Consider the following 112,299-nt stretch of genomic DNA (forward strand, 5'->3'; position numbering starts at 1 on the left):
TCATTCGGCCGCACCACATGCAACGTCGGAGGCACCACCCCGTGCTCCAACGACAACAACACCTTCACCAACCCCGCCAGGCCCGCCGCCGGCTCCAAATGACCGATGTTCGACTTCAACGAACCAATCGCACAGAACTGCGTCCGCGACGTGAAACCCCGCCACGCCCGCGTCAAACCCTCCACCTCAATCGGATCACCCAACGACGTCCCCGTCCCATGCGCCTCCACCATCCCGATCCGATCCACACCCACCCCCGCATCCCGCAACGCCGCCACAATCACCTCCCGCTGCGCCGCACTACTCGGCACCGTCAACCCACTCGTCCGACCACCGTGATTCACCGCCGAACCCCGAATCACCCCCCGCACCCGATCCCCATCCCGCACCGCATCCACCAACCGCTTCACCACCACCGTCACCACACCCTCACCCGGCACAAACCCATCCGCCCCCGCATCAAACGCCCGCGACGCACCCGACGGAGAGAACGAACGCAGGCGGGAGCCGAGCTGGAAGTACTGCGGAGACATGGCCAGGTGGACTCCGGCCACGATGGCCTGGTCGCACTCGCCACTGCGGATGCTGCGCACGGCGGTGTGCAGAGCCACCAACGACGACGAACACAACGTGTCGATCGTCATGCTCGGCCCCGACAGATCCAGGAAGTAACTCACCCGGTTGGCCAGGATCGCGTTGTGGTTACCCAGCCCGGCGGCGGTCTGCACCACGTCGCCGACGACCATGTCCCGGTAGTGCTGGTAGCTGGCACCGACGAACACCCCGGTCGACCGGTCGCCCGTACGGCCGGACAGGCCGGCGTCCTCCAGCGCGCGCCAGGCGGACTGGATGAGGTGGCGCTGCTGCGGGTCGATCCACTGGGCCTCGGCCGGTGAGATCCGGAAGAACGGCGCGTCGAAGTCGGTCAGTTCGTCGACGAAGCCCGCCCGGCGCAGGTAGACGGTGCCGGGCTCGGCCGCGTCGGAGTAATAGTCGTCGATGTCCCAGCGGGACTTCGGGACCTCGCGGAGGCAGTCCTCGCCCTGGGTGAGCACCTCCCACAGCTCGTCGATGTTGCTGGCGTGGGGAAAGACGCCATCGATCCCCACGACGGCGATGTCGTGCCGGTCCGAGGCTGCCGTGGTCGCCACAGCGACCGGCGTCACCGCAGCCGAAGCCGGGGCAGCCGGGGTCAGGGCCGCCGGAGCCGTCGTCACCGGCACGGCGACCGGGGGCAGGTCGGTCGCCGGTACGCCGACCGCCGGCACCGCGGCCGGAGAACCGCCGCCCGGGGAGCCGCCGAGCGGCACGGGTGGCACCGGGCCGGGTGCCGGCGCGGCACCGGGTACGGCGGTGACGCCGTACGTGTCGCGCAGTTCCCGGGCGAGGTTCTCCACCGTCCCCACCTCGAGCAGCAGGGTGACCGGGATGTCCACGCCGAGCCGGGTACGGATGTCCTGGGCCAGCGAGACCGCCAGCATCGAGTCGAGCCCCTGCGCCTCCAACGGGCGGTCCAGTTCGAGGGTCTCGACGTCGGTCTCCAGGCCCTCGGCGATCCACCGGGCCAGCACCCGACCGAGGTCGCCGGCACCGGCGGCCCCGTTTGCCGGGAAGGAGGCAGCGGCCCCGTTGACCGCGAAGGAGGCAGCGGCGGCGGTGCCGGGCCCGGATGCGGCCGGGACCCGACCGTTGCCGTCGGCACCGTGGACCGGGACGGAGCCGGGCGTGGCGACCCCGGGCGGGGTGCCACGGTGCGTGGGAGCACCGGGCGGGGTGGTGCCGTCGAACCGGGCCCGGTCGTGCGCGCCCGCCGGGGTGGACGGGGTGGACGGCGGGGCCGGGGAGATCCGACGCCAGGTGATGCCCTGGGCGGTGAGCACCGGGCGGTCGCCGTCGAGCACCACCAGGCTGGCGGTGAGCAGCCCGGCATCGGGAGCGCTGCCCCGGTCCCGGCGGGCGCGCACGCGCACCTCGCCGGTGAGCCGGCCCCGCACGGTCAGCCGGGAGACGGTGAACGGCACGTAGAGGCCCTGCGCCCCGCAGGCGGCGAGGGCCACCTGGAAGGCGCCGTCGAGCAGCCGGGCGTCCACCGGACCGGCGTCGGGTCCGGCGTCGACCCGCAGGGTGCCGGTCGCCGCACCGTCCGCTATCGACAGTTGGCGTACGCAGCGGAAGCTCGGGCCGTACCGCAGGCCGTTGCGGTCGAAGTCGCGGTACATGCCGTCGAGGTCGACCGGGGTGAGCCCGACGGGGTCGGCGGGCGGGGTGAGCGTCGGATCGGCCGGTTCGGGGTCGGTCACCTCCAGGTCGCAGACCACGGCGGCGGTGTCGTCACGGAAGGTGACCCGGGTGCCGTGCCGTTCGGCGGTGAGCGTCGTCGGCGGCCGTACGGTGGCCCGGAAGGTGAGGTCCCGCAGGGTGAAGGCGTCCCGTCCGAGCAGCTCGGCGACCTTGCCGGGGTAGCCGGCGCCGGGCAGCGTCGGGTCGCCCAGCACCACGTGTTCCAGGGCCTCCGGGTGCTCGCGCCACGACCCGGGTGGCGTGGTCGCCGCAGCACCGCCCGCCGGGAGCTGTCCCGCCGTCGACGCGGGCGCCAACCACAGGTGCTTCTCCTCGTGCGGGGCGGTGGGAAAGCGCACCGGGGCGCGTTCCTCGGCCACCAGGCCGTCGCCGGCCACGAAGCGGCGGGCCGTCGTGTCGAGTGCGTCGCGTCCGGGCGCGTCGCCCAGTAGGGGCAGGGTCCGCCCCGACGGGGTGGGGGCGACCCCGGTGTAGAGGTTGCGGGTGCCCTCGGCGCGGGCGAGGAACAGCATCAGCTTGTCGTCGAGTTGTTCGATGGTGTCCACCACGCAGGCGAGCCGGTAGGTCGCCGCCGGGCGCTGCCGGCTGGCCACGCAGATCCAGGCCAGCGGCGGGCAGTACGGCGACCGGAGCAGGTGCACGAGCCGGCCGGCGAGGGTACGTAGCCCCTCCTCGGAGCCCGCCGAGAGGGTGAGCAGGCCGGGGCCGGTCCGGGCGGGCACCCGGGTCGGCGACGGGGCCGCCGCGAGGACGGCGTGCGCGTTCACCCCGCCGAAGCCGAAGCTGCTGACCCCGGCGACCCGGGGCCCGACCCACGGTACGAGCCGGTCCGGGACGAACAGCGGCGAGTTCTCGAAGCGGAACGCCCGGTTGGGGAAGGTGAGGTGGGCCGAGGGCGGAATCCGGTCCGCCTGGAGCGCGAGAATCGTCTTGATCAGGCCGGCGATCCCGGCCGCCGGTTCGAGGTGGCCGATGTTCGTCTTCACCGAGCCGACCGCCACCGTGCCCCGCCGCGCCTCGCCCAGGGCGGCCTGCAACGCCTCCAACTCGATCAGGTCACCGAGCTGGGTGCCGGTGCCGTGCGCCTCGATGTAGCCGACCCCGTCCGCCTCGACGCCGGCCCGCCGCAGGGCGCTGCGGATCACCGCCTGCTGGGCGGTGCTGCTCGGCGCGGTCAGGAAGCCGGCGGCACCGGTGTGGTTCACCGCGGACCCGCGGACCACCGCGAGGATCGGGTCGCCGTCGCGTTCGGCGTCGGCGAGCCGCTTCAGGACGATGACCCCACAGCCCTCGCCCCGGACGTACCCGTCGGCGTCGTCGTCGAAGGTGCGGCACACCCCGGTCGGGGAGAGCATGCCGTTGCGCAGGAAGGACCGGGTCTTGGTGGGGGTCAGCACCAGGTTGGCCGCGCCGACGACGGCCGCGTCCACCTCCCCGGCGCGCAGGTGCATGGCCGCCTCGTGCAGGGCGACCAGTGAGGACGAGCACGCCGTGTCGACGGCGAAGCTCGGCCCCGACCAGTTGAAGGCGTGGGAGAGCCGGTTGGCCACCATCGACACCGCCGTGCCGGTGGCCACGTGCGGGTCGCTGGCCCCGATGCTGCCCGCCACCAACTCGGGGAAGTCGCTGGCGATGGTGCCGATGAAGACGCCGGTGGCGGTGCCGAGGGAGGCGGCGGTGTGGCCGCAGCTCTCCAGGGCCTCGTCGGTGACGCTCAGCAGCAGGCGCTGCAACGGGTCCAGCCGTCGGGCCTCCCGGTCGGTGAGCTGGAACCGGGCGGCGTCGAAGTGCTCGACCCGGTCGACCCAGCCGGTCGGGACCTCGTCGGCGGCGGACCAGAGGTGACCCCAGCCACGGTGTCCGGTCGGCGCGTCTCCGACGCTGGAAACCCCGTCGGCGAGGTTGGCCCAGAACTCGTCGGGGGTGGCGGCACCGGGGAACCGGCAGGCCAGGCCGATGATGGCGAGCGCCTCCCCGACGGTGTCGGGTGCCGGGGTCCCGGACGGGCTCGCCGGGGCGCGGTGGCGGGGCGGCTCCGGCCGTACGGTGTCGGGTTGTCCGGCCGGGTCGCCGGTGGCGGCCTGCGGTCCGCCGGCCGCACCGGCCGCGACGGGGTGCGCCGGGTCCGATGCGGCGTCGACCGTACGGTCGGCAGTCGCCTCGGTGGTGGCCGCACCGGCCGCGACGACCGCCTCGGCGGCAGCGACGACGGCCTGCTCGGGGGTCGCCCCGGCGGTGGTGCCGGCCCGGGAGCGTTCGGGCGTGGCGGGCGCGGGTTGGAGCAGTTCGGCGAGCCGCTCGGGGGTGCCGGTGGCGAAGATGGCCGGTGGGCTCACCGCGACGCCGAACTCCTCGGTGAGCGCCAGCGCCGCGCGGGTCACGTTGGCCGAGTCACCACCGAGGTCGAAGAAGTTGTCGGTGACCAGGAACTCGTCGTGGCCGAGCACGGCGGCGAAGACCCGCGCGATGCGGTGCTCCGGCGCGACGGTCGGCTCCGGGACGACGGCGGGCTCCGGCGTGACGGTCGGTTCCGGGGTGGCGCCGGTGGCCGTCGGTGTCGCGGCGGGTGCGACGGAGGGGACGCCGGTGCGGATGATGGTGTGCCGGTCCGGCAGCGGCAGCCGGCCACGGGCGATCTTGCCGTTGTCGGTCAACGGCATCGCGTCGAGCCGTACGTAGGCGTCCGGCACCATGTACTCGGGCAGCCGCCGGCCGACGAAGGTGTCCAGCTCCGCCTTGACCAGGGTGCGCTCGCCGACGAGGTAGGCGGTCAGCCGCGGTTCGCCCCGACCCTCGAAGGCGACGGCGACGACGGCGGCGGCGGTGACGCCGGGGCACTCCGCCAGGACGCGTTCGATCTCGGCCGGTTCGATCCGGTTGCCCCGGACCTTGACCTGCGAGTCGGCCCGGCCCAACCACTCGATCGCGCCGTCGGCGTGCCGCCGTACGGTGTCCCCGGTGCGGTAGAGCCGCTGGCCGCTGACCGGATGGGTGAGGAACACCTCGGCGGTGCGGTCCGGGCGGTTGACGTAGCCCCGGGCCAGGCCGACGCCGGACAGGTACAGCTCGCCGGTGTCGGCGGGGTTCAGGTCGGCGTCGAGCACGTGCAGGGTGAGGTTGGGCAGCGGTTCGCCCAGGGGCAGGAACGCGCCGACCGACTCGACCCGGTGGGCGGACGCCCAGATCGTCGCCTCGGTGGGGCCGTAGAGGTTCCACAGGGCCCCGGCGGTGCCGTGCAGTTGCTGGGCGGTCGCCGGCACCAGGGCCTCGCCGCCGGACAGGACGGTGAGCTGCGGCCTCGGCGTCCAGCCGGTCTCCAGCAGCAGCCGCCACATGCTCGGGGTGGCCTGGGCGACGGTGACCTCGCCGATGAGGTCGGCCAGCCGGTGCGGGTCGCGGGCCACCGCCCGGGACGCCAGGGTCACGGTCGCGCCGACGGTCAGCGGCAGCAGCAGTTCCAGCAGGGAGATGTCGAACGCGACGGTGGTGTGCGCGAGGACGATGTCGGTCTCGGACGAACCGAGCCGTTCGCCGATGCCGGTCAGGAAGTTCGCCAGGGCGGCGTGCCCGATCTCCACCCCCTTCGGTTCGCCGGTCGACCCGCTGGTGAACAGCACGTACGCGAGATCGGCGCCGGTGACCGTCGGCGGCACGGCCAGCGCGGACCCGTCCGGGCCGGGGATCGGCAGCACCGGACCGACCGACTCGCCGAACGCGAGGCTGTGTTCGTCGGCGAGGATCAGCTCACACTCGGCGACCTGCACGTACCGGCGCAGCCGCTCCACCGGGTAGTTCGGGTCGAGCGGCAGGAACGCCGCCCCGACCCGCAGGATGCCGAGCATCGCCGGGACCAGGTCGGGGCCGCGCTCGGTGAGCAGGCCGACGACGGACCCGGCGCCGATCCCCTGGTCGTAGAGGCGGGCGGCGATGGCGTCGGCCCAGGAGTCCAGGGCCGCGTAGTCGATCCGCCGGGCCCCGCTGCGGACCGCGACGGCGTCCGGCCGGGCGGTCATGGTGGCCGCGACCAGATCCAGCACGGTGGGTACGGAGGCTGCCGGCTCGGCCGCCTGGTCCGGGTGGGACGCGACGTCGGTCGAGCCGGCGGCGTCGGACCCGTCGCGTCGGGCGGCCCCGGACCCGTCGGGCGGCGTCGCACCGGCCGGTGCCGCCGCTGCCCCGTCCGCGGGGGCGGGTGCGGCCGACACGGTCGCAGCCCCGTCGGAAGTGACAGGAGTCGATGCAACAGTCGGCGCGGCGGTGCCGAGGAGCATGGCACCGAGGGCGAGGTCCTCGACCCGCTCGGCGAACTCCAGCGCCTCGGCGGCGGACATGGCGGTTTCCCGGACGAACACCGTGGGCGGGCCGTCGTGCAGGCAGAGCAGGGCGATCTCGGTGTCCGGCTCGGTGGCCGCCTCGTCGTCGGGGTGCCGCTGGAGGACGGCGATCCGGGTGAAGGTCGGCCCGTCGGAGCCGACCGGGCGGTACGCCAGACCGAGGCGTACCTCAAGGTCGGTGGCGTACGCGTGCCGGGCGGTCGCCTCGTCGAGCCGGGCGGACAGTTCGTCGGCGGCGGCGGCGTCGAAGCGGACCGGGACGCGCGCGACGGCGAGCCCGCAGGTCGCCTCGGCCAGCGCGGGCGCCGACGAGGTCGACCAGGCGAAGTCGAAGCTCGGGGCCTCCATCCGCTCGGCGAGTACGGCGAGGAAGGCGCGGATCACGGCGACCGTCTCGGCCCGGGACCGGGGCAGGTAGGCCAGCTCGTACCGGCCGTAGTGCGCGGACGCGGCGGAGAAGTCCTCGGCGGGCAACGGCGCCGGTCGCAGGTCGGCCAGGCGGGCCTTCCACCAGGACTCGTGCCGACGCAGCGGACCCTGCGCGTCGGCGATCGCCGCCAACCGCTCGGGTGGCGCGGCCGGCAGCGGCCGGCCCGGGGTGATGCCCAGTCGCTGGGCCACCGCCCGGCCGCTGAGCGCACTGCCGTCGGTCGCCGTGAAGTCACTCAGCAGCAGGTCGCCGTCGGGAGTGGAGAGGGTCAGCGCGGAGTCGGTCACGGCCGTCGCGACGGTCACCGACGGCGGGTCCTCGCGGGGGATGCGCCGGACCTGGCGGGTGAACACCGCACCCTGGGCGGTGATCAGCGCCGGCACCCCGAGCGGGTTGGGGAACGTACCGTAGTCGAGGGCCTTGGCGATGCGTTCGGCCTCGGTGGCGGAGGTGCCGGCGTGGATGAGGCCACCGGCGGCGATCCGGTCCCGCTGGTGGTAGAAGCGGCGCTCGCGGTCGCCGGTGTCGACCGGCTCGGGCAGCGAGCGCCGCAGCAGGTGCCCGACGAGGTCGGCGAAGAGCGCGATGCCCACCTCGGCGGTCTCGTAGGTCAGGGAGAGCGCGGTGGAATGCGTCCGGACCGGGAACCACCGCTCCAGCAACACGGGGCCGGCGTCCACCGCCTCGGTCATCCGGTGCCAGGTCGCGGCGTGCCGGCTCGCACCCTCGTAGAGCGCCCAGGCGGCGACGTTGCTGCCGGAGTAGCGGGGCAGCGGGCCGTCGTGGAAGTTGACCGCGGCCACCTTCGGCAGCGCCAGCACCGGGCCGGGCAGGATCCGGAAGTTGACGATGCTGAACAGGTAGTCGACCTCGGTGGCGGCGAGCGCGGCGGCGAGGTCGCCGTGCGGGTCCAGCACCGGGACGTCGTGCGCGTTCGCCCAGGCGGCGGCGACCGGGTCGTCGGTGAAGACGCCCTCGACGCGGATCCCGGCCTCGACGAGCTGGTCGGCGCAGCGGGCCAGGACCCGGGTGCCGCCGATGAGGAAGCAGTTGACCACGGCCGTCATCCCTCGGTGTCGACGGGGTCGGCCGTCTCGCGCGCCACCCAGGCGTCGATCTGGGAGACGACCTCCTCGTCCAGGGAGAGCTGCCCGGGCGACCAGAGCGGGTTGGACAGGCCGCGGTGGGTCCGCTCGCACATCTCCCAGTCCTCGTAGTTGGCCTTGTCCCAGAGCGCGAAGACCGCCTCGTGCGAGAAGTCGCTGCGGGCCGTCTCCGAGGGGTGGAACAGCCAGAAGTGCCGCACGTAGCAGGTGCTCGGGCTCTCCGGCCAGACCCACTGCATCATCACGTAGTCGGCGGTGAAGCCGAAGAGCAGGTTCGGCAGGATGGTGATCCAGTTGATCTTCTTGAGGTCGGCGTCCGGGACCAGCGGCATGGGGGTCCGGTCGCTGCGTCCGGTCATCGAGACCGAGTTGTACTTGTCCCGGATGACCTGCCACGCGCCGACGATGTCGCCCTTGAGCTCGTACGTTCCCGCGTCGTCGAAGTCGGTGATCCGGTGCAGGTCCTTGTGGGCCGTCGGGAAGTGCAGGCTCTCGTTGACGTTGTGCGCCACGAGCTTCCAGTTCGAGGCGACCGGGTAGTCCTTGGCCTGCATGCACTTCAGGTCGGCCAGCTCGTAGACCCGGGCGAACTCACCGAACTCACCGAGGGAGGCGTCGAGGTCCGGCGCGTCGTCGGAGAAGGTGACGAAGACGACCCCGAACCGGATCTCGGTACGGACCGGCAGCAGGCCGTTCTTCTCCTTGTCGAAGAAGTGGTCGAAGTACGTGCCGTTGAAGCTCTTGAGCTTGCCGTTGCGGTCGTAGACCCAGCAGTGGTAGATGCAGACGATGCTCTGCCGCTTGCCGGTGGCCTCCTCCACCAACCGGTACCCCCGGTGGCGGCAGTAGTTGTGGTACGCCTGGATGCCGTTGTCGCCGTTGATGATCAGGATCGAGCCGGTGCCGATGGTCAGCGTCGCGTAGGAGCCCTTCTCGGTGAACCGGGAGACGTGGTCCACCGGCAACCAGCGGCGACGGTAGATCCGTTCCAGCTCCCGCTGGTGCTGCTCCTCGCCGGTGTAGAACGCGTGGGACCGGCCACGGCCGCCGGTGTCGTAGTAGGGCCGCTGGTCGTCCTGTTGGCCGATGAGATCGAACATGCTGGACGCGCGCGTCATCTGCCTGCCTCCTCCAGAGATCAAGTGCAACGAACGAACGGCGGAGGACCGGGACGTCCTCCACCGTCGTGCCGCGCTCATCCCGCGCGGCCCCACGCCGATCAGGACGGTTCGTAGATCCGCTTGTGCTCGGGTACGCCGGCGTCGTCGTAGATCCGCTCCAGGTTGTCGGGGGCGAACAGCTCGTGCCCCTCGACCCCGCCGGCGATCATGCCGAGCATCTTGGTGGTCCACTCCTGGCTGGTGCTGATCGCCCCGAGCACCGCTTCCAGGTAGGGGTCCAGGGTCAGCTCGGCCATCGCCGTGGTGTAGTCGTAGACCGGCGCGCTCTCCTCGTCGCGCACCTTGACGTAGTCGGCGAGGGCGTCGTCCATGGTCCGCTCGCCGGAGAGCGCCTCGTGGATGCGGTCGGCGAGCAGCTCGCCGTGCAGGAAGGCGTCGGTCATGCCCCAACCGGTGATGGGGTCCTTGTGGTAGCCGGCGTCACCGACCAGCGCCCAGCCGGGGCCGTGCGAGCGACGGTAGTAGTTGTCCGGGTAGCGCATCGGCCGCAAGGGCTCCTCCCGCCGGCCCTGCTCGCGTAGCTGCGCGCCCATCTCCGGCTCGACGTCGTCGAAGACCGCCAGGAAGCGCGCCTCGGGGTCCTGCCGAAACTCCTTGAGCTGCCGGCGGGTGCAGATGACGGCGACCATGTTGACGTCGCCGTTGGTCGGCCAGGTGCCGAACCACTGCTCGTGGAAGCCGGTCTTGTGGTGCAGACCCCAGTCCAGGCCGCTGTAGTAGGAGTAGTAGGTGAAGCCGGCGGCGGGCCGCACGTTGTACAGCTCCGCGCCGACCTTCCTGGCCACCGTCGAGTGGAACCCGTCGGCGCCCACCACCACGGTGGACCGGAACTCCTGCTCCGGCCCGTCGCCCTCGCGGCCCCGGATGCCGACCACCCGCCCCTCGGAGAAGACCAGGTCGGAGACGGTGAACTGCTCCAGGACCTCGACGCCGGCCCGGCGGGCGGCGTTGACCAGGATCTCGTCGAGCACGACCCGGCGCGGGCAGTAGACCGCGTCGATCCCGTCGATGGGGTCGGCGAACCCGGTCAGCGGGATGCCGTGGTTGACGTAGTTCATCTTGCGGATGGCCGGCGTCTTCGCGTCGATCACCTCGTCGAGCAGCCCCCATGCCTGGAGGCGGGACAGCCCGGCCTGGTGGATGTAGTGGGTCGACACCGCGTCGCTCGGGAAGGAGGAGCGGTCGACCATCAGAACCCGGTGGCCGCGCCGGGCCAATAGCATTGCCACGGGCGAACCCGCGCAGCGTGCACCGACAACGATTACGTCGAACATGGGCCTGCTCCGATCAGTCGTCAGCCCTGGATAGCAACCGTCCAATGCGGATGTGGGATTGCCACGAGAGTACGTTTCCACGTTCCTCAAGGTCAATACACAGTTTCGCCGGGGGCCGGCAATGAGAACGCTAACAAGACGGAATGCCTGCGTGTGGAGCATGACCGAACCACCAATCAGCCGGTCAGATGTGACGTGGATCACATGCCTAAAGTAAGCTGAATGAAAGCTGAGAATGGCGCTGAACTGGGATGATCACTTTCGGTTTACCAAATCGCCTCGATAATTTACGGAAACGATTCGCGCCCAGCACCCCGCACCTATCCTCAGAAACATGGACATTCGGCGGGGACGATCCGTGCCGCCGGCCGGGACGAGGCAGGCCAGGGTGCTGGCAACCCCGCAGGCAGGAAACGGGAACCGTTAACACGTACCGTAAAATTTCGGTCATGATGGGGCTGAACTGGATATACTCCTGTATTAATAGAGCTGCATCGATTAACATCCTGCCCGCCCGACAACGGTGAAGAAGCTTGATGATTGCCTACGGCAATTTCTAGATGCGCAAACGGTTGCCTCGGCAAATCGTTGCCCGGGGCTGCGTTTCCGCGGCCGGCGGCGAAGGGGTAACGCATCCGCATCGGCAACGCGACCGCCCGTCACCGGGTGCCCCCGGTGCCCCCAGCCCGTTGCCACCCGACCCCGGGGTCACCAATTAGTGACGCCCTGCGACGCAATCACGAATGCCGGACGGTAGTCACCCAATTTCGCTTCCGGTCGATCGACGGACCGCGGCGCGGATGAGTCGGTAAACGCCGAAAGAACCGCCGGGCCGAAAAGGGATACAGCGGGCGGCACGACCGCAGACGTACGAGGAATTCGGGGAATGGTCACCCGATAAGCGCACCGACCGCTACCGGTCTGGGCTAAGGCCCCTTTCCCGGGCCCCGGAGACTCGCGCACCGCACGCGGTGGTCGCCTGCTCCGGTCGCACCGGCAGGCCGGCCGCACCGGGTCCGGCCCGCGCAGCGGGGCCGCGCCACGACCCGATGCACCGGGCGGGCCGGTGAGAGACCCGCACCGCCGCCCCGCCGGCCGCGCGCAACGATCAGCGCGGTGCCATCCGCAGTGCGCCGTCGAGGCGGATGACCTCGCCGTTGAGGTAGTCGTTGTCGATCACGGACAACACCAGACCGGCGTATTCCCCCGGGTCGCCGAGGCGAGGCGGGAACGGCACACCGGCGGCGAGCCCGGCCCGGTACTCCGCCGACACGGTCTGCATCATCGGCGTCAACATGATGCCGGGCGCGATCGTCATCACCCGGATGCCGTGCGGGGCGAGGTCACGGGCGGCGGGCAGGGTGAGGCCGACGATGCCACCCTTGGACGACGCGTACGCCGCCTGACCGACCTGGCCTTCGTAGGCGGCGACCGAGGCGGTGGTGACGATCACGCCCCGCTGGCCCTGCCCGTCCGGGGAGGTCTGCGCGATCCGTTCGGCGGCGAGCGCCAGCACGGTGAAGGTGCCGATCAGGTTGACCCGGACGACGTGGGCGTACAGGTCGAGGTCGTGGACGCCGCGCCGGCCGAGGATCCGCTGCGACGGGGCGATGCCGGCGCAGTTCACCACCGTCCGCAGGGGCGCGTCGCCGTCGGCGGCGGCCTGGTCGACCGCCGCCCGGACCGCCGCCGGATCACACACGTCGACGTCGACGTGGCGGACCCCCGGTGGCGCGTCGCCGGCCGCGGCGATGGCCGGTCCGAGATCGAAGCCGTGCACGGTGGCACCCGCGCCGGCCAGCGCGGCGGCGGTGGCCGCGCCGAGTCCGGACGCCGCGCCGGTGACGATGGCGGTGGTACGGGCAAGTTCCATCCTGCGTTCTCCTTCTGCCAGGACCGGGTCAGACGTCGGTGATCCGCAGGCCCGCGTGGGCCCGGTAGCGTCGGTTGACCGAGATGAGGTTGGCGGTGAACGCCTCCACCTGGTGCGCGTTGCGCAGCCGCCCGCCATACACGCCCCGGACCCCGGGGATGGTGGCGGCGAGGTCCCGGACCAGGTCGGTGGCCTCCCGGTCGTCGCCGAGCACCAGCACGTCGGTGTCGACCGTGTCGAGGTCCGGGTCCTCCAGGAGCACGGCGGAGACGTGGTGGAACGCGGCGACGACCCGCGACCCGGTCAGGATCGCGGCGGCCTGCTGGGCGGCGGAACCCTCCTCGACGACCAGGGCGTAGGCGCCCTGCTTGTCGAAGCCCAGCGGGTTCACGCAGTCGACCACGATCTTCCCGGCCAACACCGGGGCGAGTGCGGTGAGCAGCTCGGCGTGCCCCTCCCAGGGCACCGCGACCACCACGATGTCGGCCTCGGCAGCGGCGTCGGCGTTCGACCCGCCCCGCACCCGGCCCGGCAGCCCGGCGGCCGTCTGCGCCGCCCGCTCGGCGTCCCGCGACCCCAGCACGACGTCCAACCCGGCCGCTCCGAAGCGCCGGGCCAACCCCCGCCCCTGCGGCCCCGTCCCACCGAGCACGCCGACCTTCCGGCCACGCAGCTCCTCACTCACACTCACATCAATCTCCTTCTCATATCCCCCACCCACTCCCCCGCCCTGTCCCACCCCACCCCACCGTGTCCCGCCCCGCCCTGTCCCCCCTGTCCCGCACCGCACCGTCCCGCACTGTCCGCCCTGTCCGCCCTGTCCCGCCCCGGTGATCAAGAGGTTTGCGTCATCGTGGAGATCGATCCTGACGTTTTCCTCTTGATCACCGGGGTGGGCGGAGCGGAGTGGGCGGAGGCGGAGGGAGTGGGCGGAGGCGGAGGCGGAGGGAGTGGGCGGGGGCGGGGGCGGGGGCGGGCGGGGGGTGGGTTAGGGGTGGGGTTGGTAGAGGGTCAGGGGGTTGCCGGCGGGGTCGGTGACCAGGGTTCGGCGTTCGTGGGGGCCGGTCACCGGGTCGGTGGCGGTGGCGCCGGCGGCGACCAGGCGGGCGACGCAGGCGTCCAGGTCGTCGACCTGGACGCTGAGCACTGTCCGGCCGGCGACGGGTTGCTGGGTGGCGTCGGCCAGGCCGACGGTCACCGTGCCGTCGGTGACGGCGGCGTAGCGGTCGCCGTCGCGGAAGCGCACCGTCAGGCCGAGCGCCGTGTAGAAGGCGAGTTGGGCGTCCAGGTCGTCGGCGGGGACGATCACGTGGCCGATCCTCATCGGCGGAACCTCGGCATGACCTCGCGGGCGAACCGCTCGACGATCTCGATCGACCGTGCGATCGGCAGCCCGAGCCACTGGGCCCGGAACACGAAGTGGTTGTAGCCGGCGTCGGCGAAATCCTGGATCTTGGCGGCGATGTCGTCGGGCGAGCCGAAGAAGAGCGCCTTCTCCTTGATGGCGTCCCACTGCGACTCGAAGAAGTCCATGCCGTACTGGACGTACTCGCCGTAGGAGCGTTTCACCGCGTCGCCGGCGACGGCGAACGCGGCGTCGGCGGAGTCGGCCACACACAGGTCCCGGTGGATCGGGAAGACCGCATCCCGCTCGTCGAAGCCGGCGGCCCGACGCTGTTCGCGGTAGTCGGCCAGGTTGCCGACGGCCCAGTTGCGGCGCACGTTGGACGGGGCGAGCCAGGGCAGCCCCTGCCGGGCGATCCGGGCGATGCCGGTCGGGCCGTTCGCGCCCACCCAGACCGGCGGATGCGGACGCTGCACCGGCAGTACGCTGCACCGCACCCCGTCCAGGGTGAAGTGCTTGCCCTCGTGGTGCACCGGCTCCCCGGTCCACAGTTGCTGCATCACCGCCAGCGCCTCGTTCATCCGGGACACCCGGGTACGCCGTTCGATGCCGAACGACGTGAACTCGGCGTCCCGGTAGCCCGAGCCGATGCCCAGGACGAACCGGCCACCGGACATCTGGTCGATGGTGGCGATCTCCTCGGCCCAGTGCACCGGGTGGCCCAGCGGCAGGATGAGGATGCCGGTGCCCAGTTGCATCGTCCCGGAGTGGTCGATGAGCCGGCTCAGCAGCGGCAGCGGCTGCGGGGTGCTCAGCGACGACAGGTAGTGGTGGATACCGAAGACCGAGTCGTAGCCCAGGTCGCGGATGTGCTGGACGTACTCGACGGTCTCACCGACCCGGCGACCCAGGTCGTCGCCGGGGGTGTACTGGTGGTCGAGCAGGATGCCGAACTTCACGCCGGTCGCCTACTCTTCCCGCGACCGGCTGTCGCTGAGCCGGAAGTAGGGCGCCACCAGCCGGTCCCGGTCGGCCAGCGCCTGCGCGATGCCCTTCTCCCGGCGCTCCTTGAGGAAGTTCCAGTCCCCGTCGGCGAAGCTGACGTTGGTGGCCCAGCCGTGCCCGACCCAGCCGGTCATCGCCCCGAGCCCCTTGCCCCGGGCCTCCATCACCACCTGCATCATCGACTTGCCCATCATCAGCGAGTCCAGCGGCATCACCGCGATCGCGTCGGCGTAGTCGTCCACCCAGCGTTGCAGTTCCTCGCGTGCGACGACCTTGGTGACCAGGCCCTTGCGCTCACCCTCCTCGGCGCCGATCGCCCGCATGGTGAGCATGACGTCCTTCATCGTGGTCAGGCCGACCTTCTCGATCCAGTGGTACATGTCCTGCGGGGCGGGACCGAGGTAGCGGAACGCCGGGTGGGTGAACCGGGCGTCCGGGGAGGCGATGACGATGTCGGCCGAGAGCGCGATCTGGAAGTGCCCGCCGTAGCAGTAGCCCTGCACCTGGCAGATGGTCGCCTTGAGCGACTCGATGATCGGCCGGGTGAAACCGGAGCTGAGCACGTTGCGGTCGGGCAGGATGCGCTGGCGCTGGGCGGGACGCCGCCGGGACGCCTTGTCGGTGCCGGTCTTGTAGCCGATGTAGTGGCCGAGTTCGGCGGCGTCGGCGCCGGTGCCGAAGTGCTCACCCTCCCCCTTGAACACGATGACCTTGACCCGGTCGTCGGTCTCCGCCTCCTTCACCAGGTCGCCGACGCGTTCGAAGGCGGCCACCGGGATGGCGTTGAGCCGCTCGGGGCGGTCGAAGGTGATGGTGGCGACGGCCCGTTCCTCGTCCACGTCGTACCGGACGTACTTGGCGAGGACCTCGGGATCGACCTCCATGTTCTCGACGTCCCACTGGCTTTCCAGCAGCTCGGCTTCGGTCTTCTTCACGGCGGATTCCTTAGGTCAGGTGGTACGGAAGGCGGGGATCACTTCGGTGGCGAACAGCCGCAGCGAGGCGCGGAGCTTCTCGGTCGGCATCCCGAGCCACCCGGGACGGAAGATGAGGTGGTCGAAGCCCAGGTCACGCAGCGCGCTGATCCGCTCGACGAGGAGTTCGGGCGAGCCCAACAGCAGCGTGTTGCGGACCAGTTCGTCGAAGCGGTCCCGCTGCCAGCGCAGCGCCGGATACTCGGCGTACGTCGAGTACTCGACCCGGGCGTGCGGCAGCGCCTCCGCGACGGCCTGTTCGGTGCTCGGCGCGCAGTACAACTCCACCCCGACGGGCCGCTGCACCGTCGCCGGGTCCCGGCCGTACTCGGCCAGCGCCTCGTTGTAGACCGCCAGGTGCTCCGGCAGGAACCGGCGGCTCGGGGAGTTGCCCGGCGCGTACCAGGCGTCGCCGAGCCGGGCCGCCCGACGGACCGCCTTCTTGCCCCCGGCGCCGATCCAGATCGGTGGGCCGCCCGGGGTCAGCGGCGGGATGCCGATGGTGGCGTCGACCTGCGGATAGAACTCCCCGTCATGGGTGACCGGCGCGCCGCTCCACAGCGCCCGGATGAGCCGCAGGCTCTCGTCGAACCGACGGAACCGGGTCTCCGGGTCGACGCCGAACGCCGCGAACTCGTTCTCCCGGTAGCCCGCGCCGACCCCGAGGACCACCCGTCCGCCGGAGAGGTGGTCCAGGGTGGCGAACTCCTCGGCGACGTGCACCGGATGGAACATCGGCAGCAGCAGGATGCCGGTGCCGAGCAGCATGTCGCCCGAGCGCGGGATCAGGCTCGCCAGCATCGAGATCGGCTGCGGGGTGGCCAGGTTGGACTGGAAGTGGTTGATCGTCCACACCGAGTCGTAGCCCAGCTCCGCGGCCAGTTCGACGGTGCCGAACAGGTCGTCGAGGTGCCTGCGGAGGTCGTCGCCCGGCGGGTACTGGTGCGACGCCATGATGCCGAACCTCATCGGCTCCCCCTAGCTGTCGATCGGCTGGTCCCGCCGTCGTCCGGCCGGGACACCGCCACGGAGGCGGTCCTGTCCGCCGCCGGCAGGGCGGCCGCCGCGCGGTCGACCTCAGTCGTGTCGGGCGACGTTGCCGCCGCGCGGCTGGTCCCGCCCGCCTCCGGCAGGAGGGCCGCCGCGCGGCTGATCTTGCCGGTGGCGCTGCGTTCCAGGGCCGGCACGAACTCGATCCGCCGGGGGGCCTTGAAGTGGGCCAGCCGCTCCCGGGCGTACGCGACGAGCCGCGCGGTAAGGTCGGTGTCGGAGACCGCGTCGTCGGCCACCCGGACCACCAGCGCCACCGGGATCTCGCCCAGCCGGTCGTCCGGCCGGCCGAGCACCCGGACGTCCCGCACCAGCGGATGCGCCCGCAGTTCGTCCTCGATCTCCTCCGGCCAGACCTGGAAACCCCCGCACTTGATCATGTCCCGCTTGCGGCCGACCAGGAAGAGCACCCCGTCGGCGTCGACGTAGCCCATGTCGCCGGTGTGCACCCAGCCGTCCCGGACCAGCTCGGCCGACGCGGCGGCGTCGTCGACGTACCCCCTGGTCAGCGCGGAGCGGACCACCACCTCGCCCGCCGCGTCGGTCGGCAGCGCCGTGCCGGCGTCGTCGCGGATCTCCAGCTCGACGCCCGGGTAGACCCGGCCGGCGGAGCCCGGCTTCCACCGGCCGGCCTTCATGTCCCGCCCGGTCCAGCCGGCGATGTGCCCGGCCTCGGTCGAGCCGTAGTTGACCAGGATGGGCACCCGGTAGCGCTGCTCGAACGCGCGCCGCACCGGCCAGGAGATCGCCTGCCCGGCCACCAGGACCGACTTGACCCCGTCGAACGGCAGATCCCGGTCGGCGTGCACGATGTCGAAGACCATGGTGGGCAGCAGGAAGAGGTTGTCGAAACCGAACCGTGCCATGAGGTCGGCCAGCCGGTCGACGCCGAAGCGTTCCCAGACCACCGCCGGCCGGCCGACGAAGTACGCGAACAGCAGCGAGTGCTGGCCGCCGCTGTGGAACAGCGGCAGGGCGATGAGGTTCGGCCTGGCGTCCGGCGCGGCGGTGCCCTCGGCCTCGGTGCCGGTGGTGACCCGGGCCAGCCGCATCAGCGACTCCCGCGTCCCGCCGTGGGTGACGCTGACCGCCTTCGGCCGCCCGGTCGTGCCGCCGGTGAACAGGATGCACGCCTCGGCCTCCGACCCGACGTCGACCCCGGTGACCCGCACCTCCCGCCGCCACGGCAACGCCGGCACCCCGGCCAGCGACGCCGTGACGGAGCGCACCGGGACCGGGTCGGCGGCACCGCCGGCGGCACCGGTGGAAGCGGGCCGGGTGGCGTCCTGTGCGGCGAGGAACCCGGCGACCACGTCGGGCCGGCGGTCGTCGACCAGCAGCAGCCGGGGCGCGGTCTTCGCCACCGACTCGGCCAGCTCGGCGGCGTTGTAGAGGCTGCTCACGGTGACCGGCACCGCGCCGATCTTCCAGGCGCCGAAGAGCAGGAACACGCTCTCCGGGCCGTTGGTCAGATAGCAGGCGACCCGGTCGCCGGGGCCGACGCCCTCGGCCCGCAGCGCGGCGGCGACGCCCCCGGCGAGCAGGTCGATCTGGTCGAACGTCCAGGACCGGCCGTCCTCGCCGTACAGGCCGGGCAGGTCGCCCCGGTCCGCGCCCCGTCCCTCCAGGACGCCGGCCAGGTTGCCGGCGCTCACCGGGTCACCCCGGGCGCGGTCGCCGGGGCGGCGAGCCTGGGGATGACCTCCGCGCCGAAGCGGGCGAGCTGTGCCATCGCCTCGTCCTGGCCCGCGCCGACGAACTGGTGCCGCAGCGAGACCTCGGTGATGCCCAGCTCGGTCTCCCAGCGGCGCAGCTTGGTGACGATCTCGTCGGCCGACCCGACCAGGCAGTCCTCGGCCAGGTAGCGGTCCAGGTCGAGGGACTGGGCGTCGTCCCAGGACTTGTAGCCCGCGTACTGGCGTTGCAGGTGCGGGCGGACGGCGGCGACGGCCGCCGGGTAGCTGTCACCGAGGTACGCCTCACGGCTCATCGGGTACTCCCGGTCCAGCGGGAAGCCGCGCTCGGCCAGGTCTCCCCGGTAGATCCCGAGCAGTCGGGCCAGTTCCTCGTCGTTGCCCTTGGGGCCGATCAGCCACGGGGCGTCCAGTCGGGCGGCGCGGCGGATCGCGGGTTCGGCGAACGCGCCGATCCACAGCGGTGGGCCGCCGGGCTGGGCCGGGCGCAGCGCCAGGGACGCGCCGGGGACCTCGCCCCAGCTGCCGGCGATGTCGATCGTCTCGCCGTTCCACAGGGAGCGCAGCATCGGCACGTACTCCCGCAGTCGCCGCAGCCGGTCCTCCCAGGCGACGCCGAACGCGGTGGTCTCGCGGCGACGGTAGCCGGCGCCGATGCCTACGGTCAGCCGGCCGTGGGAGAGCACGTCGAGCGAGGCCAGTTCCTCGGCGAGCGCGACCGGGTTCAGCAGGGGGGCCAGCAGGACCCCGAACCCGATCCGGACCCGGGAGGTGGCGTGGGCGAGGTAGCCGGCCAGCGGGATCGGCTGGACGAACGCCGATCGGGCCAGGTAGTGGTGGCCGAGGTAGACGGCGTGGAAGCCGGCCGCCTCGGCGGCGGCGGCCTGGGCCAGTACGCCGTCGATGCCCTCGGTGGCCGACGCCGACGGATCGAACTGGGCGCTCAGGAAGCAGCTGATCTTCACCCGGCGACCGCCTCGGGAGTGGGCACGCTGTCGGCGACACGCTCCTGGGCCCGGAAGTGCGGGATGACCTTGTCGGCGAACTCCTCCATCGAGCGCAGCGCGGCCTTCCGGTCCAGGGACGGAATCCGCAGCCAGCCGATGTAGTGGTTGATGCCGAGCTGCTCGCGCAGCATCTCGATGGTCTCGATGACATGCTGGGCCGAGCCGAAGTTGCCGCCGTGGGTCAGCGTCTGCTCCAGGGTCAGCAGTTCGATGTTCTTGGCGACGGCCGCGTAGTAGGCCCGTTCCTTGGCGATGGCGTCCTCCGAGCCGGGGATGACCTTGCCGACGGACTTGTAGTAGTTCATCGCCGCCTGGGCGGCCGCGCGCAGGCCCTCCTCGCTGTCACCGCACCAGACCTGCTGCATGAACGGCAGGTCGTAGGTGGAGATGTCGAAGCCGTTCTCCCGCATGCTCTGCCGGTAGAGGTCGAAGTTCTTCTGCATGATGCCCAACGGCGTGAAGTTCGGTGAGGTGATGATCGACTCGCCGACCGCGCCGCGCTCCCGGAAGCTGTCCGGGGAGACCGTGCCCTGCAGGATCGGCGGCCCGCCCGGCGTGTACGGCCTCGGGTAGGTGGTGACGTTGTCGTAGTGGAAGATCTCGCCGTGGTAGGAGAAGTTCTCCTGCGACAGTGCGAGCCGCAGGATCTCCAGGGTCTCCTGGTAGCGCTGCTTCGACTCCGCCAGGGGCACGCCGAAGCCGGCGAACTCGGCGGGCTGGTAGCCCCGGCCGACGCCGATGGAGACCCGGCCGCCGCTGAGTACGTCGAGGGCGGCGATGTCCTCGGCCAGCCGCAGCGGGTGGTGCAGCGGCAGCACCAGGACGGCGGTGCCGATGGTGATCTGCCGGGTCCGTTCGGCAACGGCCATGCCGAAGTTCACCGGGCTGCCGAGGATGCCGTACTTCGAGAAGTGGTGCTCGGCGAGCCAGATCGAGTCGAAGCCCAGCTCGTCGGCCAGCTGGATCTCATCGAGGGTCTCTCGAAGCACCTGGTGGTCCGATGCGCCGTCGGCCACCGGGAACAGGTTCATGATTCCGAACTTCACGGCCTTCTCCTCATTTATTCCGACCAGCCGGTATGTTACTGCCCGGGTTGCTGCCCGGCAAGACTTGCGCAGGTCAGGCCCGCGACGTCGGGCGGGAGCGGATGCGCAGCTCCCCGGTTCGACGGCGGTGCCAGGAACCCCGCCCGCACCGGGCGTCGAGCACGAAGGCCCGGCGCAGGAACAGGTGCGGGTCCGCCTCCATGGTGATGCCCATCCCGCCGTGGACCTGGATGCACCGCTCGGCGGCGAAGACCGCCGCCTGACCGGCCGCCGCCTTGGCGGCGTGCACCTGGATGCCGGCGTCCGGCCGGCCGTTGTCCACCGCCCACGCCGCGTACAGGGTCAGGTCCCAGGCCGCCTTGCGGGCGGTGGCCGCCTCGGCGAGCGGGAACGCGACCCCCTGGAACGCGCCGATCACCCGACCGAACTGCCGACGCGTCCGGGCCTGCTCGGCGGCCAGGTCGACCGCCCCCTGCGCCACCCCGCACAGCTCGGCCGCCACCACCAGCGCGGCCCGCAGCGGGCCGGCCCCGGCGGGCTGCGTCCGCTCGGGCGCGGCCAACGTCAGGTCCGCCAGCGGCACCGACGGGTCCAGCGACTGCCGCGCGGTGGTCCGGACCGGGTCGGCGAACCAGACCCCGTCCGGGCCGAGGGCGACGACGCCGTCCGCCTGCGCCGCGTACGGCACCAGGGTCCGCACCAGCGGGTCCGGCGACACCCGGTCGGCCCACCCGGCACTGCCCGGCACGTCGACCGCCGGGGTGAGCACCCGGCGGCCGTCGAGCACCTCGTCGGGGAGCGGACCGGTGCGCCGCTCGTCGCCGCAGAGCAGTTGGACCGCCGCCGCGTGCGCCGGGAACCGGCTCGGCACCAGCCGCTCGCCGAGCGCCTCGACGGCGACCAGCAGGTCGATCAGGCCCGACCCGATGCCACCGGCCGGCTCGGGCACCCCGAGCAGCCCGAAGTCCCGCAGCAGTGGCCCGTCAGCCGCCGGGGCCCGCCACGGGCCGGCCAGCAGCTCGCGGGCGGTGCCGCGGTCGGCGTCCGCGAGCGAGCCCACGGTCGCACCGATGTCCCGCTGTTCCTGGGTGAATGTTGCGCGCACCAGACCACTCCGCTCAGCGTGAGCGGGGCAGGCGCAGCACCCGCTCCGCGAGAATCGACTTCTGGACTTCCTCCGTGCCGCCCTCGATCGTGTGGGCGCGGGCGCGCAGGTAACGACGCATCCGGGCGGCGGCGCCGTCGCCGTCGACCAGCACCCCGCCGGCCTCGTCGAGCTGCACGGCGAGCCGGTTGGCGTGCTGCACCACCCGGGCCCACAGGCTCTTGAGCGCCGAGGTCTCCGGCCCGGGTACGCCGCCGGCCCGGCTCTCGCCGAGCATCCGCATCGACCCGATCCGGACCGCCTCGGCGTCGCACTGCAACGCGCCCACCGCGTCGACGAACGCGCTGTCGTCGGCCACGCCCCGCGCGACCGCGACGTCGATCAGCCGGTCGACCGCCTGGCGGGCCCACACCCAGAGGTTGAGCGCCATGCTGCCGCGTTCGAACGCGAGCGTGGTGAGCGCGACGGTCCAGCCGTTGCCGACCCCGCCGAGCACGTCGGCGTCGGCGACGAACACGTCGTCGAGGAACATCTCGTTGAACTCGGTGTCCCCGTTGATCATCTCCAGCGACCGGACGGTGAACCCGTCCATCGGCGCGAGGAAGTAGGTGATGCCCTGGTGCTTCGGCGCGGCGGCGTCGGTACGGGCCAGCAGCAGGCAGTGCGACGCGTTGTGCGCGTTGGACGTCCAGATCTTGGCCCCGTTGATCCGCCAGCCACCGTCGACCCGGGTCGCCGCCGTGGTCAGGCTGGCCAGGTCCGATCCCGAGCCGGGCTCGCTGAAGCCCTGACACCAGTACTCGTCGCCGCGCAGGATGCCGGGCAGGTGCCGGGCCTGCTGGGCGTCGGTGCCGTGCGCGATGATCGTCGGCCCGGCCAGCATCATGCCGACCCCGTTGAGCGGGTACGGCGCACCGCGTACCGCGGCCTCCTCGTTGAAGACGGCCTGGGCCAGCGCGTCCATCCCCCGGCCCCCGTGCGCGACCGGCCAGGACAGGCCGGCCCAGTTGCCGGCGCAGAGCCGGTCCTGCCACACCCGCGACCAGTGCTCACGCGCGTCCTGGGACAGCTCCTCCTGGTCGGGCACGTCCGCCAGCGCCCCGTCGAGCCACCTGCCGACCTCGTGCCGGAACGCCAGGTCGGTGTCGCTGTCAGCGAAGTCCATGCCCACCTCCCACCGGTTCGTCGATGTCGCCGGTCATGCGCTGGCCTCTTCGGCGCGCGTGAGCCGGGCCTTGTAGAGCTTGCCGTTCGGGTCCCGGGGCAGGGCGTCGCGCAGCACGTAGGACTCCGGGCGCTTCGGCTTGGCCAACCGGTCGGTGAGGTAGCGGCGCAGTTCCGCCAGCGCCGCGTCCGGGTCGGGCGCGGCGTCGGCCAGCACGACGTGCGCCTGGGGCACCTCGCCGAACTCCGGATCGGGGGTGCCGACCACGCCGACGTCGGCGACCCAGTCGTGGCTGATCAACGCCGCCTCGATCTCGGCCGGATAGACGTTCACCCCGCCGACCAGGATCAGCTCGGCCGCGCGACCGGTGATGTAGAGGAACCCGTCGGCGTCGACGTGGCCGACGTCCCAGACGGTCATCAGGCCGTCGCGGCGCGCGCCGTCGGTCTTGCCGGGGTCGTTGTGGTACTCGATCCGGTCGTCGCCCTGGCGCATGTAGACGATGCCGGTCTGCCCGACGGGCACCTCGTTGCCCAGCTCGTCGAGGATGCGCAGGGTGGAGATGGAGGCCGGCCGGCCGACCGTGCCCGGGTGGGCCAGCCACTCGTGGGGCCGCGCGACGGTGGTGCCGACCTCGGTCGAGCCGTAGTACTCGTAGACCACCGGGCCGAACCAGTCGAGGATGCGCTGCTTGACCTCGCGGGGGCAGGGCGCGGCGCCGTGCAGCACGTAGCGCAGCGAGGAGATGTCAGCGCCGGCACGGACCGGCTCGGGCAGTTGCAGCAGGCGGTAGAAGTGGGTCGGCACCATGCTGGTCCCGGTGACCCGGCGGGCCTGGACCCGGCGCAGGAAACCCTCCGGCGTCCAGCCGTCCATCAGGACCATCGTGCCGCCGGCGTGCAGCGCGCCCATCGCCGGAGTGATGTTGGCCGAGTGGTACATCGGGGCCGACACCAGCCAGGACGCGAACGCGTCGCGCTCCATGCCGAACTCCCGGAACAGCCAGACGTAGGTCAGCGCGCCGGTGTCCGCGTCGACGCCGCTGAGCGGGCGCTTGACCCCCTTGGGCCGGCCGGTGGTGCCCGAGGTGTACATCATTAGTGAGCCGGCCGGGGTGTCCGCCGGGCTCGTCGCGGGCATGTCGGCGGTGAGCGCCGACAGCGGGCGGGCCCGGTCGGTGCGGGGCAGGCCGTCGACGAAGACCTGGATGCCGGGGGCGGCCTCGGCGGCGGCGACCACGACATCCTCGACCCGCTCGGCGCCCACCACCACCCGGGCGGCGCTGTCGGCGAGGATGTAGCCGACCTCGGGCGCGGTGAGGTGGTAGTTGAGGGTCACCAGGTAGAGGCCCGACTGCATCGCCGCGAGATAGAGCGCGACCAGGCCGGGGCTGTTCGTCATCACCGCCGCGACGGTGTCGCCGGGCCGCAGACCCGCGTGGGTACGCAGCCCGTGCGAGATCCGGTTCACCTCGGCGAACAGGTCACCGTACGAGATCCGCCGATCATCGGCGGTCACGATCGCGCACAGGTCCGGTTCTGCGGCTGCCCAGAGCCGGAACCCGGTCCGCTCCTCGCTCATCGGACTCCTTGAGCTAGATTCCGACCATCCGGTATGTTGGTGTCCCACAGTAAGGGAGCCTCCCGACGATGTCCAGACCCGTGAGCGACGCCCACGCCGCCACCTGGCGGGCCCGCCAGGTGCCGGTCCCCGCCCAGGTCGTCGACGGTGTCTGGGCCATCCCCGTCCCCCTGCACGGCAGCGCCCTGCGGTCCATCACCGTCTTCCTGATCGCCACCGGCGACGGACCGGTCCTCGTCGACGCCGGCTACGACCACCCGAGTTGCTGGGCGTCGTTCCAGCAGTCGGTGGCGGCCGTCGGTCAGCGGGTCGACGCCATCACGGCGGTCCTGCTCACCCACAACCACCCGGACCACGTCGGGTTCGCCGACCGGGTGCGGGCCGCCTCCGGCGCGCGGGTGATCATGGGTGGGGCCGACGACTTCGCCACCATGCACCGACAGCGCAGCACCTTCCTCCAGCAGGTACGCACCGCACTCGACCTGACCGGCGCCCCGCCCGACGTCGTCGCCGCCATGTACGCCGACGCCGTCGCCGTCGCCGCGCACCCGGAGAGCCTGCGGCTCGACGTGCCGCTGACCGGGGAGACCGAGTTCCGCTTCGGTGACGTGACCCTGCGCGCCCTGCCCGCCCCCGGGCACACCTACGGGCACACCGTCTACGTCGACACCCGGGGACTGGTCTTCACGGGCGACACGATGATGGCCGAGGGACCCACCCAACTGGCCATCGTCAGCCGCCCCGACGACGATCCGGCCGCCGACCTGTTCCGCACGCTGGCCCGCATCCGCGACCTCGGGGCCGCCATCGCCTGCCCCGCCCACCAGTTCCCCTACCGGGACGTCGCCGCCCGCGCCGAGGCCCTCACGGCCTTCCACCGCGACGAGGTCGAGACGGTCCGGGGCCTGGCCCACGACGGGAGCACCGCGTGGGACCTCGCCCGACGGATGACCTGGAAGAAGCCGTGGGACGCGCTGGGCCGGGGCACCCGGCGGTTCGCCCTGGTGCACACCCTCGCCCTGCTGCGCCACGCCACCGCCACCCGCCGGGACTGAACGCACCAGCGGCGGACGCGCCGGCCCTGAACGCACCGGCCCGGCGGCCGGTGCGGCCCGGGTCCCGGCGGGCAGGCCGGAACGACAACGACGCGGTGGAGCCGGGGGGACGGCCGGTGGCGGCCCGAGACTCAGTCGCGCCGCGCCTCGTCGTACGTCCAGTCCGGGCACAGCGTCGTCCGCAGCTCCCGCAGGCACCGCTTGAGCACCTTGCCCGACGGGTTGGTGGGGAACTCCGGCACCAGGTAGATCTCCCTGGGCACCTTGAACCGGCCGAGCCGCTGCCGGGCGTGCGCGATCAGGGCCTCGGGCGTCAACCCCGGCCGGCCGACCACGAACGCGGCCGGCACCTCCTGCCACACCGGGTGCGGCGCGGCCACCACCGACGCGGCCAGCACCAGCGGATGGTCCGCCAGCACGTTCTCGATCTCGGCGCTGGACATGTTCTCGCCACCACTGCGGATCATGTCCTTGAGGCGGTCCCGGATGTACAGGTAGCCGTCGGCGTCGAAGCAGCCGATGTCACCGGTGTGGAACCAGCCGTCCCGGAACGCGGCGGCCGTCGCCACCGGGTCGTCGAGGTAACCGGGGCTCACCTTCGGCCCCCGCGCGACCACCTCACCGTTGGCACCGACCGGCACGTCGTTGCCGTCGGGGTCGACCACCCGGACCTGGACCCACGGCACCGGCAGCCCCACCGAGCCCTGCTTGGACTCCTGGTGCGCGGCGTCGAGATAGGTCAGCCCGCTACAGGTCTCGGTGAGGCCGTACCCCTCGATCAGCCGGGCGTACGGGAACAACTCCCGGGCCACCCCGAACAGCGCCGAGGTGACCTGCGAGAAGATCAGCCAGCGTACCGACGACAGGTCGGCGCCGACGGTCGTCGCCTCGCGGCGGACCATGTCCAGCATCGTCGCCGCCATCACCATGCCGGTGATCCGCTCGGTCCCGATGGCCCGCAGCACGGCCGCCGGCACGAACCGCCGGTGCAGCACCATGCAGCCGCCGACGTGCCAGATGCCGTAGCCGGGCAGGTCGGTGCCGCCGACGTGGTAGAGCGGTGCGACGTTGAGGATCCGGTCGGTCGGTCGCAGCCCCAACTCGACGATCTGGGCGTGCATGTTCATGTTCACGTTGCCGTGGGTGAGCAGCACCCCCTTGGGCAGGCTGGTGGTGCCGGAGGTGTAGACGATCCGTTGCAGGGCCGTGTCGTCGAGGTCGGCGTCGGCGACCCGCACGCCCCGGTGCGCCGCGACGAGCGCCCGCACGTCAGTCCAGCCGTCGTCGATCGGTTCCAGCGCGAAGCGACGGACGTCCGGCAGGTCGGCGAGCGCGGCGGTGGTGAGCGCGGCGAACTCCGGCACGGTGGCGACCGCCCCGACCCGCGCGTGCGCCAGCAGGCGGGCCAACTCCCCCGCCGTGAGCCGGTAGTTCAGCGGGACGAAGACCGCGCCGAGTTTCGCCAGCGCCAGGGAGAGGATGAGGAACTCGGGGACGTTGTCCGCCACGATCGCCACCCGGCTGTCGTGGCGTACCCCCTCGGTGGCCAGCCCGGCGGCCAGGGCGTTGACGTCGTCGTCGAGCTGCCGGTGGGTCCACCGGCGGTCGTCGAAGACGAGCGCGTCGGCGTCGGCGAACCGGCGGGCGTTACCGGCCAGCATCGCGGCGAGGTTCGCGGTGCTCACCCGGACACCGCCGCCTCGCGCAGGGCCTTCTTGAGCACCTTGCCGGAGTCGTTGCGCGGCAACGACGTCACGAGCTGCACGTACCGGGGGACCTTGTAGCGGGCCAACTCGGCCCGGCAGTACGCGCGCAGCTCCTCGGCGGTGCCGGTCGCGCCGGGGCGCAGGATGACGAACGCCTTGGGCACCTCGTCCCACTGCGGGTCGGGCACCCCGACCACGGCGACCTCGGCGACGTCGGGGTGCTGGGCGAGGACCCGCTCGATCTCGGCGCTGGCGACGTTCTCCCCACCGGATTTGATCAGGTCGGCCCGGCGGTCGACGAACCACAGGTAGCCGTCGGCGTCGATCCGCCCCACGTCGCCGGTGCGGAACCAGCCGTCGCGCCGGCTGCGCCGGTTGGCCTCGTCGTCGTTCCAGTAACCGGGCGAGACCTTCTCCCCCCGGACGATGATCTCCCCCTCGACGTCCGCGCCGACCGGCTGGAAGTGCTCGTCGACGATCCGCAACTGCACCCCGGGGAACGGCGCCCCGAGCGCGCCCAGCTTGCTCTGCTCGTGGGCGGCGTCGAGATAGCAGACCCCGTTGCACAGCTCGGTCATGCCGAAGGTGTCGATCAGGCGGACGTGCGGCAGCCGGCGCTTCACCTCCTGGCGCACGCTCGGCGCGACCCCGGCGAAGAGCAGGTAGCGCAGCGCAGCGAGGTCCGGGGGGTCGTCCAGGTCGAGCAGCCCGAACAGGATCTGCGCGGCCAGCACCAGGCCGGTGATCCGTTCCTCGGCGGCGATCCGGGCGATGTCGGTCGGCTTGAACGTCGGGGTGAGCACCATCGTCGCGCCGGCCACGAACGTGGCCAGGCCCGGCGCCTCCAGCCCGCTGACGTGGAACAGCGGGGCGGAGACGAGGATCCGGTCGGCGGCGGTCAACTCCAGTTCGAGGACCTGCGCGAAGTGGTTCGCGGTGAGGTTCCCGCAGGTGTGCACCACCCCCTTGGGGCGGGCGGTGGTGCCCGAGGTGTAGAGCAGCCGGTGCACGTCGGAGGGGCCCTTGTCGGCGTCGGCGACCCGGACGCCGGGTGGCTGACCGGCCAGCAGGTCGGCCAGCCGCCGCGCATCGCCGACGGCGGAGTCCCCGTTGGCGACCAGCGTCCGTACCCCGGTGCTGGTCGCCAGCCGGGCGGCGTCGGCGGCGAAGTCGTCGTCGTAGAGCAGGCCGGTGACGCCGGCCTGGTCGAGGACGTACGCCTGCTCGTTGACGTGCAACCGCCAGTTCAACGGCACCGAGATCGCCCCGAGCCGGCTCAGCGCCAACAGCTCGATGACGTAGGTGGCGGTGTTGCGCCCCAGCACCCCGACCAGGTCGCCGTCGGCGAGGCCGGCGTCGCGCAGGGCGGCGGCGTGCCGGTCCACGTCGGCGTCCAGTTCCGCGTACGTCCAGCGGGCGGCCCCGTCGACCAGGGCCTCGGCGTCGGCGCGGCGCAACGCCTGGCGGCGCAGCGTCTCGGTGAAGTTGCTGCCGGCCATCAGTCGACGCTCCCCCGCCGCCGGGCCAGGATCTCCTCCCGGGACGGCAACGACACGAACTCCAGCAGGTTGCCGTCGAGATCCCGGGCGGCGAAGGCGGTGATGTACCCGTAGTTGTCCAGCAGCACCCGGTTGGGCACGGACAGACACTCCGCGCCCAGGTCGGTCAGCCGTTGGTGCAGGTCGTCCAGCTCGTCCAGGGGCACCTCGAAGCTGAGCAGGAAGGTGCCCAGCTCCAGGTGGCCGGCGGTGGCGGTGCGGGTCTTGACGCCGTTCCACTCGATGAGTTCGAGCTGGCCGACCCGGCTGGGGCCCTGGAGGTACTGGACCCGGCCGGTGGTGCCGGCGGGCAACCCCAGCGACACCTCGATCCCCGGCCCGCCGACGTCGGTCCGCAGCGTCCGGCGGTAACCCAGGGCCCGCTCGTAGAAGTCCGCGGCGCGGTCGACGTCCGAGACGGTCATGGCCACGTGGTGCACTTCGCTGACCGGCATGATGCCTGCCTTCCGATGGGGTTCGCGCGGTTCAGGCGGACGGTCCGGACGACCCGCCGAGGACCCGTTGGATCAGGGTGACCTCGTCGGCGCCGCTGTCGGGCACGATGAAGTCGTCGAGTCGGCAGATGTCGTCCACCGCGTCGAGGATGTCGTCGGGCGAGGCCGGGGCGGCCCCGCCGTACCAACCGGGGGTGACGCCCAGGAAGATCCGCCCGACCCGGCCGCCGCCGACGGTGAGGATGTGCCGGTTGAGCTGGCACTGCTCCGAGGCGAGGAAGGTCGCCACCGCCGCCACGTGCTGCGGGTCGAACCGGTCGGTCAGGTCGCCGAGGAGGTTCTCGGTCATCCGGGTCGCCGCGGTGGGCGCGATCGCGTTGACCAGGATGCCCCGGCGGGCGCCCTCCAGCGCGAGCACGTTCATCAACCCGATCAGGCCGGTCTTGGCGGCACCGTAGTTGGCCTGGCCGAAGTTGCCGAACAGGCCGGACGACGAACTGGTCAGCACGATCCGGCCGTAGCCCTGGGCGACCAGGTGCGGCCAGGCGGGCCGCAGCACGTGGAACGCCCCGGCCAGGTGCACGTCGAGCACCGCGCTGACGTCCGCGTCGGTCATCTTGGCCAGCGTCCGGTCCCGCAGGATGCCGGCGTTGTGGATGACGGCGTCGACCCGGCCGTACGTGTCGATCGCCCGACCGACCAGATCCGCGCCCCCGGCGGCGGTGGCCACCGAGTCGGTCGACGCGACGGCGGTGCCGCCGGCCGCGCGGATCTCCGCCACCACCTGATCGGCCGCGCCGGAGGAACCCGAGCCGTCGACCGTCCCGCCGAGGTCGTTGACGACCACCGACGCGCCGCGCGCGGCGAGGGTCAGCGCGTGCGCCCGACCGATGCCGTTGCCCGCCCCGGTGACGACGACGACCCGGTCGTCGAGGGTGACCCGGGCGCTCATCGCTCGTTCCCCAGGACCGCCACGAACGCGACGCAGGAGCCCGGTTGCCCACCGAGGTTCTGGGCCACCGCCAACCGGGCGTCGGGCACCTGCCGTGCGCCGGCCTCCCCCCGCAACTGGGTGAAGCACTCGAACATCATCCGCAGCCCGGTCGCGCCGATCGGGTGGCCGAACGACTTGAGCCCGCCGTCGGTGTTGACCGGCAGCGCCCCGTCGGCGTCGTAGCGCCCGTCGAGGATGTCCCGCCAGGCCTTGCCGCGGGCGGAGAACCCGAGATCCTCCATCAGCACCACCTCCGTCGGGGTGAAACAGTCGTGCACCTCGGCCAGCGAGATCTGGGTCGCCGGGTCGGTCACCCCGGCCTGCGCGTACGCCTCGCGGGCGGCGGTGACCACCTCGGGAAAGGTGGTGAAGTCGTAGCCGTCGGCGGCCATCCCGGACCCGGAGCCGGCGACGAAGCTCATCCCGCGCAGGTAGACCGGCTTGTCGGTGTACCGGTGGGCATCCTCGGCCCGGACCAGGATCGCCGCCGCCGCGCCGTCGGAGACGCCCGAGCAGTCCATGACGCCGAGCTGACCGGCGATCCGGGGGGACCGCTCCACCGTCTCGGCGGAGACGGCCTTGCGGAACTGGGCGCGTTCGTTGCGGGCGCCGTTGGCGTGGTTCTTCACCGCGACCCGGGTCATCGCGGCGCGCATCTCCTGCGCGTCGACCCCGTACGCCGCCTGGTAGGCGGGGGCGAGCAGGGAGAAGCCGGCCGGCGCGGTCCAGTCCACGTCGGTGCCGTCGGCGGGTGGGAAGACCGCCGACAGCCCGGAGTACGAGGAGTCCTTCAGTTTCTCCACCCCGGTCGCCATCACCATGTCGTACGCGCCGGAGGCGACCGCGAAGGCCGCGTTGCGCAACGCCTCCGAGCCGGTGGCGCAGTAGTTCTCCACCCGGGTCACCGGCTTGCCGGCCAGCCGCAGCGGGCGGGCCAGGGTCTGCCCGGACAGGCCGGACCCCTGGGTGCCGACCCAGAACGCGTCGACGTCGTCGAGGGTGACGTCGGGCAGCGACCCGACGCACTCCTGCACGGCGTCGACGAGCAGGTCGTCGGCGGAGGAGTTCCAGTGGTCCCGGAACGGGGTGCAGCCCATCGCGACGATCGCGACGTCGTGGGTGGTGCGCCTACTGGCCATCGGCGGTGTCCTTCCCTGGCGCGGCGTCGGCGGGTGCCGGGCGGAGCTTCCAGAAGTAGTTGTGGATCGAGTCGGTGGTCCAGAGCCGGCGGAAGGTGGGAGTCATCGGCATGCCCACCACCACGTCGCCCGGTGCCACGTCGGTGGCGTACGCGCTGAGCCGGCCGCCGCCGTCCACGTCGGCGACGACGATCGCCACCTCCGGTTCCGGCATGGTCGTCAGGTGGTCCCGGGTCACCGAGACCACCCGGGCGGTGCGTTCGCGCAGCGAGACCTTCCCGGTCGCGGCGTCCGACCCGGCGATGCCGCAGGACGCGCAGACCCGCCCGGGCGGGGTGGTGACCCGGCCGCAGGCGTCGCACCGGCTGCCCTCCAACCGGTACTTCCAGCCGGCCCGGCGGTGCATGGGCGGGGCTGCCGGGGCCGGTGCCGCCGGCCGGGCCGGGCCCTGCACGTCGAGCAGCCCACGCCAGCGCAGGTAGCGGCCGTAGCCGAGGCGCTGGCGGGCGGCGAGTTGCGCGCGGACGGCGGGGCCGCCCCGGGCCGCGCGTACCCCGTCGCCGACCCGCAGGACGAACGCGTCGGCGCCCTCGGTGGCCGACAGCAGCAGGATGGTCTGGCCGGGCTGCGCCTCGTCGAGCGCCGCGGCGAGCAGCAGGCCGGGGTGGGCGACGCCGGTGAAGCCGGTGGCCCGTTCGATGGTCGCGTCCTGCCCCGTGCCGCCGAGTGCCCGGCGCAGCGTCGTCGCGGCCCGCACGTTCGACGACGACACGACCACCTGGTCGACGGTGTCGAGGGATGCCTCGGCCAGCGCCCGGCGGGCGGTGTCGAGGCCGGCGGCGACGAGGATCTCGGCGGTGAACCGTTCGTCCCAGACCCGGTCGTGCCGCTCCCCGGGCAACCGCCAGCGGTCCAGCACCTCGCTGGTGTGGCCGGCGCGGGCGAGGAGCACGGCGGCCCGCCGGCCGCCGACGAACGCCGCGGCGGCGTCACCCTGGGCCAGTTCGTCGGGGGCGCCGGGGCGGGTGGTCCGCACGTCGGCCAGGGCCGCCGTGGCCACGCCCCGCAGGACCAGGTCGAGGGCGGACGCGCCGGCCCGGTGGCCGCGCAGGTCGAGCGCGGTGACGCCGGGGTCGAGCCCCAGCGCCTCGTGCGCCACCCCGGCGGAGGTCTTCGCCTCGTACGGGGCGCTCGTGGTGGCCAGCAGCAGGTGCCGCCCGGCCGGGGTGTCGGCGGCGATGTGCCGCAGCGCCTCGACGGCCATCGTGACGGTGTCCTCGTCGTAGCCGGCGACGCTGCGGGTGGGGCCACCGGCACGCGGCGGCACGGTCGGGTCGAGCCTGTTGTCGTCGAGCGCGTACGCCGGGAGGTAGGCCGCGTAGGCGTCGATGCCTGGCTGGTCGGGCATGGGTCGCGGGTTCTCCTTCAGCTCCACGAGGGAATGGCGGCGAGCAGGCGTCGGGTGTACTCCTGCTGCGGTTGGTCCAGCACGGTCAGGGCGTCGCCCTGTTCGACGACCCGCCCGCCGCTCATCACCGCGATCCGGTCGCACAGGTCGCTGGCGAGCATCAGGTCGTGGGTGACGAAGAGCAGGCCGATGCCGAGTTCGTCGACCAGGGTGCGGAACAGGTCGACGACCTTGGTCTGGGTGGTGACGTCCAGGGCGGTGGTGCACTCGTCGGCGATCACCAGCGCGGGGCGGGTGACGACGGCGAGCCCGATGGCGACCCGTTGCCGCAGGCCACCGGAGAGCTGGTGGGGATAGCTGGCCAGCACCCGGGCCGGATCGGTGATCCGCATCTGCGCCAGCACCTCCACCGACCGCCGCTCGACCTCGGCCCGGGTGATGCCCCGGACGTGGCGGCGCAGCACCTCGGCGAGCTGGGTGCGGACCTTCAGCAGCGGGTTCAGCGACCGCGACGCGTCCTGGAAGACCATGCCGACGGCGCTGCCCCGGACCCGGTCGGTCCGGTCGACGCCGGGAGCCACCACCTGCTCACCGGCGACCACGATGGTGCCCTGGTCGACCCGGACGTTGCGGTCGAGCAACCCGACGACGGCGCGGGCCAGGGTGGTCTTGCCGCTGCCGGACTCGCCGACCACACCGACGATCTGGCCGCGCCGGATCTCCAGGTCGACGTCGTCGAGCAGCCGCAGGTCGCCGACGGCGAGCCGGGCGGTGATGGACAGTCCGGAGAGCTTCAGCAGTGCGCTCATCGCCGCCTCTTCCGCGGGTCGTGGTGGGTGAGCAGCGCGTCGCCGAGCAGGTTGACCAGCAGCACCAGGGCGGTGATGGCGAGCCCGGGGAAGAAGGCGATCCACCAGGCCTGGCTCAGCTCGTCCTGGCCCGAGGCCAGCATCGAGCCCCAGCTGTTCATCGGCGGCACCACGCCCAGGCCGAGGAAGCTCAGCGCGCTCTCGACCAGGATCGCCGTGCCGACCTGGAGGGTGCCGAGGGCGACGATGGTGCCGGCGAGGTTGGGCAGGATGTGCCGGAAGACGATCCGGGGCTCGGACGCGCCGGCCGCGCGCAGGCCGATGACGAACTGGCGTTCCCGGATCGCCATGGTGGCCGCGCGGGTGACCCGGGCGCACACCGCCCAGCCGGTGAGCGCCAGCACCAGGAACAGCACCGGCAGCGAGCTGCCCCGGTTGGCGATGATGGCGAGGGCGACCAGGATGAACGGCAGGGCCAGCTGGGCGTCGATGAGGATCGAGATGACCCGGTCGACCCAGCCCCGGAAGTAGCCGGCCAGCAGGCCGAGCAGCGTGCCGGGGCCGATCGCGACCAGCGCGCCGACCAGGCCGATCACGATGGTCAACCGGCCGGCCGAGACGAACTGGGTGAGCAGATCCTGACCGAGCTTGTCGGTGCCGAGGGGGTGCGCCCAGCTGCCGCCGGCGAGGAAGGCCGGCGGCTGGCGGGTCGCGGCCAGGTCCTGGCCGCGCTCCGGCAGCAGCCCGGTCAGCGGCAGCACGAACACCGCCACGGCGGTCACCGCCAGCGGCAGGGCCAGCCAGAAGACCGAGGTACGCGCCCGACGGCCGGCCCGCCGGGGTGGTGGCGGCGCGGCGGTGACGGGGTCGAGTTCGAGTTGGCTCATGGTCACCTCACCCTCGGGTCGACGATCGAGTGCAGGACGTCGACGAGCAGGTTCAGCACGACGAAGACCAGCGCGCCGAACACCACGATCGCCTGCACCAGCGGGAAGTCACGGAACTGGATGGCCTGCAACGCGAGCTGCCCGAGCCCCGGCCAGGAGTAGACGTACTCGACGGCGACCGCGCCGGAGAGCAGGATGCCGGTCTGGAGCACCACGATCGTCAGGATCGGCATCATGGCGTTGGTGAAGGCGTGCCGCCAGATCACCCGGCGGGTGCTGATGCCCCGGGCGCGGGCGGAGTCGATGTACGGCTCGGCCAGCGCGTCGCTCATCGACGCCCGGGTGAGCCGGGCGATGTGCGCCATCGGGTAGACCGACATGGTGAGCGCGGGCAGGATCAGGTGTTTCGGGCTGCCGGACTGTCCGGCGGGCAGCCAGCCGAGCTTGACCGCGAACAGCACCACCAGCATCATGCCGAACCAGAAGACCGGCACCGACTGGCCGAGCAGGGCGAGCGTGGAGGCTCCCCGGTCCCACCAGGTGCCCTCCCGGGTCGCCGCGAGCACCCCGAGCGGGATGCCGACCAGCAGGGCGAGGGCCATGCCGGCACCGACCAGTTGCAGGGTGAACGGCAGCCGGTCGGCGATCATCGAGGTGTTCGACTGGTAGAACTGCAACGACTGGCCGAGGTCGCCGGTGAAGACGCCCTTGAGGTAGTCGAGGTACTGCACGAGGACGGGCAGGTCCAGGCCGAGCTGGTGGCGCAGCGCCTCGCGTTGCTCGGGCGGGGCCAGCGGGCCGAGGATGGTGGCGGTCGGGTCGCCGGAGAGGCGGCCGAGCAGGAACGCCAGGCTGAGCGCGATGAGCAGCGAGGCGAACAGCGACGCGAGCCGGCCGCCGACGCGGCGTACGGTGCTGGCCTTCATCGGCGGGACCTCCAGCGCGCGCCGGGCATCGCGGCGAGCAGTTCGCGGGTGTAGTCGTTCTCGGGGGCGCCGAAGACCCGGTCGCAGGGTCCCGCCTCGACGACCCGGCCCCGGTACATCACGTGCACGACGTCGCAGAGCGAGCGGACCACGGCCAGGTCGTGGCTGATCATCAGCAACGCCGCGCCGGTGGTGGTCCGGATCTGCCGCAGCAGCGCCAGCACGTCGGCCTGGACGGAGACGTCGAGGCCGGAGGTCGGCTCGTCGGCGACGATGAGGCGCGGGCGCATGAGCAGCGCGCGGGCGATGCAGACCCGCTGCGCCTGACCCCCGGAGAGCTGGTGGGGATAGCGGTCGAGCAGGTCCGCGGCGAGCCGGACCCGGCCGAGCAGGTCGGCGTCGCCGATCCAGGAGGTCCGCTCGGGTTGCAGGGCGCGTAGTTCCCGCAGCCCGGACCGGACCGACTGGCGGGGGTCGAGCGAGCCGTGCGGGTCCTGGAAGACCACCTGCACCTCGGGGCGCAGCCGCCGCAGCCGGGTGCGGCTGATCGCCGAGAGCGAGTGGCCGAGCAGCCGGACGTCGCCCTGGCCGCGTGGACCCAGCCCGGTCGCCGCCATCGCGAGCGTGGTCTTGCCGGAGCCGGACTCGCCGACGACGGCGACGCTCTCGCCGGCCGCGATGCGCAGCGACACCTGGTCGACCGCGCGGAAGACCGCGCCGGTGCCGCCGTCGCGGTGCTCGACGACGAGGTCGTCGACCTCCAGCACGGGGGTGTCCGACGCCGGGGTGCGGGGGTGCCGGGCGAGGTCGCCCGGCACCCCCGTCTCCACTACCTCGGACATCGTCAGCGGGTCGTCTTCGTGAAGTCCACGGTGTTCAGCGGGCCGAACACCACGCCGGAGACGCCGGGGCCGGTCGCGTAGTTGAACACCTGCCGGTACAGCGGCACGTAGCAGTGCTTCTGGACCACGCCGATCGTGTTGAGCTGCTCGTAGATCGGGTTGGCCTGCTGGGCGTCGTTCTGCTCCAGGGCCTGCTGGGCCAGGGTGTCGATCTGCGGGTCGGGGCAGTTGCCGGTGATCGACTTCGTCTTCATGAAGCCGCTGACGAAGTAGTCCGGCACGGCGACGTTCGGCACCCCGGCGAAGATCGAGATGCCGGGCACCTGGCGACCGATGATCCGCTTGACCAGCGTCCCGTAGTCCAGCGGCACGTAGCTGACCTTGAAGCCGGCCTTCTCCAGGCTGCCACCGACGGCCTGGGAGACCTCTTCGATGTTGGTGTACTGGGCCGCCGGGTAGGTGATCTGCACGGTCGGGTTCGCCCCGCCGACCAACTCCTTGGCCTTGGCGGCGTCGGCGGTCACGCTCTGCGTCGGCTGCTGACCGGGCTTGACGTTGAGCAGGCCGGCGTCGGCCACCGCCTGCCCGTCGAAGATGCCCTTGACGATGGCGTCGCGGTCGATGGCCAGGGCCGCCGCCTCGCGCAGCTTCGGGTCGTTGAACGGCGCCTTCGTGGAGTCGAGGAAGGCGACGATCTTGATGGCCGTCTCGGTGCTCACCACGTTGACGCCGGCGGACTTGGCCGCGCTCGCCTGTGCCGGCGGCAGGTCGAAGGAGACGTCCACGCTCTTGCTCTGGATCAGCGCGAGCCGCTGGGCGGCCTCGTTGGCCCAGGTGAAGGTGACGCCCTCGTTGGTCGCCTTGGTGCCCCAGTAGTCGGGGTTCTTCTTGACCGAGATGTCCCGACCGGCGTTCGCGCCCGACCAGACGTACGGGCCGGTGCCGACCGGTGCGGCGGCGAAGCCTTCCGAGCCCTTCTCCTGGTAGTACTTCGGCGGCACCAGGTAGACGGTGGCGAGCAGGTCGGGGATGTCGTACTGCGGGGTCTTGGTCTTGACCACAACGGTGGTGGCATCGGGCGCCTCGATGGCGGTGACGTTGCCGAAGTACGACTTGAGCTGCGAGGCCGCGCTGTCCCGGGTGAGGGTGATGGTGTTGGCCACCGCCGCCGCGTCGGCCTTCTCGCCGTTGCTGAAGCTGATGTCGGGACGGACCTTGAACGTCCAGGTCGTCGCGTCGGTGCGGGTCCAGCTGGTGACCAGGCCGGTGTCGGTCGGCGCGAGGTCGTTGCCGGTGTTGATCAGGGGTTCGAGCATCGTCGCCCAGACGATCTGGGCGGAACGCGCGCCGACGATCGGGTCGAGGGTCGCCGGTTGGGCGGCGAGCAGCGCCCGGATCGGGGCGGTGCCGGACGAGCCGGAGTTGTCGGAGTCGGAGCCGCCGCACCCGGTGAGGCCGGCGCTCGCGACGGTCAGCGCGGCGGCCAATGCCAGGAAGCGCCGGGAGCGCAGGGATTTCATGATCATCATGGGTGTCCTTCACTGCGATGGACCCGTCATGTCTCCGCGTGAGGCGGCGGTGACGTTCGCCACAAAGTACCGACCAGCCGGTATCAAGTCAACGGGTCAACCGGGTATCTCGCTCGTGACATTCGCGTGACAAAGCCCCTGCGGCCAGCACCGTTGTATTCATACCGACTGGTATGTATGATACCGCGGTGACCATCACCCGCACCTCCGGGCACGACGGCCGCCTCGCCCTGGTCCGCTACGACAACGCGGCGCGCGGCAACTGCTTCGACACCGCGACGCTGCACGACCTCGTCGACGCGCTGGAGACCGCCGCCGCCGACGCGCGCTGTGCGCTCATCCGCCTCGAACTGGCCGGAAAACACTTCTGCGCCGGCTGGGACACCTCCTCCTTCGCCGCGCTGGCCGACGCCACCCGGGAAACGGTCGCCGCCGACCTGCGCGCCAGCGACGAGGCACTACAGCGCATCCGACGGCTGCCGGTACCCGTCGTCGCCGCCGTCCGGGGCCGGATCATCGGGTTCGGCGTCGGCCTGCTCAGCGCCGTACACCTGCCGGTCGCCGCCGCCGGGGCCCGGCTGTCCCTGCCGGAGGCCCGGTACGGCTTCGCGCCGGCCGGCGTCGGGCACACGATCGCCCGGTCGGTGCCCCGGCCGCAGGCCTACCACCTGCTCACCGGCGCGGCGACCGCGACCGCCGACCAACTCCTCGGCTGGGGCCTGGTCGTGCGGGTGGTCGCCGACGACGACCTGGACCGAGTGGTGGACGACCTCGTCGACACCCTGCTGGCCGTGCCGGGTCCCACCCTGCGGGCGGTGGTCGAGGTGGTCGAGTCGAGCCTGGCCACCGGCACCGCCGACCAGGCGTACGACATCTCGGCCCGCACGATCGTCGCGGGCCCGGCCACCCAGGGAGCAGCCGGATGAGACCACGATTCCGACCCGGCGAGGCGGTCTGGGTGGAGCTGTGCACCCCCGACCCGGAGCAGGCCGAAGCGTTCTACGGCGCGCTGCTCGGCTGGACCTTCCGCGCCGAACGGCTCGGTGCCACCACCTACCGGATGTGCAGCATCGACGGGCGGGACGTCGCCGGGATCTCCGACGCCACCACCCTGCACGGCGGCCGGCCCCGGGGCTGGCTCACCTACTTCGCCGTCGACGACGTCGCCGCGTCCGCACGGCAGGCGGTGACGCTCGGCGGCGAACTGGTCTCGCCGCCGCGCTACCTGCCGGCGGCCGGCACCGGCGCGGCGGTCATCGACCCCTTCGGCGCCGCCTTCGGCCTCTACCAGGGTGAGTCGCGCCTCGGCGTCCAGGCGGTCAACTCGGCCGGCGCGCTGTGCTGGAACGAGCTGGACACCGGCGAGCCCGCCGAGTCGGTGGCCTACTACCGTGCCCTGTTCGGCTACACCACCCAGCAGCGCGACGACTCACCGACGGCCCGGCCCTACACCCTCCTGACGCTCGGGGACGTCCCGGTCGCCGGCATCCTCGAACTCGACAACGCCTGGCCGAACCTCATCCCGTCGAAGTGGATCACCTACTTCGCCGTCGCCTCCCTGGACGACGCGCTGGCCCGGGTGAGCGCCCTCGGCGGATCGCCGACCGTCGGGCCGGTCGACACCCCGCACGGACGGCTGCACCTGGTGAAGGACCCCGGCGGCCACACCCTGTGTCTCATCCAGCTCGAAGACGGGCTCCGCCCCGACCACGACTCCTGCGACCCGGCGGTGAACCGATGATGGCCGAGCCCCTGTTCGACTCCGCCGAGTTCCGCCAGGTGTGCGGGCACTTCCCCACCGGCGTGACGGCGGTGACCGCGGTGACCGCCGAGGGCACCGTCGCCGCGCTGACCGTGAACTCGTTCACCTCGGTCTCGCTGGAGCCGGCGAAGGTGCTGTTCTGCGTGACCACCTTCTCGTCGAGCTTCCCGGTCCTGATGGGCTCCGACCGGATCGCGATCCACATTCTCAGCCAGGACCAGCAGGACGTGGCCCGACGGTTCGCCACCTCCGGCCTGTCCGGGGCGCAACGGCTCGACGGGGTGTCCTGGGTGCCCGGCCCGGACGGCGTACCGCTGCTGCCCGACACCCCGGCGATCCTCGCCGGCCGGCGCGACGAGGTGATCACCAGCGGCGACCACGTGATCATCCTGCTCGACGTTGACCAGGTGCACCTGAAGCCGACGGACGTGCCGGCGCTGTCATTCTACCGGGGCCGGTTCGTCGCGCCGTCCCGACCGGCGACCGAGTGAGCCCCGGCCGGCGGCCGCACCGGGTGAGTGTCGGCCGCTGGCCCCACCGGGCGAGCCCCGGCCGGCGGCCCCACCGGGTGAGTGTCGGCCGCCGGCCCTGACGGGTGAGCAGCCGGCCGGCGGCCGGGTGAGCATCGGCCGGCGGCCTCAGGCGTGGTACCGGAACAGGATCTCCGCCACGCAGCAGGGCTGCGACGTCTCGGCGAACTCCACCACGATCGACGCCTTGGCCTGCACCCCGGCGGCCGACCCCTCCCCCGCCGGGGCGATCGGCGTCGCCGAGACCAGCGTCGCGGTGCCCTGGATCTCGACTCCCGGCGGCAGCGGCCGGACGAACCGGACCCGGTCCAGGCCGTAGTTGACCCCCATCGAGAAGGTCCGCACCTCCAGGATGTCGGCGAGCAGCCGGGGCACGAGGGCCAGGGTCAGGAACCCGTGCACGACGGTGCTGCCGAACGGCCCGGACCGGGCCCGCGCGACGTCGACGTGGATCCACTGGTGGTCCCCGGTCACGTCGGCGAACTGGTCGACCTGCTGCTGGGTCACCACCTGCGGCGCGCTGACGCCCAACTCCGCGCCGACCAGCGCCAGCAGGTCGTCCGGGGTGTCGACGGTGGTTCGTCTCGTGGCGCGCATCCGGGTGCTCCAATTCGGTGGTCGGTACGGGTGTCGGATCTGCGCTGGCGGGCCGGCGCGGTGCACGGAGGGGATCAGTCGGGGGTCTCCGCCGGGGGCGTCGACCCGGTGCGGACGGCCGCCTGGGCGGTGACGTGCGCGGTCAGGGTCGCCCACTCCCGGTCCCAGGCCGCCTCGTCGGGCACCGGGCGGGCGAGGCCCAGCATCCGCCGGACCGCCGCCGCGTCGAGGGCGGCCACCGCGTCGGCCAGCGCGTCGACGTGCCCGACGAGGCGATCGTCGGGCACCGCCGCGCTGACCAGTCCCCGGCGTACGGACTCGTCGGCCGACCAGGTCTCCCCGGTGATCAGCAGCCGCCGGGCGAACGCATGGCCGACGGCGAGGGGCAGCAGGACGCTGGACCCCCAACCGGGGACCTGACCGACGGCGAGGTGCCGGTCGCCGAGGCGGGCACTGTCGGCGGCGACGGCGAGGTCACAGGCGAGCAGCAGTTCCAGGCCGCCACCGAAGGCCGCCCCGTTGACCGCGGCGACGGTGGGCACCGGGGCCGCCCGGATGCCGCGTACCAGGCGGCGGCCCCGGTCGAGGTGGGCCAGCAGCGCGGGCAGGTCCCCGAGCAGGCCGGTGGCCTCGGCGAGGTCGGCCCCGGCGCAGAAGCTCCGGCCGGTCCCGGTGAGCACGAGCACCCGGACGTCCGGGTCGGCCGCACCGGCCAGCCACCGTTCGAGCCCGGCCAGCACCGTGCTGTCGCAGGCGTTGCCGGCCCCGGGACGGTCGATCCGCGCCCAGAGGGCGGCCCCCCGCCGGGTCAGCGCCACGGAGGTCACGTCAGGCTCACACAGAGCTTGCCGAACCCGGCGCCGGCGAGCATCCGGCCGGCCTGGACGCGGATGTCGGCGAGGTCGACGACGCTGTCGACGGCGGGCCGGACGCGGTGGGTGTCGACGAACCCGACGAGGGCCACGAACTCGTCGAGGGTGCCCATGGTCGCGCCGCGCACGCTGATCTCCCGGGCGAACAGGCGCGGCAGGTCCAGGTCGGCGGTGAAACCACTCGTGCCGCCGCACACCACGATGGTGCCGCCGGCCCGGGTCGCGCGGGTCGAGTGGGCGAAGGTGGCGGGGCCGACGGTCTCGACGACGATGTCGGCGAGTTCCGGCGTCCGCGCGCCGCTGTCCAGGGCGACGGCCGCGCCGAGGGCCAGCGCCCGTTCCCGTTTGGCCGGGGACCGGGAGGTGACCATGACGGTGGCGCCGGCGGCCACGGCGAGGCTGAGCGCGGCGGTGGCGACCCCACCGCCCGCGCCCTGCACCAGCACCACCTGCCCGGGAGCGACCGCCGCCCTGGTGAACAACATCCGGTACGCGGTGAGCCAGGCCGTCGGGAGGCTGGCCGCCTCGGCCCAGCTCAGCCCGGCCGGTTTGGGGACGAGATGCGCCGCCGGCACGACGATCCGCTCGGCGAGGACCCCGTAACCGACGTCGGGGAGCAGGGTGGCGTGCGGGACGGTCCGGCCGTTCGGCGCGGTGGGCAGCACGGGGTAGACGATCACGTCGCGGCCCCCGGCGACCCCGGCCGCGTCGCTGCCGATGACCCGGGGCCCGTCGTGCGGTGCGGTGCCGACACCGCGCAACGTCCACAGGTCGTGCATGTTGAGCGCGCCGGCCCGGACGTCGACGTCCACCCAGCCCGGGGGTGCCGCCGGGGCGTCGAGGTCGCCGACGCGCAGCGCGCCGACCGGGTCGTCGGCGCAGGGTGTCAGGACGTGGGCGGCTCTCATCGCGTCGCCGATCCGGCCCGCTCGGTGGGTCCGTTCCAGCTCGCCACGTCGGCGAGGTCGGCCCGGGCGGCGGGGCGGAAGTCGAGCCCCCGGGTGTAGGCGACCGGGACGAGGGTGACGGGTCGCCAGTCGTCGGGCAGGCCGAGCACCTCGCGTACCCGGGTGGCCCGGTGCGCCATGGCGGTGGCCAGCACCGAGCCGAGGCCCCGGGAGCGCAGCGCGAGCTGGAACGACCAGGCGAACGGGAAGATCGACCCGTAGTAGCCGGAGGCGGTGCCGCCGACCGGGCGCTGCGGGATCGGCTTGGTGCTGCACAGCACGACGAGGACGGGCACCTGCGCCAGGTGGTCGACGAGGTGCTTGACGGCGGTGAGGACCCGGTGCTGCCGTGCCTGGGCCTGCGGGTCGGCGCGGACACCCGGCGACAACCGGGCGGTGGTCGCCGCCTCGCCGTCGGCCAGGGGCTGCGCGACGGTGGCGTCCCAGATCTCGGTGTACAGCTCGGACAGTTGCCGTTTGAGCGTCGGGTCGTCGACCGCGACGATCCGCCAGTCCTCCAGGTTGGAGCCCATCGGCGCCTGCTGCGCGAGGCGCAGGCACTCCTCGATGACGGCCCGGCCGACGGGCCGGTCGAGGTCCATCCGGCGGCGCACCGCCCGGGTGGTGGTCAGCACCTCGTCGATGTCGGTGATCACCTTGCTGCTCATCCGTGGTCCTCTCCGGTGAGGCGGTCGACGGGCTTGTCCCGGTAGGGCAACGGCGTCCCCCACCGGTCGAGATAGCTGACGGCGTCGACGGGCCGCCGGGCCGCGACCTTGAAGTCGGTGCCGACGGTGTACGCGACCGGCAGCATGGTGATCTGCACCGCGTCGTCGGGGATGCCGAGCAGCGCGGCGACGGACGCCGCGTGGTGCAGGTGCAGGGTGGTGATCACCGTGCCGAGCCCCCGGACGAGATCGCTGTCCGCGCCCGCCGCGCTGTGCAGCGGCTGGTGCACGTACTCCTGGTAGGCGGCGTGGTAGAGCGTCGCCAGCTCGGCCTTGAGGGTCGGGTCGCCGACGACGAGCCAGCGCCAGTCCTCGGCGCCGCCGCCGGTGGGGGCCTGCACCGCGAGTTGCAGACACTCGCCGATCAGGCCGATCGGCACCGGGCGGTCGTAGTCGAGGCGCAGCCGGACCGACCGGGTGGTGGTCAGCACGTGGTTGAGGTCGGTGAACGGCCACGTCATCGGCCGACCTCCGCGTCGTGGCCCATCAGGTCGGCGACGTGCAGGGTGTCGCAGTACTCGCGGACCTCGGCGATGCCCCCGGGCCGGACGTCGACGACCCAGAGATAGCGGTTCTGGTAGCGGGAGCCGTCCCTGAGGGTGGCCTCGCCCCGGGCCTCGACGGCGACCAGGGTGTCGTCGACGATCCACCGCTCGGCGGTCACCTCGACGGCGGCCGACCGGTACGCCCCACCGGCCAGCCGCGCCCGCATCGCGGCGAGTTTGCCGGTCATCGCGACCCGGCCGTGCAACGGGCCGGCGTCGAGGTCGCCCCACCGGTGCTGCCGGCCGAGGTCACGGCGGCGGCCGGAGTCGGTCCACCAGGTGGCGTCGGCGGTGAACAGCGCGCCGAAGGCGTCGAGGTCGCCCCGGGCCAGCGCCGGCCACGGGGCCAGCGCCGTCGCCAACACCGCGGGCGCGTCGGCGGGGTCGGGCGCGCGGCGGGCCGGACGGTCGTCGAGGCTGCTGCGGGGGACGGCCGCCCCGCCGCCCACGACGTGCTGCGCGTGGCTGGTGTCGAGGTACTCCCGGACCGCCACGACGGCTCCGGCCGGGTTCACGTCGAAGACGAAGCCGTAGCGGTTGGCGTACTCCAGGCCGCTGGCGTGCACGCCGTACCCCTCGACCTCGATGACGCAGGTGTCGTCCCCGGCGACGATCCGGCGTGGGATCTGCCGGCAGCCGGTCGGGAACGCGTGCGGGCCGAGGGAGCGCATCAGCGCGAGCTTGTCGTCCATCCGCATGACGCCGTGCAACGGGAAGCGCCCGCTGCCGTGCGGTGCGAGGACCGGGTCGCCGCCGCGTCGGTCCGGGCCGGTGTCCACCCACCAGGTCGCGTCCCCGGCGCACAGCCGGCCCAGGCCCCCGAGGCTGCCCCGGTCGAGCGCGGAGATGAAGTCCATGCCTGCCCGGACCGCGCGGGTCATCCGGCCTCCTACATTCCGACTGGTGGGTATCTAACACCTCCGGGCCGGACAACTCAAGGGATGCTGTTCATACCGACCGGATGGTATTATCCCCGGCAGGCATGTTGACGAGGGGGTTTGCGGTGTTCGAGGCGTACCAGGTGCCCGAGGAGCACGCGGCGGTCCGGGAGGCCGTGCGGGCGTTGTGCGACGCCAAGGTCGCGCCGCACGCCGCCACCGCCGACGAGACCGGCGAGTTCCCCCAGACGTCGTACGACGCGTTGCGGGCCGCCGACTTCCACGCCCCGCACATCCCCGTCGAGTACGGCGGTGCGGGCGCGGACGCCCTGGCCACCGCGATCGTGATCGAGGAGGTGGCCCGCGCCTGCGCCTCGTCCGCCCTGATCCCGGCCGGCAACAAGCTCGGCACCATGCCGCTGATCCTGGCCGGCTCCGAGGAACTCAAGCAGCGCTACCTGACCCCGGTCGCCGCCGGCGAGGGGATGTTCTCGTACTGCCTGTCGGAGCCGGAGGCGGGTAGTGACGCGGCGTCGATGACGACCCGCGCGGTGCGTGACGGTGATCACTGGGTGCTCAACGGGGTGAAGCGGTGGATCACCAACGCGGGGGTGTCGGAGTTCTACACGGTGTTCGCGGTGACCGATCCGGCGGCCCGGTCGCGGGGCATCTCGGCGTTCGTGGTGGAGAAGTCCGATCCGGGGGTCAGCTTCGGCGCGCCGGAGAAGAAGTTGGGCATCAAGGGTTCGCCGACCCGGGAGGTCTACCTCGACAACGTACGCATCCCCGCGGACCGCATCATCGGCGAGCAGGGCACCGGGTTCGGCACCGCGATGCGGACCCTGGACCACACCAGGGTCACCATCGCCGCCCAGGCCGTCGGGATCGCCCAGGGGGCTCTGGACTACGCCAAGGGGTACGTGCGGGAGCGTAAGCAGTTCGGTAAGGCGGTCGCGGAGTTCCAGGGTGTGCAGTTCATGCTCGCCGACATGGGCATGAAACTGGAGGCCGCCCGGCAGTTGACCTATGCGGCGGCCGGGAAGTCGGAGCGGGGTGACGCGGACCTGACGTACTTCGGTGCGGCGGCGAAGTGCTTCGCCTCGGATGCGGCGATGGAGATCACCACGGACGCGGTGCAGTTGCTGGGCGGGTACGGCTACACCCGCGACTACCCGGTCGAGCGGATGATGCGCGACGCCAAGATCACCCAGATCTACGAAGGCACCAACCAGGTCCAACGCATCGTCATGGCCCGCCAGTTGCTCGCCGAGTGACGATCCGTCCGCCTGACGGCGGCGTTGCGGGGCCGACGGGCCGTCCGGGCCACGTCACCGACCGCCCGCCGGATCAGCCACCGGGCCGGGCGGTCAGGCGGACAGACCCTCCAGCACCATCGCGCTGAACTGGCGGGCCACCTCGTCGACGCTGAGCGGACCACCCACGTTAAGCCACTGGTAGGCCCAGGCGCACATGCCGACCAGCCCGAAGGTGGCGATGCGCGGGTCGACGTCCGGGCGGAACACCCCCCGGGTGACACCGTCGGCGATCATCCCGGCGAAGGCCGCCTCCACCAGGCCACGCTTGCGGGTCACCTCGGCGAACAGGTCACCGGTGAGGTAGCGCCGCTCCTGATAGAAGATCGTCACGTGGGCCCGGTACTCGGCCACACTGGTGAGGCTGAACCGGATCAGCTCCCGCACCCGCACGGCCGGGTCGTCGCTGTCGGCCTCGATCTTCTGGAGCGCGGCGAGCTGCGCCTCCAGGTACTCCTCCTGGATGTGCCGCAGCAGGTCGTCCTTGCTGGCGAAGTGGTGGTAGAAGGCACCCTTGGTGAGCTGCGCCTGATCGGCGATCTCCTGCACCGAGGTACGGTCGAAGCCACGCTGCTCGATCAGCCCCAGCGCACTCGTGATCAACGAGTTGCGGGTGTTCTCCGGGTCGTATCCGTCCGGCCAACGTTGCCGGCGTCGGGTCGACTCCGGCCGAGACGTCGCACGCGCCATTGGTGGCCTCCTGTCCCCTGTACAGCCACATAATGCTACCGTCCGGTCGGAAGGAACCGAAGAGAGCCACCCCGGTCAATCCGCCCGAGAAGTTTCGCGCACAATCCACCCGCCGGGAAGACCCCCGGAGCCGCCAGTGCTCTTCGGGCCGCCCGGGAAGGACCGGTGGTACGGGCCGCGGACTCAGCGCCCGGTGTTGTTGCCCGGCCGACCGCGACCGGCCCCCGCAGCCCGGTGACCGACGCGCGGCGCGCGTACCACCGGGGAGGCTCCCGCGCCGGGGCGGAACTCCCGGGCGGCACCGGCCACCATCTCGTCGGGGTCGTCGACGAGCACCTGCCGCAGGTGCGACGGGACGGCCTCCGAGGTGGCCACCGCCATCCGCACCTGCACCGACCGGTCGTCGACCAGAAGGCGCAGATCCGCCTCGTCCAGCGCGACGGCGAGCACCAACGCGGCGCGGACGTCCGGCACCGGGTCCTGGGCGAGCGCGCTGCGGTGGGCGGCGGTGGTACGCGGATTGCGGGCCAGCCCCTTGCGCACCCGTGCCGTCCGGTCGGCCAGCAGCGCGGTGATCACCTCGGGATCGTGGGTGTGGATGGCGAGTCGTTCCCGCACCTCGGGTGAGACGTCGGCGACCAGCCGGGCGGCCAACTCGGGCTCCAGGTCCCGCGACTCGGCGAGCAGACCACGAAGCTCCTTGTCCGCGGTCTGCGCCATCACCCGACGTACCGATTCGTCGCAGGCCGGATTGCCGGCGACCGCCCAGCGGACCCACCGGTCGGCGTCCTTGACCAGGCGCAGCAGGTTGGCGATCGAGGTCGAGGGGTTCCTCGCCACCGCTTCCCGCACCTCACGGTCATGGTCGCGGGTCAGCGGGCGCAGCGCCTGGGCGGGCGCGTCGGCCCGGGTGGCGACCGCCCGGCGGACCACCGGCGACGGGTCGGCGGCCAGGTCGATCAGGGTCAGATGGGCCGTGCCGGGGTCCTGCGCGAGGGCGAGCCGGGCCTCGACCCCACCGTCCGTCGCATCCTGCGCCGCGGCACCCGACCCACTGTGACGGTCGGTCCCGCCGACGTCCTGCTGCTTGCCCATGGGCGTCATCATGTCACGGGCCGCAGGCGACGCCGCGAGGCCGACCGGCGCCCCGACCCGCCGCCCACCCGGTCCCGCCCGCACGGCACACCCGGGTCGCCGTGGCGCTCATCCTCCGCCGGGGGCGACCAGGCCGGACTCGTCGGCGAGGATCACCAGTTGGGCGCGGTCGCGGGCGTGGAGCTTGGTCATCGCCCGGTTGATGTGGGTCTTGGCGGTCAACGGGCTGATCACCAACCGGTCGGCGATCTCCGCGGTGGACAGGCCCCGCGCGAGCAGGGCGGCGTGCAGTAGGTCCTCCGGCACGATGTCCTTGACCAGGAACCCGGCCGCACCGGCGCGCAAACGCGTCGAAGACGTACTCGTCCAGGCCGTAGTTGGTCAGGATGACGACGCGCACCCCGGTCAGGGCCGGGTCCGCGGCGATGCGCCGGGTCGCCTCGATGCCGTCCATCACCGGCATCTGGATGTCGAGCAGCGCGATGTCCGGCCGGTGCCGCCGGGCGAGCGTCAGCGCCGCCGCGCCGTCGGCCGCCTCCCCCACCACCTCGATGTCGTCCTCCATGTCGAGCAACGCGCGGAAGCCGCTGCGCAGGAGCTGCTGGTCGTCGACCAGCAGCACCCGGATCACGGGGAGCCACCCGTGGGGAGTTCGGCATGCACGGTGAAGCCGCCGTCGCCGCGCGGTCCGACACGCAGCCGACCACCGAGCGCGGCCACCCGTTCGCGCATGCCGAGCAGCCCGACGCCGGGCGTCGGCACGCCGGTCGGGAGGGCGCCGCCGTCGTCGTCGACCTGGATGGCGAGCGCGTCCGGACGGTAGTCGATCCGGACCGACGCCGTCGTGGCGGTGGCGTGCCGGGTGACGTTGGTGATCGACTCCTGGACGATCCGGTAGGCCGTACGACCGACCGCCGCCGGCACGTCGTGCCGGTGGCCCCCGATGGTCAGCGTCGTGTCCAGCCCGGCCGCCCGGGCCCGGCGCACCAGCTCCGGGACGTGGTCGAGACCGCGCGGCACGCGCTCACCATCGTCCCGCAGCACCTCCAGGGTCGCCCGCAGCTCCCGGGTCGCCTCCCGACCGGCCGTCCGGATCGCCAGCAGCGCCTCCGGCACCTCCTCACCGCGCTTACGGGCCAGGTGCACGGCCACCTCGGCCTGCACCGGAACCGACCGGCGGCACCCCCGGACGTCGCACCCCGCCCGCCAGGCGGGCAATACATTGACACTTTTCGTTACCCCGGTGATAGTGACCGCATACCGCGACCGCCTGTGGGACTGCGGCCGGACGGTCGACGCGTCCACGTCGGCCCGCCCCGTCACCGGTGCTGACCACCCTGGTCGGGCCCGGCGGAACACAGCGCCGCCGCCACCGCAGGGGTGCCATCGCCGACATCCGCTGGAGGGCGCATGCCAAGGAGATCGAAGCTCTACGCCGGCCTGACGGCCGCCCTCGTGCCGGCGGCCGCCGTGCTGCTGGCGCTCGGGGCGACGCCGGCCGACGCCGCAGTCGGCGGTTCGGGGCCCTATCCCGCCGACTACGAGACCTCGACCAGCCTGCCCCACCACACCATCTTCCGACCCCAGACGCTCCCGACCGAGCGCCTGCCCATCTTCGTGTGGGGCAACGGCGGCTGCTCGGCCAACGGCCTGTCCCAGGGCAACTTCCTGCGCGAGATCGCCTCCCACGGCTTCCTGGCCATCGCCAACGGGGGGCCGAACGCCTCCGGCTCGACCAACTCGCAGATGCTCACCCAGTCCATCGACTGGGCCGTCGCGGAGAACTCCCGCCAGGGCAGCAAGTACTACCACCGGATCGACACCGGCAAGGTCGCCGTCGCGGGCTTCTCCTGCGGCGGCCTGGAGGCGTACGCCGTCTCCAACGACCCGCGCGTCACCACCACCGGCATCTTCAGCAGCGGCCTGCTCAACGACGCCGACGACTACCAGCTCCGGCGGCTCACCAAGCCGATCGCCTACTTCGTCGGCGGGCCCAGCGACATCGCCTACCCGAACGCGATCGACGACTGGGGCAAGTTGCCGGCCGGGTTGCCCGCCTTCATGGGCAACCTGAACGTCGGGCACGGCGGCACCTACGACCAGCCCAACGGTGGCGAGTTCGGCCGGGTCGCGGTGCTCTATCTCAAGTGGCGGCTCAAGGGTGACACCACCGCCGGCAGCAACTTCGTCGGCGCCAACTGCGGGCTGTGCCGCAGCCAGTGGACCGTCCAGCAGAAGAACCTGACGCTCGACGGCCCGTCGCCCACCACCCCGCCGCCGACCACGCCGCCACCCACCACCCCGCCACCCACGACTCCCCCGCCGACCACCCCACCGCCCACCACGCCGCCCGGCGGGAACACCGGCTGCACCGCCGGCTACGCCGTGCAGGACCAGTGGAACGGCGGATTCGTCGCCAACGTCAGCGTCACCGCCGGGACCAGCGCGCTCACCGGTTGGCGGGTCACCCTCACCCTGCCGGGCGGCACGTCGGTCAGCTCGGTGTGGAACGGCGTAGCCAGCGGGACGAGCGGCACCATCACCGTCACCAACCAGAGCTACAACGGCCGACTGGGCGCGGGGCAGAGCACCAGCTTCGGGTTCCAGGGCACCGGAAGCGGCACCGTCACCTGCACCGCAAGCTGACCAACCACCCGCGCCGCCGGTGAGCAGGCCGTGCGGTGGGCAGGTGCCCGGCACCAGCCCACCGCACGGCACGGCACCGCACGGCACCGCACGGCACCGCACGGCACGGCACCGCACCGCACGGCACCGCACGGCACGGCACCGCACCGCACGGCACGGCACGGCACCGCACCGCACCGCACCGCACCGCACCGCACGACAGGGTGCCGCGACGTCGCACGGTGCTCTAGGGTGCCGGCATGACGAGCGCACCCCGGGAGGCGGAGGCGCGCACCGGGCCGGTCGGCGCGCTGCTCTGCCGGCTGCTGTTCCTGGCCATCTGTCTGCCCGGCCCGGTCCTGCTCGCCGCCGACGTGGCGGGGGACCTGGCGGTGTCGCCCGGGCAGCGCTGGGGCCTCCTCGCGGGCGGGGTGTTCACCACGATCGTCGGGGTCGGGTTCGGCGTCTTCGGGTGGCGGGTGGTCGACCGGTCCCGCCGCGATGCCCGCCAGCTCGACGCCGCCGGGGTCGCCGCGACAGCCGAGGTCCGCACCGTGACGCCCCACCTGGGCGGCGAGGACCCGGGGCTCCTGCTCCACCTGCGGATCAGCGGGCCCGGGTTCGCCGCCTTCGAGGCGGACGTGGTCCGGCCCGACGACCCGTCGCTCGTGCCCGGCAGGCTGCTGGCCGTCGTCGTGGACCCGGTGGATCGCCTCTACCGGGTCCGGTGACGACGGGCCCGACACGACGGAGCCGGCTCAGGCCGCGCCGCGCAGGTCCTCCTCGATCCGCTGGGCGGTGGCCAGCAGCGGCGGCAGCAACTCCCGCCGGATCAGCTCGAAGGACCCCCGGCTGGCGTGGGCGGACAGGTTCACCGCCGCGACCACCGCGCCCTGCGCGCCGTGGATCGGCGCGGCCAGCGACCGCAGCCCCTCCTCCAGCTCCTGGTCCACGATCGCGTACCCCTGGGCGGTGATCTTCGTCAGGATCGTCCGCAGCTTCGCCGGGTCGGTGACGGTACGCCGGGTCAGCGGCCGCAGCTGCGCGGTGGCGAGGTAGTCGTCCAGCCGGTCCGCCGGTTGCGCCGCGAGCAGCACCCGACCCATGGACGTGGCGTACGCGGGGAACCGGGTGCCGACGCTGATCCCCACTGTCATGATCCGTTTGGTGGGCACCCGGGCGACGTAGACCACCTCGTCGCCGTCGAGCACCGACACCGAGCAGGACTCGTGCACCTGCGCGACCAGCGCCTCCATGTGCCGCTGCGCGATCTCCGGCAGGCCCAGGCCCGACAGGTAGGCGTAGCCGAGCGCGAGGATCCGTGCCCGCAGCGAGAAGAGCCGACCGTCGCTGTGCACGTACCCCAGCTCGACCAGGGTGAGCAGGAACCGGCGGGCCGCGGCCCGGGTCAGCCCGGTGCGGCGGGCCACCTCGCTGAGGGTGAGCTGTGGATGCTCGGCGTCGAACGCCCGGATCACCGCGAGGCCGCGTTCCAGCGACTGCACGAACTCCGGCGACCGCGCCGACTCCTCGCCCACCCTCACCCCGCCTCCCGCCGCAGGACCTCCCGGGCCACCGTGAACGCCCGGTTCGCCGCCGGTACGCCAGCGTAGACGCCGACCTGGAGCAGGACCTCCGCCACCTCCTGCTCGCTCAGCCCGTTGCCCAACGCGGCCCGCACGTGCATCGCCAACTCCTCGTCGTGGTGCAGGGTGGCGAGCACGGCGAGGGTGATGCAACTGCGGGTACGCCGGTCGAGGCCGGGCCGGGCCCACACCTCGCCCCATGCGTAGCGGGTGATGAAGTCCTGGAAGTCGGCGGTGAACGCGTCGGTGCCGGCGACCGCGCGGTCGACGTGCGCGTCGCCGAGCACCTGCCGGCGTACCGTCATGCCGGTTTCGTGCCGCTCGCGGTCGTCCATCATCCACCCGGTTCCTCGAAGTGTTCCCGCAGGAGTCGGCCCACCTGCGCGGGTCGCTCGACGTTGGCCAGGTGCGCCGCCGCGCCGACCACCACCAGCCGTGCCCCGGGGACGCGTCCGACGATCTCCCGGGCGTGCGCCACCGGGGTCGCCGGGTCGTCCGCGCCCGCGACGACCAGGGTCGGCGTGTCGATCCGGCCCAGGTCGGGGCGGAGGTCCATCGCGGCGATCGCCTCGCAGCAGGCCGCGTAACCGGCCGGGGAGGTCGCGGTCAGCATGGCCCGGTGTGCGGCGACCACGTCCGGGCGGGCGGTGGCGAACGCCGGGGTGAACCAGCGGGCCACCACCGTGTCGGCGATCGTCGGCAGACCACCGGCGCGCACCGTCGCCGCCCGCTCCCGCCACGGCCCGGCCGGGCCGAGCGACGCCGAGGTGCACAGCAGGGCCAGTCGCCGCACCCGGTCGGGCGCGTGGGCGGCGAGCCACATGCCGACCATGCCGCCGAGGGACAGCCCCGCGTAGTGGACCCACCGCAGATCGAGGTCGTCGAGCGTCCGCAGCAGTTCCCGACCCAGCAGATCCAGGGTGTACGGCCCGGCCGGCACCGCCGAACGGCCGTGGCCCAGGTGGTCGTACCGGATGACCCGGAACCGCTCGGCGAGCAGCGGGACCTGGGGTTCCCACATCGCGGCGGCGGTGCCGAGGGAACTGCCGAGCAGCAGCACCGGTGCGGCGGCCGGACCGTCGACGGTGAGATGCAGCCGGGAGGTCACGCCCCCGCTCCCCGGACGGCGGCCAGCGCCCGGTCGACGAACACCCCGGCCGACCCGAGCCAGCGGTACGGGTCGAGCGCCTCGTCGACCTCCGCCTCGGACAGGTGGGCCCGGATCTCGGGGTCGGCGAGCAGCGCCGCCCGCATCGAGGGCGCGTCGGCGGCGCGGGCGACCAGGTCGTGCGCGACGCCGCGTCCGACGGCGGACGCCAACCGGGCGGCGACGGCCTCGGCGAGCACCCGCCCGCCGGTCGCGTCGAGGTTCGCCCGCATCCGCTCCGGACGGACCTGCAACCCGGTCAGCAGCCGGGCGCACCGGCCGGCGGCGCCGCCGGCCAGGTGCAGCAGGTCGCGCAGCGGCTCCCACTCGGCGTGCCAGCCACCGGCGGCCCGCTCGTGTTCCTGCACGGCCGCGGCGAACAGCGTGGCGACGAGGCCCGGTCCACGGCGCGCGGCGGCGCCGATCAGGATCGAGTCCACCGGGTTGCGCTTGTGCGGCATGGCCGAGGAGCCACCCCGGCCGGTGCCGCCCTCGGCGACCTCACCGACCTCGGTCCGGGCGAGCAGCCCGACGTCGAGCGCGACCTTGCCGGTGGCCGTGAGCAGCCCACCGAGGGCGGCGGCCAGGTCGAGGCGGGGCTGCCGCTGGGTGTGCCAGGGCAGCGGGCTCGCGGGCAGCCCCAGCTGTGCGGCGAACCGCGCGGCGATCTCGGGGCCGGCCGGGCCGAGCGCGGCCAGGGTGCCGACCGCACCGCCGAGTTGGGCGGGTTGCCCGTCCGCCGCCTGCCGTAGCCGGTCCCGGGCCTGCGCCAGGCCGGTCAGCCACCCGGCGGCCGTCAGCCCGAACGTGGTGGGTGCCGCCTGCTGCCCGAGGGTCCGGCCGACCAGCACGTCGTCGCGGTGGGTGGCGGCGAGCCGGGCGGCGGCGTCGACGGCCGCGTCGAGGTGGCGCAGCACCGGCCCGAGCGCCCGTACGGCCACCAGGCTCAGCGCGGTGTCCATGATGTCCTGGCTGGTCGCGCCGAGGTGCACCCATGGTCGGGCGGGCTCGGGCGCGGCGGCGGTCAACTCCCGCACGAGGGGGACGACCGGGTTGCCGGCGGCGTCGGCGGCCCGGCCGAGCGCCGCCGGGTCGTACCGCTCGGCGCGGCACCGGTCGACGATCGCGTCGGCCGCCGCTGCGGGCAGCACCCCGACCGCCGCACCTGCCCGGGCGAGCGCGGCCTCCGCGTCGAGCAGTGCCCGCAGCAGGGCCGGATCGTCGAGTTCCCGGTCCACGTCCGGGCTGCCGGACAGGCCGGAGAGCAGGCCGTCAGACGGCGAAGAAGACGGTCTCACGGTCGCCCTGCAGGTGGATGTCGAAGCGGAACCCGTCCGGCGCGGTGCTGGCCACCAGCGTGTCGCGGCGCCCGGCGTCGATGCCGGACAGCACCGGGTCGGCGGCGTTGGCCGTCGGCTCGTCGGGAAAGTAGAGCCGGGTGACCAGGCGGTGCAGCAGCCCCCGCCCGAGGACCGACAGGGTCAGGTGGGGGGCCTCGACGCCGCCGTCCGGGTCGGGCAACGACCCCGGCCGGACGGTGAGCAGCCGGTAGCACCCCTGGTCGTCGGTCTCGCTGCGGCCGAATCCCCGGAAGCCCGCGAGTGCCGGCGGGTGGGCCCCGCGTGGGTCGTCCGGGTGGTCGAACCGGCCGGCCGGGTCGGCCTGCCAACTCTCCACCAGCGCGTCGACCACCGGTGCGCCGGTGCCGTCGATGATCCGGCCCCGGACCCAGAACGCGCCGGGGGTGCCCTCGGGGACGACGTACGGGCCGTCGGGCCAGCGCAGACCGATGCTCAGGTACGGCCCGACGGTCTGCGCGGGGGTGACGGCCAGCCGTTCACTCATCGTCGTCGCCGTCCTCGAAGGGGGTGCTCTCCCGGCCGCGCAGCACGATGTCGAACGCGTAGGCCAGCGCCCACTCCGGCGCGGTGGCGGCGTGGTCGTAGCGGGCGATCAGCCGCTGCCGGGCCCCGGGGTCGCGGACCGAGTGCAGCACCGGGTCCTGGAAGAAGAGCGGGTCGCCGGGAAAGTACATCTGGGTGACCAGGCGTTGGGTGAACGCCCGGCCGAAGAGGGAGAAGTGGATGTGCGCCGGCCGCCAGGCGTTGTCGTGGTTGCGCCAGGGGTAGGCCCCGGGCTGCACGGTGACGAACCGGTAGCGCCCCCGGTCGTCGGTGAGCGCCCGGCCGACCCCGTCGAAGTGCGGGTCGAGCGGGGCCGGCCAGGTGTCGCTCGCGTGGCGGTATCTTCCGGCGGCGTTGGCCTGCCAGATCTCGACCAGCGTGTGGGGCACCGGGCGGCCGTCGCCGTCCCGGACCCGGCCGTGCACGATGATCCGCTGGCCCTGCGGCGGCCCGTCGTGCTGGCGGGTCAGGTCGTGGTCGAGGTCGCCGAGCCGTCCCTCGCCGAGCAGCGGCCCGGTGGTCTCGGTCAGCCGCTGCGGCAGGTGGGCCAGCGGTTGCCGTGGCGCCCGCGCCACGGTCGACCGGTAGTCGGGACTGAGCAGGGGCGGGTGGACGTCGACGTCGTCGCGCCGGTAGGTCGGCAGCACCAGTGCGCGGTCGGCCCGGCGGGCGGTGTCCTCGGTCATCGTCGGCTCCCGTCAGTCGTCGCCTGCAACGCGCGCAGCACCGCCAACTCGTGAGCAGTCGGCGGGTCACCCGTGGTCAGTGACTCGGCGACGGCGAGGTCCCAGCCGGTCGCCGCCCGCGCCTGCTCCCGGGTCACCCCGGGATGCAGCCGGGTCAGCGTCAGCTCGCAGCTCACCGGATCGGGTTCGAGGACGCCGAGGTCGGTGATCACCAGCCGGGGGCCGCCGCCGCGCAGGCCGAGCCGCTGCCGGTCACCGGGGCCCGCCCCGTACCCGACGGAGGTGACGAAGTCGACCCGTGCGGTGAAGGTGCGGAGGTTCTGCCGGACGATCACCACGACCTCGCCGCAGGAGGCCGCGATCTCGGGCGCCCCGCCGGCGCCGGGCAGCCGGACCGCGGGGGTGGTGTAGTCGCCGCCGACGACCGTGGTGTTGAGGTTGCCGTACCGGTCGAGCTGCGCGGCGCCGAGGAAACCCACGTCGATCCGGCCGGGTTGCAGCCAGTAGTTGAACACCTCGGGCACCGACACCACCGCGTCGGCGGTGTCGGCGAGGATGCCGTCCCCGATGGACAGCGGGAGCCGGTCCGGTTTCGCGCCGAGGCAGCCGGACTCGTAGACGAGCACCAGGTTCGGGGCGTGGGTCACCCGGGCGAGGTTCGCCGCGGTGCTGGGCAACCCGATCCCGACGAAGCAGGCGGTGCCGTCACGCAGTTGCCGGGCGGCGGCGACGGTCATCATCTCGTCGGCGGTCCAGTCGGCCGGCGGGTGCGGGCCGCTCACGTCGACGCCCTGCGGCGTGGCCGGTGACGGGGGGCGACCGGCGCGGTCATGCCGTCGCCCCGGCCCGGTGCACGTGCCGGTCGAGCCAGTCGCGGAAGGTGGCCCGGTCCCGGCTGACGGCGTCCCAGGCCCGGTAGAAGTCGTTGTCCCGCACCGAGTAGCCCTGGGCGTACGAGGGGTGGGCGCCCCCGGGCACCTCGGCGACGGCGGTGACCGCCCAGCCGGGCAGCACGACCTGGCCGGGCACCGGCGTCAGCTCGGCCACGATCTCCTCGACGGTGACCAGGGACCGGTGGGCGGCGAGCACCGCCTCCTTCTGCACCCCGGTGATGCCCCACATCTGCACGTTGCCGGCCCGGTCGGCGCGCTGGGCGTGCACCACCGTCACGTCGGGGCGCAGGGCCGCCACGGCGGTCAGGGTCTCGCCGGTGAAGGGGCAGTTGACCGGCCGGATGTTGGCCGTGTGCCGGGGCAGGTCGGTGCCGGTGTAGCCGCGCAGCACGGCGAACGGCAGCCCGGACGCCCCGGCCACGTAGCGGTTGGCCATGCCGGCGTGGCTGTGCTCCTCCAGCTCCAGCGGACCCGGCCAGGCGTGCTGCACGGCGTCGCGGAACCGGTGCAGCGACCCCACCCCCGGGTTGCCGCCCCAGGAGAAGACCAGCCGACGGGCACATCCCGCCCCGATGAGCTGGTCGTAGATGACGTCGGGGGTCATCCGCACCAGGGTCAGCTCCCGGCGACCCTGGCGGATGATCTCGTGACCGGCGGCGAACGGGATGAGATGGGTGAACCCCTCCAGGGCCACCACGTCGCCGTCGTGGACCAGCTCCGCCACGGCGTCGGCCAGCGGGACGAGCTTCGCCATGGGCCTCCCGCCTCGGATGGGGAACGTGTTCGCCATGCGGACTGTCGTACTCGTGTCGAACGTACGGCTGGCGGCGGCGTCCGTCAATGTCCGCCGCCGGCCGTGGCACCGGAGGCGACCACCGTCCGGACCGGGCGTTGACGCGGGCCCGGTCACGTGCCAACGTTCAATGGGAGAACACCCGTTCGCTGAGCGAACACACTCGGTGCCCGGCGCAGGTGGCCGGCGCAGGTGGCCGGCGGCGGGTCGGTGTCCAGAAGGGACGGACCGGGATGCGTACCCAGGTGGGTATCGTCGGCGCCGGGCCGGCCGGACTCATGCTGTCGCACCTGCTGCACCGGCACGGCATCGACTCGGTGGTGCTGGAGAGCCGCAGCCGGGACCACGTCGAGCACCGGGTCCGCGCCGGCGTCCTCGAACAGGGCTCGGTCGACCTGCTCTGCCGCACCGGCCTGGGCGAGCGGTTGCTCCGGGAGGGGTTGCGACACGAGGGCATCGAGCTGCGCTTCGCCGGGGAGTCGCACCGGGTGCCGATGACCGAGCTGACCGGGCGGGCGATCACCGTCTACGGGCAGCAGGAGGTGGTCAAGGACCTGATCGCCGCCCGGCTCGCGGCCGGCGGCACGATCCTGTTCGAGGCCGACGTGGTCCGCCTGGACGGCCTCGACTCCTCCTCGCCGGTGGTCCGCTACCGACGCGACGGCCGGGAGGAGGAGCTGCGCTGCGACTTCGTGGCCGGCTGCGACGGGTTCCACGGGGTGAGCCGGGGTGCGGTGCCCGAGGGGGTGCTGACCAGCTACGAACGGGCGTACCCCTTCGCCTGGCTGGGCGTGCTCGCCGCCGCCGCGCCGGCGGTGCAGGAACTCGTCTACGCCCACCACGACCGGGGTTTCGCCCTCTACAGCATGCGCTCCCCCGAGATCTCCCGGCTCTATCTCCAGGTCGCCCCCGACGAGGATCTCGCCGCCTGGCCGGACGCGCGGATCTGGGCGGAGCTGCGGGCCCGGCTGGAGACGGTGCCGGGCTGGTCGCTCACCGAGGGGCCGGTGCTGGAGAAGTCCCTCACCCCGATGCGCAGCTTCGTGGTGGAGCCGATGCAGTGGGAACGACTGTTCCTGGCCGGGGACGCCGTGCACATCGTCCCGCCGACCGGCGCGAAGGGGATGAACCTGGCACTGGCCGATGTCGCGCTGCTCGGCGACGCCTTCGCCGCCTGGTACGGCCACGGGCGCACCGACCTGCTGGCCGGCTATTCGACCACCGCGCTGCGCCGGGTCTGGCGGGCCCAGCACTTCTCCTGGTGGATGACCTCGATGCTGCACCGGCTGGCGCACGACGACCCGTACGAGGCGAAGTTGCAGACCGCGACCCTGCGGTACGCCGCCACCTCCCGCGCCTATGCGACGAGCCTGGCCGAGAACTACGTGGGCTGCCCGAGGTCTGACCACCTCGGACCTGCCCCGGCGGAAGCGCAGCCACCAACGTGGCCGCCGCGCGACACCCCCTGCCGCCCGGGTGCCGGCGGGAGCGACGCCACCACGACACAGCGTCGTTCAACTTATTCATGACGGGCGTCAGATATTCTTGACTTTCGATGCCGGGGTGGCTGACCATGGCCAACACAGCGGCGTGCGCCCCCACGCAGCGGTTGGTTCCCCCGCAGATCCGAGGCATCCCGCCGGCTTCCGACGCACCCCACCACCCCCGCCCAGGAAGGGCCTCGTCAATGAAGAAGGTCATGGCTCTCGGGTTGATCGCCGTCACCGCGATCGCCCTCACCGGATGCACCGACTCCGACGCGTCCACCCCGTCCCCCCAGACCTCGGGCGACCTGCGCAAGGTCCGGGTCGCAGCGCTGCCGATCACCGAGACCGCCGCGCTCTGGGGCGGCATCAAGGCGGGCATCTTCGCCGAGCGTGGGCTCCAGGTCGAGGTGCTTCCCGCCCAGGGCGGCGCGCAGGCCGTCCCGGCGCTGATGAACGGCGACATCGACTTCGCGATCGGCCAACCCTTCGGCCCGTTCCGCGCCGACCTGCAGAACCTCGGCGTCGTCATCATCGGCAACTACGCCTCGTCCTACGCCGACGGCGACGACATCAACGCCGTGGTGGCCTCGGCGAAGTCCGGAGTCACGCGGCCGGCCGACCTGGCGGGCAAGCGGGTCGCGGTGAACAGCCTGGGCGCGGCCGGCGATGTCACGATCATGGCGGCGGTGGAGAAGGACGGCGGCGACCCCAAGCGGATCAAGTTCGTCGAGGTGGCCTTCCCGGACGCCCCGGCCCAACTCGCCGCCGGCAACATCGACGCCGCGTGGGTGCCGGAACCCTTCGTCACCCAACTCAAGGACCGGGGCGACACCTTCGTCGTCGCGCCCTACCAGTCGGTCGTGCCCGGCCTGGCCACGCTCACCACGATCACCACCACCGCCCGCATGGACAAGGACGCCAAGCTGGTCGAGGACTTCTCCGCGGCGATGAAGAAGACCCTGCAGTGGGCGCAGGACCCGGCCAACACGCCGGCCGTGCGGCAGGCCATCAAGGACAACCTCCAACTGCCGCCGCCGGTGGCGGAGTCGGTCAAGCTCCCGGCGTTCGGTTGGGACGTCGACCGGGCGAGCCTGCAGAAGCTCGCCGAACTCGCGCAGAAACACCGGGTGCTCGACCGGCAGCCCGACCTCGACCGGCTCATCCGTCAGCAGTAGCCGAGGCGTTGCCGCCCCTCCCGGCCGGTGGGCCGGGAACGGCGGCGTCGCGCCCACGCCACCACGGAGGTGACATGCGCCCGTCCCCCACCCGACGCCTGCGCGCGGTACGCAGGGCACTGCTGGGCGTCGTCGGCCTGGCCGGGTTCCTCGCCGTCTGGCAGACCGTCCCCGCCCTGGGCCTGATCGACCCGCAGTACCTGCCGTACGTGACGGACGTGCTGGCGCGGCTGGCCGAGCAGCTCGTCGACCTGGCGTTCTGGCGGCGACTGGGCAGCACCATGACGTCCTGGGCGATCGGTCTGACGGTGGCGACGGTCGCCGCGGTCGGGCTCGGCACGGTCGTCGGCCTGGTGCCGTTCCTGCGGCGCGCGACCCACACGATGGTGGAGTTCCTGCGCCCCATCCCGTCGGTGGCCCTCATCCCGCTCGCCGTGCTGATGTTCGGCATCCAGCGGCAGGCCGCCCTGGTCATCATCGTCTACGCGTCGTTCTGGCAGGTGTTCGTGCAGGTGATCTACGGGGTGGCCGACGTCGACACGGTCGCCCGGGACACCGCGCTCAGCTTCGGCCTGCGCCGCCGGGAGCAGTGGACGCAGCTGGTCCTGCCGACCACCCTGCCGTACCTGATGACCGGCCTGCGGCTCGCGGCGGCGGTGGCGCTGATCCTGGCCATCACCGCGGAGATGGTGATCGGCAACCCGGGTCTCGGCCGCATGATCGAGCTGTCCCGGTCCGCCGGGGACGCCGTCGGCCTGTACGCCCTCGTGGTGGTCACCGGCCTGCTCGGGCTGGCGGTCAACCTCGTCTTCCGGTTCGTCGAACGCCGGACGCTGTCCTGGCACCAGTCGGTACGAGGGGAGCAGACGCCGTGACCGCGTACCCCGGTCGGATCGCCGCCACGCCGCGCCGTCGCGGGGTCGGCTCCCGCATCGCGGCGGCCGGGCGGCACGCGCTCGGGCTGCCGATGCTGCTACTGGTGGTCTGGGCCTTGGTGGCGACCAGGGCGACGAGCCGGTTCTTCCCCGACCCGGTCACCATCGCCGACGCCTTCGTCGACACCTGGGTCGGGCCCGCGTTCGTCGAGGACGTGCTGCCGAGCCTCGCCCGCCTCGGTCTCGGTGCCGCCGCGTCGATCGTGGTCGGCATCGCCGCCGGCACCGTCATCGGCCTGACCCCGTGGCTGCGGGAACTGCTCGAACCGCTGCTGGAGTTCCTTCGGGCCGTCCCGCCGCCGGTGCTGATCCCGGTGATGATGATCCTGCTCGGCATCACCGACACCATGAAGGTCGTGGTGATCGTCTCCGGCGCGGTCTGGCCGATCCTGCTCAACACGATCGAGGGGGTCCGGTCCACGGACAGCGTGATGACCGAGACCGCGCGGTCGTTCCGGGTCACCTGGTGGGAGCGGCTGTGGTTCCTGGTGCTCCCCGCCGCCAGCCCCCGGATCATGGCCGGGGTCCGGCAGGCCCTCTCGGTCGCGCTCATCCTGATGGTCATCTCCGAGATGTTCGCCTCGTCGTCCGGGCTCGGCTACCGGATCGCCTACTTCCAACGCAACTACCTCATCGCCGAGATGTGGAGCGGCATCCTGCTGCTCGGCCTCGTCGGCGTTCTTCTCGCCGTCGCCTTCGGCCTCGTCGAACGGCGCGTCCTGCGCTGGTACCACGGAATCAGGGAGGTCCACCGTGCCTGATCGGGGCACCCTGCTGCGGGTGGAGCAGCTACGCAAGGTCTACGAGCACCCCACGGGCGACGTCGAGGCGATCGGGGACCTCAGCTTCACGATGGACGCCGGCGAACTCGTCTGCATCGTCGGACCGTCCGGGTGCGGCAAGACCACCCTGCTGAAGTGCCTCGCCGGCCTGCTGCGCCCCACCAGCGGCGTGGTCGAGATGCACGGCGCGCCGGTGACCGGACCCAGCCCCGCCATGGCCGTGGTGTTCCAGGAGTACGGCCGCAGCCTCTATCCGTGGCTGACGGTACGCGGCAACGTCGAGCTTCCGCTGCGGCACAAGAAGCTCTCCCGCGCCGACCGGGACACCCTGGTCGCCGACGCGCTCGACGCGGTGGGCCTGGCGCACGCCGCCCGCAGCCACCCCTGGCAGCTCTCCGGCGGGATGCAGCAGCGGGTGGCGATCGCCCGGGCCCTCGCCTACCAGCCCGAGGTGCTGATCATGGACGAGCCGTTCGCCGCGGTGGACGCGCAGACCCGGGCCGACCTGGAGGACCTGGTCCGTGAGCTGCACGCCCGTCGCCGGATCTCGGTCCTGTTCGTCACCCACGACATCGACGAGTCGGTCTACCTCGGCCAGCGGGTCCTGGTGTTGTCCCAGTCGCCGACCCGGGTCCGGGAGGATCTCGCGATCGATCTGCCGGCGGAACGCGACCAGATCAGCACCCGCGCCCTGCCCCGCTTCACCCACCTGCGCACGCACGTCTACGGCGAGATCCAGCGGGCCAAGCGCGGGCAGAATGTGGCCGCGCGGCCCGCGCCGTGACCGCGCCGGGCGACACACCCGTCGGAGGGGATGACTGTGGGTAGGCGTCAGCCGAAGCAACTGGTGCTGGCCTTCTTCGGCGAGCACGTCGTCGACGGCGACACCGGGCCGATCCGGGCGAGTGTGCTGATCACCGTGCTGGAGGGTGCGGGGGTGGCCGCCCCGGCGACCCGGGCCACCCTCGACCGGCTCGTCCGCAGCGGCGTCCTCGCCCGGGGCCGCAGCGGCCGGGAGACCCTGTTCTCGCTGACCGAGCACGGGGCGGCGGTGCTGCGTGAGGCGACGTACCGGGTGCGCGGGCCGAGGCCGTTCGACCCGCAGGGCAGCGGGTGGACCCTGGTCACCTTCTCTATCCCGGAGGGGCAGCGGACGCTGCGGCACCGGCTGCGCTCCACCCTCACCTGGGAGGGCTTCGCGCCGATCCGCGACGGGCTCTGGCTGGCACCCGGCGAGGTCGACCTGGCCGGGTCGTTGGAGCCGCTGCGGCAGGACCTCGCGCCGCACGCCGTGGTCGCCTTCCACGCCCGTGAACTCGCCGGCTTCCCGATCGGCGAGAGCGTCCGCGCCGCGTGGGACATCGAGGCGATCCGGCGCGAGCACCTCGCGTTCATCGAGGAGTGGGCCGAGCCGGCCACGCCGACGGCGGCGAGCGCCCTGACCGTGCGGACGATGCTGGTGGCGGACTGGCTCGCGCTGTTGCGGGCCGACCCGAGGCTGCCGGCCGAGTTCATGGACGCGCAGTGGCCGGCCGCCCGGTCGGTGCAGACCTACCGTCAGGCACACCGGAGGCTGGCCGAGGCGTCCGCGGCGGAGTTCGCCGCGCTCGTCGCGGCCCGGCCCACGGTCAGCCGGCGAAACGCGCCCGCAACTCGGCCTTCCGCACCTTCCCCGACGCGGTCCGCGGCAACTCGTCCACGATGACCACGTTCTTGGGCAGCTTGTAGCGGGCGATCCTGCCGTCCAGGTGTGCCCGCACGGCGTCGGTGTCCACGGCCGCCCCCTCCCGTACGGTCACGATCGCCCACGGCACCTCACCCCAGCGGTCGTCGGGCACCCCGATCACGGCTGCCGAGACGACTCCGTCGATCTCGCCGAGCAGCAGTTCGAGTTCGGCCGGGTAGATGTTCTCACCGCCCGAGATGATCATGTCCTTGAGCCGGCCGGAAACGTAGAGGTAGCCGTCGGCGTCCAGGCGCCCCAGGTCGCCGGAACGGAACCACCCGTCGACCGTGAACGCCTCGGCGGTCGCCGCCGGCAGACCGTGGTAGCCGGGGAAGACGTTGGGCCCGGCCACCTCGATCTGACCGATCTCACCGGCCGGCAGCACCACCCCGGCCGGGTCGGTGATCCGCACGTCGGTGAAGAAGTGCGGCAGGCCGACGCTGCCCTGCTTGGCCCTCGTCATCGCCGGGGGCAGCGCGGTCGCCCCCGGCGCCGCCTCGGTCATGCCGTACCCCTGGGAGAACGACAGACCCCGTTCCTCGTACGCGTGCAGGATGCGGGCCGGCACCGCGGAGCCGCCGCAGGTGAGCTTCGCCAGGGTCGACAGGTCGGTCGAGGGCCAGTCGGGATGGTCGGCCATCAACTGGTACGTGGTCGGCACGCCGCTGAGCATGGTGACCCCGTGCCGGGCGATCTGGGCGAGCGCCCGACCCGGCTCGAAGCCCTTCTCGACGACCATCGTGGCGCCCTTGAGGATGACGGGCAGCGCCCCCATCCCCAGCGAGGCGACGTGGAACAGCGGCGAGATCATCAGCGCCACGTCGGTCGAGACGACGTCGTAGTCGACCACACAGTTGAGGGCGACCCAGGTGAGGTTGCCGTGGGTCAGCACGGCACCCTTGGCCCGGCCGGTCGTGCCCGAGGTGTAGACGATCGCCGCCGGGTCCTGCGGGCCGATGTCGACCTGACCGGTGCACCCGGGCTCGACGGTCCGGGTCAGGTGGGCCAGCCCCGGCCGGTCCGGGGTGCCCTCGCCGGTGACGACGACGTGCGGGGGCCGGGCGGCCGGCAGGGCGGCGGCCACCGGCGTCGCGAAGTCCGGGTCGTGGATCAGCACCCGGGCGGCGCAGTCCGCCAGGACGTAGCCGACCTCGGGGGGTGCGAGCCGGGTGTTCACCGGCACGAAGACGGCACCGACCTGTGCCGCCCCGAACATCACCTGAAGGAACTCCGGACTGTTCTCACCCAGGTAGGCGACGGCGTCGCCGGCCCCGACCCCGTGCTCCCGCAGCACCGCCGACACCCGGTCCACGGCGTCGGCGAACTGCGCGTACGTCACGGTCGCGCCCGCGCCGTGGATGAGGGCGATCTTGTCCGGGGACCTGAGCCGACGCCGGGCCACCCAGGCGCCGATTCCGTGCTGGTGCATCAGCAGCCTCCTGGTGGTGGGGGTGGTGGGCCACCCGGCCCGGCTCAGGCGTGGAAGCGGTACAACCCGCGCGCGACGACCGCCGGCTTGGTCGCCCCCTCGATCTCGATGGTCTGGTCGACGGTGAGCTGGTAGCCGCCCCGGACCTCGACCACCTCGGCGACGGTGGCCCGCATCCGCACCCGCGCCCCGACCGCCACCGGCGCGGGGAACCGCACCCGGTCGAGGCCGTAGTTCACCTTGGTGGACACGCCCTTGACCTCCAGCAGTTCGGTCCAGAACGGCACCGCCAGGGACAGGGTGAGGAAGCCGTGCGCGACCGGCGCGCCGAACGGGCCGGCCTTCGCCCGTTCCGGATCGACGTGGATCCACTGGTGGTCGTCCGTGGCGTCGGCGAACAGGTTCACCTGGTCCTGGGTGACCGTCCGGTATCCGGTGTGTCCCAGATCGGTGCCGGCGAGGTCGGCGAGTTGCTCGTAGGTGATGGTCGTCGTCATGGCGCTTCCTCTCGTCGTTCCCGAGCGAGGCCCAGCAGGCGGGCCGCGTTGTCCTTGAGGATCCCCGGGAGCACGTCCGGTCTGAGGTCCGTGGCCGCCACGTCGCGCAGCCACCGCTCGGGGGTGAGCAGCGGGTAGTCGGTGCCGAAGAGCACCCGGCGCTTGAGCACGGAGTTGGCGTGGCGCACCAGCTCGGCCGGGAAGTACTTCGGGCTCCAGCCGGACAGGTCGATCCAGGTGTTGGGCTTGTGCGTGGCCACCGACAGCGCCTCGTCCTGCCAGGGCACCGACGGGTGGGCCATGACGATCTGCAGGTCGGGGAAGTCGGCCGCGACCGGGTCGAGCAGCATCGGGTTGGACAGGCCGAGCCGCAGGCCGTAGCCGCCGGGCAGGCCCGCGCCGATGCCGGTCTGCCCGGTGTGGAAGATCACCGGGAGCCCGGCCCGCGCGATCAGGGCCCACAGCGGCGCGTACTCGTCGTGGCTGGGGTCGAAGCCCTGCACGGTGGGGTGGAACTTGAAGCCGCGTACCCCCTCCTGCTCGATCAGCCGGGCGGCCAGGTCGAGGGCCGCCCCGCCGGTGCGTGGGTCGACCGACCCGAAGGGGATGAGGACGTCGGCGTGGTCGGCCGCGGCGCGGGCGATATCGACGCTGGACAGCGGCGGGTGCTTCAGTTGGGTGCCCGCGTCCACGGTGAAGACGACGGCGGCCATGTCGCGCTCGCGGTAGTAGCGCGCCACCGCGTCGACGGCGGGCCGGGGACCGTCCGTCCGGAAGTACTTCGACACGGCCGCCACCAGCGGTGCGGGCAGCGAGGCGTGACCGTGGTCGTCGACCTCGATGTGCACGTGCATGTCGATCGCGGTGACGGCGTCGAGGTCGATCGCGGGCCGGTACATGGGTGGCAGCCTCCGTCAGGCGGGTCCGATCCGGCGGGTCGGGCGGACGGTCTCGTCGATCAGGTGCCGGTCGGCCGGGTCAGGGGGTCGCCGGCTGGAACCGGACGGGGAGTTCCGGGAAGCGCTCACCGACGCTCTGCGCGGCCCCGTCGAACGTCGTCGGCCAGGCCTCCCGCAACGCGTCGTAGGTCCAGCCGCCCTCGCGGTACGCGGTCAACGCCGCCTCCGGGTGGGTCCAGATCTGGAGGCGGTCACCCCCCACCCCGAGCACCTGCCCGGTCACCTGGGCCGCCGCGTCGGAGGCGAGGAACGCGACCAGACCGGCCACGTCGGCGGCGGTGCCGAACCCGAGGTCGTGCCGGAAGAACGCGGGCATCGGTTCGCCGTCCGCCTCGGCCCGCACCGCCGCGGCGAAGTAGGGGACGGTGGCGGTCATCGCGGTGGCGGCGACCGGGACGACGGTGTTGGCGGTGATGCCGGCCCGCTTCAACTCCAGCGCCCAGGTCCGGACCATGCCGACGATGCCGGCCTTGGCCGCCGCGTAGTTGGTCTGGCCGAAGGTGCCCCGCTGACCGGTGGGTGAACCGATGCAGATGATCCGTCCGCCGCCGCCGGCCTGCCGCATGTGCTGCACCGCCTCGCGTACGCAGGTGAACGTGCCGCGCAGGTGCACGTCGACGACAGTGTCGAAGTCGTCGTCGGTCATCTTCCACAACACGGTGTCGCGCAGGACACCGGCGTTGGTGACGAGGATGTCCAGCCGGCCGAAGTGCGCGACCGCTGTGCTGACGAGTTCCTTGGCGGTCTCGGTCGGGCCGACGGGTGCGGTCACCGCGACGGCCCGGCCGCCGGACGCCTCGATCGCCGCCACCGCGTCGGCCGTGGCGCGCGCGTCGATGTCGTTGACCACGACGGAGGCGCCCCGCCGCGCCAACTCCCGGGCGTAGGCCAGGCCGAGGCCGCGTCCGGACCCGGTGACGATGGCGACTTTGCCGTCCAGTGACATGGGCACTCCCTTTCGTCGATGCGATCTGAGCACGAACCGTTGAGAATGTCAATTATTCAGGAACCTTGCTACCATCGTCGCCATGGCCCCCGCCGAACGGACCCGGTCGACCGGACGCGACCGGCTGCGGGACAGCGTGCTCGCCGGCGACCTGAGCTTCCTGCTGGCCCGCGCCAACGCGCGCGCGCTCGCGGCGGCGAACACCGCCCTCGCCCCGCACGGCCTGAAGGCCCGTTCCTACTCGGTGCTCGCCCTGGCCGCCGACGAGGTCCGCCCGACCCAGCGGGAACTCGCCGAGTTCCTGCACCTCGACCCCAGCCAGGTCGTCGCCCTCATCGACGGGCTGGAGCAGCGCCACCTGGTCGAGCGGCACGCCGACCCCGCCGACCGCCGGGCGAACGTCCTCGTCGCCACCGAGGCCGGGCGGGCCCTGTTCGCCCGCGCCCAGGACGCCGTCCGCGCCGTGGGGCTCGACTCGCTGGCCAGCATGACGCCCCGGGACCACGAGCGGCTGGCCCACCTGCTGCGGCTGCTGGCCTTCCCCGACTGACCACCACGACCGCGCCCACCCGGTGGTCACCGGTGCGCGCCGCCCAGCGCCCGGGACAGCACCCGGCCCGCAGCCTGCACCAGCGGGGCCAGCGCCACCGGGTCCGCCCGGTCGTGGGCGACCACCAACGACAGCGCCGCCACCACCCCCTCCGGGGCACGGATCGGCGCGGCCACCGACAGCGCGTCCAGGGTGACCTGACGGTCGCTGACCGCGTACCCCACCCGGCGCACCTCGGCGAGACAACGGCGCAGCCGCCCCGGGTCGGTGACGGTCAGGTCGGTGTACCGCTCCAACGGCGCGGCCAACACCCGCTCCTGCACCCCGACCGGCGCGTGGGCGAGCAGGACCAGTCCGACGCCGGTGGCGTGCAGGGCGAAGCGGCCACCCACCCGGGTCAGCACCGGCACCGCGTGCCGCCCGGCGATCCGTTCGATGAAGACGAGTTCGAGATCCTGCCGGACGGCGAGCTGCACGTTCTCGTGGGTCACCTCGTACAGGTCCTCCATCACCGGGAGGGCCACCTCCCGCAACCCCAGCCCCCGCGGTGCCAGCGAACCCACCTCCCACAACCGCAGGCCGATCCGGTACCGCCCGTCGACGCCGCGCTCCAGCGCCCCCCAGGCGAGCAGTTCGGCCGCCCTGCGGTGCACGGTGGACAGCGGCAACCCGGCGCGACGGGCCAGCTCGCTCAGCGTCAGGGCCGGGCTCGCCGGGCTGAACGCGTCGAGCAGCGCCAGCACCCTGCTGGTCACCGACCGTCCCGGTTGCCCACGCATCCCGCCATCCTCCCCGCCCGCGCCGGCCGGTCACAGCTCCAGGACGAGCCGCGGCGTCCGGGCCCGGGAGACACAGATCATTATGGTGTCCCCGGCGGCCCGCTCCTGCGCGGTGAGCAGGCTGTCGCGGTGCTCCGGCACCCCGGCGAGCACCGGGGTCTCGCAGGTGCCGCAGGTGCCCTCCCGACAGGACGACAGGACCGGCACCCCGGCCTCCTCCACCGCCCGCAGGATCGGGATGCCCGGCGGCACGGTCACCGTCCGCCCGGAGAGCGCCAGTTCGACCTCGATCGCCGTCTCCGGCTCCCCCGTGTCGCCCCGAGGGGCGAACCGCTCGACGTGCAGTCGGCCGGGCGGCCAGTCGGCACAGTGTTCCTCCACCGCCCGGACCAGGGATTCCGGGCCGCAGCAGTAGACGAGGCCGTCGCCGGGCCGGCCCAGCAACCCGGCCAGGTCGAGCAGCCCGGTCTCGTCCTGCGGACAGAGGCGCACCCGGTCGCCGTACCGCTCCCGCAGGGGCGTGGCGAAGGCCATGGTGGCGCGGCTGCGTCCCCCGTACGCCAGTCGCCAGTCGGCGTCGGCGGCGTCGGCCGCAGCGACCATCGGGTGGATCGGGGTGATCCCGATGCCGCCGGCCACGAAGAGGTACCGCCGGGCCGCGACCAGCGGGAAGGTGTTGCGGGGCCCGTGCACCCGGACGGTGACCCCGACAGTGAGCCGCCCGTGCGCCCACCGGGAGCCGCCGCGCCCGTCCGGTTCACGCTGCACCGCGATCCGCAGCACGGACCGGTCCGCCGGGTCGCCGCAGAGGGAGTACTGGCGGACCAGCCCCGGGCCCAGCGCCAGGTCGACGTGCGCGCCCGGGCTCCACCCGGGCAGGTCACCACCGTCGGGGCGGGCCAGGCTGAGTGCGACGACCTCCGCCGCCACCTGTTCCCGGGCCACCACCGTCAACTCCGTCCCGGCCAGCTCGTCGCCGGTCACGCCGGCACCGCCAGCCGGTCGGGCGGCCCGGCCGGCGGCACGGCCGCCGCCGCGTGGCCCTGCGGGTGGCCGAGCAGCCACTCCCACAACGCCACCGGCTCGTCGGCGAGGCGCTCCGCGCCACAGTGGCAGGTCCCGCGCAGGATGTCGGTGCCCGGCACCCAGTGCACCCGGTAGACCCGGTCGCCGCTGCGCCCGCCGGCCCGGGAGGTCACCGCGGCGCTCCCGCCGTCCCCGACCCGACCAGCCGGGCCAGCAGCCGCCGGGCGGCCAGCCCACCGGTGTCGATGTTGATGCTCAACTCCTGGTACCGCTCCGGCTCGGCCGCGATCACCCGCTCCAGGATGTTGAGCGCCGCCACGTCCTGCATCACCACGGTGTGGTTGCTCTGGTGCAGGTAGTCGCTGACCGACTCGTCATCGACCGCGAAGTCGCGCGCCACCGCCCAGAAGTCGTACGTGGTGTGCGCGGTGGACGGGGTGATGGCGTAGACGATCTCGGCGTGGAAGGCGTCGCTGTCCTCCCCGTCGACCGGCGGATAGACGCCCTGCGGCGCGATCCGGCTGTGCAGCAGATAGAGGCAGGGCGGGTGGTACTCGATGTCCTGCCAGCGGGTGATCCGGCCCTGGATGCCGGTCGAGCGGGCATAGAACGGCGGGCACTCGGCGTCGTCCATGTGCCGGCGGACGTGCACGATGCCCCGTTCCTCGTCCACCTCGGTGGTGATCGGGGTGTTCGCCACCTCCGGTGTGCCGATGTAGCCGCCGTGCAGGTAGGTCTCGTGGGACAGGTCCATCAGGTTGTCCACCAGCAGGCCGTACCGCGCGTCCAGCGGGGCCATGCCGCGGACCACCGCGTACCGGGGGTCGGCCAGCCAGGGCGCGCGGGGGATCGTGGCCGGGTCGGCCCGGTCCCGGTCGCCGATCCAGACCCAGACGAGGGAGTCCTGTTCCACCACCGGGTAGGCCGCGACCCGCGCGGTGCGCGGAATCCGCTGCTGACCGGGTACGAAGACGCAGGTGCCGGTCGGGTCGTAGGTGAAGCCGTGGTAGCCGCAGACGATCGTGTCCCCGTCGCGCCGGCTCTCCGACAGCGGGTAGCGCCGGTGCACACACCGGTCGGCGAGCGCCACCGCCTCCCCGGCTCCGGTGCGGTACAGCACCAGGGGTTCGCCGAGCACCGTCCGGGCGAGCAGGTCCCGGCCGACCTCACCGCCGTGGGCCGCCACATACCACTGGTCACGGGCGAACTCCATCCGAACGACCTCCCGCCGGGCGAACATCGATGGAGCCGAATCATCCCGTCCCACGCCCAGGACCGGGACGGGGGCTTTCACTGAGTGGAAGCTGGGGCGTCGAGGCCCCGCCCGCGGACGCGGACCGACCACGGACCGGGGCGCAACGGTGCCCGGATTTCCGGCAGGATGGTGGGGTGAGCACGAGGGGCTACGCGTTCGACAATGCGAGCGACCAGGCGGGCGAGCACCACGACGCGCTGGCCGACCTGCTGGACGAGCCGACCCGGGCCGCGCTCGGGCAGTGGGGTGACCTGACCGGCAGGCGGTGCCTCGAGGTGGCCGCCGGCGCGGGCAGCATCGCGGTGTGGCTGGCCGACCGGGCGGCCGAGGTGGTCGCCACCGACGTCGCCCCGCAGCACATCCCGACGCACCCCCGGCTCGTCGTGCGCCGCCAGGACATCGTCACCGACCAGCCGCCGGGCGCCTTCGACCTGGTGCACGCCCGCCTGCTCCTCGGCCACCTGCCCCGCCGCGAGGACGCCCTCCGCCGGATGGTGGCCGCCCTGGCACCCGGCGGCACGCTGCTCATCGGTGAGTTCGCGCTCCCGCCCGGAGACTTCGTCTCGTCGGCGCCGGACGAGACGACCGCCGACCTGTTGACCCGTTACCTGGCGGCCCACACGGCAACTCTCGTCGCCAGCGGCCTCGACCTCACCTGGGCGCAGCGGGCGCCCGAGGTCTTCGCGGCGGCCGGCCTGGTCGAGATCGGGTCCCACACCACGACGGGCCGCTGGCGCGGCGGCGATCCGGGTTGCCGGCTACTGCGGGCCGGCATCCCGCAACTGCGCGACGGTCTCCTGGCCCACGGGTTGACCGACGCCGACCTCGCCGCGACGATCCGGGCCTTCGACGACCCCCGGGTGGTCGTCGAAGGCTTCCACTTCGTCCAGGTCGGCGGTCGCGCTCCCCGGCGGTCCGGTCCGGTCTGACGACCGGGCCCCGCGCCCGGCCGGCATCCCCGGCGGCGGGATGCCGGGAAGATGGGCGACTCAGCGATGGTCCGGGTGGTGACGGGCTCCTCGGCGACGGCGTGCAGCCGGGCGTCGGCGGGCGCACCCTCGACGGCGAGCCGGCGCGGCCACCGTACGCCGGCCGGCGAGGATGCGCGGTCGGCAACCGGACAGTGACCCGGGCTGCCGGGCGGACCGTACCGTGGTCAGGCCCGCGCGCCGACGACCCGGCGGGCCGACCGGGGTGCGGGCCGGGTGGGCCGGCCCACCCGGGCGACGTGCAGCAGGCGCTGCGGCGCGACGCCGAGCAGCGCGCCGAGCACCGTCCGGGTGGCGGGGACGTCGATGAGCTGGCTCAGCGGATGTGCCGCCAGCCCCGCCGTGTGCAGGACCAGCCAGTTGCGCAGCAGCACCCGACCGAAGTCGACCTGTCCGGGCTCGTCGAGCTGTTCCGGGGCGACCAGCACGAGCACGGTGCCGCCGTGGGCGAGCGGGTCACCAGCGGCGGCGGCGAGCAGCCTCGGCAGGCCCAGCGGGCGCAGTGCCGGGTATCCGGCCAGCGCGACCCGCAGCCCGGCGGCGGCGGGGCGGGACAGCCCGAGACACCGGTCGGTGAGCCCGTCGGCGCGGTAGTCCGGGTGCGCCGGGTCCAGCCGCAGCCAGCGCCGCAGCTCGGCGACGACCGGCGGGTCCGCATAGAGCCGGCGGTCGGCGGCGCGCAGCAGGGCCCCGAGCCGGCCGGCGTCCGGCACGGTTCGTACGCTGCCACCGGCCTGTCGGGCGACCGCGTCCACCGCCGCCAGCGTGTCCTGGTCCACGCCCCCGGCGAGGTGGCCCCGGTCGGTCCGGCGTTCCCACACGTCGGTGGTGCGAAACGGTGTCGGGTAGCGGTCCGGGGCGGGCCGCAGCCACCCCACCCGGCGGTGCCGTTCGTCGTGGTCGGCGGCGTACTCCAGGCGCAGTCCGGCGTCGGCCGCGACGATCAGGCAGGTCTCGACGAACGCGCCCAGGGACAGCCGCAGGTCCCGGCCGGTGGGGTCGGCGGCCGGCAGGGTGCGGGCGGGGTCCCAGCCGATCTGGATCGCGTCGGGCTCGTGGCGCAGCCGCCAGGGTTGGGTGTTGTGTGCGCTCGGGGCCCGCCAGCACCACGGTTCGAGCGCGCGGAACGCGTCGAGGTCCACCTAGCGCTCCTTGGCGTAGAAGGTGTAGCCGTGCAGCGGGCGACCGCCGAGCCGCCGGTACTGGGCCGCCGACGCGGCGTTGTCCCGCTCCACGTACGTGCTGCGCAGCGTGGTGTATCCGGCGGTGTGCAGGTTGCGGTGCAGGTGCGCGGCGAGCAGTCGTTGGTAGCCCCGGCCCTGGTGCGGTGGGACCACCCCCTTGACGATCAGCACCGCCTCCCGCCGGTACCGGCGGCGGGCGGCCAGCAGCCGCGCCTGGTTGACCAGGTGCAGGTCTCCCCGGACGGCGACCAGGAACTCGCTGATGTCGGGCACGCAGAGCACGAACGCCACCGGGCGGTCGTCGCGGGTCAGGTAGAGCAGCAACGACTCGTCCAGCAGATAGGCCAGCCCGTCGGTCTGCCGCCGCAGTTGCGCGGCGGAGATCGGCGTGTAGTAGCCGAGCTGGGCGAAGGAGGCGTTGAGCATCCCGCGCAGCAGGTCGAGCTGCTCGTCGAGGCGTCGGACGTCGCCCCGGTGCAGCGCGATCCGCGCGCCGTCCGGGTCGACGTCGACCGGTGGGGTCGGCTCCGGCGGGGCGGGCACCGGGCAGATCCAGGTGTCGGACTCGAACCGGCGGCTGAACCCGTACGCCTCGTAGGCGGTCGCGTACCACGGCGGGTTCCAGGCGCTGTCGACGAAGCCCCGCTCGGCGTGCCCGGAGGTGATCACCCCGCCGGCCTGGTTGGGCAGCAGCGCCACCGGGCCGAACAGCAGGTCCCGGTCGGTGTCGGCGTGTGCGGAGATCGCGTCGAACAGCGGCTGCGCGGCCGGCTCGGTGAACTCGGTGAGCCCGAAGAGCTGGCACCGGCGGCCGAGCTTGGCGTCGAAGTCCGCGTCGGTGTGCAGGGTGGTCCGGCCGACCACCGTGCCGGCGGCGTCACGCAGTAGGTAGAGCGGCACGCCGGCCCGCCACCAGCGCCGGATCTGCTGTCGTGGTACGGGCACGTGACGCGGCTCGCCGGCGTACAGCCGGTCGCCGAAGGCCAGGAACCGCCGCAGGCCGCGCCGGTCGGTGACCCGCTCGAACCGGTGGTCGGGCGCGCTCATCGGCGGACCGCCGGCCCGGTCGTCTCCGTGCCCAGCGGGGTGAAGGTGTCGATGTGCCCCAGCTCGGGGCCTTCGGCCCGCCAGGCGCCGTTGGAGTAGCCGTCCGGGGCGGCGGTGTAGAGGCGGATGAAACCGGCGGTGGCGTTGCGGGTGCCGTCAGTCAGCCAGATCATCAGCCGGCGGTGGTGTCGGGTCCGGGCGAAGCGCAGCATCGCGTCGCGGTCGGTGAAGAACGCGATGGTGCCCAGCGTCAACGGGAACTGCCAGTAGACCGTGTGCCAGCAGTAGCCCTTCATCCGGCGCAGGTCGCGGACCATCCGGAACCAGGACGGGGCGAGCCGCAGCAGCACCAGCGGGTTGGCGTAGCGGGTGCCGCCGATGAACATGGCGCCGGCACGGGCCTGCGCGGGGGCTCGGGAGAAGTCACGGGTACGCATGGTCACCTCACCAGGTAGCTGTTCTTGATCTTCTGTTGCCCGGCGAACGGGCCGGTGCCGGGTGCGTGCAGCTCCACCCGCAGGTCCCCGGCGGTCGAGTCCTCCACCAGGGACTGGGCGAAGTCCCGGGAGACCGAGGTCAGGTGTCGGCGCACGCCCCGGCGGCACGCGTCGGCGAGCGCGTCGCGTTGCGGGGCGGCCAGTGGGCGGCGCAGTTCCAGGTGGATCACCGGTCGGGTCTCCAGCGCCGTGTCCTCGACCAGGGCGAGACAGAACCGGCTGATCTCGGGGGCGTACGGGTTGCCGACGTAGAGGCCGTACTCGACGTCCTGCGGGTAGAGGTTCGCGCCGAGGTAGGAGATGGTGGAGTCGCTGCGGCCGAAGAGCAGCAGCAGCGGCAGGGTCATCCGCTCGGCGCAGACCGCGGTGCGCAGCTCGGCCCGGCGTACCGGGTCGGCGCACACCAGCTCGACGACCCGCTGGTACGACACGAGCAGCGCCTCGTCCCCGACGTTGTACCGCAGCCGGGGCTGGAGCACGTCACCGCCGGTGACCGTGCAGACCAGTTCCCGTCGTTCGTTGGTCTCCAGGTAGGTGGCGAACGGGTTGTACTGGAACACCATCGGCAGCCGTTGCTCGTCGACGCCGAGCAGCGCCGCCCGCAGCCCGCGGTCGGTCTGCAGCCGCCTGCGCAGCCACACCGTGAACCGGGTCTCCGCACCGATGCCGATGCTCAGGTCCGACGCCCCGTACGCGGACCGGACGAGCGTGAAGCGCTGCTCCAGGTAGTCGCGCAGCGCCTCGGTCATCCCCTCGCCGCCGCAGCTGGCGGAGACGCGGTAGCGCGACCAGGGGAAACCCTCGGCGTCGAGCCGGTCCCGCAGGTGCTTGAGGAACGGCGGATAGGCGGTCACCAGGTAGTCGAAGTCGGGTCCGAACTCCCGCAGCGTGTCGATGATCTTCCCGAGGTCCGGGCCGGTGTTCTTCACCACCGCGATCCGGGCCATCGCCGCACCGGTCGTCGTCCCGGTCGCCCAGGCGCCCATCGAGTAGGCGTTGATGACGAACGGCCGGCGCATCGGGAAGACCAGCCCGGTGTAGCCGGCGATGTCCCGGTGCACGGCGCGCAGTTCCCGGTCGCTGCGGGGCCAGTTGAACGGCTGCCCGGCCGAGCCGGCCGACTCGTCGACCACCACCCCCCGGGTGGGGAACCGCCCGTGCCGGCAGCGCGCGGCGGCGTCGTGGGCCGTGACGTAGCTGGCCTTGTCGGTCTCCGGGAAGTCGACGAGCCGGCGGCGCACGCCCGTCGGGCGGGCCCGCAGGAAGGCCCGGTAGGCGGGGACCTGGCGGGCGGCCCGCGCGCACACCGCTCGGGCGTGCGCGGCGGCCAGCCCGTCCAGCACCGGGTGGTGCCGGCGCGCCGTCCAGCGCCAGCCGGCGGGATGGCGACCGGCGAGCCGACCCAACCCGGCCACCGCGCGGCCGAGGGCGCCCAGGACGACCTGCCGGCCGTGCGCCACCACGGCCGGCAACGGCGATTCGACGGTACGCAGTGCGAGGGGGCGGTGCGGTAGCTCGGCCATGCGGAACACTCTGTCCGCGCCGCCGCGCCGAGTCCTGAGGCCGGGTGCGGGGCGTACCTGAGTATCCCTACTCGGTCGGCTCACCCGACCGCCCGTGGCCAGCGCGTCCCCGGTGTCGTGCCGGGGTGTTCCCGGCACGACACCCGCTGACCGGGCGGTGCGGCCGGGGTCAGGTGGTGGGTCTGCCGAACCAGCGGCTCAGCTGGTCGTCCAGGTCGGGTTGGTCGTCGCCGATCCAGGCGACGTGGCCGTCGGGGCGCAGCAGGACGGCCGGGGCGTCCAGCGCCGCCGTGGGGTCGGGGAGGTGGTCGACCCGGTCGGCCCAGCCGGCGACGCCGAGCCGTCCGGTGCGGTCCAACAGCAGGCCCCGGCCGTGGCGCAGCAGGTCGTAGAGGCGGCCCGACCGCACGTCGATGTCGCGCAGCCGCCGGCCGAGCAGGTCGGGCCCCGCACCGAAGTCGTAGCGGACGCCGATCGCGGTGATCTTCTCGATCAGGTGGCGGTTCACCGCGTCGAAGGCCATCAGTTCGGTGAGCAGCCTGCGGACGGCCTCCGGGCCGGGTCCGGTGGAGAGCAGCTCCGTCTGGGCGCGGGTGTTGTCCAGCACGTCCGCGGCGACCGGACGACGTTCCGCCTGGTAGGTGTCCAGCAGGGGGTCCGGTGCCCAGCCGCGGACCTGGGCGGCCAGTTTCCAGCCCAGGTTGACCGCGTCCTGCACACCCAGGTTGAGGCCCTGCCCGCCGATGGGCGGATGGATGTGCGCCGCGTCGCCGGCCAGCAGCACCCGCCCCACCCGGTACGCGTCGGCCAGCCGGGTGGCGTCGCCGAAGCGGGACAGCCACCGTGGGGAGTGCGCCCCGAAGTCGGTGCCGGCGACGTCGCGTAACCGCTGCCGGACCTCGGCGATGGTGGGCGGTACGGCGCGGTCGGTGACCCCGGCGGCGGGGACCACGACGCGCCAGTTCCCGACGCCGAAGGGGGTCAGGCTGAACCGTCTGTCGACCTCCCCGAGCCCGGCCAGGGTGGCCGTGATCTCCTGCGGCGACATGCCGACCGCCAGCTCCCCCATCAGCGTCTCGGTGCGTGCGGGCTCGCCGGGGAAGCCGACACCGAGCAGCTTGCGCACCGTGCTGCGCCCGCCGTCGCAGCCGACGAGATAGCGGGCCCGCAGGTGGTGCCCGTCGGCCAGCGTGACGGTCACCTCCTCGGCGTCCTGCCCGAGGCCGACCACCGTCGCACCATGGCGGATCTGCGCCCCCAGGTCGATCGCGTGCTCTTCGAGCAGTTGCACGACGACCGGCTGCGGGATGCCCAGCAGGTAGGGGTGGGCGGTGTCCAGATCGGCGGGCGCGGGTGCGGCGATCGCGGCGAAGAAGCCGGCGGCCGGTCGTCGCCGGCCGCGTTCGTGCAGGCGCGTGAGCAGACCGCGCATGGCCATCAGCTCGACGCTGCGGACGTGCAGGCCGACGATGCGCACCATCGACGAGGGCTCGGTGTCCCGCTCCAGGACGAGCACCCGCACGTCGTGCAGCCGCAGTTCGGCGGCCAGCATCGCGCCGGTGGGCCCACAGCCGGCAATGATCACGTCGGCGTCCCGGGGTGGCCGGTCGGTGCCGGCCGGGGGCGGAGAGCCGGGGGCGGTGTCCCCGACGGGGAGGGGCGCGGCCGGGCCGGCGGACGTGGTGGTGGTGAACTGCGACGGATGCACAGGGAGTGCCTTTCGGGAGAGCCTGGTGGGTGGGGCGCTCCCGGGCGACAGCTGCCTCGGTCACCCGACCGCGACGGAAAGAGGGAGCACCCACGTCGGTACGGCGTTCATGGGTCTCACCTCCTCGTGCGGTGTCACGGGCAGCAGCAAAGTACGCGCCCGGCCGGTGGCCTGTCCAGCGGCTTTCCCGCCGCCTGACCAGCGACCTGCCCGGGTTTCGAATGTTTCGCTGCCCGCCGCATCCACGGTGGCCCCTCCTGCGAGCCGTCCTGGCGGTGACGTGCGACCCCCCCTCATCCACCTGCGAGAACCCGACTTCTGTCCGTCCCGGGCACCGGAAAAGGTTTCCGGAACATTTCCGAAAGTTGTTGACAGTCCGGTCGGCAGGTATCGATACTGACCCTTCGATAGGCATACACATGCATCGATTATTGGCGTCATGCAGCGAGGAGGGCCCGTGAGCAGCAGCCTGAGGCAGCGAATGAGAGTCAGCAGAATAGCCTTGCCAGCGGCGGTGTTGATGCTGGTCGGGGGTGCCGTGACCGTCCAGTCCATCACCCCGGCCGCCGCGGCCGAGACCACGCTGCGCGCCGCCGCCACCAAGGCCGGGTTGTTCTTCGGCACCGCGTCCTCGCCCAACCGGCTCTACCCGATCCTCGGTCAGGAATTCAGCCAACTGACCCCCGAGAACGACATGAAGCCCGACCGGATCGCCACGTCGAGCGGTGGGCTGCAGAACACCAGCGGCGCGGACCAACTGGTCAACCACGCGCAGAGCAACAACATGGTGGTCCGGGGACACACGTTGGTGTGGCACTCGCAGGCCGGCGCGCTCCAGGGTGCCAGCCAGTCCACGCTGAACACCTTCATCGGCAACGCCATCAACCGCTGGGGCAGCAAGATCGCCTACTGGGACGTGGTCAACGAGTCGCTGGAGGACAACAACACCGGCCGCCGCCGCAACCAGTGGCCGCACACCATGAACCGGGACGCCAACGGTGACGGTGACTTCTTCGACGCCGGCGACACCGACGTCATCCGGGACTCGTTCATCCGGGCCAAGCAGGTCGTGCAGGCCGGCGGGTTCTCCACCAAGCTCTGCATCAACGACTACGACGTCGAGGGCCTGACCGTCAAGGGCGGCGGTCCGAACCGCAAGGCCAACGCGCTGTACGACATCGTCCGCACCTACCGGCAGTACATCGACTGCGTCGGGTTCCAGTCGCACTTCAACGACAACCCGAACAGCATCATCACCAACGACCTGCAGGCCAACATCCAGCGCTTCGCCGACCTCGGCGTCGAGGTGCACCTCTCCGAGGTGGACATCGACGACGACCTGAGCAACAACGACATCGGCGCGGGCCAGGCGGAGAACTACCGCAAGGTCGTCCGGGCCTGTCTGAACGTCGCGAAGTGCACCGGCATCACGGTCTGGGGCATCTCCGACAGCGAGTCGTGGCGCTCCTCCGAGCGGGGCCTGCTGTTCACCGGCAGCAACGGCAGTTACCAGAAGAAGGCCGCCTACCACGCGGTCCTCGACGAGCTGAACAAGGGCCGGGGCAGCACGCCGACGACCCCGCCGCCCACCACGCCGCCGCCCACCACCCCGCCGCCGACCACGCCGCCGCCCACCACGCCGCCGCCGACCACGCCGCCGCCGACGACCCCGCCGCCGACCACCCCGCCGCCGACCACCGGCTGCACGGCGACGGTCTCGCTGAACTCGTGGACCGGCGGCTTCGTCGCCACCGTACGGGTCACCGCCGGCACCGCACCGATCCGCGGCTGGAACGTCCAGCTCACCCTGCCGTCGGGCGCCACGGTGACCAGCGTCTGGAACGCCGACCGCACCGGCACCAGCGGCAGCGTGCAGTTCAGCAACGTCAACTACAACGGCACGGTCAACGCCGGCCAGTACACGGAGTTCGGTTTCCAGGGCACCGGGGCCACCAGCGGCCTGACCCCGGTCTGCACCGCCTCCTGAGCACCGACTGTCCTGGACGGGCGCGGGTCGTCCGTCCAGGACAGGTCAGGGACCGGCCCTGACCCGTGTCGTCGGCCACGGCGACGCGGGTCGGCCGGTCCCGCTTCGCGTTCCCCGGCCGGCGGGCCGTCAGCCGAGTCGGGGGCGCGCGGCCGGGCTGCGGCACCCCGCCCACGGCCCGTCGGTACGGCGTCCGCCAGGTAGGCCCGCGCCGGGCCGACCGTCCGACTGCCGCCGCCCGACGACACCCGGACCGTCAACTCGGCAGGGTGTCGCCCCCCACCGGCCCCGGGGCGACTGCCGTGGCCGTCGGCCAGCGCAGGTCGACCCCCCGCCGCGTCAGCGCGGACTGGAAGTCCTCAAGGGCCTTGGCACTGTCGCGGACCCCGTGCGGCGAGGTCTGCCGGTCCAGGCAGTAGGCGGCCAGCGCGCCGGCGGCCTCACCGATCGACCACTCGGCCGGGTGCACCCGGTAACAGCCGTTGGTGATGTGGGTGGTGCCGACGGCCTTGCCGGCGGCGATCACGTTGGTGACCCGCTCGGGCAGCAACGCGCCGAGCGGGATCTCGAACGGGTGCGCCGCCACGTCGAGGTAACCGTCGCCGCCGGTCGTCGGGTGCAGATCGATGCGGTAGTGACCGGTGCCGACCGTGTCGGGATAGCCGACCGCACCGGCGGCGCCGCGTACCGCGACCGACAGGTCCTGCTCGGTGGGCGTGGTCACCGCCACCAGCCGGCGGGCCTCCCGGATGTACGGTGCCTGCGCGAAGCCGTCCGCGGTGCCGGTCACGTCGGGGCGCAGCCGCAGACCGGGAAAGCCGGTGCCGCCATCCGGGCGGGGCGCCTCGGTCTGCATCCAGTACAGGAACGCGTGGCTGACCTCCTTGGCCCGCCGGACGTGCCGCGCGGCGTCCGGTACGTCGAACAACGGCCCGTCCAGGTAGTCGGTCATCGGCCAGTTGACCAGCGTCACGTCACTGCGGAACAGGCCGGGCCGGAACGCCTGCCGGTCGAGGATCCGCCGGTACGTCCACAACTCCGGCGCGATCAGCCCCTCCTCCATCGACGCCGCCGTGGAGCGTGGGTTGGGGAGGAACCGGCCGGTGACCGGTCGGCCGGTCCGCGGATCGGGATAGGTCCAGCTGAACAGCGGGCCCGGCCAGCCGGGTGCGGTCCGGGTCCGCCAGTGGTCGTAGTCCGCCGGCCGGTCCACGGTGTGGTCGCCGTCGACGTGTTCGAGGGCGAAACAGACCGTGGCCGCCTGCATGTTCAGCGGTGCGGGCCGGTCCGGAGCGCTCGGTTCGCCGGTCTGTGCCTGCGACTCGGTGCCGGTGCGGTGCTCGATGCCGGCCAGGGCCAGCAGCTCACCGGTCTCGCTCGCCTCCAGGACCAGGCTGGCGCCGAGGTGGCGGACCGTGCCGTCGGCGAGTCGGACGGCCAGGGCGGTCACCGTGTCCCCGTCGGTCCAGGCCCGTTCGACCTGCGCCCGGGTGTGCACGGTGAGCCGCCCGGCCGCGCGCCAGGGGGCGATCATGGCCTGGAGCACGGCGAGTGCCACCCGGGGTTCGTGACACAGCGGGCTGACCCAACCGTTGCCCGGGTTGAGCGGTCGGGCGGACCCGTCGGACGCCAGCGGATACCAGCTCCGGTAGTGGTCGCGCACCGCCTGCCGGAACCGGCGGTAGCTGGCCGTCGAGCCGTGTGTCTCGATCCAGGGGTGCTCGTCCGGCGGCACCGCCTGCGAGGTGAGCTGCCCGCCGATCCACCCGTACGGCTCGACGACGGTGACCCGGGCGCCGCCCTCGCAGGCGGCCAGCGCGGCGGCGATCCCGCCCACGCCCCCGCCGACGACCAGGACGTCGGTGTGCTGCTCGGCCGTGGTGGTGGGCATCAGTCGGCCTCGCCTCGTCGTGCGGTCAGGGAGAAGTGGTAGCGGTCGCCCCGGTAGAGCGACACCGCGCGTTCGACGGCCCGGCCGCGTCCGTCGTAGCCGATCCGGCGTACCTCCAGCAGGGCCGCCGAGGGCGGGATCTCCAGCAGTTCGCACTGCCGCCGGGACGGTACGACGGCGGCGATCATCTGCTGGGCCACGGTGACCTGGATGTGGTATCGGTCCTTCATGGTCTCGTAGAGCCCGTTGTCGAGGTTCTCCACGAGCAGCCCGGGGAACAGGTCGGCCGGCAGGTGCACCTCTTCCAGGCACATCGGCGAGCCGTCGGCCAGCCGCAGCCGCTCCACCCGGTAGAGCAGTGACCCCTCGGGCAGGCCGAGGTCGGTGGCTGCCGCGTCGCGGGCGACCATCGCGTCCGCCTCGATCAACTTGCTGCTCGGGAGCAGGCCACGGGCCAGCATGTCCTCGGTGAACCCGCTGAGACTGGTGCCCTTGGCGATCCGGGTGTCGGAGACGAAGGTGCCCTGGCCACGGATGGTGTAGACCAGGCCGGCGTCGAGCAGTTCGCGCAGCGCCTGGCGCAGTGTCGTCCGGCTGACGCCCAACTCCTCGGCGAGGTCCCGCTCGCGGGGCAGCGCCGAGTGCGCCGGCAGGCCCGCGACGCGGTGCCGGAGTTCGGTACGGATCTGGCTCAGTTTGGTGGTCATCACGAATCCAACCGGGGATGCGGGCAGGCCTGCGCGAACCTGCGCGTGGTGTTGACCGGGTCCGAGATGGCGGTGCCGACGACGACTGCCCACGCGCCCTCGTCGAACGCCGCCGAGACCTGGGTACGGGTACGGTATCGCCCCTCCGCGATGACCGGAACGGGACAATGTCGACTGAGCCTGCCCACCAGGGCGACGTCCGGCCCGTCCGGCACCGGGCCGGCGGTGTAGCCGGACAGCGTCGTGCCGACCAGGTCGGCGCCGGCATCGACCGCGGCCAGGGCGGCATCCAGGGTGTCGACGTCAGCCATGAACAGGGCTCCGCCGGTGTGGGCCGCCGCGACGAGGTCGGCCAGTTTCTCCCCGCCGGGCCGGGGTCGACCGGTGGCGTCGGCCGCGACGATCTGCGCCCCGGCCCGGGTCAGTGCGGTCACGTCGGCCTCGCCCGGGGTGATGTAGACCGGGCTGCCGGGGGTGCTCCGCTTGACCAGTCCGACCACCGGCACCCCCAGGTCGACCATGCCCCGCACGTGGGCCACTCCCTGGCCCCGCAGCCCGGCGGCACCGCCGAGCACGGCCGCAGCCGCCATCGCCATCATGTGCCCGGTGTCCGTGAACGGACTACGGTCCTGGGCCTGGCACGAGACGACCAGGCGTCCACGGATGGCGTCGGCCACGTTCATCGGTGTTCTGCCTTTGCTTCGATGTCGATCTGGACGATGAGTCCGGTGAACGGGAAAGGGACGCCCGGCCCGTCGGTCAGGGCCAGCGCGCCGGCGAGCGGGTCCCCGGCGGCCGGTGCCGGCCGGGCGGCAGGGGCACCGGCGCGTAGGCCCGCGGTGAACGACGGCCACAGCAGATCCTCGGCGCGGAAGACCCCGCCGGTCCCGGCGACCGGCACCGGGGTCGTTTCGAGCCCGACCCGGTGCAGCGCCCCGACCGCCGACTCGGCGAGCAGTTCGCCGGCCCGGCACCAGATCCGTCGGGCACCGTCGTCACCCGCGCGGGCCAGTTCGGCGACCGTGCCGGCGAACCCCGCGATCCGTTCCGGGGTGGGTGGGTCGGCACGCCAACGGGCCGGCAGCGTCTCGACCGGGCCCCAGGCGGCGGTCACCGCGTCGGCCAGTGGGCCGGGTACGCCCCGGTCCCGGTCCCGCAGGGCGAGCCGGATCGCGGCACGGCCGATCCAGTGGCCCGACCCCCGGTCGCCGAGGTCGGCACCCCACCCGTCGGCGCGGGCGGTACGGCCCGTGGCATCGGCCGCGAGGACCACCGTCCCGGTGCCGGCGGCCACGACCGCGCCGGGGACCGGACCGAGCGCACCCAGGTACGCGGTCACGCTGTCGTCGGTGACCCGCAGGCGGCCGTGCCGGCCCAGGGCACGCAGCCGGGCTGCCAGTGCGCCGACTGCCGGCGGCTGGCCGTTGAGGCCGGTCATGCCGACCCCGACCAGCACCGGGGCGTCGGGCACCGGGCCCAGGTCGGCCAGCGCGCCGGCCACCGCGTCGGCGATCCGGGCGTCGGGGTCCCCGGTCCAGAAACCCGGGGCAGCGGCGTGTCCGGTGGAGCGGCCGTGCCGGGCCACCGCGCGGCAGCCGCCCTGGCCGAGGTCGACGCCGACCCGTACGGGGTCGGTGCCGCTCATCGGGTCACCGCCGTGACCGGTGGCCCGCCGTCGGCCAGGCTGGACTCGGCGTAGTGGCAGGCGACCTCGCGCCCGGCGACCGTGCGTAGTTCCGGTTCGACCTCGGCGCAACGCGGCTGGGCGAGCCCGCACCGGGTCCGGAACCGGCAACCGGACGGCGGCGAGGCCGGCGACGGCACCTCACCGGTGAGCAGGATCCGCTCGGCCGGTGGCGACGCCCAGGGGCGGGGCACCGGGGCCGCCGAGATCAGCGCCCGGGTGTACGGGTGGGCCGGGGCCCCGTACACCGTCGCGGCCGGTCCGGTCTCCACGATCCGGCCCAGGTACATCACCGCGAGGTCGTCGCTGATGTGCCGGACGACCGACAGGTCGTGCGCGATGAACAGGTAGCCCAGGCCCAGCTCCGCGCGCAGGTCGGCGAGCAGGTTGAGGGTCTGCGCCTGGACCGACACGTCCAGCGCGCTCACCGGCTCGTCGCAGACCAGGATCCGCGGCGACATGGCCAGGGCACGGGCGATGCCGACCCGCTGGCGTTGGCCGCCGGACAACTGGTGCGGATAGCGGTCGGCCAGTTCGGCGGCGAGCCCGACCCGGGCCAGCAGCTCGGCCGTCCGGTCCGTCCACTGGTCGCGCGGCACCTGACCGCGGTGCACCCGCCAGCCCTCGGTGACGATGAAGGACACCTTCTTGCGCGGGTTCAGCGACGAGTACGGGTCCTGGTAGACCATCTGGATCTGGGTGGTCAACCGGCGTCGGCGGGCCGCGTCGGCGTCGTCGACCCGCTCGCCGGCGTACCAGATCTCGCCACCGGTCGGTCGGCGCAGGCCGACGATGGCCCGGGCCAGGGTCGACTTGCCGCAGCCGGACTCACCGACCAGCCCCAGGGTGCGGCCGGCGGTGACGGTCAGGCTGAGCCGTTCCACGGCGTGCACCTCCGCCGCCCGGCGCAGCAGGCCGCCCCGGACCGGATAGCTGACCCGTAGCTGTCTGACCTCAAGCCGCGCCTCGGACGTCGACACCGGCCATCACCTCCTCGGCGTAGTGGCAGGCCGCCTCGTGGCCGGTGGCGACGACCCGCAGCACCGGCCGGTCGGTGCGGCAGGCCGCCCGGGCGACGGGGCACCGTGGGTGGAACGGGCAGCCGGCTGGCGTCGCCAGGGGCGAGGGCGGCATCCCCTCGATCGGCGTCAGCCGCTCGCCGGGGCGGTCCGGTGCGGGGACCGAGGCCATCAACCCCCGGGTGTACGGGTGGGCCGGGGCGTCGTACACGGTGCGCAGCGGACCCGACTCGACGACCGTGCCGGCGTACATGACCGCGACCCGGTCGGCCACGTCGGCGACCACCCCGAGGTCGTGGGTGATGAGGATCATCGCCATCCCGTCGGCCTCGCGCAGTTCGCGCAGCAGGTCCATGATCTGCGCCTGGACGGTCACGTCCAGCGCGGTGGTCGGCTCGTCGGCGATGAGCAGCCGGGGCCGCAGCGCGAGGGCCATCGCGATCACCACCCGTTGCCGCATCCCGCCGGAGAACTGGTGCGGGTAGTCGTGTGCCCGGCGGGCCGCGTTCGGGATGCCGACCCGCTCCAGGCCGGCGACCGCGCGCCGCCACGCCTCCCGGCGCGAGGTGCGCTGCCGGACCCGGAACAGTTCGGCGATCTGCTGGCCGACCCGGACGACCGGGTTGAGCGCGGTCAACGAGTCCTGGAAGACCATCGCCATCTCGGTGGCGGACAACTCGCGGGTACGCCGTACCGGCAGCGCGGACAGCTCCTCGCCGTCGTACCGGATGGTGCCGCGTTCGATCGTCGCGCTGTGCCGGGGCAGCAGCGCCATCACCGCGCGGACGGTGACCGACTTGCCGGACCCGGACTCCCCCAGGATGGCCAGTGTCTCGCCCGCGCCGACCTGGAACGAGACACCGTTGAGCGCACGGTAGGTGCCGAGCGGGCCGTCGAACGAGACGACGAGATCGTCGACCGTCAGCAGTGGATGCGGGGCGTGCGGTGGTGCCACCATCGGGTCCTCCGGGTCCGGTTCTCGGGTCAGCGCAGCGAGACGCCGGCGAAGTCCGGCAGGTCGTTCGGGGTCGGGGTGAATCCCTCGACGCCCTTGCGCAGCACGACGTTGCCGTTGAGGTCGAGCGGGAAGATGCCCACCGCGTCGTCCCAGACGATCTTTCCGGCCTGGGCGTACAGCGCGGCCCGCTTGTCCTGGTCGAGTTCCGCCCGGGCGGCCAGCAGGATGCGGTCCAGTTCCGGGTTGGCGTAGCCGTTGCGCTTGGCGGTCGACAGGTAGAGCCGGGCCAGGGTGAAGTCGGCGTCGCCGGTGACCGTGCTACCGGTCGTCATCGTGCTGTCCCAGTCGAGCTTGAGCAGCTTGTCCAGCCAGGTGGCCCGTTCCAGCTCCTGGGGCTTGACCACGATACCGACCTTGGCCCAGTCGCTGATCATCGCGTCGGCGAAGGAGTTTCCGTTGGTGCAGCAGCCGCTGCTCCACATCATGGTGGTGCTGAACCCGTTCGGGTAGCCGGCCTCGGTGAGCAGTTGGCGGGCCTTGGCCGGGTCGTAGGCGTACGGGTTCTGGCTGGCGGAACCGAAGATGGCCGCCGGCAGCGGGCCGGTGGCCGGGGCTCCGGCCTGGTCGAACAGCGACTTGCTGATCTTGGCGAAGTCGACCGCGTGCCACATGGCCTGCCGGACCCGGGCGTCGGTGAACGGCTTGCGGGAACTGTTGAACCAGATGTAGTAGTTGGCGTACGTCGGGAACGACGTGACGGTCAGGTCGCCGTTGCCCCGCAGCCCGGTCAACTGGTCCGGTGGCAACCCCCAGGTCACGTCGATCTCGTTGTTCGCCAACGCCGTCACCCGGCCGGACACCTCGGGGATGTAGCGGTACGAGATGCCGGCCAGCGTGGGCTGCTCCCCCCGGTACTTCTCGTTGCGGACCAGGCTTACGGCCTGACCGGCGGTGAACGACGAGACCTTGAACGGCCCGGTGCCGTACGGGGCGTCGAAGAACGCGCTGTCGGCGACCTTGGCGGCCGGGGCGATCCAGAGCAGGGTGAGGTTGCTCAGCACGGTGCCGAGTTGGCTCTTGGTGTGGATGGTCAGGGTGCGCTCGTCGGGGGTACGGATCTCGTCGACGGTGGCCCACAGCCCGGCCAGCGGCCCCTTGCCGTCGATCAGCGCCTGGAGGGATGCCTTGGCGTCGGCGCTGGTCATCGGCGTCCCGTCGGCGAACGTGACATCGCTTCGCAGCACGAACTGCCAGGTCAGCGGGTCGGGGTTGGTCCAGCTCTCGGCGAGCTTCGGGGCGATCCTGCCGTCGTCGCGCACCACCAGGGTCTCGAAGACCTCCTGGACGACGGTCAGGGTGGGCTGGTCGGCCGAGTTCGCGGCGAACGGGTTCAGCGAGACCACCGGGGTCGGGTTGGCTACCCGCAGGGTGGTGGCGCCGTCGCCGCCGCTACCGGCCCGGTCGTCGGTGCCGAAGGAACAGGCGGTCAGTCCGAGTACGCCGGCGAGGGCCAGCGCACCGATTCGGGTGGTCGGAGGTCTCATGTCTTCCCATTTCGCTGACGGTTAACGGGTGGAGAGGTTCGGATCGGAGCGGTCCCGTAGTTCGTCGCCGAGCACGCCGACGCAGACCACGAAGACGGCCAGGGCCAGGCCTGGCAGGGTGGCGATCCACCAGGCGCTGGCCAGGTAGTCGCGGCCGTTGGCGATGGTGGTGCCCCAGCTCGGCGTGCCGGCCGGGATGCCCAGTGACAGGAAGCTCAGCGACGCCTCGGCGACGATGACGAAGCCCAGCTGGACGGTGGCGATGACCAGCAGCGGGCCGGCGACCGCGGGCAGCACGCAGTGCCGTACGACGTGCCACGGCCCGGCGCCGAGCGTGCGCGCCGCGTTGGCGAAGTCCCGGGACCTGGTGGCCAGGGTCTGTGCCCGGGCCACCCGCGCGAAGATCGGCCAGGTGGTGATGGACAGGGTGAGCACGACGTTGGTGACGCTGGAACCGAGCACGCCGGCGACGAAGACGGCGAGCAGGATCGACGGGAAGGCCAGTTGGATGTCGGCCAGCCGCATGACTGTCGCGTCCACCGCCCCGCCGAGATAGCCGCAGAGGATGCCGAGCGCGGCGCCCACCGTGCCGGCCAACAGCAGGGTCGCCGCGCCGACCAGCAACGAGATCCGGGCGCCCTGCATGATCTGGGGCAGCAGGTCGCGGCCGACCTGGTCGGTGCCGAGCAGGGCCAGGCCGCCGTCGGACATCCGGCTGCCCGGTGGGAGCAGCCGGTCGGCGACGGAGGTCGCGATCGGGTCGTACCGGGCGATCAGCGGCCCGATCACCCCCGCCACCAGATAGGCGGCGATCACCCCGAGCGGGATCCACAGTCGCAGCCGACGCCGGCGACGGCGGGGCACGACGACCGGTGGGGCATCCGCCCCGTCGGGGCGGCCGTCGCCGGTGGGCACGACCGGTGTGCCGAGCACGGCCGAGCCGGGTACGCCGTCAGACACCGTGGTCACCTCTCAGACGCTCTCGCGGACCCGGGGGTCCAGCCGGACGTACAGCAGGTCGACTATGAGATTGATGACGATGAAGATCACCGCGACCGTGATCACGCACGCCTGCACGACCGAGTAGTCGCGGGCGGCGATGGCGTCGGTCATCAGTCGACCCACCCCGGGCCAGGCGAAGACGGTCTCGACGATCACCGCCCCACCGAGCAGGCTGCCGAACTCCAGGCCGGCCACGGTGACGACGGGGATCAGCATGTTGCGCATGGCGTGCCAGCCGACGACCCGGGTCTCGGACAGGCCCTTGGCCCGGGCGGTGACCACGTAGTCCTCGTGCAGCACGTCGAGCAGCCCGGACCGGACCAGCCGGAGCACCACGCTGAGCAGCGGCAGGGCCAGCGTCACCGCCGGCATGATCATCGCGGCCGGGGAGGCCGCACCGGAGCTGGGCAGCAGGTGCAGGAACCGGGAGAAGACCAGGATCAGCATGATGCCGACCCAGAACGTCGGAAGGGACTGGGTGAGCATCGACAGCACCGAGACCACCCGGTCCACCACACCGTGGGGCCGGGTCGCCGCCAGGGTGCCCAACGCGAACCCGAGGACCAGGGCGATGACGAAGGCGGTCAGCGCCAGGGCGGCCGTCGCCGACAGGTGGGTGAACACCAGGTTCGTCGCGGCGTCGTGGAGCCGGAACGACTCACCGAAGTCGAGGGTGACGGCACGGCGGAGGAACTGGACGTACTGGATGGGCAGTGGGGCGTCCAGTCCGTACTCCCGACGCAGCGCCTCGACGGCCGCCTGGTCGGCGTCCGGCCCGAGCACCGCGGTCGCCGGGTCGCCGGAGACCGCCCGCATCGCGAAGAAGACCACCGTCGCCGCACCGAACAGCACCAGCACCGAGATCGCCAGGCGACGCAGCGCGTAACGCAGCATCCCGACCCCTCAGCTGCCGGGCGGCGGCGACACCGGGCCGCCGGCCAGGGCCGCCTCGATGTCCTCGACGACGGCGACGGCGGCCCGGCCCTCCTCACCGCTGACCGGCGTCGGTCCGCCGCTCAGCGCGGCGTCGACGAAGGCCGCCAACTCGGTACGCAGGTTGTAGGCGCCGCCCCCGTCCCGACTGGGCCAGAAGTACGTGTCCATGAAGCTGGCCACACCGTCGCGGCGGGCGTACATCAGGTCGTTGTGGGAGAGGTTCATTTCGAGAATGCCGTGCTCGCCCACGATCCGCAGGCCGGCGTCGGCCCGCGACGGCCGGGAGTGCGGCAGCGTCCAGTTGTTCTCCATCGTGCCGATGGCCCCGTCGTCGAAGCGGATGGTGGCGTGCACGACGTCGTGGCTGGGCGACAGCACCTTCCGCCCGACGGCACCGGTGACCTCGACCTCCCGGCCGGTCACGAAGCGGAGCAGGTCGGCGTCGTGGATGCCGAGGAACCAGGCGACCGAGGTGCGGTCCCAGATCCCCTCGCCGACCGCCTGCGAGGTGCACCGCCACACCTTGACGTGCCAGATGTCGCCGAGTTCGCCGGACCGCACCACCTCGCGCAGCCGCAGCACCCGGGGGTCGAAGCGCAGCACCTGCCCGATCATCAGCGCGTCGGGGTCGGGCCGGCCGGCGATGATCCGGTCACAGCCGGCGCTGGACAACGCCATCGGCTTCTCCAGCAGCACCCGCTTGCCCGCCGCGAGCGCGGCGAGGGTCGCCTCCTCGTGCAGGTGGTCCGGCGTGCAGATGCTGACCGCGTCGACCGCGTCGAGGAGGTCGCCGAGGTCGGGAACGGCCCGGACGCCGAGGTGGGTCTCGGCCCAGTCCCGGTTACGCGGCGAGATGTCGGCGACCGCGACCAGTTCGGCCTGTGGCACGTCGCGCAACGCGCGGGCGTGCAACTGCCCCTGGACCCCGATCCCGACGACACCGATCTTTAAGCGGTCCACACCCGGCTCCCACTGTTACATACCACCGAAAGCTAGGTGTGTACCTAGCTGCGATAGTTGTACACCTGCAGGGCGGGCTGCGCAAGGCTCGGATTCGGCACTGCACTCGGCTCCGACCTGCGGAACTGCGGAATCCGCCCGGACCGCATCGAGGTCGACGACTACCGCACCCGGCCGGCCCGCTGCCCGATCCGGTCGACGTCGTGCCCGGCCCGCGCCCGCACCGGTGCCGTTCGTCGGCGTCGGCGCGTCACCAGCGCCACCGGGAGCAGTAGGACCGCCAGGAGCGCGCCGATACCGGCCGGCACCCAGCGGGACGGGCCGTTGGCCGGGTCGGTCGTGTCGGTGATCCAGCCGCGGAGCGTGTCGGTGCGGGCGCTGAGGTCGGGGCCCGGGTGCGGGCATCCCGGGCCGGTGCTGACCACGGCGACCAGGACGGCCGTGCCGTCCGCCTGCTCCCGGAAGTAGGGCCCGCCGGAGTCGTGCGGGCACGGGCTGGTGTCCGCGCGGGGCTGCCGGCCGGAGGTCTCGATGACGTCGGCACCGACCCGGCCGACGGTGAACTGCCCGGTCTGGAGCCGGTCCGTCGGCGTCGGCCCGTCGGCGGTGGTCAGGCCGTACCCGGTCAGCCGGAGGACCTCGCCCGCCACCGGCGGGGTGTCGCCGATCCGCACCGGCGTGACATCGGTGATCGCGGTGCCCAACTCGACGAGGGCCACGTCAGCGGTGTCCGACTGGCGCACCCCGACGACCTCGCTCTGGTGTCCGGCCCGACTGCCGAGGTCGGTGCGGCCGACCGTGACCAGGGTCAGGCGGGCCACGGCCCGGCTGACCCGTTGCCCGCCGGAGTCGCGGAAGCAGTGCCCGGCGGTGATCACCCACCGGGGCGCGATCAGCGCGCCGGAGCACCAACTGTCCCGGGTGCCGCCGCCGGCCGCGGGCAGATCGACCATGGTCAGCCGGACCGAGAACCGGTACGCGCCGTCGGCCGCGTCCTCGCCGTGGGCGATCGCCGATGCCGGCCGGACCGCGACGGGGACGACGGCAACCGCCGTGGCGGCCAGCACGACCGTGACACAATTCGTGGCGAGTCGGAGCAAGGTGTCACCAACCTGTGCGAGCAGGAGCAGGAACTGCACCGATGCTGCGGGGCCGGCCATGGGTGCCGCGTCAGCGGCGCCCTTATCGGTTCTTTATGCGGCGGGTGCCAGCCTTGCCGACGGTCCCGGACACCACGGAACGACCGGCAGGAGACGTAGTGCGGGTGCTGATGGCGGACGACGAGCGGGTGCTGGCCGACATGGTGGCCGAGGGGTTGCGCCGGTTGTCCATGGCCGTCGACGTGGTCTACGACGGCGACAGCGCCCTGGAACGGCTCGCGGTCAACCGCTACGACGTGGCCGTCCTCGACCGGGACATGCCCGGTCAGACCGGTGACGAGGTGTGTCGCTGGATCGCCGGGTCCGACACCGGCACCCGGGTGCTGCTGCTGACCGCCGCGGCCGGTATCCGCCAGCGCGTCGAAGGGCTCGGCCTGGGCGCGGACGACTACCTGACCAAACCATTCGCCTTCGCCGAACTCGTCGCCCGGTTACAGGCGCTGTCCCGACGCTCGGCCCCGGCGCTGCCCCCGGTGCTCGAGCAGGACGGCATCGTGCTGGACGTCACCCGGCACACCGCCGCCCGCGACGGTCTGGTGCTCGCGCTGTCCCCCAAGGAGTACGCCGTCCTGCACGTGCTGATGCGCGCCGGCAGCCGGGTGGTCAGTGCCGAGGACCTGCTGGAGCAGGCCTGGGACGAGCACACCGACCCGTTCACCAACACGGTACGGACCACCGTGATGACGTTGCGCCGCAAGCTCGGCGACCCACCGGTGATCCACACCATCCCCCGCGTCGGCTACCGGCTCGGCGCATGAGGTTCCCCTCACCGGCCCGGCGGATGCTCCTGGTCTTCGGGATACTCCTGCTCGCCGCCCCGTTGGTCACGCCGGCCGCAGATCTCCTGCTCTCGCTGTGGCGGGAGTTCGGCCCGTCCTGGTGCGCCAGACCCGAGTGGCAGGCGCCGGACGGTGACGCCTCGTTCGCCTGTGTGCAGGTGTTCCGCCGGCCCCGCATTCCCCCGGCGATCGCCCTGACGGTCGTGCTGCTGAGCATGCTGGCGGCCTGCTACCCGGCCGTCCGCTGGTGCCTGCGACCGCTGCGGGACCTGGTCCCGGTGATCGCCAACGTCGGACCGCAGAACCTGGGTCACCGGCTGAAGCCCGGTCCGGGCCGCGACGAACTGGCCGTCCTGGGCCGCACCATCGACGAGATGATGGACCGGATCGCGGTGGGGTACGAGGCCCAGCGCCGGTTCGCCGCCGACGCGTCGCACGAGTTGCGGACCCCGCTGGCCGTCCAGCGCACCCTGATCGAGGTCGGCCTGGCCCGCACCCTCAACGACGACCAGCTCGCCCTGCTCACCGCGCAACTGCTGGAGACCAACGAGCGCAACGAGCGCCTGATCGAAGGGCTGCTGGTGCTCAGCGAGAGCGACCGCGGGCTGCTGACCCGTACCCCGCTGCGGCTCGATCGGATCGTCGCGACGGTGCTCGACGCCCACCGGACCCGGGCCGACGAGGCCGACGTCACCATCATCAGCCAGCTCGGCCCTCGACTGGTCACCGGTGAGCAGGTGCTGCTGGAGCGACTGGTGGCCAACCTGGTGCAGAACGGCCTGAAGTACAACCGGCCCGGCGGCACCCTGGAGGTGCGGGTGGGCGCGGACCCGGCGCTGGTCGTCGAGAACACCGGCGACGACGTGCCATCGGACGAGGTCGCCGCCCTGTTCGAGCCGTTCCGCCGCAGGTCCGGTGCCCGCATCGACCACAGCGGCGGTGCGGGCCTCGGACTGTCGATCGCCCGCTCGATCACCCGGGCCCACGAGGGCACCATCACCGCGTCCTCCCGCGGCCGGGACGGCCTCCGGGTCCGGGTCTCGTTCCCGGCGGCGGGCGACGACCCGGGGGCCGGGACCGGCGGCTGAGCCGCACCGCCGGTCCCGGCCCCCTGCGCCATGTCGTCAGACCGTCGTGCGGGACCACTGCTGGTTGGTGCCGGTGTTGCAGGTGTACTGCTTGAGGACCACGCCGTCGGCGGTCGACGCGGCCGGCACGTCCACACACTTGCTGCTGTGGCGGGCCCGCAGCTGGAAGTAGCTGCCGTTGGTCACCATCTGGAACTGCTGGTTGGTGCCGCTGCCGCAGGTGTACTGGACGAGTTCGGCGCCGTCGGCGGTGGAGGCGCTGACCACGTCGAGGCACTTTCCGCTGTGCCGGTTGACGATGCGCCAGTAGCCGCTGCCGGCGTCCTGGAACTGCCACTGCTGCCAGGCGTTGCCGCCGTAGGTGTACTGGCCGACCCGCGCGCCGTTGTCGGTGTTCGGCTGCTGGACGTCCATGGCCTTGCCGCTGTGCCGCACGGTGACCTGGTAGAACGTCCCCGTCGACGGCGGGGGCGTCGTCGGATCGTTGCCGATGGCGTCGCCCCAGCCGTACCGGATCCGGTCGGCGCCGGAGGTGTTGCGGATGGTCAGGTTGAGGTTGGTGCCGCTGCCGCTGAGCGAGTACATCGAGTACCAGTCGTAGCCGATGGTGCCGGGCTTGCCGCCGAGGGCGGGCCAGTAGGTGCCGCCCATCTGGTTGTTGCGCATGACCTGGGCCATGGCGCGGATGTAGCGCACGAAGTTGTCGGTGCTGTTGGGGTCGGCGTAGTTGCGGCCGTCGTTCATGGGCGCGCCGTACTCGGTCGCGACCGCGCGGGAGGCGCAGTTGCCCAGGCGTGCCTGGATGTGGCCGAGGAAGGCGTCGTAGGTCATCGCGCCGTAGAAGAAGGCGTAGTAGTGGAAGGAGAGCAGCGTCGCGTTGAAGCGGCTGTCGTTGCAGATGTCCCGCAGGTCCTGGCTGAAGCCGGTGCCACCGATCAGCACCCGGCCGGGCGGTGCCGAGGGGTGGGAGCTGAGCCAGTTCGCCGCGACGTTGCGCCAGTCCGCCGAGCTGTAACCGTGCGGTTCGTTCATCGGCTCGAAGTAGACGTTGGGGTTGGCACCGTAGGTGTTGGTCACCGTGGTCCACATCGCGTTCCACGCGCCGAGGTTGGTGATCCGGCCGCCGGAGGCGGCGCCGTCCTCCCAGTAGGCCAGGATGACCTTGAACCCACGGGCGGTGGCGGCGTCGATGGCCCCCCGGTACGCCTCCCACCACGCCGTTCCCACCGTGTGGGTGTTGACGGGCAGCCGCACGGTGTTGACCCCCATGGTGGCGGCCATGTCGTCATAGAGGGCGTTGGCCTTGGCCCGCACCGTCGCGTTGCTGTCGGAGGCGCTGAGGCCCTGCACGACGAGGGGGCCCTTGCTGAAGTTGTCCCCCAGCACGGCCCAGTTCATGCCACGGAACTGACTGGTGGCGGCGGTGGCCGGCGACGACGCGACGACCACCCCGCCCACCATCGCGGTCGCTGCGGCCACCAGCGCGACCAGCAGCCGACGCGACGACCGGGCACCGCGTGACGGTCCTGGGACGCCCCCGGCACGCGCCGCGGTCCGGGGAAGGAATTGGTCGATCACGTGATCTGGCCTCTCTGGGGTCGGACCGCGGACTGATGTCGTCCGGGTGTCATCGGCAACGGAGAACGACAGGGGCACCCCCGATCGGGGCCGGCCCCGGTGGAGCGGCACCAGCGGTCGTGCCCACCCGTACCGCGACACCCGGGCCCGGGTGTCGCGGTACGACCGACAGCCACGCTCCCCCGAGCCGCCCATGCCGGGGCGACCCTTCGGTGGTCGACCGGACCCACCGGTTGCCGCCGGGGGCCGGGTGCCGCAGGTGCATCACCGCCGCTGCGGGGTGCACCTTGTTAGCGTTAACAGCAGTACATCCGGCTCCATCCCCGGGACCTCGCGGCCCGGTGTGGGTGACGTGCCGAACGAGCAGCTCCAGAGCGCCTTCAGGGGCACTGCCGAAGTGTTCCAGTTGTTACGTACGCATTGCAGACAAGTGTTAGCGATCGCATCTGGAGTGTCAAGGCATCGAAGAACCTCGTCGCATCGAGGACCCGGCCCCGCCTGACCGAGGACCTGCCGCAGGCCCGGGAGGCAGCTCAGTCGCCGTCCCCCGGGCGGGCCACCGGCTCGCCGCCGATGCAGCCGACCTTCACCTCGAACTCCCCCGCCGGGCCGGCGAAGGTCACCTCGGCGTCGTCGTCCGGCCCCCGGTCCACGTCCTTCACCCGGTAGTCCTGTGCCGGCGCCCAGGAGACCAGCCGCACGTCGGCCCCCACGCACTCGGCGACGGCCGTACCCCCCGGGGTGGCGAAGCTGCGGCGCAGGCCCGGTGTCGCTGCGGCGGCGCCCGGCGGGGACGTCGACCCGGAGCCCGCCGGGCTCGGCGACGCCGGCACCGGGGCCGCCAGGGCCCGCTCGACCTCGGCCTGGCTGCGCACCCCACCGGGGGTGCCGGTGATGCTCTCGCCGACCAACCGGATCGCGGCCACCCCGATCAGGGTGGCGACCACGGCGGCGGCCAACCAGCCGGCGGTGGCGAGAAGCGTGCGACGACCCATGCCCCGACTATGCCGGATCGGCGGCTAAGCCCCGCACGGCAGGAGGATAAGCGAGGGTTAACGAGTGACCCGCAGGCCAGGGGGACCGGCTAGCCTGCCTAGCGGTGGTATACCTGCTCCGCGCCGGTGCCGGTGACGCTCAACGGGCCGACGCCGCGTCGCCCACGCCCCGTGCGGTCGCCGGGCGTGGCGGAGCGCTCCCGGACAGGAGGACGGATGAGACGGCGGTTGGCGCTCCTGGTCGCGGCGACCACCTGCCTGACCTTGGTCGCCTTCCTGGTGCCGCTGGCGCTGCTGGTGCGCACTGTTGCCGAGGACCGGGCCACCGTCCGGGCCACCGCCGACGTGCAGGGGCTGGTGCCGGTGGTCGGCACCGCCGACACCGCGACGATCCGGTTGACCGTGGAGCAGCTCACCGCCGAGTCGGGCCGACCGGTCAGCGTCTATCTGCCCGACGGCACGGTGCTCGGCGCGCAGGAGCCGCGTACCGCCGCGGTGGCCCTCGCCGCCCGGGGCCAGAGCCTCACCGCGGAGCTGGACGGCGGTCGGGAGATCGTGATCGCGGTGCAGGGCCGGCCCGACGGCACCGGCGTGATCCGCACCGTGGTCCCCCGGGCCGACGTCACCGCCGGGGTGGCCCGCGCCTGGCTGGTGCTGGCCGCGCTCGGCATCGTGCTCGTGCTGCTCGGCCTCGCCGTCGCCGACCGGCTGGCCCGGACCCTGGTCCGGCCGATCACCGAACTCTCCTCGGTCTCGCACCGGCTGGCCAACGCCGAGCTGACCGCCCGCGCCGAACCGGCCGGTCCGCCGGAACTGCGCGAGGTCGCCGGTGCGCTCAACCACCTGGCCGCCCGGATCCAGGTGCTGCTGCGCGAGGAACGCGAGCAGGTGGCGGACCTGTCGCACCGGTTGCGCACACCGCTGACCTCGTTGCGGCTGGAGGCGGAGTCGCTGCGCGACCCGGACGACGCGGCCCGGGTGGCGGCGGCCGTGGACGGGCTGGAACGGGCGGTCACCGGCCTGATCCGGCAGGCCCGCTGGCGCAGCGGCCCGGCCGACACCGGTTCCGGCACGGTCACCGCCGACGCCGCCGCGATCGTGGGCGAACGGGTCGCCTTCTGGTCGGTGCTCGCCGAGGACACCGGCCGCACGGTCACCCTCGACCTGGCGGCCGGACCGTTGCCGGTCGCGGTGCCCGCCGACGAGCTGGCCGCGGCCGTGGACGCCCTGTTGGGCAACGTCTTCGCGCACACCCCCGACGGCACCGGGTTCACCGTCCGGTTGACCCGGGAGGCGGCCGGCGCGGTGCTGTCCGTCTCCGACGCGGGGCCGGGAATTCCAGCCGGCCTGATCGCGCGGGGCGCCAGCCGGGCCGGCTCGACCGGGCTCGGTCTGGACATCGCCCGGCGCGCCGCGCAGGCCAGCGGCGGCCGGCTCGACCTGGGTGCCGGCGCGGCGGGCGGCGCGGTCGTGACGCTCCGGTTCGGACCGGCCGCAACGTCTTAACCGGGCCTTAGCATTGGCACAGCGCGCCGCTATCCGCCGCCGGGGCAAGCTCGCTGCAACAACCGAGAAACCCCGGAGGTACGCACCATGAAGCGCACATCCCTGCTCCTGGCGGCAGCCGGCGGTGCCGTCGTCCTCGCCGTCACCGGCACGGCGCTCGGCGTGTCCGCCGCAGAACGGGCACCGGTCGCCACGCCCACCGCCGAGACGACCGCTCCCGCCCCGGTCGACCCGAGTGCCGCCGCCCCGACGCCCGGCACGCCGACGACCGGGACGCCGGCCCCGGGTGGCAGCACCGCCCCGGCCACCGACGATGCGGTCAGCCAGCAGCGGGCCGGCGAGATCGCACTGGCCAAGGCCGGTGGTGGTCAGATCACCGAGATCGAGCGCGAGCGGGAGAACGGCCGCCCGGTCTGGAGCGTGGAGATCATCAACGGCGGCACCGAGCACGAGGTCGAGGTCGACCGGGAGAACGGCACCGTCGTGAAGTCCGAGCAGGAGAAGGCGGACGACGACGACAGGTCCGGCAAGGACAACGACGACGACGATGACGACTCGGACGACGGCGACGACGACTGACCGGTCGGCCGACTGAGCAACCGCACCACGGCAGTGAGCTGAGTGCCCCGGCGGATTCCGCCGGGGCACGTCGCTGTCCGGTGCCGGCCGGCCGGTTCAGAAGGTGTGCAGGTCCACCGCGAGGCCGCCGGCACCGGAGTGGCTGACCGCGACCCAGTCCCTGCCGGCCCCGGCGAGCCAGCCCGGATAGCGGCCGAGCTGACGGCCGGTGCCCACCTCGTACACGAGCACCTGCGGTCGGTCGTCCTCGGCGCCGCTGACCGCCACCAGCCCGGCGGTCACCGCCGACCGCCAGCTCGCCGAGGTGCCGGCCAACCCCGGGTCCGGCGCGGTCCAGCGGGACGCGCCGGTGGCCAGGTCGAGCAACGCCAACTCCCCCGCGTCGGCCTTGCCGCGCACCAGCACCGACCGGTCGTCACCATCGATCGGTACGCCGGCGACGGCACCCTTCCAGACCGTCGCGCCGGTACGCAGGTCGACCAGTTGCGGTCGCTCGTCGGCGGTGACCGCGACGAGCCGGGTGCCGCTCCCGATCAGGGTCTGCCCGTTGCGGTCGTGGGCCAGCCGCTTGGCGCACTCGCCGTCCTCCCGGCGTCCGCTGTAAACCGCGCCGGACCAGCCGCGGGCTCCGGTGGCCGTGTGGACGCTGGCGATGCTGACCGTGCAGCGCCGGTCACCCTTCGGCGGATCGTTGTCGGTGCTCACCAGCAGGTCACCGGCGACGAACCCGTACCAGGCCCGGTTCGGCAACCGGCCGGCGCCGGTCCGGCCGGTGGTCGGGGCGACGGGGGTGTAGGTGGCCGGCCGGTCGGAGGTGCTGAGCCGTACCGCGACGTACCGGCCGGCGGCCGGCGCGTACGGCGTGCGCGCGCCGAGGGCCACGTCGCTCACCCGGGCGAACCGGTCGGAGGGCAGTTTCCACAGTTGCCGGCCGCTCTGCACGTCCCGGCCGATGATCGCGCAGGTCGCCGCCCTGCCGGTGCCGGCGCATTCCCTGGCGTAGACGGCCTGCGCGTCGACGACGACGTCCTGGCTCTCCGCCGCCCGCCACCGGGTGACGCCGGTGGCCGCGTCGAGCACCTCCACGCCGCCGTCGTCGTTGTCACTGGCCACGATCGACCCGCCGGCGATCACGTAGCGGTAGCCGGTGGTGAACGGATGACGCCACCGGTCCTGCCCGGTGGCGCGGTCCACGGCGCGTAGTTCCCGCTCGTCGGGGACGACGATGAGCTGCCCGGTCGCACCCAACTCCTGGTCCAGCCGCCGGACCGGTGCCGACCAGGCCGGCCGGGGGCCGTCCGTGCCGGGCGAGGTGGTGCCGTCGCGCAGGCTCTCCTGAGTTTCCTCGATCGGGGTCTCCTCGACCCGCACAGGCGGCCGCTGCGCCCGCTCGGCCCGGGGCGCGGTGCAGCCGAGAAGCGCGAGGACCAGGCTCAGTGCCACGGCGATGCGCCAACGGGCGGGTCGGTGTGACGGCGACAACGGTCTTCTCCCTCGATCGGCGGTCAGAGCCGCCACCCTAGGCCCCGGACGCACACCCCGCCCGTCGATCTCCGGTGACCAGGCGTGGCAGTCGGGCGGCGCGGGGCAGCGGGTCGTCCGCGGCTCGTCGGCCGGCGACACCAGCTCCGAGCCGGCCCCTCGCCCCCCCCCTGCCGGCCGGGTCCGCTCGACCGGCACCGCGCGGTGCGGGTCGTAGGGTTCACCACATGCCGATCAGCTGTCCCGACGCCGTCCTGAACGACTCTCTGTCCGTGCCGCCGCCCGCCCCGGCGGCGGCGCGGACCACGGTCGGCGACCTGCCGGGCGAGGTGGTGCGGGTGCGCGGGGCCGGTGAGCCGACCTCCGGGGCCGGGCCGCGTCCCGACGGGAAGCACGTCCCCGCCCTCGTCGGCGGCGGCCGGGCATGAGGGACTTCGCCGCACTCCACCGCACCGGCGATCCGCTGGTCCTGCCGAACGTGTGGGATGTCGCCTCGGCCCGCGGCCTGGTCGACGCCGGCTTCCCGGCGCTCGGTACGACCAGCCTCGGCGTCGCGGCCGCCCACGGTCTGCCCGACGGGGTCCGCGCCGCCGACGCCCACACCCTGCGCCTCACCCGCAGCCTGGTGACGCTCCCGGTCGACATCACCGTCGACATCGAGACCGGCTCGGTCGACGCCGCGGTCGCGGTGGCGCAGGCGGGTGCCGTCGGCGTGAACATGGAGGACGCCATGGGTCCGGCGCAGGCGCACGCCACGCTGATCCGCTCGGTGAAGCGGGAGGTCCCGCACCTGTTCGTCAACGCCCGGACCGACACCCACTGGCAGCGTCGCGGCGACCTGACCGAGACCCTGCGCCGGGTGCGGCATTACGCCGACGCCGGTGCCGACGGCGTGTTCGTTCCCGGCCTGGCGGAGCCCGCCGACATCGCCGCCGTCGTGGCGGCCGTCGACGTCCCGGTCAACGTCCTCTTCCTGCCCGGACGGCACACCGTCGCCGCCCTGACCGAGCTCGGTGTACGGCGGATCAGCACCGGTTCCCTGCTCTTCCGCGCCGCGCTCGCCGCCTCGGTGGAGGCGGCCCTGGCCGTCCGCGACGGCCATCCGGTGCGCGGGAACCTGCCCTCCTACGCGCAGGTCAACAGCGCGCCCGGAGCGCCCTGACGGCAACGGCGTCGGGCGGCGCACCCACCGGACGGGCGGGCGACCCGCCGACCGGGCCACCGGTCAACGGCGGCGGGTGGCCAGGGCGACGAGGTACTGTCCGCCGCCCTGCTCGACGCTGGCGGTGACCGGCAACCCGGGCGCCAGCCGGGAGAACCGGTCGACCAGCCAGTCGGCCGTCTCCTGGGCGTCCCTCCTGCTGGGGCAGCGGGCGACCAGCTCACGGCCACCCTTGCGTTCGAGCCGCTCGGCGACGGCGACCAGCGGCGCGGGTTCCACCACGTGCAGCCGGTCCGGCCAGGCGATGACCACCTTGACCGCGCCCTTGCGGGTGTTGCAGGCGCGGTGGGCGAGCCGCTCGACGACCTTGGCCTTCCGGTCGGCGGTCCGGCTGTCGACGCTGGGACCCCGGGGGTCGTTCACCGACCTGTCGGCGTCGACCGGCTCGTCGCACACCCAGCACCGCCAACCGTCGCGCCGGGCGACGTCATCGAGGAGACTCATCCGAGCAAACTAGCGCGGGTCAGCCCTCGCCGGCCCGCAGCCCCGACCACGGCGGCCCGGCGGGAGCGCCGGACGGCACCGGTGGCGGACGGGCGACCCGGCGGGACTTCGCCCTGATGTGTCAGGATTGTGCGATGGCAGTGATCGAGGTCGTCAAGGGTGACATCACGCGGGAGAACGTGGACGCCATCGTCACCGCCGCGAACGAGTCCCTGCTGGGTGGTGGCGGTGTCGACGGCGCGATCCACCGTGCCGCCGGGCCCCGCCTGGCCCGCGCCGGGGGTGCGGTCGGCCCCTGCCCGCCGGGCGAGGCGATGCCGACCCCGGCATTCGACCTCGACCCGCCCGTGCGGCACGTCATCCACACCGTCGGGCCAGTCTGGGAAGGCGGCGGCCACGGCGAAGCCGAGACCCTGGCCTCCTGCTACCGCCGCAGCCTGCAGGTCGCCGACACCCTCGACGCCCGCACCGTCGCCATCCCCGCCATCGCCACCGGTGTCTACGGCTACCCGCCTGACCAGGCCGCCCGCATCGCCGTCGCGACCATCAGGTCCACCACGACGAGACTCGAACGGATCCGACTCGTCGCCTTCGACGACGACACCCACGCCCACCTGCGGGCCGCGCTGACAGCGGCCGGATGACCCGCCCGGACCGCCCGCCGGCCGGGACCGGTGAGCGGGTCCTCCCCCATCACGGGTGGCCGGACCGCCCCGCACCGGCCCCGATCTTGAGTGTGATGGCGATCACACGAAAGCGGGACCCGGTCCGGGTGGACCCGTCGTCTTACCGGGTGTGAGAACAGACCTGGACGCGGCCGACGAGGGCGAACTCGTACGACGCGTCGCCCGGGGAGACAGGCGGGCGTTCGACGAGCTCTACCGGCGTACCGCGCCGTGGTTGGAGGTGCGCCTGCGTCGCCGCTGCGCCGACCCCGACATCGTCGCCGAGGTGCTCCAGGACACCTACCTGGCGGTCTGGCGGGCGGCGGGCAGCTTCGCCGGCAGCCGGGCCAGGGACAGCGGCGGGGCGCAGGGCAGCGCCGTGGGCTGGCTGTGGACCATCGCCGCCCACCGCCTGGTCGACGCGTTCCGCCACCGGGCGCGCAAGGGCAAGGTGCCGCAGATGGAGCTGACGCCGAGCACGGCACCCGCCGCCGAGGACGAGGTGATGGCCGCCCGGATCGGCCAGGAGCTGGAGCAGGCCCTACTCGTCCTGCCCCCCGAGGTCCGGGCCGCGTTGCGGGCCACCGTCCTCGACGGGCTCTCCTCGCGCGAGGCGTCGGTACTGCTGGGCGTACCGGAGAACACCGTGAAGTCCCGCGTCCGCCGAGCCCGGATCGCCCTACGGGAGGCGCTGTCATGACCACCCATCCCAGCCTGACCCAGATCGACCGCTACGCCGCCGGGGATCCTGCTCTCGACGAACCCGGCGTCTGGGCGATCGAGGTGCACCTTGAGGACTGCGCCGACTGCCGGGCCCGGCTGGCCGGCAGCACCACCGTGGCGAGCCGGGCCGTGATCGACCAGGTCGCGCTGGTGCTGGACCGCGAGATCGCGACAGCGCCGGCTCCCGCCCGCCGTGGCCGGTCCTGGTCGGTGCTACGCCACCGCTGGTTCGTCGGCACCCTGCTGCCCTGGCTGGCGATGACCGGCACGGTGCTCGTGTGTGCCGCCCTGCTCGGCGCGCTGTGGGTCGGGCTCCCCTCGCTGGTACTGCTCATCGCCCCACTGGCTCCGCTGCCCGGGGTGGCCGTCGCCTGGCACCGTCGGGCCGACCCGGCCTGGGAACTGATCGCCACCACGCCCGCCGCCGGCCTGACGATGCTGCTGCGGCGTACGGCTGCGGTGTTGGCATTCGTCATTCCCGCGCTCGCGGTGGTCGGTGCCGGCACCGGGCTGTCGTTGGCCCTGATGCTGCTGCCCTGCCTGGCGTTCACCGCCGCCACGCTCCTGCTGGGCACCCTCGTCGGGGTACGCCGCGCCGCGATCGGACTGATCGCGGTCTGGACGCTCGCGGTGATCGCCCCCAGCGTCATCGCCGCCCGGCTGCCGGTGGTGCTGTCGGCGCAGAGCGCCCGCAGTTGGGCGCTGGCGACGGTGCTCCTGACCATCATGGCCCTCCTGCGGGTCAACGGATTCCGGCGGCTCTCCCACCACGAGTAGCCCCCGCCCACGTCACACGCCCACCCGGGCCCTACCACCATGCCGCCTTTCGGCGATCACTGAAGGAGATACGACGATGCGTGCCGTGAGCGCGGTCGAGACGACCGCCACCACCCATCCCTGGGCGATCCACGCGGAGGGCCTCCAGGTCCGGGCCGGTCGGCACCTGGCCGTCAACGGCCTCGACCTGGCCCTGGGCACCGGTGTGCACGGGCTGCTCGGCCCGAACGGCGCGGGGAAGACCACGCTGATGCGCGCCCTGGCGACCGTCGTGGCCCCGGCCGGCGGCCGGTTGGCGCTGCTCGGGCACCCGGTCGACGGCCGCGCCGAGCTGCGACCGGTACGCCGTGACCTGGGTTACCTGCCGCAGCATTTCGGCTACTACCCACGGTTCACGGTGCGCGAGTTCGTCGGGTACATGGCCTGGCTCAAGGAGATGCCCACGTCCGCCCTGCCGGAGGCGGTACAGCGGGCCATCGACCGGGTCGGGCTCACCGCCAGGGCCGACGCCCGGCTCAAGACGCTCTCCGGCGGCATGCTGCGTCGGGCCGGCATCGCCCAGGCCATCGTCAACGACCCGCGGCTGCTGCTGCTCGACGAGCCGACCGTCGGTCTCGACCCGGAACAGCGACTCGATTTCCGTGAGCTGCTGCGGGACCTCGGCACCGACAGTTGCGTGCTGGTCTCCACCCACCTGGTCGAGGACGTGGCGGCGGCCTGCACCGACGTCGTGCTGGTGAACGAGGGCCGCCTGGTGTGGCGGGGCACCCCCGAGGTGCTCGCCGCGCAGGGCGACGCGAGCCACGCCGGCGACAGCCCGGCGGAGCGGGGCTATTCCGCGCTGCTGCGTCAGCACCGCGCGGAGGCCGCCCGATGAGCGGGCGAGTCGTCCACGCCGCCCCGCGGCCCGAAGGAAAGCGGAGAGCCCGGATGAGCATCATGGGAATCGAACTGCGCCGCTCCGCCGCGCTCGGTGCCGCGTTGATCACGGTGGTGGTCGGGGTCGGCGCGCTGTACACGGCGACCGGCCGCTGGTCGAGTGGCTGGATGGCCCTGGCCCTGGCCATCCGGGAGTACCTGCTCCTGCTGTGGCCGCTGGCCCTCGCGGCCGGCGCCTGGCAGGGCCGCCGGGAGCACCGGGCGAAGGTCGGCGAACTGTTCGCCACCACCGCCCGGCCCCGCGCCGGGCGGATGCTGCCGGTGCTCGGCACGCTGGGCCTCACCCTCGCGATCGCCTACCTGTTGGTGACCGCGGCGGGCATCGCCTGGATCATCACCACCGCCTCGTACCTGCCCCTGCTGCACTTCGTCGTCGTCACCGCGGTCGGTGCGCTGTCGCTGGTCGCTGCGGCGTGGCTCGGACTGGGGATCGGGCGGCTGCTCCCCGCCCTGGTGACCGCCCCGGCGCTGGCGGTGGGCGGCATGCTGCTGGTCTTCTTCGTCACCATCGGGCCCTCGGACCGGGTGGCCGCGGCGATCTCTCCGGCCCACGGTTCCAGCCCGTTCCACGACTACCAGACGATCGACAACCGGGTCAGCGGCGCGTTGGCGATCTCGATGATCGCGCTCGCCGTCACCGGTCTGCTGTTGTTCGTCGCCGACGGCTGGCGGCTCCGGGCGATGGCGGTGCTGCCGGTGCTGCTCGGGTTCGTGGTGGCGATGACGGTCCTCCCGCACGACCGGGACGTGCTCAACTGGCCGGTCGACCCGGTCGCGCAGGAGCTGGTGTGCACCGACGACGCCCCGACGGTGTGCGTCAGCCGGGTCCACGCCAAGGTGCTCGACGCGGTGACCCCGCTGGGCCGGGAGGGTCTCACGGCGCTGGCGAAACTGCCGGACGCGCCGACCGTCGTGCACGAGGACACCCGCACCATCGGGTACGACCAGACCTGGCCGGCCGCCCGGGACGGTGTCGTCACGATCGAGGTCCGGATCGACGACCGGGGCCGGCTCGCCCACCCGGCCGCCGTGGTTCCCGAGATCGTCAGGAGGCTGGGCGTGCCGTACGACGGCAAGTGCAACCAGGGCGACGAGGTGGTCGAACGGGCGGCGGCCTACTGGCTCCTGGGCCGTGAGCCGCGGTCCGACGTGGGTGTGGTGCCCGGGATGATCGAGGAGGACCCCGGGACCAACCCCGAGGCGGTCAGCCTGTGGCGGGGTCTGCGTGACCTGCCCGAGGCGGAGGCGCTGGCCCGGGTCACGGCGGTCCGCGACGCCCTCCGGGCCTGCCAGGACCCCACCGGGATGTTGTCCCGGAGTGCCCGGTGACCTGGACGCTGCTCTACCTGCGGTCGCGACACGTACCCCTGGCCCTGGCCGCCGCCGTCGGCGGGGTGGCGGTGCTCTGGGCGCTGTACCTGGCCTTCGCCAAGGAGCGGGACGTCACCCCGATGATGGTCGTCCTGACCGTCCTGCTGATGGTCGCGGCGCTCGCGCCCACCCTCGCCGGCCCGGACGAGAACCTGGAGCGGACCGCGTCGGTGCGCTGGGCCTGGCGGCGGGCGGTGCACCTGCTCGCCGGCCTGCTGATCATCCTGGCGGTCCTGCTCGCCACCCGGCACACCGGCGCCCGGTTCGGACCGGTCGCGCTGGTGGTCCGCGACGCCGCCGGGCTGCTCGGCCTGACGGCGCTGTGCGCCACGGTGGTCGGCGCCGCCCGGTCCTGGTTCCTGCCGCTGGGCTGGACCACCATCGCGGCCGTCTACCCGCAGCCGGGCACCTGGGGAGCGGTCGCGACGTGGCAGGGCCAACCGCCCGACAGCCGGGCCGCCACGGTGGTGGCGGCGGTGCTCGCCATCGGTGGGCTGGTCGCCTATGCGGTCGCCGGCCCGGCCCGCCGGGACCCGTCCGAGTAGCCCGCGCCGGGCCGGCACGCCTCCCGCACTGCCGGTGGCGTGCCGGCCCGGGCCGGTCGAGCAGCGCGGCTGGGGCTGCGTCACCCGGTCGCTCACGGCGCGGAAGGTCGGCCGACGGCTACCGCACGCGGGCACGCTGGAGCACGAGGTGGTCGAGCAGTTGGGTCAGCCCGTCGTCGCGGGGGGCCACCTCCAGCGCCGGATCGTCCGCGAGGACCGCCTGTTGGAGCAGGTGCAACCGCTTGGACGGCTCCAGCCCCAGCTCCTCCACCATCGACGTACGCAGCCGGTGGAAGACCGCCAGGGCCTCCCGCCGCTGGCCGCTGCGGTGCAGCGCGACCATCAGCTGCGCGCACAGGTTCTCGTTCAGCCCGTGTTCGGCGATCAGCAGGGTGAGCTCGGCCAGCACGTCCTGGTGGTGACCGAGCCGCATCCGCGCCTCGATGCACTGTTCGAGGGTGTTGAGCCGGACCTGTTCCAGCGCCTTGAGCCGGGGCTCGGCCACGGTGCCGGCCCGCACGTCGGCCAGTGCCGGGCCACGCCAGAGCGCGCAGGCGCGTACCAACAGCGCCGCCGCGTCGACATTCTCGCCGGCCGCCAGGGCCCGTCGGCCGGCCGAGGCGAGCTGTTCGAACAGGCGCAGGTCGAACTCGTCGGCACCGACCCGCAGGGCATAGCCGCCGGGCACGGTGACCAGCACCCGCTTGGCCACCTCGGAGACCGGCACGCCGAGCAGGCCGGCGAAACACTTGCGGATCTGCAGGACGTACGTCTGGAGCGTCGTCAGCGCGCTGACCGGCGGGGACCCGCCCCACAGCTCCTGGATCAACGCGGAGACCTGGACGGTCTGGTCGGCGTTGAGGAGCAACAGGCCCAGCACACTGCGGGGCTTCGGGGCGGTCGGTGTGGCGACCGCCCCGGCGTGGGCGAGCACGAGCGGTCCCAGGATCTGGATTTCCATGGCCCCTCCCCCCGAGAGCGATCCGCCCTCTTGTCGACGTGCCGTTGCGGGGATCCGCATGAAAGCGACAGCCTTACCCATCACCATAGATAAGCGTCAGTCCCAAGCGGAATTCACGTCTTTTCGTACCGTGGTGGTACGAGGTTCGACTGAGAGGCTAGCCGGTTTTGGGGCGACCGTCGCAGATTGCTCAAGCCATCTTCGAGGACCGATGGAAAGCCTGAGGTCAGGCCGCTGAGAGAGGCCGAGACGACCGGCCCGGCGGGCCCACCGACCAGGCGCCGGACCGGCCGCCGCCCGGATTCCGCCCGCGACGGCACATCGGTTCGGCGGCACCCCGCACCGCCGTTCGGCAACACCCGCACCGAGTGACGGAACGCCCTTTTGGCCGTACATCCACACCATTGACGGCCTTCACTCAAAAGGGGTTGGTCGTCCGGAAGGCCCGGCTGCCGCGCCTCGGGCGAACGGGATCAGGGCCGGCGCAACGCGGCGGCGCCGACCCGCCAGAGGATGTCCGGACGGCGCAACCGCGCGGGCCCGGCCGCCAGGTTGACGACCTCCAGGAAGGCCCGGTGCACCACCTCGTCGGTCACGGTCGCGTGCTGGACCGCCTCGGCCAGGCCCCGGCGCAGCCGCCAGCCGAACGGCCGGGCGGCGGTCACGTGCGGCAGGTAACGGTCCTGCGCGGCGGAGAAGTCCCAGGCGTCGTCCACCACCGCCCGGACCCGCCGGAAGTACGCGTGCGCCGGCCCGTCCACCGCGCCGGGCTCGGCCAGCCACTCGGCCAGCGCGACCGCCTGGAGGGCCGCCACCGAGATGCCCTGGCCGTAGGTCGGGTTGAACGAGGCGACCGCGTCGCCGACCGCCACCAGGCCCGCCGGGAACCGGTCCAGCCGGTCGAACTCGCGGCGGACGCTGTCCGGGAAGCGGTGCACGTACACCTCGCTGGCCGGCTCGCACGCGTCCGGCAGCATCCGCAGCGGGGTGGCCGGGTTCGACCGGCAGCGGGCCAGGAACTCGCCCAGGTCCCGGCCCGGTCGCCGGTCGCCGTAACCGCTGACCAACGTCAGCCAGCGATCGCCCTCGACGGGGGTCATCGAGCTGGGCCCGTTACGCGCCCGGCTCGGCGTGTGGACCGAGTAGACCGCCACGTGGCCGGCCAGCCGCTGGCCGGGTTCCCGGTGGAACAGGCAGGTGGCGTAGCCGAGGTCCAGGGCCATCCGGCGCTTGTCCGGCGCGGGATAGCCGAGCCGACCGAGCCAGTCGGCCAACCGGCTGGACCGTCCGGTGGCGTCCACCACGAGCTGCGCGCCGTGCCGCTGCGCGTCGGTGCCGCCCGGCGGGCGGACCAGCGCGCCGTCCACCCGGCCGGCGGTCGCGGTGAGCCCGACGGCGGTGCCCCCGACCAGGGCCACGTTCGGCAGCGCCAGGACCCGCCGGCGGATGTGCCACTCCAGGAACGGACGGGACACGCTGACCACGCTGCCGCCGCGCACCGGGACCTTGGGCCGACCGTCGAGGAACCACTGCGCGCCACCGGGACCGCTACCGACCAGTTGGCCGCCCTCGCGCACCATCTGCCGGACGACGCCGGGCAGCAGCCGGTCGATGACGGTCCGGCCCCGGCCGAGCAGGGTGTGCGCCTGGCTGCCGTGCGGCGCGCCACGGCGGATCACCGGGGCGTCCGCCAACAGATCGGGCTCCACGATCCACACCTGGTCGGCGTGGTCGGCCAGGACCCGGGCGGCGATCATGCCGGCGACGCTGCCACCGAGGACGAGAGCGGTCTGCATCAGCGGCCGACGACCGACCGTGGGTGCCCGGAGCACGCCGACACGCTCGCGACCGCCAACACGTGGCCGGGCAGCTCCCGGTGGGTCACCAGGACCCCGGGAGCGTCGACGGCGGGCCGCCACGCGGGTGGTGCCGGCGGCGCGGTACGCCAGCGCAGCAGCCGGCCGCCGCGCAGCCCGGTGCCGTACACCTTGGCCACCGCCTCCTTGCCGGTCCACAGTGCCAGGAAGTCGACGCCGAGGCGGTCCGCCGGCCGGCCGCGCAGCCAGTCGGTGTCCTCGGGGGCGAACCACCGTCGGCTCAGACCGAGCGCGGGCAGCGGACGCACCTCCTCGACGTCGACGCCGACCGGTCCGATCCGGGACACCGCCACCGCGACCAGGCCACGGGTGTGACTGACGCTGGCGTGCCAGCCCGTGGCGACGCCGCGCAGCACCGGCCCGCCCGCCGCCGTGTGCTCCACCGCGATCGCGGCCGGCGGGGCACCGGCCATCGCCGCGGCCGTCTCGACGAGCAGCGCGCGGGCGGCGGGCCGCCCGTCGCCCGCCGTGCGGCGCAGCCGTACCACCAGGTCCGGCATCACCACGGCACGCCGTGCCGGCCGGGGACGACCCCGGGTGCCCGCCGGGTCCTCCGCCGCCCGTGACGACCCCGGGCGACGTGCGGCCCGGGCCGGGCGACTCCGACGGCACCCATTCAATCCCCCACCGCCCGCATTTTCGATAATTGTCAGGACACCCGGGTTAATGCGAGGATGACCCGGGCCGAATTGACGATACCGAGGCGTGGGTGGGCCCGGCCCGCACTTATCTCGACATTCACTAGAGGCTCGGTGGAGAACGATTATGCCGCGGCAGCGACAGGGCACGGAAGGACACTCCCCACCGCGACGGGAACCGACCGCACCGCCGTGGGGACCGTCCTCGGGGTGGGCCCGCTCGAGAGGCCCGGCCCCGGTCCGGTCCCTGGCGCAGGGAGGCGTCCGTGGCGCGTGACGACGAGTACTTCCGCAAGCGGCTGCTGAACGTCCTCTGTGCCACCTGGACGGCGCAGGCGTGCTCGGTCTTCGCCCTGCTCGGCCTGGCCGACCGGATCGCCGCGGGCACCACCGGCGGTGCCGAGCTGGCAGCGGCTGCCGGGCTGGACCCGGTCGCGCTGCGCCGGTTGCTCGCCGCGCTCGCCGACGCCGGCGTCCTGCGCCAGACCGGTCCGGACGACTTCGTCCTGTCCGGGATGGGGGAATACCTGCGCACCGACGTCCCCGGTTCGGTCCGCGACACGGCCGTCCTGTACGGCCAGGAGGTCTTCGCCTCGTTCGCCGGCCTGCTCGACACCGTACGCACCGGCCGGCCGGCGTTCACCGACCGCTTCGGTGAGCCCTTCTACCAGTACCTGGGCGGGCATCCGGAGCTGGCGGCGACGTTCAACGGGGCCATGTCCACCGCCCCGGAGCCGCCACCGCCACCCGCCCGGCTGTTCGACGACGCCCGTACCGTGGTGGACCTCGGCGGCGGCGACGGCGGCCTGCTCGCCGGTCTCCTCCGGGCCCGCCCCGAGCTGCGCGGAGTCCTCGTCGAGCTGCCCGAGGCCGCCGCCCGGGGACGCGCCCGGCTCGCCGCCGCCGGGGTCCTGGACCGGGTCGACATCGTCGTCGGCAGCTTCTTCGACCGGGTGCCCACCCACGGGGACCGGTACGTGCTGCGGCGGGTCCTGCACAACTGGAACGACGGGAACGTCGCCCGGGTGCTGGCCCGGGTGCGCGCGGCGATGCCGACCGGAGCGCGGCTGCTGGTGCTGGAGGAGCTGCTGCCGGCACAGCCGCAGCAGGCCGGGGCCGGCGCGGGCACCTGGGGAGCGCCCCGCAACCGGATCGTGGATCTGCTGATGCTGGTCCTCATGGAGGGGCGGGACCGCACCGCGGCGGAGTACGGCCGGCTCCTCGCCGACGCCGGCTTCGCCGTCGCGGGCGTCACCGACGGCGCGATCGAGGCGGTTCCGGTCTGAGGGCGGCGGTGGGCCGCCACCCCGGGGCGGACCCGTCGTTCCCCCGGCTCACCGGGCGGGCCGGGTCAGCAGCAGACCCTCCTGGGCCACCGTGGCCACCAGGTCGCCGTTGCGCGCGTACAGGCGTCCGGTCGCCAGGCCACGACCGGTGGCCGCCCACGGGCTGTCGCAGTCGTACAGCAGCCACTCGTCCGCCCGGCAGGGTCGGTGGAACCACACCGTGTGGTCGATGCTGACGCCGAGGTCACCCGGCCCCCATGCCGTCCCGTGCCCGGCCACCATCGCACTGAGCAGCAGGGGCAGATCCGAGATGAGCACCAGCGCGCCGGCGTGCAGCGACACGTCGTCGGGCAGCTTCCCGGCCACCCGCACCCAGGCCCGGCGGTACGCCTCGCCCGCCCGCTCCCCGTCCGCCTGTTCCCCGGGCGGCGGGCCGATGTACCTGGCGTCGAACGCGAAGAGCATCTGCTCCACGGCGGCCAACCGATCGGGCGCGTCGGCGAGCAGCCGGGCCAGGGTCGGCACCTCTTCCGGTGGCGGGACCTTGGGCGCTGGCCGCTCGTGCGCGAGCCCGGTGCCGGGATCATGGAACGAGGCGGTCAGGAAGAAGATCGGGGTGTCGCGTTGGATGGCGACCACCCGTCGGGTGGACATGGACGGGCCGTCCCGAAGGGTCTCGACCAGGTAGGTGACGGGCCTGCGGCTGTCGCCCGGCCGGGTGAAGTACGCGTGCAGCGAGTGCACCGGTCGACCGGGGCGCACGGTGTGCGCGGCGGCGGTCAGCGCCTGTGCGGCGATGAGCCCTCCGTACCGGCGGGTGGTTCCCCGCGCCGTGCCACGACCGGAGAACACCCCCGCGACGGGCACCAGTCGGCCCGTGGTGACCGTTGCGTCGGCGGGTTCGACAGTTGCCAGGTCGAGCAGCCCGACCACCTCCTCGACGGCCGCCCGGCCACGGTCGAGGGCGGTCGCTCCGCCGCTCATGCCGCGAGATACCTGTCGACCTCGTCGGCGGCGACGAGCGTGCCGTGGGGTTCCGCGCGTATCTGCTCGCCGAGCTGTGCCGCGCGCCGCCGGAGCGGATCGGTGGTCAGGCGGGACATGCCCGACCGCAGCACGTCCTCGGACAGCTCGGTGAACCGCACGTGCACA

At 73.1% G+C, this 112,299-nt stretch carries 105 protein-coding genes and 1 pseudogene (1 of these 106 only partly in view); 29 read left to right on the forward strand and 77 right to left on the reverse strand.

The features are described 5' to 3' along the window. The 15 genes from GA0070216_RS17060 to GA0070216_RS17130 all read right to left on the reverse strand — a co-directional run. Positions 1 to 8,132 (reverse strand): amino acid adenylation domain-containing protein (locus tag GA0070216_RS17060; RefSeq protein ID WP_141723120.1); only part of this gene is annotated, 8,132 nt, incomplete at its 3' end. Then, positions 8,129 to 9,289, reverse strand: coding sequence for an aromatic ring-hydroxylating oxygenase subunit alpha (locus GA0070216_RS17065; RefSeq protein ID WP_218108220.1), 1,161 nt, complete (start codon positions 9,287 to 9,289; stop codon positions 8,129 to 8,131). The genes GA0070216_RS17065 and GA0070216_RS17060, both read right to left, overlap by 4 nt. 101 nt (positions 9,290 to 9,390) lie before the next feature. Beyond that, positions 9,391 to 10,788 (reverse strand): NAD(P)/FAD-dependent oxidoreductase, encoded by a 1,398-nt coding sequence (locus GA0070216_RS17070; RefSeq protein ID WP_342670751.1) that lies wholly within the window; start codon positions 10,786 to 10,788, stop codon positions 9,391 to 9,393. A gap of 946 nt (positions 10,789 to 11,734) precedes the next feature. Then, entirely contained in the window at positions 11,735 to 12,499 is a 765-nt protein-coding gene (locus GA0070216_RS17075; protein ID WP_091246923.1) for an SDR family NAD(P)-dependent oxidoreductase, read from the reverse strand. A 28-nt stretch (positions 12,500 to 12,527) separates the two neighbouring features. Then, positions 12,528 to 13,196, reverse strand: coding sequence for an NADPH-dependent F420 reductase (npdG, locus tag GA0070216_RS17080; protein ID WP_091247377.1), 669 nt, complete (start codon positions 13,194 to 13,196; stop codon positions 12,528 to 12,530). Between the two features lie 291 nt (positions 13,197 to 13,487). Beyond that, complete coding sequence (locus tag GA0070216_RS17085; protein ID WP_091246925.1) at positions 13,488 to 13,823, reverse strand: VOC family protein; 336 nt, start codon at positions 13,821 to 13,823, stop codon at positions 13,488 to 13,490. After that, the gene (locus tag GA0070216_RS17090; protein ID WP_091246927.1) at positions 13,820 to 14,803 is read right to left on the reverse strand and encodes an LLM class flavin-dependent oxidoreductase; all 984 of its coding nucleotides are present in this window, start codon (positions 14,801 to 14,803) and stop codon (positions 13,820 to 13,822) included. The genes GA0070216_RS17085 and GA0070216_RS17090 overlap by 4 nt, the downstream gene beginning before the upstream one ends. 9 nt (positions 14,804 to 14,812) lie before the next feature. Beyond that, positions 14,813 to 15,784, reverse strand: coding sequence for an enoyl-CoA hydratase/isomerase family protein (locus GA0070216_RS17095; RefSeq protein ID WP_091246929.1), 972 nt, complete (start codon positions 15,782 to 15,784; stop codon positions 14,813 to 14,815). Between the two features lie 15 nt (positions 15,785 to 15,799). Further along, positions 15,800 to 16,792 (reverse strand): LLM class flavin-dependent oxidoreductase, encoded by a 993-nt coding sequence (locus tag GA0070216_RS17100; RefSeq protein ID WP_091246931.1) that lies wholly within the window; start codon positions 16,790 to 16,792, stop codon positions 15,800 to 15,802. Beyond that, the gene (locus GA0070216_RS17105; RefSeq protein ID WP_091246934.1) at positions 16,789 to 18,528 is read right to left on the reverse strand and encodes a class I adenylate-forming enzyme family protein; all 1,740 of its coding nucleotides are present in this window, start codon (positions 18,526 to 18,528) and stop codon (positions 16,789 to 16,791) included. Before GA0070216_RS17105 ends, GA0070216_RS17100 begins: the two co-directional genes overlap by 4 nt. Continuing rightward, positions 18,525 to 19,532, reverse strand: coding sequence for an LLM class flavin-dependent oxidoreductase (locus GA0070216_RS17110; protein WP_176739007.1), 1,008 nt, complete (start codon positions 19,530 to 19,532; stop codon positions 18,525 to 18,527). Before GA0070216_RS17110 ends, GA0070216_RS17105 begins: the two co-directional genes overlap by 4 nt. Continuing rightward, positions 19,529 to 20,620: an LLM class flavin-dependent oxidoreductase gene (locus GA0070216_RS17115; protein WP_091246939.1), complete on the reverse strand. Its 1,092-nt coding sequence runs from the start codon at positions 20,618 to 20,620 to the stop codon at positions 19,529 to 19,531. The genes GA0070216_RS17110 and GA0070216_RS17115 overlap by 4 nt, the downstream gene beginning before the upstream one ends. 73 nt (positions 20,621 to 20,693) lie before the next feature. Next, positions 20,694 to 21,725 carry an acyl-CoA dehydrogenase family protein gene (locus GA0070216_RS17120; protein WP_176739008.1) on the reverse strand — a complete coding sequence of 344 codons (1,032 nt, stop codon included), beginning with the start codon at positions 21,723 to 21,725 and terminating at the stop codon, positions 20,694 to 20,696. A 13-nt stretch (positions 21,726 to 21,738) separates the two neighbouring features. Further along, entirely contained in the window at positions 21,739 to 22,890 is a 1,152-nt protein-coding gene (locus GA0070216_RS17125) for an acyl-CoA dehydrogenase family protein (RefSeq protein ID WP_091246944.1), read from the reverse strand. 33 nt (positions 22,891 to 22,923) lie between these two features. Continuing rightward, positions 22,924 to 24,471 carry an AMP-binding protein gene (locus GA0070216_RS17130; protein WP_091246946.1) on the reverse strand — a complete coding sequence of 516 codons (1,548 nt, stop codon included), beginning with the start codon at positions 24,469 to 24,471 and terminating at the stop codon, positions 22,924 to 22,926. A 68-nt stretch (positions 24,472 to 24,539) separates the two neighbouring features. Here GA0070216_RS17130 and GA0070216_RS17135 point away from each other — a divergent pair, with 68 nt between their 5' ends. Continuing rightward, positions 24,540 to 25,526, forward strand: coding sequence for an MBL fold metallo-hydrolase (locus GA0070216_RS17135; protein ID WP_091246948.1), 987 nt, complete (start codon positions 24,540 to 24,542; stop codon positions 25,524 to 25,526). Between the two features lie 131 nt (positions 25,527 to 25,657). On the opposite strand, the gene GA0070216_RS17140 is transcribed toward GA0070216_RS17135, so the two are convergent. From GA0070216_RS17140 to GA0070216_RS17190, 11 genes are read right to left on the reverse strand one after another with little or no spacing between them, the layout of a single operon-like run. Continuing rightward, on the reverse strand, positions 25,658 to 27,211 hold the full coding sequence (locus tag GA0070216_RS17140) for a class I adenylate-forming enzyme family protein (RefSeq protein ID WP_091246950.1): 1,554 nt from the start codon (positions 27,209 to 27,211) through the stop codon (positions 25,658 to 25,660). Further along, positions 27,208 to 28,731, reverse strand: coding sequence for a class I adenylate-forming enzyme family protein (locus GA0070216_RS17145; protein WP_091246952.1), 1,524 nt, complete (start codon positions 28,729 to 28,731; stop codon positions 27,208 to 27,210). Before GA0070216_RS17145 ends, GA0070216_RS17140 begins: the two co-directional genes overlap by 4 nt. Then, positions 28,731 to 29,225, reverse strand: coding sequence for a VOC family protein (locus GA0070216_RS17150; RefSeq protein WP_091246955.1), 495 nt, complete (start codon positions 29,223 to 29,225; stop codon positions 28,731 to 28,733). The genes GA0070216_RS17145 and GA0070216_RS17150 overlap by 1 nt, the downstream gene beginning before the upstream one ends. A gap of 31 nt (positions 29,226 to 29,256) precedes the next feature. Further along, positions 29,257 to 30,177, reverse strand: a complete 921-nt coding sequence (locus tag GA0070216_RS17155) for an SDR family NAD(P)-dependent oxidoreductase (RefSeq protein WP_091246957.1) — start codon at positions 30,175 to 30,177, stop codon at positions 29,257 to 29,259. Further along, entirely contained in the window at positions 30,174 to 31,358 is a 1,185-nt protein-coding gene (locus GA0070216_RS17160; RefSeq protein ID WP_091246959.1) for an acetyl-CoA acetyltransferase, read from the reverse strand. The genes GA0070216_RS17155 and GA0070216_RS17160 overlap by 4 nt, the downstream gene beginning before the upstream one ends. Beyond that, positions 31,348 to 32,766, reverse strand: coding sequence for a zinc ribbon domain-containing protein (locus tag GA0070216_RS17165; protein ID WP_141723121.1), 1,419 nt, complete (start codon positions 32,764 to 32,766; stop codon positions 31,348 to 31,350). Before GA0070216_RS17165 ends, GA0070216_RS17160 begins: the two co-directional genes overlap by 11 nt. Positions 32,767 to 32,783: 17 nt before the next feature. Then, the gene (locus GA0070216_RS17170; protein ID WP_091246965.1) at positions 32,784 to 33,575 is read right to left on the reverse strand and encodes an ABC transporter ATP-binding protein; all 792 of its coding nucleotides are present in this window, start codon (positions 33,573 to 33,575) and stop codon (positions 32,784 to 32,786) included. Further along, the gene (locus tag GA0070216_RS17175; RefSeq protein ID WP_091246967.1) at positions 33,572 to 34,462 is read right to left on the reverse strand and encodes an ABC transporter permease; all 891 of its coding nucleotides are present in this window, start codon (positions 34,460 to 34,462) and stop codon (positions 33,572 to 33,574) included. The genes GA0070216_RS17170 and GA0070216_RS17175 overlap by 4 nt, the downstream gene beginning before the upstream one ends. 2 nt (positions 34,463 to 34,464) lie before the next feature. Beyond that, positions 34,465 to 35,388 carry an ABC transporter permease gene (locus GA0070216_RS17180; protein ID WP_091246972.1) on the reverse strand — a complete coding sequence of 308 codons (924 nt, stop codon included), beginning with the start codon at positions 35,386 to 35,388 and terminating at the stop codon, positions 34,465 to 34,467. After that, positions 35,385 to 36,230: an ABC transporter ATP-binding protein gene (locus GA0070216_RS17185; protein WP_091246975.1), complete on the reverse strand. Its 846-nt coding sequence runs from the start codon at positions 36,228 to 36,230 to the stop codon at positions 35,385 to 35,387. Before GA0070216_RS17185 ends, GA0070216_RS17180 begins: the two co-directional genes overlap by 4 nt. Positions 36,231 to 36,232: 2 nt before the next feature. Next, a complete protein-coding gene (locus tag GA0070216_RS17190; RefSeq protein ID WP_176739009.1) occupies positions 36,233 to 37,756 on the reverse strand; it encodes an ABC transporter substrate-binding protein in 1,524 nt (507 codons plus the stop codon). Between the two features lie 191 nt (positions 37,757 to 37,947). On the opposite strand from GA0070216_RS17190, the gene GA0070216_RS17195 reads away from it, so the two are divergent. Genes GA0070216_RS17195 through GA0070216_RS17205 form a run of 3 tightly spaced genes read left to right on the forward strand, consistent with a single transcriptional unit; the run spans position 37,948 to position 40,012 of the window. Beyond that, the gene (locus GA0070216_RS17195) at positions 37,948 to 38,685 is read left to right on the forward strand and encodes an enoyl-CoA hydratase/isomerase family protein (protein WP_176739010.1); all 738 of its coding nucleotides are present in this window, start codon (positions 37,948 to 37,950) and stop codon (positions 38,683 to 38,685) included. Then, the gene (locus GA0070216_RS17200; RefSeq protein WP_091246982.1) at positions 38,682 to 39,500 is read left to right on the forward strand and encodes a VOC family protein; all 819 of its coding nucleotides are present in this window, start codon (positions 38,682 to 38,684) and stop codon (positions 39,498 to 39,500) included. Before GA0070216_RS17195 ends, GA0070216_RS17200 begins: the two co-directional genes overlap by 4 nt. Further along, positions 39,497 to 40,012: a flavin reductase family protein gene (locus GA0070216_RS17205; RefSeq protein ID WP_091246984.1), complete on the forward strand. Its 516-nt coding sequence runs from the start codon at positions 39,497 to 39,499 to the stop codon at positions 40,010 to 40,012. Before GA0070216_RS17200 ends, GA0070216_RS17205 begins: the two co-directional genes overlap by 4 nt. 147 nt (positions 40,013 to 40,159) lie before the next feature. On the opposite strand, the gene GA0070216_RS17210 is transcribed toward GA0070216_RS17205, so the two are convergent. From GA0070216_RS17210 to GA0070216_RS17235, 6 genes are all read right to left on the reverse strand, one after another. Then, positions 40,160 to 40,648 (reverse strand): MaoC family dehydratase, encoded by a 489-nt coding sequence (locus tag GA0070216_RS17210; protein WP_091246987.1) that lies wholly within the window; start codon positions 40,646 to 40,648, stop codon positions 40,160 to 40,162. 74 nt (positions 40,649 to 40,722) lie between these two features. Beyond that, complete coding sequence (locus GA0070216_RS17215; RefSeq protein ID WP_176739011.1) at positions 40,723 to 41,475, reverse strand: enoyl-CoA hydratase/isomerase family protein; 753 nt, start codon at positions 41,473 to 41,475, stop codon at positions 40,723 to 40,725. Next, positions 41,472 to 42,428, reverse strand: coding sequence for a zinc-binding dehydrogenase (locus GA0070216_RS17220; protein ID WP_091246991.1), 957 nt, complete (start codon positions 42,426 to 42,428; stop codon positions 41,472 to 41,474). The genes GA0070216_RS17215 and GA0070216_RS17220 overlap by 4 nt, the downstream gene beginning before the upstream one ends. Then, a complete protein-coding gene (locus GA0070216_RS17225) occupies positions 42,425 to 43,135 on the reverse strand; it encodes a nitroreductase family protein (protein WP_091246993.1) in 711 nt (236 codons plus the stop codon). Before GA0070216_RS17225 ends, GA0070216_RS17220 begins: the two co-directional genes overlap by 4 nt. Continuing rightward, positions 43,132 to 43,656: a nitroreductase family protein gene (locus GA0070216_RS17230; protein ID WP_091246996.1), complete on the reverse strand. Its 525-nt coding sequence runs from the start codon at positions 43,654 to 43,656 to the stop codon at positions 43,132 to 43,134. Before GA0070216_RS17230 ends, GA0070216_RS17225 begins: the two co-directional genes overlap by 4 nt. Next, positions 43,653 to 44,621: a nuclear transport factor 2 family protein gene (locus tag GA0070216_RS17235; protein WP_091246998.1), complete on the reverse strand. Its 969-nt coding sequence runs from the start codon at positions 44,619 to 44,621 to the stop codon at positions 43,653 to 43,655. Before GA0070216_RS17235 ends, GA0070216_RS17230 begins: the two co-directional genes overlap by 4 nt. Before the next feature lie 101 nt (positions 44,622 to 44,722). Between GA0070216_RS17235 and GA0070216_RS17240 the strand changes: the two genes are divergently transcribed. Continuing rightward, positions 44,723 to 45,892 carry an acyl-CoA dehydrogenase family protein gene (locus tag GA0070216_RS17240; RefSeq protein WP_091246999.1) on the forward strand — a complete coding sequence of 390 codons (1,170 nt, stop codon included), beginning with the start codon at positions 44,723 to 44,725 and terminating at the stop codon, positions 45,890 to 45,892. Between the two features lie 93 nt (positions 45,893 to 45,985). Here GA0070216_RS17240 and GA0070216_RS17245 read toward each other — a convergent pair whose 3' ends face one another. The 4 genes and pseudogenes from GA0070216_RS17245 to GA0070216_RS17260 form a co-directional block, all read right to left on the reverse strand. Beyond that, the gene (locus GA0070216_RS17245; protein WP_091247001.1) at positions 45,986 to 46,621 is read right to left on the reverse strand and encodes a TetR/AcrR family transcriptional regulator; all 636 of its coding nucleotides are present in this window, start codon (positions 46,619 to 46,621) and stop codon (positions 45,986 to 45,988) included. 183 nt (positions 46,622 to 46,804) lie between these two features. After that, positions 46,805 to 47,716, reverse strand: a complete 912-nt coding sequence (locus GA0070216_RS17250; protein ID WP_091247004.1) for a hypothetical protein — start codon at positions 47,714 to 47,716, stop codon at positions 46,805 to 46,807. A 108-nt stretch (positions 47,717 to 47,824) separates the two neighbouring features. Beyond that, positions 47,825 to 48,347, reverse strand: a pseudogene (locus GA0070216_RS17255) (response regulator transcription factor). Beyond that, positions 48,344 to 48,880 (reverse strand): sensor histidine kinase, encoded by a 537-nt coding sequence (locus GA0070216_RS17260; protein WP_245722553.1) that lies wholly within the window; start codon positions 48,878 to 48,880, stop codon positions 48,344 to 48,346. The pseudogene GA0070216_RS17255 and the gene GA0070216_RS17260 overlap by 4 nt, the downstream one beginning before the upstream one ends. Positions 48,881 to 49,126: 246 nt before the next feature. Here GA0070216_RS17260 and GA0070216_RS17265 point away from each other — a divergent pair, with 246 nt between their 5' ends. Continuing rightward, positions 49,127 to 50,362, forward strand: coding sequence for a cellulose binding domain-containing protein (locus GA0070216_RS17265; protein ID WP_091247005.1), 1,236 nt, complete (start codon positions 49,127 to 49,129; stop codon positions 50,360 to 50,362). A gap of 239 nt (positions 50,363 to 50,601) precedes the next feature. Beyond that, on the forward strand, positions 50,602 to 51,072 hold the full coding sequence (locus GA0070216_RS17275; protein ID WP_091247007.1) for a hypothetical protein: 471 nt from the start codon (positions 50,602 to 50,604) through the stop codon (positions 51,070 to 51,072). A gap of 27 nt (positions 51,073 to 51,099) precedes the next feature. On the opposite strand, the gene GA0070216_RS17280 is transcribed toward GA0070216_RS17275, so the two are convergent. Genes GA0070216_RS17280 through GA0070216_RS17315 form a run of 8 tightly spaced genes read right to left on the reverse strand, consistent with a single transcriptional unit; the run spans position 51,100 to position 57,311 of the window. Continuing rightward, complete coding sequence (locus GA0070216_RS17280) at positions 51,100 to 51,885, reverse strand: IclR family transcriptional regulator (RefSeq protein ID WP_091247008.1); 786 nt, start codon at positions 51,883 to 51,885, stop codon at positions 51,100 to 51,102. Beyond that, positions 51,882 to 52,265 carry a 4-carboxymuconolactone decarboxylase gene (gene pcaC, locus GA0070216_RS17285; protein ID WP_245722554.1) on the reverse strand — a complete coding sequence of 128 codons (384 nt, stop codon included), beginning with the start codon at positions 52,263 to 52,265 and terminating at the stop codon, positions 51,882 to 51,884. Before pcaC ends, GA0070216_RS17280 begins: the two co-directional genes overlap by 4 nt. Continuing rightward, the gene (pcaD, locus tag GA0070216_RS17290) at positions 52,262 to 53,035 is read right to left on the reverse strand and encodes a 3-oxoadipate enol-lactonase (protein ID WP_091247012.1); all 774 of its coding nucleotides are present in this window, start codon (positions 53,033 to 53,035) and stop codon (positions 52,262 to 52,264) included. The genes pcaC and pcaD overlap by 4 nt, the downstream gene beginning before the upstream one ends. Beyond that, a complete protein-coding gene (gene pcaB, locus GA0070216_RS17295) occupies positions 53,032 to 54,372 on the reverse strand; it encodes a 3-carboxy-cis,cis-muconate cycloisomerase (protein ID WP_091247014.1) in 1,341 nt (446 codons plus the stop codon). Before pcaB ends, pcaD begins: the two co-directional genes overlap by 4 nt. After that, positions 54,347 to 54,919 (reverse strand): protocatechuate 3,4-dioxygenase subunit alpha, encoded by a 573-nt coding sequence (gene pcaG, locus GA0070216_RS17300; protein ID WP_091247016.1) that lies wholly within the window; start codon positions 54,917 to 54,919, stop codon positions 54,347 to 54,349. Before pcaG ends, pcaB begins: the two co-directional genes overlap by 26 nt. After that, complete coding sequence (gene pcaH / locus GA0070216_RS17305; RefSeq protein WP_091247018.1) at positions 54,912 to 55,664, reverse strand: protocatechuate 3,4-dioxygenase subunit beta; 753 nt, start codon at positions 55,662 to 55,664, stop codon at positions 54,912 to 54,914. The genes pcaG and pcaH overlap by 8 nt, the downstream gene beginning before the upstream one ends. Then, entirely contained in the window at positions 55,661 to 56,446 is a 786-nt protein-coding gene (locus tag GA0070216_RS17310) for a CoA-transferase subunit beta (RefSeq protein ID WP_218108223.1), read from the reverse strand. Before GA0070216_RS17310 ends, pcaH begins: the two co-directional genes overlap by 4 nt. Before the next feature lie 46 nt (positions 56,447 to 56,492). Continuing rightward, positions 56,493 to 57,311: a CoA transferase subunit A gene (locus GA0070216_RS17315; RefSeq protein ID WP_091247020.1), complete on the reverse strand. Its 819-nt coding sequence runs from the start codon at positions 57,309 to 57,311 to the stop codon at positions 56,493 to 56,495. Between the two features lie 272 nt (positions 57,312 to 57,583). Between GA0070216_RS17315 and GA0070216_RS17320 the strand changes: the two genes are divergently transcribed. From GA0070216_RS17320 to GA0070216_RS17345, 6 genes are all read left to right on the forward strand, one after another. Further along, positions 57,584 to 58,879 (forward strand): 4-hydroxybenzoate 3-monooxygenase, encoded by a 1,296-nt coding sequence (locus GA0070216_RS17320; RefSeq protein WP_091247379.1) that lies wholly within the window; start codon positions 57,584 to 57,586, stop codon positions 58,877 to 58,879. Between the two features lie 158 nt (positions 58,880 to 59,037). After that, the gene (locus GA0070216_RS17325; protein ID WP_091247023.1) at positions 59,038 to 60,012 is read left to right on the forward strand and encodes an ABC transporter substrate-binding protein; all 975 of its coding nucleotides are present in this window, start codon (positions 59,038 to 59,040) and stop codon (positions 60,010 to 60,012) included. 74 nt (positions 60,013 to 60,086) lie between these two features. Beyond that, positions 60,087 to 60,887, forward strand: a complete 801-nt coding sequence (locus GA0070216_RS17330) for an ABC transporter permease (RefSeq protein WP_091247026.1) — start codon at positions 60,087 to 60,089, stop codon at positions 60,885 to 60,887. Beyond that, the gene (locus GA0070216_RS17335) at positions 60,884 to 61,708 is read left to right on the forward strand and encodes an ABC transporter permease (RefSeq protein WP_245722555.1); all 825 of its coding nucleotides are present in this window, start codon (positions 60,884 to 60,886) and stop codon (positions 61,706 to 61,708) included. Before GA0070216_RS17330 ends, GA0070216_RS17335 begins: the two co-directional genes overlap by 4 nt. After that, positions 61,701 to 62,513: an ABC transporter ATP-binding protein gene (locus GA0070216_RS17340; protein ID WP_091247028.1), complete on the forward strand. Its 813-nt coding sequence runs from the start codon at positions 61,701 to 61,703 to the stop codon at positions 62,511 to 62,513. The genes GA0070216_RS17335 and GA0070216_RS17340 overlap by 8 nt, the downstream gene beginning before the upstream one ends. Positions 62,514 to 62,543: 30 nt before the next feature. Next, complete coding sequence (locus tag GA0070216_RS17345; protein ID WP_091247029.1) at positions 62,544 to 63,434, forward strand: PaaX family transcriptional regulator; 891 nt, start codon at positions 62,544 to 62,546, stop codon at positions 63,432 to 63,434. On the opposite strand, the gene GA0070216_RS17350 is transcribed toward GA0070216_RS17345, so the two are convergent. The 4 genes from GA0070216_RS17350 to GA0070216_RS17365 form a co-directional block, all read right to left on the reverse strand. Further along, positions 63,358 to 64,884, reverse strand: a complete 1,527-nt coding sequence (locus tag GA0070216_RS17350) for an acyl-CoA synthetase (RefSeq protein ID WP_091247031.1) — start codon at positions 64,882 to 64,884, stop codon at positions 63,358 to 63,360. The genes GA0070216_RS17345 and GA0070216_RS17350 overlap by 77 nt on opposite strands. A gap of 44 nt (positions 64,885 to 64,928) precedes the next feature. After that, positions 64,929 to 65,381: a MaoC family dehydratase gene (locus tag GA0070216_RS17355; protein ID WP_091247033.1), complete on the reverse strand. Its 453-nt coding sequence runs from the start codon at positions 65,379 to 65,381 to the stop codon at positions 64,929 to 64,931. Continuing rightward, entirely contained in the window at positions 65,378 to 66,280 is a 903-nt protein-coding gene (locus GA0070216_RS17360) for an amidohydrolase family protein (RefSeq protein ID WP_091247035.1), read from the reverse strand. The genes GA0070216_RS17355 and GA0070216_RS17360 overlap by 4 nt, the downstream gene beginning before the upstream one ends. Positions 66,281 to 66,359: 79 nt before the next feature. Next, entirely contained in the window at positions 66,360 to 67,286 is a 927-nt protein-coding gene (locus GA0070216_RS17365; RefSeq protein WP_091247037.1) for an SDR family oxidoreductase, read from the reverse strand. Between the two features lie 82 nt (positions 67,287 to 67,368). On the opposite strand from GA0070216_RS17365, the gene GA0070216_RS17370 reads away from it, so the two are divergent. Continuing rightward, positions 67,369 to 67,836 (forward strand): MarR family winged helix-turn-helix transcriptional regulator, encoded by a 468-nt coding sequence (locus GA0070216_RS17370; RefSeq protein WP_091247039.1) that lies wholly within the window; start codon positions 67,369 to 67,371, stop codon positions 67,834 to 67,836. Between the two features lie 26 nt (positions 67,837 to 67,862). Here the strand turns inward: GA0070216_RS17370 and GA0070216_RS17375 are convergent, their stop codons facing one another. Genes GA0070216_RS17375 through GA0070216_RS17390 form a run of 4 tightly spaced genes read right to left on the reverse strand, consistent with a single transcriptional unit; the run spans position 67,863 to position 70,854 of the window. Next, positions 67,863 to 68,591 (reverse strand): IclR family transcriptional regulator, encoded by a 729-nt coding sequence (locus GA0070216_RS17375; RefSeq protein WP_245722556.1) that lies wholly within the window; start codon positions 68,589 to 68,591, stop codon positions 67,863 to 67,865. Positions 68,592 to 68,645: 54 nt separating this feature from the next. Beyond that, positions 68,646 to 69,599, reverse strand: coding sequence for a PDR/VanB family oxidoreductase (locus tag GA0070216_RS17380; protein ID WP_342670752.1), 954 nt, complete (start codon positions 69,597 to 69,599; stop codon positions 68,646 to 68,648). Next, on the reverse strand, positions 69,596 to 69,814 hold the full coding sequence (locus GA0070216_RS17385) for a hypothetical protein (protein ID WP_091247043.1): 219 nt from the start codon (positions 69,812 to 69,814) through the stop codon (positions 69,596 to 69,598). The genes GA0070216_RS17380 and GA0070216_RS17385 overlap by 4 nt, the downstream gene beginning before the upstream one ends. Continuing rightward, positions 69,811 to 70,854: an aromatic ring-hydroxylating oxygenase subunit alpha gene (locus GA0070216_RS17390; RefSeq protein WP_091247382.1), complete on the reverse strand. Its 1,044-nt coding sequence runs from the start codon at positions 70,852 to 70,854 to the stop codon at positions 69,811 to 69,813. The genes GA0070216_RS17385 and GA0070216_RS17390 overlap by 4 nt, the downstream gene beginning before the upstream one ends. Positions 70,855 to 71,030: 176 nt before the next feature. On the opposite strand from GA0070216_RS17390, the gene GA0070216_RS17395 reads away from it, so the two are divergent. Beyond that, positions 71,031 to 71,825 (forward strand): class I SAM-dependent methyltransferase, encoded by a 795-nt coding sequence (locus GA0070216_RS17395; protein ID WP_176739012.1) that lies wholly within the window; start codon positions 71,031 to 71,033, stop codon positions 71,823 to 71,825. A gap of 227 nt (positions 71,826 to 72,052) precedes the next feature. Here the strand turns inward: GA0070216_RS17395 and GA0070216_RS17400 are convergent, their stop codons facing one another. From GA0070216_RS17400 to GA0070216_RS17420, 5 genes are all read right to left on the reverse strand, one after another. Continuing rightward, positions 72,053 to 73,027: a nitroreductase family protein gene (locus GA0070216_RS17400; protein WP_091247046.1), complete on the reverse strand. Its 975-nt coding sequence runs from the start codon at positions 73,025 to 73,027 to the stop codon at positions 72,053 to 72,055. Next, complete coding sequence (locus tag GA0070216_RS17405) at positions 73,028 to 74,116, reverse strand: GNAT family N-acetyltransferase (RefSeq protein ID WP_091247048.1); 1,089 nt, start codon at positions 74,114 to 74,116, stop codon at positions 73,028 to 73,030. Next, positions 74,113 to 74,553, reverse strand: coding sequence for a DUF4188 domain-containing protein (locus GA0070216_RS17410; protein WP_091247050.1), 441 nt, complete (start codon positions 74,551 to 74,553; stop codon positions 74,113 to 74,115). Before GA0070216_RS17410 ends, GA0070216_RS17405 begins: the two co-directional genes overlap by 4 nt. A gap of 2 nt (positions 74,554 to 74,555) precedes the next feature. Beyond that, positions 74,556 to 76,136 carry a phenylacetate--CoA ligase family protein gene (locus GA0070216_RS17415; protein WP_091247052.1) on the reverse strand — a complete coding sequence of 527 codons (1,581 nt, stop codon included), beginning with the start codon at positions 76,134 to 76,136 and terminating at the stop codon, positions 74,556 to 74,558. Positions 76,137 to 76,305: 169 nt separating this feature from the next. Beyond that, positions 76,306 to 77,721 carry an FAD-dependent monooxygenase gene (locus tag GA0070216_RS17420; protein ID WP_281190446.1) on the reverse strand — a complete coding sequence of 472 codons (1,416 nt, stop codon included), beginning with the start codon at positions 77,719 to 77,721 and terminating at the stop codon, positions 76,306 to 76,308. Positions 77,722 to 78,382: 661 nt separating this feature from the next. On the opposite strand from GA0070216_RS17420, the gene GA0070216_RS17425 reads away from it, so the two are divergent. Then, entirely contained in the window at positions 78,383 to 79,831 is a 1,449-nt protein-coding gene (locus tag GA0070216_RS17425; protein WP_342670753.1) for an endo-1,4-beta-xylanase, read from the forward strand. Between the two features lie 256 nt (positions 79,832 to 80,087). Here the strand turns inward: GA0070216_RS17425 and GA0070216_RS17430 are convergent, their stop codons facing one another. From GA0070216_RS17430 to GA0070216_RS17480, 11 genes are all read right to left on the reverse strand, one after another. Beyond that, entirely contained in the window at positions 80,088 to 81,722 is a 1,635-nt protein-coding gene (locus GA0070216_RS17430) for an FAD-dependent oxidoreductase (RefSeq protein ID WP_091247058.1), read from the reverse strand. After that, the gene (locus GA0070216_RS36140) at positions 81,722 to 82,429 is read right to left on the reverse strand and encodes a GntR family transcriptional regulator (RefSeq protein ID WP_141723122.1); all 708 of its coding nucleotides are present in this window, start codon (positions 82,427 to 82,429) and stop codon (positions 81,722 to 81,724) included. The genes GA0070216_RS17430 and GA0070216_RS36140 overlap by 1 nt, the downstream gene beginning before the upstream one ends. Beyond that, positions 82,429 to 83,112 carry an N-acetylmannosamine-6-phosphate 2-epimerase gene (locus GA0070216_RS17440; protein WP_091247063.1) on the reverse strand — a complete coding sequence of 228 codons (684 nt, stop codon included), beginning with the start codon at positions 83,110 to 83,112 and terminating at the stop codon, positions 82,429 to 82,431. The genes GA0070216_RS36140 and GA0070216_RS17440 overlap by 1 nt, the downstream gene beginning before the upstream one ends. After that, on the reverse strand, positions 83,109 to 84,074 hold the full coding sequence (locus tag GA0070216_RS17445; RefSeq protein ID WP_091247065.1) for an N-acetylglucosamine kinase: 966 nt from the start codon (positions 84,072 to 84,074) through the stop codon (positions 83,109 to 83,111). Before GA0070216_RS17445 ends, GA0070216_RS17440 begins: the two co-directional genes overlap by 4 nt. Further along, positions 84,071 to 85,093: an ABC transporter ATP-binding protein gene (locus tag GA0070216_RS17450; RefSeq protein ID WP_091247066.1), complete on the reverse strand. Its 1,023-nt coding sequence runs from the start codon at positions 85,091 to 85,093 to the stop codon at positions 84,071 to 84,073. Before GA0070216_RS17450 ends, GA0070216_RS17445 begins: the two co-directional genes overlap by 4 nt. Further along, positions 85,068 to 86,090: an ABC transporter ATP-binding protein gene (locus tag GA0070216_RS17455; RefSeq protein WP_091247067.1), complete on the reverse strand. Its 1,023-nt coding sequence runs from the start codon at positions 86,088 to 86,090 to the stop codon at positions 85,068 to 85,070. Before GA0070216_RS17455 ends, GA0070216_RS17450 begins: the two co-directional genes overlap by 26 nt. A gap of 26 nt (positions 86,091 to 86,116) precedes the next feature. Next, a complete protein-coding gene (locus tag GA0070216_RS17460) occupies positions 86,117 to 87,634 on the reverse strand; it encodes an ABC transporter substrate-binding protein (RefSeq protein ID WP_091247070.1) in 1,518 nt (505 codons plus the stop codon). A gap of 21 nt (positions 87,635 to 87,655) precedes the next feature. After that, the gene (locus GA0070216_RS17465) at positions 87,656 to 88,603 is read right to left on the reverse strand and encodes an ABC transporter permease (RefSeq protein ID WP_218108224.1); all 948 of its coding nucleotides are present in this window, start codon (positions 88,601 to 88,603) and stop codon (positions 87,656 to 87,658) included. A gap of 3 nt (positions 88,604 to 88,606) precedes the next feature. After that, a complete protein-coding gene (locus GA0070216_RS17470; protein WP_091247071.1) occupies positions 88,607 to 89,530 on the reverse strand; it encodes an ABC transporter permease in 924 nt (307 codons plus the stop codon). Positions 89,531 to 89,539: 9 nt separating this feature from the next. Further along, the gene (locus GA0070216_RS17475) at positions 89,540 to 90,532 is read right to left on the reverse strand and encodes a Gfo/Idh/MocA family protein (protein ID WP_091247074.1); all 993 of its coding nucleotides are present in this window, start codon (positions 90,530 to 90,532) and stop codon (positions 89,540 to 89,542) included. Between the two features lie 161 nt (positions 90,533 to 90,693). After that, positions 90,694 to 91,671 (reverse strand): S1 family peptidase, encoded by a 978-nt coding sequence (locus GA0070216_RS17480; protein ID WP_245722557.1) that lies wholly within the window; start codon positions 91,669 to 91,671, stop codon positions 90,694 to 90,696. Between the two features lie 119 nt (positions 91,672 to 91,790). Here GA0070216_RS17480 and GA0070216_RS17485 point away from each other — a divergent pair, with 119 nt between their 5' ends. Further along, positions 91,791 to 92,450, forward strand: coding sequence for a response regulator transcription factor (locus GA0070216_RS17485; RefSeq protein WP_091247078.1), 660 nt, complete (start codon positions 91,791 to 91,793; stop codon positions 92,448 to 92,450). Continuing rightward, positions 92,447 to 93,559, forward strand: coding sequence for a HAMP domain-containing sensor histidine kinase (locus tag GA0070216_RS17490; protein WP_091247079.1), 1,113 nt, complete (start codon positions 92,447 to 92,449; stop codon positions 93,557 to 93,559). Before GA0070216_RS17485 ends, GA0070216_RS17490 begins: the two co-directional genes overlap by 4 nt. Before the next feature lie 36 nt (positions 93,560 to 93,595). Here the strand turns inward: GA0070216_RS17490 and GA0070216_RS17495 are convergent, their stop codons facing one another. Beyond that, positions 93,596 to 95,038, reverse strand: a complete 1,443-nt coding sequence (locus GA0070216_RS17495) for an RICIN domain-containing protein (RefSeq protein ID WP_245722558.1) — start codon at positions 95,036 to 95,038, stop codon at positions 93,596 to 93,598. Between the two features lie 632 nt (positions 95,039 to 95,670). Further along, positions 95,671 to 96,132, reverse strand: coding sequence for a septum formation initiator (locus GA0070216_RS17500; protein ID WP_091247081.1), 462 nt, complete (start codon positions 96,130 to 96,132; stop codon positions 95,671 to 95,673). A gap of 216 nt (positions 96,133 to 96,348) precedes the next feature. On the opposite strand from GA0070216_RS17500, the gene GA0070216_RS17505 reads away from it, so the two are divergent. Further along, positions 96,349 to 97,638: a sensor histidine kinase gene (locus GA0070216_RS17505; protein ID WP_091247083.1), complete on the forward strand. Its 1,290-nt coding sequence runs from the start codon at positions 96,349 to 96,351 to the stop codon at positions 97,636 to 97,638. Between the two features lie 87 nt (positions 97,639 to 97,725). Next, positions 97,726 to 98,217 (forward strand): PepSY domain-containing protein, encoded by a 492-nt coding sequence (locus GA0070216_RS17510; protein WP_091247085.1) that lies wholly within the window; start codon positions 97,726 to 97,728, stop codon positions 98,215 to 98,217. Positions 98,218 to 98,313: 96 nt separating this feature from the next. Here GA0070216_RS17510 and GA0070216_RS17515 read toward each other — a convergent pair whose 3' ends face one another. Continuing rightward, positions 98,314 to 99,699: an outer membrane protein assembly factor BamB family protein gene (locus tag GA0070216_RS17515; protein WP_176739014.1), complete on the reverse strand. Its 1,386-nt coding sequence runs from the start codon at positions 99,697 to 99,699 to the stop codon at positions 98,314 to 98,316. Positions 99,700 to 99,926: 227 nt separating this feature from the next. Here GA0070216_RS17515 and GA0070216_RS17520 point away from each other — a divergent pair, with 227 nt between their 5' ends. Both GA0070216_RS17520 and GA0070216_RS17525 read left to right on the forward strand, forming a co-directional pair. Continuing rightward, entirely contained in the window at positions 99,927 to 100,127 is a 201-nt protein-coding gene (locus GA0070216_RS17520) for a hypothetical protein (RefSeq protein WP_091247091.1), read from the forward strand. Beyond that, positions 100,124 to 100,861, forward strand: coding sequence for an isocitrate lyase/PEP mutase family protein (locus GA0070216_RS17525; RefSeq protein ID WP_091247093.1), 738 nt, complete (start codon positions 100,124 to 100,126; stop codon positions 100,859 to 100,861). The genes GA0070216_RS17520 and GA0070216_RS17525 overlap by 4 nt, the downstream gene beginning before the upstream one ends. A gap of 63 nt (positions 100,862 to 100,924) precedes the next feature. On the opposite strand, the gene GA0070216_RS17530 is transcribed toward GA0070216_RS17525, so the two are convergent. Continuing rightward, positions 100,925 to 101,365, reverse strand: a complete 441-nt coding sequence (locus GA0070216_RS17530) for a hypothetical protein (RefSeq protein ID WP_091247095.1) — start codon at positions 101,363 to 101,365, stop codon at positions 100,925 to 100,927. Positions 101,366 to 101,499: 134 nt separating this feature from the next. Between GA0070216_RS17530 and GA0070216_RS17535 the strand changes: the two genes are divergently transcribed. The 6 genes from GA0070216_RS17535 (at position 101,500) to GA0070216_RS17560 (ending at position 106,385) form a co-directional block, all read left to right on the forward strand. Further along, the gene (locus GA0070216_RS17535; protein WP_091247098.1) at positions 101,500 to 102,009 is read left to right on the forward strand and encodes an O-acetyl-ADP-ribose deacetylase; all 510 of its coding nucleotides are present in this window, start codon (positions 101,500 to 101,502) and stop codon (positions 102,007 to 102,009) included. A gap of 151 nt (positions 102,010 to 102,160) precedes the next feature. Continuing rightward, complete coding sequence (locus GA0070216_RS17540; RefSeq protein ID WP_218108226.1) at positions 102,161 to 102,730, forward strand: RNA polymerase sigma factor; 570 nt, start codon at positions 102,161 to 102,163, stop codon at positions 102,728 to 102,730. Beyond that, positions 102,727 to 103,530, forward strand: a complete 804-nt coding sequence (locus tag GA0070216_RS17545; RefSeq protein ID WP_091247100.1) for a cupin domain-containing protein — start codon at positions 102,727 to 102,729, stop codon at positions 103,528 to 103,530. The genes GA0070216_RS17540 and GA0070216_RS17545 overlap by 4 nt, the downstream gene beginning before the upstream one ends. 76 nt (positions 103,531 to 103,606) lie before the next feature. Continuing rightward, positions 103,607 to 104,407 (forward strand): ABC transporter ATP-binding protein, encoded by an 801-nt coding sequence (locus GA0070216_RS17550; RefSeq protein ID WP_091247101.1) that lies wholly within the window; start codon positions 103,607 to 103,609, stop codon positions 104,405 to 104,407. Positions 104,408 to 104,460: 53 nt separating this feature from the next. Then, positions 104,461 to 105,798 carry a hypothetical protein gene (locus GA0070216_RS17555; RefSeq protein ID WP_091247104.1) on the forward strand — a complete coding sequence of 446 codons (1,338 nt, stop codon included), beginning with the start codon at positions 104,461 to 104,463 and terminating at the stop codon, positions 105,796 to 105,798. Next, positions 105,795 to 106,385 (forward strand): hypothetical protein, encoded by a 591-nt coding sequence (locus GA0070216_RS17560; RefSeq protein ID WP_091247106.1) that lies wholly within the window; start codon positions 105,795 to 105,797, stop codon positions 106,383 to 106,385. The genes GA0070216_RS17555 and GA0070216_RS17560 overlap by 4 nt, the downstream gene beginning before the upstream one ends. A 118-nt stretch (positions 106,386 to 106,503) precedes the next feature. Here GA0070216_RS17560 and GA0070216_RS17565 read toward each other — a convergent pair whose 3' ends face one another. From GA0070216_RS17565 to GA0070216_RS17575, 3 genes are all read right to left on the reverse strand, one after another. After that, positions 106,504 to 107,346: an AfsR/SARP family transcriptional regulator gene (locus tag GA0070216_RS17565; RefSeq protein ID WP_091247108.1), complete on the reverse strand. Its 843-nt coding sequence runs from the start codon at positions 107,344 to 107,346 to the stop codon at positions 106,504 to 106,506. Positions 107,347 to 107,819: 473 nt separating this feature from the next. Beyond that, the gene (locus GA0070216_RS17570) at positions 107,820 to 109,178 is read right to left on the reverse strand and encodes an FAD-dependent oxidoreductase (protein ID WP_091247110.1); all 1,359 of its coding nucleotides are present in this window, start codon (positions 109,176 to 109,178) and stop codon (positions 107,820 to 107,822) included. Further along, positions 109,142 to 109,723 carry a 4'-phosphopantetheinyl transferase family protein gene (locus GA0070216_RS17575; protein WP_141723123.1) on the reverse strand — a complete coding sequence of 194 codons (582 nt, stop codon included), beginning with the start codon at positions 109,721 to 109,723 and terminating at the stop codon, positions 109,142 to 109,144. The genes GA0070216_RS17570 and GA0070216_RS17575 overlap by 37 nt, the downstream gene beginning before the upstream one ends. A 404-nt stretch (positions 109,724 to 110,127) precedes the next feature. Here GA0070216_RS17575 and GA0070216_RS17580 point away from each other — a divergent pair, with 404 nt between their 5' ends. Further along, entirely contained in the window at positions 110,128 to 111,147 is a 1,020-nt protein-coding gene (locus GA0070216_RS17580; protein WP_091247114.1) for a methyltransferase, read from the forward strand. A gap of 48 nt (positions 111,148 to 111,195) precedes the next feature. On the opposite strand, the gene GA0070216_RS17585 is transcribed toward GA0070216_RS17580, so the two are convergent. Beyond that, on the reverse strand, positions 111,196 to 112,131 hold the full coding sequence (locus GA0070216_RS17585; RefSeq protein WP_091247117.1) for an acyl-CoA thioesterase domain-containing protein: 936 nt from the start codon (positions 112,129 to 112,131) through the stop codon (positions 111,196 to 111,198). After that, on the reverse strand, positions 112,128 to 112,299 hold the 3' portion of the coding sequence (locus tag GA0070216_RS17590) for a glycosyltransferase (protein WP_091247119.1). Its footprint extends 1,088 nt past the window's final position; 172 of the gene's 1,260 nt are visible here — the last part of the coding sequence; its start codon lies beyond the right edge, outside the window; its stop codon occupies positions 112,128 to 112,130. Before GA0070216_RS17590 ends, GA0070216_RS17585 begins: the two co-directional genes overlap by 4 nt.

The sequence above is a fragment of the Micromonospora matsumotoense genome, assembly GCF_900091525.1.
Classification (GTDB): Bacteria; Actinomycetota; Actinomycetes; order Mycobacteriales; family Micromonosporaceae; genus Micromonospora; species Micromonospora matsumotoensis.

Excerpts from the sequence above, each read along its gene's own strand:
- GA0070216_RS17065 (WP_218108220.1), bottom strand. The coding sequence starts at position 9,289 with ATGACGCGCGCGTCCAGCATGTTCGATCTCATCGGCCAACAGGACGAC.
- GA0070216_RS17070 (WP_342670751.1), bottom strand. The coding sequence starts at position 10,788 with ATGCTCCACACGCAGGCATTCCGTCTTGTTAGCGTTCTCATTGCCGGC.
- GA0070216_RS17075 (WP_091246923.1), bottom strand. The coding sequence starts at position 12,499 with ATGGAACTTGCCCGTACCACCGCCATCGTCACCGGCGCGGCGTCCGGA.
- GA0070216_RS17085 (WP_091246925.1), bottom strand. The coding sequence starts at position 13,823 with ATGAGGATCGGCCACGTGATCGTCCCCGCCGACGACCTGGACGCCCAA.
- GA0070216_RS17100 (WP_091246931.1), bottom strand. The coding sequence starts at position 16,792 with ATGAGGTTCGGCATCATGGCGTCGCACCAGTACCCGCCGGGCGACGAC.
- GA0070216_RS17125 (WP_091246944.1), bottom strand. The coding sequence starts at position 22,890 with ATGGACTTCGCTGACAGCGACACCGACCTGGCGTTCCGGCACGAGGTC.
- GA0070216_RS17130 (WP_091246946.1), bottom strand. The coding sequence starts at position 24,471 with ATGAGCGAGGAGCGGACCGGGTTCCGGCTCTGGGCAGCCGCAGAACCG.
- GA0070216_RS17135 (WP_091246948.1), top strand. The coding sequence starts at position 24,540 with ATGTCCAGACCCGTGAGCGACGCCCACGCCGCCACCTGGCGGGCCCGC.
- GA0070216_RS17145 (WP_091246952.1), bottom strand. The coding sequence starts at position 28,731 with ATGGCCGGCAGCAACTTCACCGAGACGCTGCGCCGCCAGGCGTTGCGC.
- GA0070216_RS17150 (WP_091246955.1), bottom strand. The coding sequence starts at position 29,225 with ATGCCGGTCAGCGAAGTGCACCACGTGGCCATGACCGTCTCGGACGTC.
- GA0070216_RS17155 (WP_091246957.1), bottom strand. The coding sequence starts at position 30,177 with ATGAGCGCCCGGGTCACCCTCGACGACCGGGTCGTCGTCGTCACCGGG.
- GA0070216_RS17160 (WP_091246959.1), bottom strand. The coding sequence starts at position 31,358 with ATGGCCAGTAGGCGCACCACCCACGACGTCGCGATCGTCGCGATGGGC.
- GA0070216_RS17165 (WP_141723121.1), bottom strand. The coding sequence starts at position 32,766 with ATGCCCGACCAGCCAGGCATCGACGCCTACGCGGCCTACCTCCCGGCG.
- GA0070216_RS17170 (WP_091246965.1), bottom strand. The coding sequence starts at position 33,575 with ATGAGCGCACTGCTGAAGCTCTCCGGACTGTCCATCACCGCCCGGCTC.
- GA0070216_RS17175 (WP_091246967.1), bottom strand. The coding sequence starts at position 34,462 with ATGAGCCAACTCGAACTCGACCCCGTCACCGCCGCGCCGCCACCACCC.
- GA0070216_RS17180 (WP_091246972.1), bottom strand. The coding sequence starts at position 35,388 with ATGAAGGCCAGCACCGTACGCCGCGTCGGCGGCCGGCTCGCGTCGCTG.
- GA0070216_RS17185 (WP_091246975.1), bottom strand. The coding sequence starts at position 36,230 with ATGTCCGAGGTAGTGGAGACGGGGGTGCCGGGCGACCTCGCCCGGCAC.
- GA0070216_RS17190 (WP_176739009.1), bottom strand. The coding sequence starts at position 37,756 with ATGATCATGAAATCCCTGCGCTCCCGGCGCTTCCTGGCATTGGCCGCC.
- GA0070216_RS17200 (WP_091246982.1), top strand. The coding sequence starts at position 38,682 with ATGAGACCACGATTCCGACCCGGCGAGGCGGTCTGGGTGGAGCTGTGC.
- GA0070216_RS17205 (WP_091246984.1), top strand. The coding sequence starts at position 39,497 with ATGATGGCCGAGCCCCTGTTCGACTCCGCCGAGTTCCGCCAGGTGTGC.
- GA0070216_RS17210 (WP_091246987.1), bottom strand. The coding sequence starts at position 40,648 with ATGCGCGCCACGAGACGAACCACCGTCGACACCCCGGACGACCTGCTG.
- GA0070216_RS17220 (WP_091246991.1), bottom strand. The coding sequence starts at position 42,428 with ATGAGAGCCGCCCACGTCCTGACACCCTGCGCCGACGACCCGGTCGGC.
- GA0070216_RS17225 (WP_091246993.1), bottom strand. The coding sequence starts at position 43,135 with ATGAGCAGCAAGGTGATCACCGACATCGACGAGGTGCTGACCACCACC.
- GA0070216_RS17230 (WP_091246996.1), bottom strand. The coding sequence starts at position 43,656 with ATGACGTGGCCGTTCACCGACCTCAACCACGTGCTGACCACCACCCGG.
- GA0070216_RS17235 (WP_091246998.1), bottom strand. The coding sequence starts at position 44,621 with ATGACCCGCGCGGTCCGGGCAGGCATGGACTTCATCTCCGCGCTCGAC.
- GA0070216_RS17240 (WP_091246999.1), top strand. The coding sequence starts at position 44,723 with ATGTTGACGAGGGGGTTTGCGGTGTTCGAGGCGTACCAGGTGCCCGAG.
- GA0070216_RS17245 (WP_091247001.1), bottom strand. The coding sequence starts at position 46,621 with ATGGCGCGTGCGACGTCTCGGCCGGAGTCGACCCGACGCCGGCAACGT.
- GA0070216_RS17250 (WP_091247004.1), bottom strand. The coding sequence starts at position 47,716 with ATGGGCAAGCAGCAGGACGTCGGCGGGACCGACCGTCACAGTGGGTCG.
- GA0070216_RS17265 (WP_091247005.1), top strand. The coding sequence starts at position 49,127 with ATGCCAAGGAGATCGAAGCTCTACGCCGGCCTGACGGCCGCCCTCGTG.
- GA0070216_RS17275 (WP_091247007.1), top strand. The coding sequence starts at position 50,602 with ATGACGAGCGCACCCCGGGAGGCGGAGGCGCGCACCGGGCCGGTCGGC.
- pcaC (WP_245722554.1), bottom strand. The coding sequence starts at position 52,265 with ATGATGGACGACCGCGAGCGGCACGAAACCGGCATGACGGTACGCCGG.
- pcaG (WP_091247016.1), bottom strand. The coding sequence starts at position 54,919 with ATGAGTGAACGGCTGGCCGTCACCCCCGCGCAGACCGTCGGGCCGTAC.
- pcaH (WP_091247018.1), bottom strand. The coding sequence starts at position 55,664 with ATGACCGAGGACACCGCCCGCCGGGCCGACCGCGCACTGGTGCTGCCG.
- GA0070216_RS17315 (WP_091247020.1), bottom strand. The coding sequence starts at position 57,311 with ATGGCGAAGCTCGTCCCGCTGGCCGACGCCGTGGCGGAGCTGGTCCAC.
- GA0070216_RS17320 (WP_091247379.1), top strand. The coding sequence starts at position 57,584 with ATGCGTACCCAGGTGGGTATCGTCGGCGCCGGGCCGGCCGGACTCATG.
- GA0070216_RS17325 (WP_091247023.1), top strand. The coding sequence starts at position 59,038 with ATGAAGAAGGTCATGGCTCTCGGGTTGATCGCCGTCACCGCGATCGCC.
- GA0070216_RS17330 (WP_091247026.1), top strand. The coding sequence starts at position 60,087 with ATGCGCCCGTCCCCCACCCGACGCCTGCGCGCGGTACGCAGGGCACTG.
- GA0070216_RS17345 (WP_091247029.1), top strand. The coding sequence starts at position 62,544 with ATGACTGTGGGTAGGCGTCAGCCGAAGCAACTGGTGCTGGCCTTCTTC.
- GA0070216_RS17350 (WP_091247031.1), bottom strand. The coding sequence starts at position 64,884 with ATGCACCAGCACGGAATCGGCGCCTGGGTGGCCCGGCGTCGGCTCAGG.
- GA0070216_RS17355 (WP_091247033.1), bottom strand. The coding sequence starts at position 65,381 with ATGACGACGACCATCACCTACGAGCAACTCGCCGACCTCGCCGGCACC.
- GA0070216_RS17360 (WP_091247035.1), bottom strand. The coding sequence starts at position 66,280 with ATGTACCGGCCCGCGATCGACCTCGACGCCGTCACCGCGATCGACATG.
- GA0070216_RS17365 (WP_091247037.1), bottom strand. The coding sequence starts at position 67,286 with ATGTCACTGGACGGCAAAGTCGCCATCGTCACCGGGTCCGGACGCGGC.
- GA0070216_RS17370 (WP_091247039.1), top strand. The coding sequence starts at position 67,369 with ATGGCCCCCGCCGAACGGACCCGGTCGACCGGACGCGACCGGCTGCGG.
- GA0070216_RS17390 (WP_091247382.1), bottom strand. The coding sequence starts at position 70,854 with ATGGAGTTCGCCCGTGACCAGTGGTATGTGGCGGCCCACGGCGGTGAG.
- GA0070216_RS17405 (WP_091247048.1), bottom strand. The coding sequence starts at position 74,116 with ATGAGCGCGCCCGACCACCGGTTCGAGCGGGTCACCGACCGGCGCGGC.
- GA0070216_RS17410 (WP_091247050.1), bottom strand. The coding sequence starts at position 74,553 with ATGCGTACCCGTGACTTCTCCCGAGCCCCCGCGCAGGCCCGTGCCGGC.
- GA0070216_RS17415 (WP_091247052.1), bottom strand. The coding sequence starts at position 76,136 with ATGGCCGAGCTACCGCACCGCCCCCTCGCACTGCGTACCGTCGAATCG.
- GA0070216_RS17430 (WP_091247058.1), bottom strand. The coding sequence starts at position 81,722 with ATGCCCACCACCACGGCCGAGCAGCACACCGACGTCCTGGTCGTCGGC.
- GA0070216_RS36140 (WP_141723122.1), bottom strand. The coding sequence starts at position 82,429 with ATGACCACCAAACTGAGCCAGATCCGTACCGAACTCCGGCACCGCGTC.
- GA0070216_RS17440 (WP_091247063.1), bottom strand. The coding sequence starts at position 83,112 with ATGAACGTGGCCGACGCCATCCGTGGACGCCTGGTCGTCTCGTGCCAG.
- GA0070216_RS17445 (WP_091247065.1), bottom strand. The coding sequence starts at position 84,074 with ATGAGCGGCACCGACCCCGTACGGGTCGGCGTCGACCTCGGCCAGGGC.
- GA0070216_RS17455 (WP_091247067.1), bottom strand. The coding sequence starts at position 86,090 with ATGGTGGCACCACCGCACGCCCCGCATCCACTGCTGACGGTCGACGAT.
- GA0070216_RS17460 (WP_091247070.1), bottom strand. The coding sequence starts at position 87,634 with ATGAGACCTCCGACCACCCGAATCGGTGCGCTGGCCCTCGCCGGCGTA.
- GA0070216_RS17470 (WP_091247071.1), bottom strand. The coding sequence starts at position 89,530 with ATGCTGCGTTACGCGCTGCGTCGCCTGGCGATCTCGGTGCTGGTGCTG.
- GA0070216_RS17490 (WP_091247079.1), top strand. The coding sequence starts at position 92,447 with ATGAGGTTCCCCTCACCGGCCCGGCGGATGCTCCTGGTCTTCGGGATA.
- GA0070216_RS17500 (WP_091247081.1), bottom strand. The coding sequence starts at position 96,132 with ATGGGTCGTCGCACGCTTCTCGCCACCGCCGGCTGGTTGGCCGCCGCC.
- GA0070216_RS17505 (WP_091247083.1), top strand. The coding sequence starts at position 96,349 with ATGAGACGGCGGTTGGCGCTCCTGGTCGCGGCGACCACCTGCCTGACC.
- GA0070216_RS17510 (WP_091247085.1), top strand. The coding sequence starts at position 97,726 with ATGAAGCGCACATCCCTGCTCCTGGCGGCAGCCGGCGGTGCCGTCGTC.
- GA0070216_RS17520 (WP_091247091.1), top strand. The coding sequence starts at position 99,927 with ATGCCGATCAGCTGTCCCGACGCCGTCCTGAACGACTCTCTGTCCGTG.
- GA0070216_RS17525 (WP_091247093.1), top strand. The coding sequence starts at position 100,124 with ATGAGGGACTTCGCCGCACTCCACCGCACCGGCGATCCGCTGGTCCTG.
- GA0070216_RS17530 (WP_091247095.1), bottom strand. The coding sequence starts at position 101,365 with ATGAGTCTCCTCGATGACGTCGCCCGGCGCGACGGTTGGCGGTGCTGG.
- GA0070216_RS17535 (WP_091247098.1), top strand. The coding sequence starts at position 101,500 with ATGGCAGTGATCGAGGTCGTCAAGGGTGACATCACGCGGGAGAACGTG.
- GA0070216_RS17545 (WP_091247100.1), top strand. The coding sequence starts at position 102,727 with ATGACCACCCATCCCAGCCTGACCCAGATCGACCGCTACGCCGCCGGG.
- GA0070216_RS17550 (WP_091247101.1), top strand. The coding sequence starts at position 103,607 with ATGCGTGCCGTGAGCGCGGTCGAGACGACCGCCACCACCCATCCCTGG.
- GA0070216_RS17555 (WP_091247104.1), top strand. The coding sequence starts at position 104,461 with ATGAGCATCATGGGAATCGAACTGCGCCGCTCCGCCGCGCTCGGTGCC.
- GA0070216_RS17565 (WP_091247108.1), bottom strand. The coding sequence starts at position 107,346 with ATGGAAATCCAGATCCTGGGACCGCTCGTGCTCGCCCACGCCGGGGCG.
- GA0070216_RS17575 (WP_141723123.1), bottom strand. The coding sequence starts at position 109,723 with ATGCCGGACCTGGTGGTACGGCTGCGCCGCACGGCGGGCGACGGGCGG.
- GA0070216_RS17585 (WP_091247117.1), bottom strand. The coding sequence starts at position 112,131 with ATGAGCGGCGGAGCGACCGCCCTCGACCGTGGCCGGGCGGCCGTCGAG.